Source organism: Streptomyces sp. NPDC005784 (genome assembly GCF_042871525.1).
Lineage (GTDB): Bacteria > Actinomycetota > Actinomycetes > Streptomycetales > Streptomycetaceae > Streptomyces.
The window spans coordinates 1-114,220 of the sequence record NZ_JBIAIQ010000017.1 but is presented as its reverse complement, the minus strand read 5'-3'; the positions used below and the strand labels follow the sequence as shown (position 1 = coordinate 114,220).

At 70.6% G+C, this 114,220-nt stretch carries 96 protein-coding genes, 4 tRNA genes and 4 pseudogenes (1 of these 104 cut by a window edge); 47 read left to right on the top strand and 57 right to left on the bottom strand.

The window, feature by feature from the left end:
- The 4 genes from ACFYR3_RS25510 to ACFYR3_RS25495 all read left to right on the top strand — a co-directional run.
- Positions 1–915, top strand: the 3' portion of a protein-coding gene (locus tag ACFYR3_RS25510) for a DUF445 domain-containing protein (RefSeq protein ID WP_389284799.1). Its footprint begins 459 nt before the window's first position; 915 of the gene's 1,374 nt are visible here — the last part of the coding sequence; the start codon falls outside the window, past its left edge; it ends in the stop codon at positions 913–915.
- 54 nt (positions 916–969) lie between these two features.
- Entirely contained in the window at positions 970–2,493 is a 1,524-nt protein-coding gene (locus ACFYR3_RS25505; RefSeq protein WP_355848923.1) for an MFS transporter, read from the top strand.
- Positions 2,494–2,882: 389 nt separating this feature from the next.
- On the top strand, positions 2,883–3,356 hold the full coding sequence (locus ACFYR3_RS25500) for a hypothetical protein (protein WP_355848926.1): 474 nt from the start codon (positions 2,883–2,885) through the stop codon (positions 3,354–3,356).
- Between the two features lie 116 nt (positions 3,357–3,472).
- Positions 3,473–3,847, top strand: a complete 375-nt coding sequence (locus tag ACFYR3_RS25495) for a VOC family protein (protein WP_389284798.1) — start codon at positions 3,473–3,475, stop codon at positions 3,845–3,847.
- Between the two features lie 69 nt (positions 3,848–3,916).
- On the opposite strand, the gene ACFYR3_RS25490 is transcribed toward ACFYR3_RS25495, so the two are convergent.
- Positions 3,917–4,759, bottom strand: coding sequence for a zinc-binding alcohol dehydrogenase family protein (locus ACFYR3_RS25490; protein WP_389284819.1), 843 nt, complete (start codon positions 4,757–4,759; stop codon positions 3,917–3,919).
- 210 nt (positions 4,760–4,969) lie between these two features.
- On the opposite strand from ACFYR3_RS25490, the gene ACFYR3_RS25485 reads away from it, so the two are divergent.
- Positions 4,970–5,431 (top strand): MarR family transcriptional regulator, encoded by a 462-nt coding sequence (locus ACFYR3_RS25485; protein WP_355848935.1) that lies wholly within the window; start codon positions 4,970–4,972, stop codon positions 5,429–5,431.
- Positions 5,432–5,570: 139 nt separating this feature from the next.
- On the opposite strand, the gene ACFYR3_RS25480 is transcribed toward ACFYR3_RS25485, so the two are convergent.
- The gene (locus ACFYR3_RS25480; RefSeq protein WP_355848937.1) at positions 5,571–6,116 is read right to left on the bottom strand and encodes a DUF2269 family protein; all 546 of its coding nucleotides are present in this window, start codon (positions 6,114–6,116) and stop codon (positions 5,571–5,573) included.
- 271 nt (positions 6,117–6,387) lie between these two features.
- Between ACFYR3_RS25480 and ACFYR3_RS25475 the strand changes: the two genes are divergently transcribed.
- The gene (locus tag ACFYR3_RS25475; protein ID WP_355848940.1) at positions 6,388–7,365 is read left to right on the top strand and encodes a helix-turn-helix domain-containing protein; all 978 of its coding nucleotides are present in this window, start codon (positions 6,388–6,390) and stop codon (positions 7,363–7,365) included.
- A gap of 29 nt (positions 7,366–7,394) precedes the next feature.
- Here ACFYR3_RS25475 and ACFYR3_RS25470 read toward each other — a convergent pair whose 3' ends face one another.
- From ACFYR3_RS25470 to ACFYR3_RS25445, 6 genes are all read right to left on the bottom strand, one after another.
- Positions 7,395–8,750, bottom strand: a complete 1,356-nt coding sequence (locus ACFYR3_RS25470) for a sensor histidine kinase (RefSeq protein ID WP_389284797.1) — start codon at positions 8,748–8,750, stop codon at positions 7,395–7,397.
- Positions 8,747–9,421 carry a response regulator transcription factor gene (locus ACFYR3_RS25465; RefSeq protein WP_356781010.1) on the bottom strand — a complete coding sequence of 225 codons (675 nt, stop codon included), beginning with the start codon at positions 9,419–9,421 and terminating at the stop codon, positions 8,747–8,749. Before ACFYR3_RS25465 ends, ACFYR3_RS25470 begins: the two co-directional genes overlap by 4 nt.
- Before the next feature lie 207 nt (positions 9,422–9,628).
- Positions 9,629–10,477 (bottom strand): hypothetical protein, encoded by an 849-nt coding sequence (locus ACFYR3_RS25460; protein ID WP_389284796.1) that lies wholly within the window; start codon positions 10,475–10,477, stop codon positions 9,629–9,631.
- Positions 10,478–10,712: 235 nt separating this feature from the next.
- Positions 10,713–11,015 (bottom strand): hypothetical protein, encoded by a 303-nt coding sequence (locus ACFYR3_RS25455; protein ID WP_355848952.1) that lies wholly within the window; start codon positions 11,013–11,015, stop codon positions 10,713–10,715.
- Between the two features lie 113 nt (positions 11,016–11,128).
- Entirely contained in the window at positions 11,129–11,335 is a 207-nt protein-coding gene (locus ACFYR3_RS25450) for a DUF397 domain-containing protein (protein WP_389284795.1), read from the bottom strand.
- The gene (locus ACFYR3_RS25445; RefSeq protein WP_355848958.1) at positions 11,335–12,180 is read right to left on the bottom strand and encodes a helix-turn-helix transcriptional regulator; all 846 of its coding nucleotides are present in this window, start codon (positions 12,178–12,180) and stop codon (positions 11,335–11,337) included. The genes ACFYR3_RS25450 and ACFYR3_RS25445 overlap by 1 nt, the downstream gene beginning before the upstream one ends.
- 258 nt (positions 12,181–12,438) lie before the next feature.
- On the opposite strand from ACFYR3_RS25445, the gene ACFYR3_RS25440 reads away from it, so the two are divergent.
- Positions 12,439–12,873, top strand: a complete 435-nt coding sequence (locus ACFYR3_RS25440) for an ATP-binding protein (RefSeq protein ID WP_389284794.1) — start codon at positions 12,439–12,441, stop codon at positions 12,871–12,873.
- A gap of 168 nt (positions 12,874–13,041) precedes the next feature.
- Here ACFYR3_RS25440 and ACFYR3_RS25435 read toward each other — a convergent pair whose 3' ends face one another.
- Positions 13,042–16,128 (bottom strand): DUF3427 domain-containing protein, encoded by a 3,087-nt coding sequence (locus ACFYR3_RS25435; RefSeq protein ID WP_389284793.1) that lies wholly within the window; start codon positions 16,126–16,128, stop codon positions 13,042–13,044.
- 201 nt (positions 16,129–16,329) lie between these two features.
- Here ACFYR3_RS25435 and ACFYR3_RS25430 point away from each other — a divergent pair, with 201 nt between their 5' ends.
- A complete protein-coding gene (locus tag ACFYR3_RS25430) occupies positions 16,330–17,442 on the top strand; it encodes a YDG/SRA domain-containing protein (RefSeq protein ID WP_355848963.1) in 1,113 nt (370 codons plus the stop codon).
- 39 nt (positions 17,443–17,481) lie between these two features.
- Here ACFYR3_RS25430 and ACFYR3_RS25425 read toward each other — a convergent pair whose 3' ends face one another.
- Positions 17,482–18,495, bottom strand: coding sequence for an SEC-C domain-containing protein (locus ACFYR3_RS25425; RefSeq protein WP_389284792.1), 1,014 nt, complete (start codon positions 18,493–18,495; stop codon positions 17,482–17,484).
- Between the two features lie 162 nt (positions 18,496–18,657).
- Complete coding sequence (locus ACFYR3_RS25420) at positions 18,658–20,133, bottom strand: beta-1,6-galactanase (RefSeq protein ID WP_389284791.1); 1,476 nt, start codon at positions 20,131–20,133, stop codon at positions 18,658–18,660.
- A gap of 341 nt (positions 20,134–20,474) precedes the next feature.
- Between ACFYR3_RS25420 and ACFYR3_RS25415 the strand changes: the two genes are divergently transcribed.
- A complete protein-coding gene (locus ACFYR3_RS25415; protein ID WP_389284790.1) occupies positions 20,475–21,293 on the top strand; it encodes a class E sortase in 819 nt (272 codons plus the stop codon).
- Between the two features lie 133 nt (positions 21,294–21,426).
- On the opposite strand, the gene ACFYR3_RS25410 is transcribed toward ACFYR3_RS25415, so the two are convergent.
- A complete protein-coding gene (locus ACFYR3_RS25410; protein ID WP_389284789.1) occupies positions 21,427–22,953 on the bottom strand; it encodes an MFS transporter in 1,527 nt (508 codons plus the stop codon).
- 119 nt (positions 22,954–23,072) lie between these two features.
- Here ACFYR3_RS25410 and ACFYR3_RS25405 point away from each other — a divergent pair.
- The 4 genes and pseudogenes from ACFYR3_RS25405 to ACFYR3_RS25390 all read left to right on the top strand — a co-directional run.
- Positions 23,073–23,591: pseudogene (locus tag ACFYR3_RS25405) on the top strand (winged helix-turn-helix transcriptional regulator); the annotation flags it as partial.
- 240 nt (positions 23,592–23,831) lie between these two features.
- Positions 23,832–24,140, top strand: a complete 309-nt coding sequence (locus ACFYR3_RS25400; RefSeq protein ID WP_355851021.1) for a DUF6412 domain-containing protein — start codon at positions 23,832–23,834, stop codon at positions 24,138–24,140.
- A 140-nt stretch (positions 24,141–24,280) separates the two neighbouring features.
- The gene (locus ACFYR3_RS25395; protein ID WP_355851048.1) at positions 24,281–25,027 is read left to right on the top strand and encodes a YidC/Oxa1 family membrane protein insertase; all 747 of its coding nucleotides are present in this window, start codon (positions 24,281–24,283) and stop codon (positions 25,025–25,027) included.
- A 140-nt stretch (positions 25,028–25,167) separates the two neighbouring features.
- Positions 25,168–26,025 (top strand): fumarylacetoacetate hydrolase family protein, encoded by an 858-nt coding sequence (locus ACFYR3_RS25390; RefSeq protein ID WP_389284788.1) that lies wholly within the window; start codon positions 25,168–25,170, stop codon positions 26,023–26,025.
- Positions 26,026–26,416: 391 nt separating this feature from the next.
- On the opposite strand, the gene ACFYR3_RS25385 is transcribed toward ACFYR3_RS25390, so the two are convergent.
- Both ACFYR3_RS25385 and ACFYR3_RS25380 read right to left on the bottom strand, forming a co-directional pair.
- On the bottom strand, positions 26,417–26,902 hold the full coding sequence (locus tag ACFYR3_RS25385) for a heme-degrading domain-containing protein (protein WP_355851015.1): 486 nt from the start codon (positions 26,900–26,902) through the stop codon (positions 26,417–26,419).
- The gene (locus ACFYR3_RS25380) at positions 26,899–27,990 is read right to left on the bottom strand and encodes a Gfo/Idh/MocA family oxidoreductase (protein WP_355851012.1); all 1,092 of its coding nucleotides are present in this window, start codon (positions 27,988–27,990) and stop codon (positions 26,899–26,901) included. Before ACFYR3_RS25380 ends, ACFYR3_RS25385 begins: the two co-directional genes overlap by 4 nt.
- A gap of 186 nt (positions 27,991–28,176) precedes the next feature.
- Between ACFYR3_RS25380 and ACFYR3_RS25375 the strand changes: the two genes are divergently transcribed.
- From ACFYR3_RS25375 to ACFYR3_RS25340, 8 genes and pseudogenes are all read left to right on the top strand, one after another.
- Positions 28,177–29,400: an ROK family protein gene (locus ACFYR3_RS25375; RefSeq protein WP_389284787.1), complete on the top strand. Its 1,224-nt coding sequence runs from the start codon at positions 28,177–28,179 to the stop codon at positions 29,398–29,400.
- 331 nt (positions 29,401–29,731) lie between these two features.
- Complete coding sequence (locus ACFYR3_RS25370) at positions 29,732–30,652, top strand: hypothetical protein (RefSeq protein WP_355851009.1); 921 nt, start codon at positions 29,732–29,734, stop codon at positions 30,650–30,652.
- Between the two features lie 45 nt (positions 30,653–30,697).
- Positions 30,698–31,168, top strand: a pseudogene (locus ACFYR3_RS25365) (GntR family transcriptional regulator); the annotation flags it as partial.
- Positions 31,111–31,302 (top strand): annotated as a pseudogene (locus tag ACFYR3_RS25360) (ATP-binding cassette domain-containing protein); the annotation flags it as partial. The pseudogenes ACFYR3_RS25365 and ACFYR3_RS25360, both read left to right, overlap by 58 nt.
- Before the next feature lie 158 nt (positions 31,303–31,460).
- The gene (locus tag ACFYR3_RS25355) at positions 31,461–32,240 is read left to right on the top strand and encodes an HAD-IIA family hydrolase (protein WP_355850998.1); all 780 of its coding nucleotides are present in this window, start codon (positions 31,461–31,463) and stop codon (positions 32,238–32,240) included.
- Between the two features lie 169 nt (positions 32,241–32,409).
- Positions 32,410–32,961 carry a hypothetical protein gene (locus ACFYR3_RS25350; protein WP_355850995.1) on the top strand — a complete coding sequence of 184 codons (552 nt, stop codon included), beginning with the start codon at positions 32,410–32,412 and terminating at the stop codon, positions 32,959–32,961.
- Position 32,962: 1 nt separating this feature from the next.
- On the top strand, positions 32,963–33,628 hold the full coding sequence (locus ACFYR3_RS25345) for a class F sortase (RefSeq protein ID WP_355850992.1): 666 nt from the start codon (positions 32,963–32,965) through the stop codon (positions 33,626–33,628).
- A gap of 433 nt (positions 33,629–34,061) precedes the next feature.
- Entirely contained in the window at positions 34,062–35,078 is a 1,017-nt protein-coding gene (locus ACFYR3_RS25340) for a glycoside hydrolase family 6 protein (RefSeq protein WP_389284786.1), read from the top strand.
- Between the two features lie 144 nt (positions 35,079–35,222).
- On the opposite strand, the gene ACFYR3_RS25335 is transcribed toward ACFYR3_RS25340, so the two are convergent.
- The 3 genes from ACFYR3_RS25335 to ACFYR3_RS25325 all read right to left on the bottom strand — a co-directional run bounded on the left by ACFYR3_RS25335 (position 35,223) and on the right by ACFYR3_RS25325 (position 39,651).
- On the bottom strand, positions 35,223–37,163 hold the full coding sequence (locus ACFYR3_RS25335) for a galactose oxidase-like domain-containing protein (protein WP_389284785.1): 1,941 nt from the start codon (positions 37,161–37,163) through the stop codon (positions 35,223–35,225).
- Positions 37,160–39,109, bottom strand: coding sequence for a glycosyltransferase family 2 protein (locus ACFYR3_RS25330; RefSeq protein WP_355850984.1), 1,950 nt, complete (start codon positions 39,107–39,109; stop codon positions 37,160–37,162). Before ACFYR3_RS25330 ends, ACFYR3_RS25335 begins: the two co-directional genes overlap by 4 nt.
- Before the next feature lie 468 nt (positions 39,110–39,577).
- A tRNA-Lys gene (locus tag ACFYR3_RS25325) sits at positions 39,578–39,651 on the bottom strand.
- A gap of 204 nt (positions 39,652–39,855) precedes the next feature.
- Here ACFYR3_RS25325 and ACFYR3_RS25320 point away from each other — a divergent pair.
- The 6 genes from ACFYR3_RS25320 (at position 39,856) to ACFYR3_RS25295 (ending at position 48,491) form a co-directional block, all read left to right on the top strand.
- The gene (locus ACFYR3_RS25320) at positions 39,856–41,196 is read left to right on the top strand and encodes a peptidoglycan-binding protein (protein WP_355850981.1); all 1,341 of its coding nucleotides are present in this window, start codon (positions 39,856–39,858) and stop codon (positions 41,194–41,196) included.
- Between the two features lie 61 nt (positions 41,197–41,257).
- Positions 41,258–42,445, top strand: coding sequence for an SPFH domain-containing protein (locus ACFYR3_RS25315; protein ID WP_355850978.1), 1,188 nt, complete (start codon positions 41,258–41,260; stop codon positions 42,443–42,445).
- A gap of 253 nt (positions 42,446–42,698) precedes the next feature.
- Positions 42,699–43,337: a lytic polysaccharide monooxygenase gene (locus ACFYR3_RS25310; RefSeq protein ID WP_355850975.1), complete on the top strand. Its 639-nt coding sequence runs from the start codon at positions 42,699–42,701 to the stop codon at positions 43,335–43,337.
- 134 nt (positions 43,338–43,471) lie between these two features.
- Complete coding sequence (locus tag ACFYR3_RS25305) at positions 43,472–43,942, top strand: DUF3592 domain-containing protein (protein ID WP_355850972.1); 471 nt, start codon at positions 43,472–43,474, stop codon at positions 43,940–43,942.
- Between the two features lie 72 nt (positions 43,943–44,014).
- Complete coding sequence (locus tag ACFYR3_RS25300) at positions 44,015–45,874, top strand: AMP-binding protein (RefSeq protein WP_389284784.1); 1,860 nt, start codon at positions 44,015–44,017, stop codon at positions 45,872–45,874.
- 1,315 nt (positions 45,875–47,189) lie between these two features.
- Positions 47,190–48,491, top strand: a complete 1,302-nt coding sequence (locus ACFYR3_RS25295; protein WP_389284783.1) for a M18 family aminopeptidase — start codon at positions 47,190–47,192, stop codon at positions 48,489–48,491.
- 173 nt (positions 48,492–48,664) lie between these two features.
- Here the strand turns inward: ACFYR3_RS25295 and ACFYR3_RS25290 are convergent.
- The 7 genes from ACFYR3_RS25290 to ACFYR3_RS25260 all read right to left on the bottom strand — a co-directional run bounded on the left by ACFYR3_RS25290 (position 48,665) and on the right by ACFYR3_RS25260 (position 54,318).
- Positions 48,665–48,738, bottom strand: a tRNA-Lys gene (locus tag ACFYR3_RS25290).
- A gap of 204 nt (positions 48,739–48,942) precedes the next feature.
- Positions 48,943–49,701 (bottom strand): IclR family transcriptional regulator, encoded by a 759-nt coding sequence (locus tag ACFYR3_RS25285; protein WP_389284782.1) that lies wholly within the window; start codon positions 49,699–49,701, stop codon positions 48,943–48,945.
- 253 nt (positions 49,702–49,954) lie between these two features.
- Positions 49,955–50,722: an ectoine/hydroxyectoine ABC transporter ATP-binding protein EhuA gene (gene ehuA, locus ACFYR3_RS25280; RefSeq protein WP_355851042.1), complete on the bottom strand. Its 768-nt coding sequence runs from the start codon at positions 50,720–50,722 to the stop codon at positions 49,955–49,957.
- A 70-nt stretch (positions 50,723–50,792) separates the two neighbouring features.
- On the bottom strand, positions 50,793–51,443 hold the full coding sequence (gene ehuD / locus ACFYR3_RS25275; protein ID WP_355850960.1) for an ectoine/hydroxyectoine ABC transporter permease subunit EhuD: 651 nt from the start codon (positions 51,441–51,443) through the stop codon (positions 50,793–50,795).
- Positions 51,440–52,183 (bottom strand): ectoine/hydroxyectoine ABC transporter permease subunit EhuC, encoded by a 744-nt coding sequence (gene ehuC / locus ACFYR3_RS25270; RefSeq protein WP_355850957.1) that lies wholly within the window; start codon positions 52,181–52,183, stop codon positions 51,440–51,442. Before ehuC ends, ehuD begins: the two co-directional genes overlap by 4 nt.
- Complete coding sequence (gene ehuB, locus ACFYR3_RS25265) at positions 52,180–53,109, bottom strand: ectoine/hydroxyectoine ABC transporter substrate-binding protein EhuB (RefSeq protein WP_355850954.1); 930 nt, start codon at positions 53,107–53,109, stop codon at positions 52,180–52,182. The genes ehuC and ehuB overlap by 4 nt, the downstream gene beginning before the upstream one ends.
- A 237-nt stretch (positions 53,110–53,346) precedes the next feature.
- Complete coding sequence (locus ACFYR3_RS25260; protein ID WP_355850951.1) at positions 53,347–54,318, bottom strand: D-2-hydroxyacid dehydrogenase; 972 nt, start codon at positions 54,316–54,318, stop codon at positions 53,347–53,349.
- 290 nt (positions 54,319–54,608) lie between these two features.
- Between ACFYR3_RS25260 and ACFYR3_RS25255 the strand changes: the two are divergent.
- The 3 genes and pseudogenes from ACFYR3_RS25255 to ACFYR3_RS25245 form a co-directional block, all read left to right on the top strand.
- A pseudogene (locus ACFYR3_RS25255) lies at positions 54,609–54,779 on the top strand (decarboxylase); the annotation flags it as partial.
- Positions 54,776–55,507 carry a decarboxylase gene (locus tag ACFYR3_RS25250; RefSeq protein ID WP_355850948.1) on the top strand — a complete coding sequence of 244 codons (732 nt, stop codon included), beginning with the start codon at positions 54,776–54,778 and terminating at the stop codon, positions 55,505–55,507. The pseudogene ACFYR3_RS25255 and the gene ACFYR3_RS25250, both read left to right, overlap by 4 nt.
- A 267-nt stretch (positions 55,508–55,774) precedes the next feature.
- On the top strand, positions 55,775–56,899 hold the full coding sequence (locus ACFYR3_RS25245) for an LLM class flavin-dependent oxidoreductase (protein WP_355851039.1): 1,125 nt from the start codon (positions 55,775–55,777) through the stop codon (positions 56,897–56,899).
- Positions 56,900–57,162: 263 nt separating this feature from the next.
- On the opposite strand, the gene ACFYR3_RS25240 is transcribed toward ACFYR3_RS25245, so the two are convergent.
- Complete coding sequence (locus ACFYR3_RS25240; protein ID WP_355850945.1) at positions 57,163–59,091, bottom strand: EAL domain-containing protein; 1,929 nt, start codon at positions 59,089–59,091, stop codon at positions 57,163–57,165.
- 354 nt (positions 59,092–59,445) lie between these two features.
- Here ACFYR3_RS25240 and ACFYR3_RS25235 point away from each other — a divergent pair, with 354 nt between their 5' ends.
- Positions 59,446–61,038 carry a M6 family metalloprotease domain-containing protein gene (locus ACFYR3_RS25235; RefSeq protein ID WP_355851036.1) on the top strand — a complete coding sequence of 531 codons (1,593 nt, stop codon included), beginning with the start codon at positions 59,446–59,448 and terminating at the stop codon, positions 61,036–61,038.
- 218 nt (positions 61,039–61,256) lie between these two features.
- Here ACFYR3_RS25235 and ACFYR3_RS25230 read toward each other — a convergent pair.
- The 7 genes from ACFYR3_RS25230 to ACFYR3_RS25200 form a co-directional block, all read right to left on the bottom strand.
- Positions 61,257–61,330: transfer RNA gene (locus tag ACFYR3_RS25230), tRNA-Lys, on the bottom strand.
- A complete protein-coding gene (locus tag ACFYR3_RS25225) occupies positions 61,321–62,052 on the bottom strand; it encodes a bifunctional DNA primase/polymerase (protein ID WP_389284781.1) in 732 nt (243 codons plus the stop codon). The genes ACFYR3_RS25230 and ACFYR3_RS25225 overlap by 10 nt, the downstream gene beginning before the upstream one ends.
- A gap of 561 nt (positions 62,053–62,613) precedes the next feature.
- Entirely contained in the window at positions 62,614–62,991 is a 378-nt protein-coding gene (locus ACFYR3_RS25220) for a hypothetical protein (protein ID WP_355850939.1), read from the bottom strand.
- 145 nt (positions 62,992–63,136) lie between these two features.
- The gene (locus ACFYR3_RS25215) at positions 63,137–64,471 is read right to left on the bottom strand and encodes an AAA family ATPase (RefSeq protein ID WP_355850937.1); all 1,335 of its coding nucleotides are present in this window, start codon (positions 64,469–64,471) and stop codon (positions 63,137–63,139) included.
- On the bottom strand, positions 64,468–66,063 hold the full coding sequence (locus ACFYR3_RS25210) for a hypothetical protein (protein ID WP_355850934.1): 1,596 nt from the start codon (positions 66,061–66,063) through the stop codon (positions 64,468–64,470). The genes ACFYR3_RS25215 and ACFYR3_RS25210 overlap by 4 nt, the downstream gene beginning before the upstream one ends.
- Positions 66,054–67,385 (bottom strand): hypothetical protein, encoded by a 1,332-nt coding sequence (locus ACFYR3_RS25205; protein WP_389284780.1) that lies wholly within the window; start codon positions 67,383–67,385, stop codon positions 66,054–66,056. The genes ACFYR3_RS25210 and ACFYR3_RS25205 overlap by 10 nt, the downstream gene beginning before the upstream one ends.
- Complete coding sequence (locus tag ACFYR3_RS25200; protein WP_355850929.1) at positions 67,336–68,337, bottom strand: phosphatase PAP2 family protein; 1,002 nt, start codon at positions 68,335–68,337, stop codon at positions 67,336–67,338. The genes ACFYR3_RS25205 and ACFYR3_RS25200 overlap by 50 nt, the downstream gene beginning before the upstream one ends.
- 266 nt (positions 68,338–68,603) lie before the next feature.
- On the opposite strand from ACFYR3_RS25200, the gene ACFYR3_RS25195 reads away from it, so the two are divergent.
- Positions 68,604–69,200: a histidine phosphatase family protein gene (locus ACFYR3_RS25195; RefSeq protein WP_355850926.1), complete on the top strand. Its 597-nt coding sequence runs from the start codon at positions 68,604–68,606 to the stop codon at positions 69,198–69,200.
- Between the two features lie 19 nt (positions 69,201–69,219).
- Here ACFYR3_RS25195 and ACFYR3_RS25190 read toward each other — a convergent pair whose 3' ends face one another.
- Positions 69,220–70,779: a hypothetical protein gene (locus ACFYR3_RS25190; protein WP_389284779.1), complete on the bottom strand. Its 1,560-nt coding sequence runs from the start codon at positions 70,777–70,779 to the stop codon at positions 69,220–69,222.
- Between the two features lie 299 nt (positions 70,780–71,078).
- Between ACFYR3_RS25190 and ACFYR3_RS25185 the strand changes: the two genes are divergently transcribed.
- Both ACFYR3_RS25185 and ACFYR3_RS25180 read left to right on the top strand, forming a co-directional pair.
- Positions 71,079–71,516, top strand: a complete 438-nt coding sequence (locus ACFYR3_RS25185; RefSeq protein WP_355850920.1) for a hypothetical protein — start codon at positions 71,079–71,081, stop codon at positions 71,514–71,516.
- A 249-nt stretch (positions 71,517–71,765) separates the two neighbouring features.
- Positions 71,766–72,671 (top strand): fused MFS/spermidine synthase, encoded by a 906-nt coding sequence (locus ACFYR3_RS25180; RefSeq protein ID WP_356780963.1) that lies wholly within the window; start codon positions 71,766–71,768, stop codon positions 72,669–72,671.
- 154 nt (positions 72,672–72,825) lie between these two features.
- On the opposite strand, the gene ACFYR3_RS25175 is transcribed toward ACFYR3_RS25180, so the two are convergent.
- Positions 72,826–73,368, bottom strand: coding sequence for a hypothetical protein (locus tag ACFYR3_RS25175; protein ID WP_389284778.1), 543 nt, complete (start codon positions 73,366–73,368; stop codon positions 72,826–72,828).
- Positions 73,369–73,524: 156 nt separating this feature from the next.
- Here ACFYR3_RS25175 and ACFYR3_RS25170 point away from each other — a divergent pair, with 156 nt between their 5' ends.
- From ACFYR3_RS25170 to ACFYR3_RS25160, 3 genes are all read left to right on the top strand, one after another.
- Positions 73,525–74,229, top strand: coding sequence for a response regulator transcription factor (locus ACFYR3_RS25170; RefSeq protein ID WP_261703598.1), 705 nt, complete (start codon positions 73,525–73,527; stop codon positions 74,227–74,229).
- The gene (locus tag ACFYR3_RS25165; RefSeq protein ID WP_355850911.1) at positions 74,226–75,602 is read left to right on the top strand and encodes a HAMP domain-containing sensor histidine kinase; all 1,377 of its coding nucleotides are present in this window, start codon (positions 74,226–74,228) and stop codon (positions 75,600–75,602) included. The genes ACFYR3_RS25170 and ACFYR3_RS25165 overlap by 4 nt, the downstream gene beginning before the upstream one ends.
- A 502-nt stretch (positions 75,603–76,104) precedes the next feature.
- Complete coding sequence (locus tag ACFYR3_RS25160; RefSeq protein WP_356780961.1) at positions 76,105–77,595, top strand: cellulose binding domain-containing protein; 1,491 nt, start codon at positions 76,105–76,107, stop codon at positions 77,593–77,595.
- Between the two features lie 138 nt (positions 77,596–77,733).
- Here ACFYR3_RS25160 and ACFYR3_RS25155 read toward each other — a convergent pair whose 3' ends face one another.
- Both ACFYR3_RS25155 and ACFYR3_RS25150 read right to left on the bottom strand, forming a co-directional pair.
- Entirely contained in the window at positions 77,734–77,937 is a 204-nt protein-coding gene (locus ACFYR3_RS25155; protein ID WP_389284777.1) for a DUF397 domain-containing protein, read from the bottom strand.
- Positions 77,938–77,948: 11 nt separating this feature from the next.
- On the bottom strand, positions 77,949–78,830 hold the full coding sequence (locus ACFYR3_RS25150) for a helix-turn-helix transcriptional regulator (RefSeq protein WP_355850903.1): 882 nt from the start codon (positions 78,828–78,830) through the stop codon (positions 77,949–77,951).
- Positions 78,831–79,070: 240 nt separating this feature from the next.
- On the opposite strand from ACFYR3_RS25150, the gene ACFYR3_RS25145 reads away from it, so the two are divergent.
- Positions 79,071–79,496 carry an ATP-binding protein gene (locus ACFYR3_RS25145; RefSeq protein ID WP_355850900.1) on the top strand — a complete coding sequence of 142 codons (426 nt, stop codon included), beginning with the start codon at positions 79,071–79,073 and terminating at the stop codon, positions 79,494–79,496.
- On the opposite strand, the gene ACFYR3_RS25140 is transcribed toward ACFYR3_RS25145, so the two are convergent.
- Positions 79,479–81,698 (bottom strand): MMPL family transporter, encoded by a 2,220-nt coding sequence (locus ACFYR3_RS25140; protein WP_389284776.1) that lies wholly within the window; start codon positions 81,696–81,698, stop codon positions 79,479–79,481. The two genes, ACFYR3_RS25145 and ACFYR3_RS25140, sit on opposite strands and share 18 nt — an antisense overlap.
- Positions 81,699–81,827: 129 nt before the next feature.
- Between ACFYR3_RS25140 and ACFYR3_RS25135 the strand changes: the two genes are divergently transcribed.
- The 3 genes from ACFYR3_RS25135 (at position 81,828) to ACFYR3_RS25125 (ending at position 84,779) form a co-directional block, all read left to right on the top strand.
- Positions 81,828–82,721 (top strand): TetR/AcrR family transcriptional regulator, encoded by an 894-nt coding sequence (locus ACFYR3_RS25135; RefSeq protein WP_389284775.1) that lies wholly within the window; start codon positions 81,828–81,830, stop codon positions 82,719–82,721.
- A gap of 365 nt (positions 82,722–83,086) precedes the next feature.
- A complete protein-coding gene (locus ACFYR3_RS25130; RefSeq protein WP_355850891.1) occupies positions 83,087–84,025 on the top strand; it encodes an alpha/beta hydrolase in 939 nt (312 codons plus the stop codon).
- A 10-nt stretch (positions 84,026–84,035) separates the two neighbouring features.
- Positions 84,036–84,779 carry a WYL domain-containing protein gene (locus tag ACFYR3_RS25125; protein ID WP_355850888.1) on the top strand — a complete coding sequence of 248 codons (744 nt, stop codon included), beginning with the start codon at positions 84,036–84,038 and terminating at the stop codon, positions 84,777–84,779.
- Between the two features lie 166 nt (positions 84,780–84,945).
- Here the strand turns inward: ACFYR3_RS25125 and ACFYR3_RS25120 are convergent, their stop codons facing one another.
- The 4 genes from ACFYR3_RS25120 to ACFYR3_RS25105 form a co-directional block, all read right to left on the bottom strand.
- Positions 84,946–86,376 (bottom strand): GH1 family beta-glucosidase, encoded by a 1,431-nt coding sequence (locus ACFYR3_RS25120; RefSeq protein WP_389284774.1) that lies wholly within the window; start codon positions 86,374–86,376, stop codon positions 84,946–84,948.
- 97 nt (positions 86,377–86,473) lie between these two features.
- Entirely contained in the window at positions 86,474–87,385 is a 912-nt protein-coding gene (locus ACFYR3_RS25115; RefSeq protein WP_355850882.1) for a carbohydrate ABC transporter permease, read from the bottom strand.
- Positions 87,382–88,410, bottom strand: coding sequence for a sugar ABC transporter permease (locus ACFYR3_RS25110; protein WP_355850879.1), 1,029 nt, complete (start codon positions 88,408–88,410; stop codon positions 87,382–87,384). Before ACFYR3_RS25110 ends, ACFYR3_RS25115 begins: the two co-directional genes overlap by 4 nt.
- Positions 88,407–89,723: an ABC transporter substrate-binding protein gene (locus tag ACFYR3_RS25105; RefSeq protein ID WP_355850876.1), complete on the bottom strand. Its 1,317-nt coding sequence runs from the start codon at positions 89,721–89,723 to the stop codon at positions 88,407–88,409. The genes ACFYR3_RS25110 and ACFYR3_RS25105 overlap by 4 nt, the downstream gene beginning before the upstream one ends.
- Before the next feature lie 389 nt (positions 89,724–90,112).
- Here ACFYR3_RS25105 and ACFYR3_RS25100 point away from each other — a divergent pair, with 389 nt between their 5' ends.
- Together ACFYR3_RS25100 and ACFYR3_RS25095 are read left to right on the top strand one after the other, a co-directional pair.
- Positions 90,113–91,168 (top strand): LacI family DNA-binding transcriptional regulator, encoded by a 1,056-nt coding sequence (locus ACFYR3_RS25100; protein WP_389284773.1) that lies wholly within the window; start codon positions 90,113–90,115, stop codon positions 91,166–91,168.
- Between the two features lie 78 nt (positions 91,169–91,246).
- A complete protein-coding gene (locus tag ACFYR3_RS25095; RefSeq protein WP_355850870.1) occupies positions 91,247–92,074 on the top strand; it encodes a serine/threonine protein kinase in 828 nt (275 codons plus the stop codon).
- A gap of 2 nt (positions 92,075–92,076) precedes the next feature.
- Here the strand turns inward: ACFYR3_RS25095 and ACFYR3_RS25090 are convergent, their stop codons facing one another.
- The 5 genes from ACFYR3_RS25090 to ACFYR3_RS25070 form a co-directional block, all read right to left on the bottom strand.
- Positions 92,077–92,652: a GNAT family N-acetyltransferase gene (locus ACFYR3_RS25090; RefSeq protein WP_355850867.1), complete on the bottom strand. Its 576-nt coding sequence runs from the start codon at positions 92,650–92,652 to the stop codon at positions 92,077–92,079.
- 143 nt (positions 92,653–92,795) lie between these two features.
- Positions 92,796–92,868, bottom strand: a tRNA-His gene (locus ACFYR3_RS25085).
- 108 nt (positions 92,869–92,976) lie between these two features.
- Positions 92,977–93,579, bottom strand: coding sequence for an oligoribonuclease (gene orn, locus ACFYR3_RS25080; RefSeq protein ID WP_355850864.1), 603 nt, complete (start codon positions 93,577–93,579; stop codon positions 92,977–92,979).
- Between the two features lie 143 nt (positions 93,580–93,722).
- Entirely contained in the window at positions 93,723–94,964 is a 1,242-nt protein-coding gene (locus ACFYR3_RS25075) for a helix-turn-helix domain-containing protein (protein ID WP_355850861.1), read from the bottom strand.
- A 374-nt stretch (positions 94,965–95,338) separates the two neighbouring features.
- Positions 95,339–95,746, bottom strand: a complete 408-nt coding sequence (locus tag ACFYR3_RS25070) for a hypothetical protein (RefSeq protein WP_355850858.1) — start codon at positions 95,744–95,746, stop codon at positions 95,339–95,341.
- A 556-nt stretch (positions 95,747–96,302) separates the two neighbouring features.
- Here ACFYR3_RS25070 and ACFYR3_RS25065 point away from each other — a divergent pair.
- Positions 96,303–96,830, top strand: a complete 528-nt coding sequence (locus tag ACFYR3_RS25065; RefSeq protein ID WP_037619095.1) for a universal stress protein — start codon at positions 96,303–96,305, stop codon at positions 96,828–96,830.
- A gap of 179 nt (positions 96,831–97,009) precedes the next feature.
- Positions 97,010–97,573 carry a GPR1/FUN34/YaaH family transporter gene (locus ACFYR3_RS25060; RefSeq protein ID WP_389284772.1) on the top strand — a complete coding sequence of 188 codons (564 nt, stop codon included), beginning with the start codon at positions 97,010–97,012 and terminating at the stop codon, positions 97,571–97,573.
- Between the two features lie 166 nt (positions 97,574–97,739).
- Here the strand turns inward: ACFYR3_RS25060 and glmS are convergent, their stop codons facing one another.
- Together glmS and ACFYR3_RS25050 are read right to left on the bottom strand one after the other, a co-directional pair.
- Complete coding sequence (gene glmS / locus ACFYR3_RS25055) at positions 97,740–99,557, bottom strand: glutamine--fructose-6-phosphate transaminase (isomerizing) (RefSeq protein WP_355850852.1); 1,818 nt, start codon at positions 99,555–99,557, stop codon at positions 97,740–97,742.
- Positions 99,558–99,571: 14 nt separating this feature from the next.
- Complete coding sequence (locus tag ACFYR3_RS25050; RefSeq protein ID WP_355850850.1) at positions 99,572–99,829, bottom strand: hypothetical protein; 258 nt, start codon at positions 99,827–99,829, stop codon at positions 99,572–99,574.
- Positions 99,830–99,978: 149 nt separating this feature from the next.
- On the opposite strand from ACFYR3_RS25050, the gene ACFYR3_RS25045 reads away from it, so the two are divergent.
- Positions 99,979–101,562 carry a metallophosphoesterase family protein gene (locus tag ACFYR3_RS25045; protein ID WP_355850847.1) on the top strand — a complete coding sequence of 528 codons (1,584 nt, stop codon included), beginning with the start codon at positions 99,979–99,981 and terminating at the stop codon, positions 101,560–101,562.
- A 131-nt stretch (positions 101,563–101,693) separates the two neighbouring features.
- Here ACFYR3_RS25045 and ACFYR3_RS25040 read toward each other — a convergent pair whose 3' ends face one another.
- The gene (locus tag ACFYR3_RS25040; protein WP_355850844.1) at positions 101,694–102,575 is read right to left on the bottom strand and encodes a DUF4429 domain-containing protein; all 882 of its coding nucleotides are present in this window, start codon (positions 102,573–102,575) and stop codon (positions 101,694–101,696) included.
- A gap of 118 nt (positions 102,576–102,693) precedes the next feature.
- Here ACFYR3_RS25040 and ACFYR3_RS25035 point away from each other — a divergent pair, with 118 nt between their 5' ends.
- Complete coding sequence (locus tag ACFYR3_RS25035) at positions 102,694–104,277, top strand: beta-N-acetylhexosaminidase (RefSeq protein WP_389284771.1); 1,584 nt, start codon at positions 102,694–102,696, stop codon at positions 104,275–104,277.
- 78 nt (positions 104,278–104,355) lie between these two features.
- On the opposite strand, the gene ACFYR3_RS25030 is transcribed toward ACFYR3_RS25035, so the two are convergent.
- From ACFYR3_RS25030 to ACFYR3_RS24995, 8 genes are all read right to left on the bottom strand, one after another.
- Positions 104,356–106,128: an IucA/IucC family protein gene (locus tag ACFYR3_RS25030; protein ID WP_389284770.1), complete on the bottom strand. Its 1,773-nt coding sequence runs from the start codon at positions 106,126–106,128 to the stop codon at positions 104,356–104,358.
- Entirely contained in the window at positions 106,125–106,670 is a 546-nt protein-coding gene (locus ACFYR3_RS25025) for a GNAT family N-acetyltransferase (RefSeq protein ID WP_389284769.1), read from the bottom strand. Before ACFYR3_RS25025 ends, ACFYR3_RS25030 begins: the two co-directional genes overlap by 4 nt.
- The gene (locus ACFYR3_RS25020; RefSeq protein WP_389284768.1) at positions 106,667–107,947 is read right to left on the bottom strand and encodes a lysine N(6)-hydroxylase/L-ornithine N(5)-oxygenase family protein; all 1,281 of its coding nucleotides are present in this window, start codon (positions 107,945–107,947) and stop codon (positions 106,667–106,669) included. The genes ACFYR3_RS25025 and ACFYR3_RS25020 overlap by 4 nt, the downstream gene beginning before the upstream one ends.
- A complete protein-coding gene (gene desA / locus ACFYR3_RS25015; RefSeq protein ID WP_389284767.1) occupies positions 107,931–109,406 on the bottom strand; it encodes a lysine decarboxylase DesA in 1,476 nt (491 codons plus the stop codon). The genes ACFYR3_RS25020 and desA overlap by 17 nt, the downstream gene beginning before the upstream one ends.
- Positions 109,407–109,596: 190 nt before the next feature.
- Positions 109,597–110,472 carry a siderophore-interacting protein gene (locus tag ACFYR3_RS25010; protein ID WP_355850826.1) on the bottom strand — a complete coding sequence of 292 codons (876 nt, stop codon included), beginning with the start codon at positions 110,470–110,472 and terminating at the stop codon, positions 109,597–109,599.
- Positions 110,473–110,525: 53 nt separating this feature from the next.
- Entirely contained in the window at positions 110,526–111,575 is a 1,050-nt protein-coding gene (locus ACFYR3_RS25005) for an ABC transporter substrate-binding protein (RefSeq protein ID WP_389284766.1), read from the bottom strand.
- A gap of 411 nt (positions 111,576–111,986) precedes the next feature.
- Positions 111,987–113,147 (bottom strand): acyl-CoA dehydrogenase family protein, encoded by a 1,161-nt coding sequence (locus ACFYR3_RS25000; RefSeq protein ID WP_355851033.1) that lies wholly within the window; start codon positions 113,145–113,147, stop codon positions 111,987–111,989.
- Between the two features lie 11 nt (positions 113,148–113,158).
- Positions 113,159–114,133 carry a hydroxymethylglutaryl-CoA lyase gene (locus ACFYR3_RS24995; protein ID WP_355850821.1) on the bottom strand — a complete coding sequence of 325 codons (975 nt, stop codon included), beginning with the start codon at positions 114,131–114,133 and terminating at the stop codon, positions 113,159–113,161.
- Positions 114,134–114,220: the final 87 nt, after the last annotated feature.

Sequence of the window (114,220 nt, the reverse complement as noted above, 5' to 3'; positions counted from 1 at the left end):
CGCGCGGTGGGCATCGGCAGCAGGCTGGGCGCCTGGCTCGCCGATCCGGACCACGCCGACCGGGTCACGGCCGAACTGGCCGCGGCGCTCAGAGGCGCGCTGACGGTCCTCAGGGACTCCGACGTCCAGGCCGTGGTCGGGGAGGCGATCACCCGTCGCGCCGACGCCCAGGAGATCGCCCCCGGCATAGGGAAGATGCTGGAGAGGATCGTCGCGGACGGCGGGCACAGACGGTTCGTCGACCTGGTGGTCACCCGCGCCCACGACTGGCTGGTGTTCCACGACGAGCAGGTGATGGACGCCGTTCAGGGCGGCGCGCCCGGCTGGACGCCCCGTTTCGTCGACAAGAAGGTCGGCGAGCGCGTCTACAAGGAACTGCTCCGCTTCGTCACCGAGATGCGCGACTCCCCGTCCCACCCGGCCCGCGGCGCCCTCGACCGGTTCCTCACCGACTTCGCCTCCGATCTCCAGTCCGACACCGACACCCGCGCGCGCGTGGAGCGCCTCAAGGGCGACGTGCTGGGCCGCGGCGAGGTCCAGGACCTGATCGCCTCCGCGTGGACGGCCGTACGGTCGATGATCGTGTCCGCGGCCGAGGACGAGCGCAGTGAGCTGCGGCTGCGCGTGCGGGCCTCGCTGCTGTCCCTCGGCGCCCGGATGGCCACCGAACCCAAGCTCCAGGCCAAGGTCGACAGCTGGTTGGAGGGCGCGGCGGTGTACGTCGTGACGACGTACCGCAAGGAGATCACCTCGCTCATCACGGACACGGTCGCGGGCTGGGACGCCGAGCACACGACCAAGAAGATCGAGGCGAACATCGGCCGTGACCTGCAGTTCATCCGGATCAACGGCACGGTGGTCGGCTCGCTGGCCGGACTGCTGATCTACGTGGTGTCGCGGGCGTTGGGGGCGTAACCGGGCGGAGACCGGGAACCCGGGCGGCCTTCACTCGAAGGAGAGGGAGCCCAAATGACCGCCCCAGCCTCGCCGGACTCGCCGGCCTCGACCCCCGCCGCCACCGGCACGGTCACCACGAACGTTCCGGCCCGTCTGGACCGGCTGCCGTGGTCCCGCTGGCACTGGATGATCGTGATCGGTCTCGGAACCGTCTGGATCCTGGACGGTCTGGAGGTCACCACCGTCGGCAACATCGCGGGCCGGCTCTCCGAGGAGGGCAGCGGTCTCACGATCTCCGCGGCGCAGGTCACCGGTATCGCGGCGGCGCTCTATGTGGCGGGCGCCTGCGCGGGCGCCCTGTTCTTCGGCTGGCTGACGGACCGGTACGGCCGCAAGAAGCTCTTCATGGTTACCCTCGTCGTCTACCTCTCGGCGACGGCGCTGACCGGGCTGTCCTTCGACGCCTGGTGGTTCTTCACCTTCCGCTTCCTCACCGGCTTCGGCATCGGCGGTGAGTACGCGGCCATCAACTCGGCGATCGACGAACTCATCCCCGCCAGGTTCCGCGGCCGTGTCGACCTGATCATCAACGGCAGTTACTGGCTCGGCGCGATCGGCGGCGCGCTGCTGTCGATCGTCATGCTGAACACGGACATCTTCCCCAAGGACCTCGGCTGGCGGCTCACGTTCGGCCTCGGTGTGGTCCTCGGCCTGGTGGTCCTGCTGGTCAGGCGGCATGTGCCGGAGAGCCCGCGGTGGCAGTTCATCCACGGCCGCGGTGAGGCCGCGGAGGGACTGGTCACCTCCGTCGAAAGGGAGATCGAAGAGGAGAAGGGTGAGCCGCTGACGCCGCCCGAGGGCGAGATCACCATCAAGCAGCGCAGGAGCATCGGCTTCGGCGTGATCGCCAGGACCGTCTTCGGGCACTACCCGAAACGGGCCGTGCTCGGCCTCGCCCTCTTCATCGGCCAGGCCTTCCTCTACAACGCGATCACGTTCGGCTTCGGCTCCATCCTCACCACGTTCTTCGACGTGCCCACGGGCGGCACGGGCTACTACTTCGCCGTCATCGCGGCCGGCAACTTCCTCGGCCCGCTGCTGCTCGGCAAGCTCTTCGACACCGTCGGCCGCCGGGTGATGATCTCCTCGACCTATCTGATCTCGGGCCTGCTGCTCTTCGTCACGGCGTGGCTCTTCGACCAGGGCTCACTGAACGCGGTGACGATGACGGCCTGTTGGTGCGTGGTCCTCTTCTTCGCGTCGGCGGGCGCCTCCAGCGCCTACCTGACCGTCTCCGAGATCTTCCCGATGGAGACGCGCGCGATGGCCATCGCCTTCTTCTACGCCATCGGCACCGCCGCCGGCGGTATCAGCGGGCCGCTGGTCTTCGCCGACCTCACCAAGTCCGGCGTCGTCGGCGACACGGTGCTCGCGTTCCAGATCGGCGCCGGCCTGATGTGCGCCGCGGGCCTGGTCGCCGTGTTCCTCGCGGTCAACGCCGAGCGCCGCTCCCTGGAGGACATCGCCGCGCCGCTGTCGACGGCACCCGCCGAAACCGACGCGTCGGCATCGGCACCGCCCGCACGAGCGACGTGAGTTGCGACGCCGGGCTCCTCCGTCCGGCGCCGGGCTCCTTCTCTCCCGCGCCGCGCCCCTTCCGTCGGGCGCCGGGCCCTTCCGTCCGGCGCCGCGCGCTTTCCGTCCGGTGCTGGACGTGTTCCGTCGGGCGCCGGGCACTCTCCGTCCGGCGCCAGGCTTTCCGTCGGGCGCCGGGCTCTTTCCGTCGGGTGCTGGACGTGTTCCGTCGGGTGCCGGGCACTTTCCGTCCGGCGCCGGGCTCTTTCCGTCCGGCGCCAGGCGGGTTCCGTCGGGTGCCGAGCGCTTTCCTTCGCGGGCCCTCGGGGTTCCAAGTGGCCCTTCAGAGTGGGTCGTTCTGAGTACGCGTACTCTGTCGCGCCCCCGCCGGGCGCGGAATTCTCCTACGCATGACCGAGAAGCTGCTCCGCCCTCTGCGAACGCGCCCCTGGCCGGAACGCTGGCTGACGCGCGTGCTCGGCGCCGCCCTGTCCTGCGCGGCGTACCTCCTCTGCCTCCCCTGGGATCTGCGCAACCGCCCCGAGACGCCCGGCTCGACCGTGGAGACCACCCCGGTGACCGGAACGGGCGTCCTCGCCCTCGCCGCGGTCCTGGTGCTCCTGGCCGTCCACTTCGGCCTCCGGGACGCGCTGGCCTGGCCGTTGCTCCTGGTCGCGGCGCCTCCGGCGACCCTGCTCTATGTGTCGCTGCGGACCCATCCCGCCGCTCCGGACGGCTTCGCCGACGTGTGGCCGCTGACGTGGGCGGCCGTCACCCTGCTCGGAGCCGCCGTCGTGCTCGTCGTGGCCGCGGTGACACGGCAGTTCAGGGCAGACTTGGCGGACGCCATGGAAGAGGAGTGGGCCCTGGCCGGCCGAGGCTGAACCGCCGCCGGTTCACCGTTCCCGACAGAGGTGGGTCCCACGGTCCGTGACGAGAACAGCCCCGGTCCACGACGAGACACCGGCTCACCCTCCGTGGGCCGTGAGGAGGCAGGCCCATGACCGTCCGCAGGATCGTCCCCGACATCCGGATCGGCTCCGAGAAGGACATGGCGACGAACCGGGACTTCTACGGCCTGCTCGGCTTCGAGGAGGTCATGAACCAGGGCTGGGTCATGACCCTCGCGTCCCCGTCCAACCCCACCGCGCAGATCAGCTTCCTCACCGAGGAACACACCGCCCCCGTCGTCCCCGACCTGAGCGTGGAGGTCGAGGACGTCGACGCCGTGTACGCGCGGGTGATCACGTCGGGTGCCGAGATCCTGCGGGAGTTGCGTGACGAGGAGTGGGGTGTACGACGGTTCTTCGTACGGGATCCGAACGGGCGGGTGGTGAATGTGCTGGGACATCGGTGTGAGGGCGTACTGGGGTGAGGTGCGCCGGAACGTCCTGGCGGCGTTCGTCGTGCGAGCCGCCTCCTGGTCGGCGCCTTCTGCGTGTGGTCAGGCGATGCGGAGGATGCTCTTGCCATGGGTTGTGCCCTCGGCGAGGTGCTGCACGGCCATGGCCAGGTCCCCGAGGGCGTACTCGGCAGTGATGTCCATGCGGACCTTGCCGTCGGCGACGAGGCCGAGTGCGCGGCGGGCACTGTCGGCGAGCCGCTCGGGGTGGGTCCGGCTGAGCAGGTTGCTGTTGTAGGTCAGCAGTGACTTGCCGTGCATGAGGAGGTCGTTGGTGTCGGCGCGGACGGGTTCGTACGTGGCGAGGTTGCCGTACGCCACCAGCCGGCCGTGTGGTGCGAGCTGTTCGAGGCCGGTGGTGCGCGTCGAGCCGCCGACCGGGTCGAGGACGACGTCGGGCTTCTCGTCGCCGAGGTTGGCCGGGAACTCCTTGCGAAGCAGAAGCCGGTCGTACCCGAACCGCGCGGCGTAGTCGGCCCTGTCGGCAGTGCCGACCACACCGACGATCCGGCCTGCTCCGGCCAGTCGGGCGAACTGGGCCGCGAGCGTGCCCACCGAGCCGGCGGCGGCGTGGATCAGCACGTGCTCGCCGGGCCGCACGCGTGGGGCGGTGTTGATCAGGTCGTAGGCGGTCGGTGCGCCCCATCCGAGACCCGCGGCTGTCCTCAGCGGCATACCGCCGATGTCGAACGTGAGCGGGTCGGGTGCCAGGACCACCTCGGCGTAGGCGCCCGAGGCGGTCAGCGCGGTGACGGGCGTACCGACACGGCGTGCGTCGACACCCGCGCCGACCGCGACGACGTGCCCGGCCGCCTCGAACCCGGGGACGAAGGGACGAGGTACCGCGAAGTGGCCGTCCCTGACCATCGTGTCGCCCCACTGGATCCCGGCCTAGGCCACACGGATCGCCACTTGCCCGGGGCCGGGGGTGGGCTCATCGAGTTCGGCGACCCGGTAGCGGTCATCGGTGTCGAGAACGACAGCCTTCACGGTTACAGCCTCCTGCGTTGACTCAGTATCCTTACAGTCGAGAACGCTATGTATATAAGGTTCCTGAGTCAACCCATGAACCTGTCAATGGAGTGAGGGTGTGCGGTGGAAATCCCGATCGAGAACGACCTCTGCACCCGGATCAGGCGGTCGGAGCAGGCGTTGATGGCGCACCACGAGGCGGTACTGCGCGCCTACGGGCTGACCATGACGCAGTACACCGTGCTGTTGGTCATCTCGCGCGAAGGTGGCATGTCCGGCGCCCAACTGGCCCGCTCCTGCGGGGTGACGCAGCAGAGCATGAGCAGCGTGCTGACCAATATGGAGAACAAGGAACTCATCCGTCGCGAGACGTCCCCCGTGCACGCCAAGGTGCAGATCGCCACCCTCACGGCTGAGGGCCAGGCGCTGCTGGACCGCGCCTACCAGGAGGTGATCATCCTTGAGCGCGCGCTCACTGACGCATTCACGCCCTCCGAACACACCGCACTCTGCGAACTCCTGGAACGCGCCACCACCGTCCTGATCCAGCAGACGCGCCACGCGGCAGCCCCGCCCACCGCCTGAGCCCGCTGCCACGGTGCGTCGCCGGCTCAAGGTTGACGTGATCAGGCCCTGGCGGAGCCGACCACCGGGCCCGGGTGGTCCCGGCGGGCGAGCGAAGGCCTCGGGGCGGTCGCGTCCCCAACCTCACAGGGCAATACAGCTAGGCCCCCGTGGTGGAGCCCGGCCGGATGATCATCAGGACGGTGACGGTGGCCCACAACAAGTTGAAGATCCCGGTGAACATCGCGAGCCGTACGGTCGCAGTACGGTCCACCGCTCCCACCGGGACAACTTCCTCTTCCTCCTGGACCGCGCCTTCCCGGACCGCTCCCGCATGGAGGGTGCTTTCCCGCGCCGCCCCGGCCTGGACGGCGCCCTCCAGGATCGCGCTCTGCCGGGGCAGCACCAGTGCGGCGAGGACCACGGCCGCGAGCGCGGTCAGCGCGATCGAGACGATCAGCCACGTGTCGCCGAGCACGCCCATGTCGCTCGCCGTGGCGAACCCGAAGACGGGGACGACGACGCCCGCCACGGCGTACACCTGGCAGATGCGGTGCAGCAGCCGCGTGGTGGCGAGCGCGCCCGCGTCGTCCGGCGCTTCGAGCATCTTGCGCGCGGCCGGCGGGAACATGCTCGCGGCGACCGTGACGGGCCCGATGGCGACGATCGCGGCGATGACATGGACGGCGAGGAGGAACTTGGTCACGGGGTGACGGTAGAGGCCGGGGCGGATCTTGGAGAAGTGGCACTTCTGCCAGGGGCCAACGGATTCCGGCCAGCACCTCACTGCTGGTCCCGCCCGGGGTCAGGATCCCGCCGACCGCTGTCGACCGCTGTCGACCGCTGTCGACCGCTGTCGACCGCTGTCGACCGCTGTCGACCGCTGTCGACCGCTGTCGACCGCTGCCGGCCACTTGCGGCCGCAAGGCCGCCTCCGGCCACATGACGGGAATCCGGCGTATGCCTACGCTCTGGCCATGCACACCGTGGCCGTACTGGCACTCGACCAGGTCATCCCGTTCGATCTCTCCGCCCCGATCGACACCTTCGGCTGGGCCCGGCTGCCCGACGGCCGACCGGCGTACCGGACCCGGGTGTGCTCGCTCACGGCGGACACGGAGGTGAGCGCGGGCGCCTTCACACTGCGCGCCCCGTACGGTCTGGAGGCGCTGGCAGAGGCGGACACGATCGTCCTGCCCGGCGTCGCCGACCCGTCCGCCCCCCTCCCGCCGGGCGTCGTGGAGGCGCTGCGCGCGGCGGCCGCGAACGGCACCCGGATCGCCTCGGTCTGCGTCGGCGCCTTCGTCCTAGCCGCCACCGGCCTCCTGGACGGACTGCGCGCGACCACGCACTGGGTCGCTGCCCGGGAACTGGCGGCCAGGTACCCGGCGGTGACCGTCGACCCGAACGTGCTCTACGTCGACAACGGCCAGTTCCTCACCTCGGCGGGCGCGGCGGCGGCCCTCGACATGTGCCTGCACATGATCCGCAAGGACCACGGCTCGGCGGTCGCCGCGGACGCCGCCCGGCTGTCCGTCATGCCCCTCGAACGGGAGGGCGGCCAGGCCCAGTTCATCGTCCACACCCAGCCACCCGTACCGGCGGGCGCGACCATGGAGCCGCTCCTCGACTGGCTGGAGGAGAACGCGGACCGGGAGCTGACCCTGGAGGACATCGCCGGCCACGCCGGTATGAGCACCCGCACCCTCAACCGCCGCTTCCGCGAACAGACCGGCACGTCACCGCTCCAGTGGCTGCACCGCGCCCGGGTGCGACGCGCCCAGTACCTCCTGGAGACGACCACGTACCCGGTCGAACGCATCGCCACCCAGGCGGGGTTCGGCTCGCCGACGGCATTCCGGGAGCGCTTCAAGCGGGTGGTGGGGACGAGCCCGTACGCGTACCGGCGGGCGTTTCGGGGGGTCGGGGAGCGGGCGGGGGAGGGCGTTCTCTGAGGGCCGCCGAGGCCTTGCCGGTCGCGGGGTCAGGGCGCGGCCGGGAGGGAGAGTCTCATGCGCAGACCCCGGTCCAGCGGTTCGGTGGCCACGGTGCCGCCGTGGGTCTCCGCGACCTGCTTGACGATCGCGAGCCCGAGGCCGGACCCGGGAAGGGATCGGGCGGTCGGCGAACGGTAGAAGCGGTCGAAGACGAAGGGCAGGTCGGCCGAGGGGATGCCTGGGCCCTCGTCGGTGACCGTGACCGTACCGTCGGGAAACACCGCGACCAGGACCTGACCTCCCGCCGGGCTCCACTTGACGGCGTTGTCGACGAGGTTGCCCACGGCGCGCTCCAGTGCGTCGGGGTCGGCGTGCACCATGCACGCGGAGAGATCGGTGCGCAGCGCCACCTGCGGGCTGCGCCGGGCGGTCCGGGCCACCACCCGCTCGGTGAGCAGGTCGAGGCGGGTGTCCTCGGTGTGGGCGTCCTGCTGCCCGAACCGGGCCAGTTCCACCAGGTTGTTGACCAGGGACCTGAGCTCCTCGGCCTGGGTGCGGGCCTGTTCGACCAGCGCGGGGGCCTGCGGATCGGCCACGCCGGGGCCTTCGCTGAGCAGCTCCAGATTTGTGGTGATGCTGGTCAGCGGGGTGCGCAGCTCGTGCGAGGCGTCGGCGACCAGCTGCCGCTGCGCTCGTACCGACTCCTCCACGGCCGTCATCATCGCGGCGAAGGAGCCTGCCAGCCGGGCGATCTCGTCGCGTCCCCGTACGTCGATCCGGGCGGTGAGGTCCTGGGTGGCCGTGATGTGCTCGACCGTCTCGGTGAGCCGCCGTACGGGGCGGAGCACCCGGCCGGCCACGAGCCGCGCGCCGAGGACGGCCAGCAGGGTGCCGCAGGCCGTGATCACGATCAGCATGACGGCGAGCGGGCCGAGGGTGGAGTCGACCACGGACTGCGGTATCAACGCGCGGACGAGCGCGCCGTTCCAGCCGGCCAACGGCGCTGTGTAGACCCGGTAGTTCACCCCCTTGAACGTGGCGTCCTGGAAGTAGGCCGGCGCCGCGCCCCGGGCGACCTGGACATCCTTCGCGGTGACGGGGATGAAGTCGCCTTCGGTACCGGAGGCGACCGGCGGGACGATGAACTGAAGCTGTGTGGAGCCGACGGTGACCGGCGAGGTCGGCGCCGTCAGAGGCGTGCCTTCCCGCTCCAACGCCTGCATCTTGGTCTTGAACCCCGCCAGCAGCTTGGAGGCGTCCTTGTCCGCGGCGGTGATCAGTACGGAATCGTGCTGGTGGTGCAGGCCGGCGCTGAGCGACGGATAGATGATCAGTGACGCCAGCAGGAGTGCCGCGAAGACCACGGCGCCGCCGGCCAGTGCCACCCGGTTGCCCAGGGTCACGGCTCCTCCCGCAGTACGTAGCCGAGTCCGCGCACGGTCTGGAGCAGCCGGGGTTCGCCGCCCGCCTCCAGTTTCGCGCGCAGATAACTGACGTAGACCCAGAGCGCGTTGGAGGAGGGCCCGAAGTCGTAGCCCCAGACCGCTTCGAAGATGAGTGAACGGCTGAGCACGCGCTGCGGGTTGCGCAGGAACAGCTCCAGGAGCGCGTACTCGGTGCGGGTGAGTTCCAGCGTCCGCCCGCCGCGCCGGGCCCGGCAGGCCGCCACGTCCAGTTCCAGGTCGGCGAAGCGGACGACTTCCTCCTGGGACGCGCCGCTGCGCCGCAGCAGGGCACGGATCCGTGCCCGCAACTCGTCCAGGGCGAACGGCTTGACCAGGTAGTCGTCGGCGCCCGCGTCCAGCCCGGCGACCCGGTCCTCGACCAGGTCCCGGGCGGTCAGCATGAGGATCGGCACGCGGTCGCCCCGGGCCCGGATGCGGCGGCACACCTCCAGGCCATTGGGCTCCGGCATGAGCACGTCGAGGATGACGGCGTCGGGCCGACTGCCGCCGAGCGCCGCCAGAGCCGCTGTTCCGTCGCTCGCCTCCGCCACCTCGTGGCCGTCCCGGACCAGAGCCCGGGAGAGCGCGAGGCGCACCGCGTCGTCGTCGTCCACCACCAGCACACGCATGGGGGTCATCGTCCTGTTCGGGGGTCGGGGGTGGATAGGGGGGTGACGGCTGTCCGGAGGCGGGGACGGACAGGGCAAGCAAAAGGGTGGGTAACAGGGACAAGGGTGGTCGGCCCGGGGTCGCCGGACCGACCGTCACGCCGCTGGATCAGCCGGACCGACCGTCACCGCTGCCGGATCAGCCGGACCGATGGTCACGCTGCCGGATCAGCCCTTCAGGGACTGTTCCTTGGCGATCGCGGCCTGCTTGGTTGCCGACAGTGCCTTCTCGAACTGTCCCGGAGTGACGCCGAGCCGCTTGGCGATGGCCGCGAACTCCGCGCTTCCCGCGTCGACACCACCCGGCCGGTCGGAGAGCGCGAACAGATCCTTGACCGCTCGCTCCGCGGAGGCGGTGCTCACTCCCAGCCGATGGGCGACACCCAGGGCAACGCTCCGTACATCGCCGGGGCGGTCCGGCCCTTGGTGCTTGATGACAGGCTTGTCGCGCCCGGGCTTGCCCTTGTCCTTGCCGCTGTCCTTGCCGCTGCCCTTGCCGTTGTCGTTGCCCGTGTCCTTGCCGTTCCCCTTCCCCTTCCCCTTCCCCTCGCCGGGCTTTCCGGGGGCCTGCTTCCCGATGGCCTGCTTGGTCGCGGACAGTGCCTTCTCGAACTGTCCGGGGGTGACGCCGAGCCGCTTCGCGATGGCCGCGAACTCCGGGCTCCGCGGGTCGACACCGCCGTGCCGGTCCGCCAGCGCGAACAGCTCCTTGACCGCCTGCCGCGCAGACGCCGGGCTCACCCCGAGCCGAGCGGCGATCCCCTTCGCGAAGGCCTCCACGAGCCACGCCTGATCCTCCACAGGCTGGCCCTTGCCGTGGTCCTTGCCGTGGTCCTTGCCGTTCGCCTTGGCGGCCGCGACCGCCTTGGCTTTGGCGGACTTCGCCCCGTCGACCGACGTGGACGTGGTCGGCTTTCCACCTGGCGACGGGTTCGAGGACGCGGCTGCCGACCCGGTCAGACAGATCGCCACGGTGGCCGCGGCGATCACGGCCGTCCACCGTGCCTTGCTCTTCATACGTGGAATACCTGGCGTACCTGGCATACGTCTCTCCTTCGCGCTCGCGGGCGGTCCGGCGGCTGCCGTCACCCACGACCGAGAAGACCAGGCGGAACTCAAGGGAACTCTCACGAAACCTTAGGCCGGCCTTAGAGACCGTCCGCTGGGGCCGAGGAGGTTCGGCCGCGAGGTGCTCCTCGACTCCGGTACTGCGGTTGCCGCCCTGGTGCTCTCGGGGCCGGCCGCTCGCCGTTCAGGCGTGCCGGTCGGCGACGGCCCAGGAGGCGAGGGCCACGGCACCAGCGACGCCGAGGACGGCGGGCCAGGCGCCCACCTTCTTGGCCAGCGGATGCGACCCGGCGAAGGCGGCGACGTAGGCGGCGGTCAGCGCCCCGGCGGCCTTTCCGCCGGCCTGCTGCTTCCACTGCCGCGCGGCGACGGCCCCGGCACCGGCGAGCACGACCCCGCCCAGCTGCCGCTTCTTGCTCCAACGGGCAACGCCGTACCCACCGACGAGCCCTCCGGCGGCCACCACCGCGGCCGGTACCTTCGCCATCACTGCCTCCTGCTCACAGGGTCGTTCCGAACGGATCGAGGCTAACGCGGGCACAGGGTTGAGTGGACCACTGTCAACTTTGCCGGCCTCTGAGTGACATCCGCTCGAGCGGTTCACTGCCTCTGTTGCCCTGCTCCTTCGGGGAGGCGGCGTATGAAGGCCTGCCAAGTCAGGGGGTGGACTGTGATGATCGGGCCCGCGGATCTCTTGGAATCGCGAATCAGCGTGCCCTTGTCCGTGTGGGCGCACTCGACGCATTCGGTGCCGCTACCGCCGCTGTAGGAGGACTTGAACCAGAGGGGCGCCAGCGGTGCACGCATTACGACTCCTTGCTTATGCGGCCGATGAGCGCTGCCGAGGACTCCAGATCGAGTGCCTGCGCGCATAGGTACTGGAACGCCAACCTATAGCGCTCCAGTTCTTGCGGCTTCTCCATGAACAGGCCACCGCCCAGGACGTCTACGTACACCACGTCTAGCTCAGGGGTCGGGCCACGTAGGACCGCGAAGCTACCAACTGCTGCTGCATGAGCCCCTGTTGAGAACGGCAACGCCTGGATGGTGATGTGGGGTTGCTCCGAGATGGTCAGAAGATGCTGAAGCTGCTCGTGCATGACCTCGCGTCCGCCGACGCTGCGACGGATCGCCGCTTCGTCGATTACGCACCAGATGTGCGGGGGTTCATCTCGGTGCAGAAGTTCCTGTCGCTTCATGCGGATGTCGACCATGTGCTGCACCTCCCTCTCTGGACACTGCATCTCCGAAGCGCGGTGGACCGCCTCGGCGTAGCTCCGCGTTTGAAGCAAACCGGGGATGTACATACAGGCGTAGTGATCCTCGCGCACCACCTCGTCCTCAAGTGTGAGCATCAGGTTCATGGACTCGGGAATGGGATCGGCGAGGGATCGCCACCAGCCTTGAATCTTGGCGCCCTTGGCGAGCTCGACGAGGGCGAGACGCTCGTCGTCAGTAGTGCCGTACTCCCGGCAAAGAGCATCTACGGCCGGCCACTTGACCGACCCCTCTTTGGTCTCGTAGCGGCTGAGCGTCGCCTTGGAGATCCCGACGCGTGCGCCCGCCTCTTCTAGGGTCAGCCCGTTATGTTCTCGCAGACGTCGCAGGTCGGCGCCGAGCTGACGTCTGCGCGTGGTGGGTCCAACTGCCATGTGTACGGCCCTCCGTATGGATCCCTCAGATCGTGATGGCTGCTTCATGGCGGCGGCAAGGTCGCGTACGCCGGGGCGCGCGAGCACGACCGCGCTCCCAGCCGCCACCTGAATCCAGAAATGAGAGTTCCATTTTGAGAGTTCCAATGCAACTCTCGGTGATGAGTCAATCGCAGAGGGCGAGCTGGCCGGTGATGGCAGGAGTGGGGTATGGAGTGCACGGGCTGTGTGCCAAGGAAGCCTTGGGACATTCCCTTCGTGGCGGAACCCAGAGAGGTGCCGGCCCTGCGTCGGATCGTGCGGCTTCACCTGGGGCTGTGGGGCCTGTACGAGGTCAGCGAAGCGGCTCAGCTGTGTGTCACCGAGCTCGTCTCCAACGTCATCACTCATGTCGGCTCGGGCACCCCGGCCACGCTCGCGGTCTCGATGAACGGCACGCGTCTGCGTATCGAGGTTCATGACCCAGACGCTCGCGCCTTGCCAACTCTTGTCGAGGCGGGAGCCGATTCCGAAAGCGGGCGGGGTATGGCGCTCGTCGACGCCGTCGCGGACCGCTGGGGTGTGCTGCTCTACCCGGACCGAAAAACCACGTGGTGCGAGCTGTCCACCCAGCTGAGCTCATCCGACGGCCATAGTCGGGGCGCCCGTGTCGCAAGAGCCGGAGCGATGCTCGGTGTCTACGGTGCGACGTAGCCGTCCTGGGTTACGGCCCCGAGCACGTTAGGCGCGGAAGTAGCGGCCATCGACGTCATCGCCGACCTCCTCCACTGGCTCCAAGCGCACGGCTGTGACGTTGACGAGGCGCTGGATCGTGCACAGTTGCACTTCGAAGCCGAGTTGGCCAGGGGCGAGGAATGAATCTCACCCCGAAGCAATGGCCGAGTACGTCCACACATCGGCGGGGAGCTCATGTTGGAGACGCCAAGTGATGGCCATCGGCTTGCTGCCGGTGTGCTTCTCGTATGTTGCTGGTCCCAGCAACATCCAGGGCTGAGACTTCCCGATGTCGGTGTTCTTGTAGCGGCGCATGAACAAAAGGACATGGCTGCCTTCCTGCACGTGATGCTGATACCGCAGGCCCGTGCGCGACGTTGCAGCCGTCGTGCTCTGTGACTCCCAGTGGAAGAGCGTCGGGCTCAGTGCGTAGTCCTTGTATCGAACGGTGGGAGAGAAGTCCTTCTCGTTCTTCTCCAAGGTGATCAACAAAGCGTCCGTTTTGGCGTCCTCCACCCATTGGACGCCCTGCGCGAAGGTCCGGGGCATCTGGCCACCGAGGCGCGCAACACCTAGAGCAGCAAGGATCTCTGATCGGTTATACGAGCTGTGAACCTTAAGCGGGATGCCGCTGTGCGGGTCCGACAGTGTGATGGGAAAGTGGTCGCACTGGTCCATGGCGTACGACAGCACCTGCCGGAGCTCGTCGCGGAACGCTCGCTGATCCCGCAGGGATTCGAGCCCCTCTCGGATGCTGGTGAAGCCGCCGGCGTTGTCCCAGACGTTGAAGAAGAGCATGTGGGCATACGCTTGCTCGGTCTGGGTGAGTGATGCGTAGGACGGAGCATCGTCCGCGAGGAGACGAAGGTATGCGCGGGCGCGGTCGGGGTCATCGACATGCAGGAATGCGTGGACGCGCTTGAGAAGCTCTGCTTCTCCTGACGGAACTGCTTCGTTCAGCAAGCCTGACCTGCGGAGAATCGTCGTCCACGAGTTGTCGTTCTTGTAGAGTTCCTTGATCTCGCGTCGGCTCTCACGAAGGTAGTCAGCGAGGCGAGGCGTGCCGTAGTCCTTCGCTTCCTTCATCAGCGTCTTGACGGTGGCGCCCAGCTGAGTGCGGATGTTGTCAAGGACGAGATCCTTGGACTTGCCCTCCAAGATGATCTGGCAACCGGAGGGAAGCTGCGGAAAGTCGTGCTCGATGTGTTCGACGAGTCGGTTGCGCGAGAGGTTCGTCATGGCCCGGAACTGTTCCTCGAAGCGGAACTCCGCGCGGTGCTGGCCGATGAAGTCCAAGACGGTGAGGACGGGCTTCGCCTCAGTGCGACGGAGGCCTCGGCCTAGCTGCTGGAGGAAGATCGTGGCGCTATTCGTGGGGCGCAGGAGCAGCAGCGTATCGACGTCTGGGATGTCCAGACCTTCGTTGAAGAGATCGACGGAGAAGATCACTTGGAGCTTGCCGCTCCGCAAGTCGGAGAGAGTCTGTGCACGCACGCTGGCCGGCGAATCACTGTCGAGTGCTGAGGCCTGGAAGCCAGCCTTCTGGAAGAAGTCGGCCATGAAGTGTGCGTGAGCCTTGCTTACACAGAAGCCAAGCGCGCGCATCGCCCCGGGCTGGGAGACCTTGTCCTGAATCTGTTTGACCACGATGCGTGCGCGGGCGTGGTTGCCGGTGTACAAGTTTCCAAGGTCTCGATCCGCGTACGCGCCTTGCTTCCATCCGATGGTCGTGAGGTCCGTACCATCCGGAATGCCGAAGTAGTGGAAGGGGCAGAGCAGATCGTTCTCTAGGGCTTCCCACAGCCGCATCTCGGCTGCGATGCGTCCCTCGAAGAACTCGTCCTGCACATTGAGCCCGTCCATCCGCTCTGGCGTAGCGGTGAGACCCAGTAGTTGCTTCGGCTTGAAGTGGTCAATGACTCGCCGGTAGGTGTTCGCCGTGGCGTGGTGGAACTCGTCGATGACGATGATGTCGAAGTGATCGGGTGCAAGCTGCTCCAGCCGCTTGACGTTCAACGACTGGACACTGGCAAACACGTGCTGCCAGTGCTGAGGATCCTGACCGCTGTGAAGCAGCTCGCCAAACGATGCGTCATCGAGGACTTCTTGGTACGTGCGAAGGGACTGTTTGAGGATTTCCTTGCGGTGCGCCACGAACAACAGCCTGGGAACGCCGCCATCGTGCTCCTTGCCTAGCGCTCGATAGTCCAGTGCTGCCATGACTGTCTTGCCCGTTCCAGTGGCAGCGACCAGCAGATTGTGGTTGCAGTCATGGATTTCGCGCTCCACACGGAGACGTTCGAGCATGTCTCGCTGGTGCGGGAAGGGGCGCACCTCAAGTCCCGACAGGTTGATCTTCAGATCACCTTGACTGCTTGTGCCGCTCGCCTGTGACAGGGCGCGATCGAGCCGCTCCCCGTCGGCGTCTGGGTCGTACGACTCGAAGGCGATGTCATTCCAGTACGCATCGAAGGTCGCCTGAAACTTGTTGAGTACGGCGGGAGTTGCAACCGATGACAGTCGTACGTTCCACTCCAAGCCATCGAGCAATGCGGCCTTGGACAGGTTCGAGCTACCGACGTACGCCGTATCGAAGCCGCTCTTACGTCGGAAGAGCCATGCCTTCGCATGCAATCGGGTCGAGCGAATCTCGTAGTTGACCTTCACCTCGGCACCGAAGTCGCGCACTAGGCGGTCAAGGGCATGTCGATCGGTTGCTCCGATGTACGTGGTTGTGATGACCCGGATACGAACGTTTCGCGCTCTTGCGGCGCGGAGCGAGTCTTCCAGCACGCGCAGGCCGTACCACTTCACGAAGGCGCAGAGCAGGTCGATGCTGTCTGCCGTGGCTAGTTCAGCGCGCAGCTCGGTTCCGAGACTGGGGTCCTCTGGTGAGTTAGTGATCAGTGCAGTCTCGGAGAGCGGCGTCAGAGGTCGCACGGCGTAAACGCCAGGAGCCTCCTGCTCGGCCAGAGCCAAGAGTTGACGAGGGCCGTCCGCGATGAGCTCAACGCTGTCGCCGTCGCTGACCCCCGCGGAAGTGGTGTCGGAAGCGAGCGATTTGATGATCTGGTTCGCGACAGCCACGCGTTGGTCGTGGGGCACTTGGGCGAGCCGACGCCCTATGGCCTGACTGAGGTGCCGAGCGATCACATGGGGGGAGGACTCCTCGCTGACATCGGCACCGATGGCCCTCCAGCCAGCCGCATCCAACTCGTCCATCTGCGCTTGCATGCGCCGAGTGATGAGCTCTTCGTACACACCCGCGACAGGCTGCGACAGATCCCCTGGCTGAGTCACGCTAGTCCCCCTGATCGCTGATGCGGCTGTGACTAGTTGTAACAGGGGCCACTGACAGGTGGACGCCGATCCGGCCGTCCACAGGGGTAAGGCGATCGTCGGATGGTCGCGAATCGGTCAACTCGCGTTATCTAAGTGACGGAAGTGATCGATCCGATCCAGGCTGTCCGGGTGAGAGTGCGAAGAATCGGCCACATAGAAGGCATCGCCCCCGGCGCGGAGTTTCATCGGCGGAAGGAGGTGAAGCGGAACAACCTTCACCGCGACACGATGAGGGGGATCTCATGGCTTCCTGATGAGGACGGCAGTGATGTTGCCGACGCCATCGTCCTGCAGGGGGGCTACGACGATGATCGGGACGATTGGGGCTGGGTTCGGTACACGGGTGCCTCGCCCGATAGCGAGAAGTACAAGGATGGCGGCATACCGAAGCTCTTACATAGCCAATCGTGGGCATATCAAGACAATGCTGCTTTGAAGCGTAGTTACGAGCGAAAGCATCCAATTCGTGTCATTCGCGGCTGGAAGGGGGACCCTCGATACTCCCCGATTGATTGCTATAGGTATGACGGTCTATATCAGATCGTCGAAATTCGCACGGCCTTGTCGAAGTGGCCGGCACCGGATGGCGCGCCCATCGACATCTGCCAGTTTGGCCTGAAACGTCTCCCTGATGGACTCCAGGACCCGACCTCGGTTGAGCAACACATCGCAGAGCTGCTGGACCAGCACGAAGAGCTGGAGGTGCTGCCGCAAGACGAACTGGATCCGGCTGACGGTTACGTTGAGGAGGACAACGCTGACGGAGATGTGGAGCATGGGGCGCCGCAGGGAGAGAAGTTTCCGACGAGCCGTACTGCGCGAATCCAGCGCCTAGTGCGTGATGCTGCCGTGTCCAGAAACGTCAAAGATCTCCACGACGGCGAGTGCCAGATGTGTGGCCTGCGGTTGATTGGCCCCGATGGCCGGCCGTACAGCGAGGGTGCCCATCTTCGACCACTTGGCACACCTCACTGCGGCCCCGATGTGGAACCCAACGTTCTGTGCCTCTGCCCCAACTGCCATGTGCGACTTGATATCGGGGCCATCGTGATCGAAGACGACTGGTCGATCATTGTGCGGGCTGGGGCCCTCGGCGGGAACGTTCTGCCGAAGCTCAGGATGAGGAAGCAGCACAAGGTGCACCTGGACTACATCCGTTATCACCGCAAGCACTGGCTAGGGATGTTTGGCCCCAGCCAGGAGTAGGGCTGGGGCCTGCCATCAGGAACGTTCGGGCTTGATTGGTTACTCCGCCCCGTGGCACTCCCCATAAGCCGCCCCCGACCCACACCAGCACGCGCTCCCCCTCTGCGGCGGCCAAGCCACAGCCAGCCCCCTGGCCGCCAGGGTCGTCGCGTACTGGGGGAGCAGGATCGTGTCCGACGGGGATGCGGCCTCCGAGGCGGCGAAGGCCTCGTAGGACGGGACTGTGGCGGTGACGATGCCGAGGTTCGGGGTGCCGGAGGTGGCCAGTTCGCGCAGGGATGCCTCTATCGTCGCGAGGTGCTCCTCGTGGGAGGGGTACTCGGTGGTGAGGTCCGGGTACGAGGCGGTCAGTTCCGCGAGTTCGGGGGCCGACCAGTGCAGGACCGCCACCGGGAACGGGCGGGAGAGCGCCTCGCGGTAGGCGCTCAGTTCGGCCTGGAGGCGGCTGATCTCGGCCTGGAGTTCCGCCGGGTTGTCCGAGCCCAGGGACCAGACCCGCTTCGGGTCGTGGAGTTCGTCCAGGGAGATCGGGGACGAGTGCAGGGTGTCGGCCAGGGCGTCCCACTCGTCGTGGGCCGCGCCCAGCATGCGGCGCACGCGGTGGCGGCCGACGAGGAGCGGGAGCGTGGAGTACGGGGGCTCCGGTACGTCCGTCAGGAGCAGGACCGTTCCCTGCGTGAACGTGTCCTGCGCCGCTTCCAGTTCGTCGTGCGACTCCAGGGCCTCCGCCACGATCACCCAGGGGGCCGGGTCGCGGGGGGCCGCGGCCCTGACCCCGTCGATGATCGCGCGGGCCTCGGCCTCGTGGTCGTACTCCCACAGGTTCGACGCCTTGAGGGCGCGTACCAGATACGGCTTCTCCAGGGGAGTGCCCGAGGCGAGCAGTCGGTCGTAGAGAGTGGTGGCGCCGGGGCGGTCGCCGGACAGTTCGAGGTGGGCCGCGGCCTGCAGGAGCAGGTGCTCGGCGTCCTCCGGATACAGGCCGGCGGTCCGCTCCAGGCGAGCCGCTTCGGCGGTGTGGTCGACGTTCTCGGCAGGCGTGTCGGGGCGCATGGGGGACACCGTACTGCCGTCGGGCCGCCAAGGAGAGAGACCTGCAGGCCAGAGACGCGGGAGTCCCCGACGGCATATTCCGGGACGCGCGGTCGCGTCCGCCGAGCGCCCGGTCGGCCGACGGGCGCGGCGGCACGAGCCGCCGCGCCCCTCAGGGCCGTCTCACGCCACCACTCCATCCACCTGCAGCGTCTGTACCGCCCCGGCCGCGAACGGCACCGCGAGGGACTTGCCGCTGAGGTAGGTGTCCGAGTGGGACGTGTAGAGGTCGCCGCCGCCGGATGTCAGGGTGTTCCAGCGGGGGACCAGGCCGCCCGTGCCGCCGGAGACCGTGCTGAAGCGGGAGAGGTCGAAGGTCAGGGTCTGGGCGGACGTCGCCTTGTTCGCCGCGACGATCACCAGACGCTTGGCCGTCGCGTCGTACGCCGCCGCCGCGTAGTCGACGCCCGTGTCCACGATCGTCATTCCCGGGCGGATGTGGCGGCTGAACTGGGCCATCACATAGAGCTTCGTCTCGACCGCGCCGGCCGTCAGGGTGCTCGCGTCGTACTTGACCATGCCCCAGCCCGCCGTCGGGTCCATCACCTGCCAGTAGACCCAGGCGGTCGGGTGCAGCCAGCGGAAGTCGAGGAGGAGGTTGCTCGCCAGGGTGAGGCCGGTGCCGTCCCCGTCGCCGTACTCGGAGTTCCAGAGCGCCTTGCCGGAGGACGTCACGGCATCCGTGTAGAGAAGGTCCCGGCGGCCGCCCGAACCCTGGTAGCCGTGCACGTTGACCCGGTTGACCAGGCCCTTGGTCGTCGAGCTGAAGGAGCCCCACGTCGTACGGGCCAGGTCGTAGCTCGTCTCGTCCGACGCGGAGATCTTGGTGGACGTCAGGCCCCGGGCGTTCAACTCGCTGCGCAGATAGGGAAGTACGGCCGACTGGACGGACGCGTCCATGTGGCAGCCCTCCTGGGAGCCGGTGGACGTCCACCAACTGGAGGAGGGCTCGTTGAACGCCTCCACGGTGGCGAAGTTCACGCCCCAGTTCGTCTTCGCGTAGAAGGCGACCGCCGCGAGGTGGGAGGCGTGCTGGCGGTAGTTCCAGGACTGGAGGTTGTTGCCGCCGCCGGACGCGCCCGACGGGTTGTGGTTCGAGCACATCCACCACATCGGGGAGTTGGCGAACAGCTCGCTCGTCGCGCCGCGCGCCGTCGCCTTGGTGAGGGCCGCACGCTGGGTGGCGTCCGCCGTCCACTTCCAGGCCGACGACGTCGGGTCCTCGTTGTTCCAGTCCTGCCAGTAGCCCTCGATCTGCTTGAAGGAGGGGATGTTGGCGGAGGCGGTCATGGTCTCGCCGCCCACGGAGTTCCAGCTGCACGCGCCGAGGTTGTAGCGGGCGATGGTCAGTCCCAGGCCTGGGCGCGAAGCGCCGTTGTACGTCGTCGACTTGGTGGTGAAGAAGAGGTCGGCGAAGTCGTCGCGGGCGCCGAAGACATTGGCCCACCACGCCAGTGAGGTGCCCCACCCCTCCCATTTCCCGTACGTCGTGGCGGGGTTGACGGCGATCGTCGCGTCCGCGCGGGCGGTGCCCGTCGCCAGGGCGCCGCCGAGGACCGTACCGCCCGCGGCGGCCAGAAGTGTTCTGCGTCGGATCATGGCTGGCTTCTCCGTCCGTCTCAGCACAACTCCCGGTCGTCCCACCGGAGTCGGCCGTCGATTTCGACTCGACTTCGAACTCGGCCGCCGGCTCGTCCCCACCGGCGCTTGCCCGTCCCACTGATGCCATCAGGAAGCATCGGGTGTGGCGTGTGGGGTTGTCGAGAGTTGTGACAGCCCTTTCTAAAACCAGTGGAGGAAGCCCGGTCGGCGCGAGCGGCGGTAGACCTGGTGGGTGCGCTGTCGGTGTGCTGAGAGGCCTCGGTGCGTACGGGAGCCGTGCGGGGCTGGCGAGTTGGCGGGGCGACGCTTATCGTGCGCCCGGCGAAGGGGGCGTACGGATGCGGGCTCCGGGGATCGTGCACCACGGCACGCGGCGACGGAGGGCCGCGTACCGGCGCGCGGTCTGGGGCGGCGCCGAGGTGCTCGTCACCGTCGGAGTGGTGCTGCTCCTCCTGGTCGTGCACCAGCTCTGGTGGACCAACCGCCAGGCGCAGCACGGCGCGGAGCGCAAGGTGCAGGCGTTGGAACGGGAGTGGGGGACCCCGGCCCCGGGTGCCGATCCCGACGCGAGCACCGCCGACGGCGCGGGCGCGGGTCCCGGCACCGGGAAGACCGGCGACGGCGAGACCGATGCCGGGGGCGCCGGACGGTCCGCCGGACAGTCCTCCTCGTCCGGTGGCAACAGCGGTCAGGTGCGGCCCCGTTGGTCCCAGGCCTACGCGGTCCTCAGCATTCCCCGGCTCTCCCTCCGGGTGCCCGTCGCCGAGGGCGTCAGCAAGGCGGACGTCCTCAACAAGGGGTACGTCGGCCACTACAAGGGCACCCAGCAGCCGGGCCAGGCAGGCAACTTCGCGCTCGCCGGGCACCGGAACACGCACGGCGAGCCCTTCCGGTACCTCCCGAGGCTCCGGCGCGGCGACACGATCACCGTCGAGACGAGGACCGCCGTCTACACGTACACCGTCGACCGGACCCTTCCGCAGACCTCCCCGCGGGACGGCGGGGTGATCCGGCCGGTGCCGCACAGCACCGTCCGGCCGTCGTACGGGTACAGCGAACCCGGGTACTACATCACGCTCACCACGTGCACCCCCGAGTACACCTCCCGGTACCGCATGGCGGTGTGGGGGAAGCTCACCGCCATGCGGCCCCGCTGACTCGCGCCCTGCTCACGCCGCGCCCCCTTGCCGCGCCGCTGGCCCGGCGGCTCACACCGACCCGGCGGGCTCCCGCCCGATCCGCCAGGCTCACGCCCGGTCCCACAGGCTCACCTGTGGCGGTCTCGCAGGCTCACGCCCGGTCCCGGAGCACCAGGACGCTCGCGGCGGCCAGTGCGGCGAGCACCGCCGAGACGATGATCGCGATGTCCGAGCCGCGCGCCGGACCGCCGGTGGAGGTGACCAGGGCGATCGTGAGGGCGACCCCGGCGCACGAACCGATGTAGCGGAAGGTCTGCTGGGCGCCGGAGCCCATCGCGGCGCGGGTCGCGGGCACGGACTCGACGGCGAGCAGCGGCAGCGCCGCGTTGAGCAGGCCGCTGCCCACTCCGGAGATCACGAAGCCCGGGAGCAGGCGGGGCCAGGAGCCGGCGTCGATCGCGCCGAGCATCGTCAGGACGCCGGCCGCGTGCAGCGCGAAACCGAGGGCGAGCTGGTGGCGGTGGGAGACCCGGCCGGCGAGACGGCGGGCCTGGAGGGCGACCGTGAAGGAGAGGCCGGACCACAGCAGGAACAGCCACGCGGTGTCCATGGCGGACAGCCCGAGCGTCCGCTGGAGCAGCGCAGGAAGGAAGCTGAACAGGCCGATCACCGCGAGGCCCATGAAGAGCCCGCCCGCCGAAGAGGCGAGGAAACGGCGGTGCCGGAGCAGTCCGAGGTCGATCATCGGCGTCCCGGTACGGCGTTCGACGGCGACGAACACGGCCATCAGGACGAGGAACGCCGCGAGCAGCAGCCCCACCGGAGCGCGCAGCCAGCCGTCTCGGCCGAGCGTCAGCGCGGCCACCAGAGACACCAGCGCGAGGCCGAAGGTCAGCGCTCCCGCGAGGTCGGGCCGGCCGCCGCGGGGTGCGCGGGACTCGGTCAGGGCGCGGGTTCCCAGGAGGGCCACGACCAGCGCGGCGGCGCCCAGGACGGCGTACGCCATCCGCCAGTTCCAGCCCGCTATGGCCCCGGCGAGGAGCGGGCCCGCCGCGATGCCGCCGCTGACGAACGCGCCCCACACCCCCGTCGCGTGCAGTCGTCCGCGCGGGGTGGGGAAGGCGTGCACGATCAGCCCCAGGCTGCTCGCGAGGATCGCCGCGCTCGCCGCGCCCTGCGCGATACGGGTCAGGGTGAACAGCCAGGTCGAGCCCGCGAGCGCGCCCAGGGCGGTGGTGATGCCGAGGGCGACGGTGCCGGCAAGGAAGATCCGGCGGCGGCCGTAGTCGTCCGCGAGACTGCCCGCGACCAGGAGCAGCGCGGCCAGGCCCAGCGGGGTGCCGTTGAGCAGCCAGGCCTGGGCGGAGACCGAGGTGTGCAGGGCGGCCGCGGTGTCGGGGAGCGTGACCATCGGCGCGGTGTACGTCATCAGGGCCACGGCGGTGGCGGCACTGGTCAGGGCGAGGGTCGGGGTGGCCCGCGGGGCGCTCTCCGGCGGGGAAGCCGGGGAAGCCGAGGAGGCCGGAGAGGTCCTGGCGGCCGTCGAGACCCCGGAGACCGGTGGGGTGGAGGAAGACGCGCGGGGCGGGGTCGGTGAGGCCGAGGTCACAGCGCCCCCGGAGGGTGCGGTGGCGTTCGCGGGCTGCGTGCTGGTGTCGGTCCGGTCGAGCCGGGTCATGGCCTGCCCCTTCAGTTTCCCTGAGTCGGTTCGGTCATTGAACCTTGCGGTCGAGTAGACCGTAACACCATAGGTTCGTTCACTGAACCAACTTGTCGGAAAGTGGCTACAGTAGAGGCATGGCTCTGGGCAAGGACTACGCGACGCAGGAGTGCTCGATCGCCCGCGCGCTGGAGGTCGTCGGCGAACGCTGGACGCTCCTCGTCGTTCGCGACGCGCTCTACGGCGTACGGCGGTACAACGACTTCCTCGTGCACCTCGGCATCCCGCGCGCCGTGCTCGCGGCCCGCCTCCAGGCGCTCACGGCCGAGGGCATCCTCGAAAAGCGCCGCTACCAGGTGTCGCCGCCGCGTAACGAGTACGTCCTGACCGACCGCGGTATCGCCCTGTGGCCCACCCTGCGCTCGCTCGGCCTGTGGGGCCGCGAGCACTTCTCCGAGAGTCGCCTGCGTTACTTCCGTCACGCCGCCTGCGGCACGGAACTCGGCCCGTACGGCGAATGCCCCGCCTGCGCGATGGTCGTGCCCGTCCCGGACGTCGAGATGACACCGGGCCCCGGACTCGACCGGGACCCGGCGGACCCGGTCAGCCGCGCCCTGCTCGGGCCGCGGCGGCTGCTGGAGCCGGTCGACATGGACGGCCAGAAACCGACGGGGGCCGGGTCCCGCGAGCCGACCGGGGCGGACTCCCGAAAGACCGCCGGGGCGGATGCCGAGGTGGACGCCGGGACGGATACCGGCGGGGACGACGGGACGGATGCCGGGGCTGCTTCAGAGGTGGATACCGGGCGGTCGGTCGAGAAGCATCCTGTATAACGAACGGAAGGACACGCGCACCACGTACGAGGGGCGCACTGCGTACGAGAGGAGGGGCAGTCGATGATCCGGACCTGGGCCAACGCCCGCCCCGCCGCCGTACTGCTGCTCCTGCTCCTGGAGATCGCGCTGCTCGACACCGGCAGCCTCACCGCCACCGTCGCGTTCGCCGCGACCGCCGCGGCCGGGTCCGCCTTCGCCGCCTGCTCCCTCATCGTGGCTCGCTGCGCGCCCGTCGTGCCGCCCACCCGGGTGCGTACGGCCATCCGCGACCGCGCCCGCCGCACGGCCTTCCTGCCGCAACGCGATCCGGACGCCAGTGGACGGCCGCGGCCCAGGGCACCCGGACACGCCCTCCCGGCGACCGCGTAGGGCACCCCTCGCTCCTCCACCCCCGGTGACTGTTCACCCCGGGCGGCTCTTTCTCCCCGGTGACCTGCGCGGGTCGTCATGCCGCATTCCGTACTCCCGGCACGACGAGACCCCCGGAGGGCTCACCCATGTCCACGTTCATGTCCGCGTTCGCACACCTGGTCGAGCAGATCGCCGACCTGCTCCAGCCCCTGTTCCACGACTCGGCGGCCGCTGCCGCGATCGTCCTGTTCACCGCGCTGGTACGACTGCTCGTGCATCCCCTGTCGCGGGCGGCGGCACGCGGGCAGCGGGCCCGCGCGGCCCTTCAGCCGCAGATCACCGAGCTGAAGAAGAAGCACGGGAAGGACCGCGAGAAGTTCCAGAAGGCACTGATGGAACTGCACGCCGAGGAGAAGGTGTCGCCGCTCTCCGGATGCCTGCCCAGCCTGTTCCAGATGCCGGCCTTCTTCCTGCTCTACCACCTGTTCTCCAGCTCGACGATCGGCGGCGGGGCCAACACCCTGCTCGGGCACAAGCTGTTCGCCGCGCCGCTCGGGGGCCGGTGGGCGGACGCGCTCGGCGACGGCGGGCTCTTCGGGCCGGCCGGTCTCGTCTACCTGGTCCTCTTCGCCGTCGTCGCGGCCGTGGCCAGCTTCAATTACGTGCGCACGAAGCGGATGACCGCCGCAGCGCCTCCGGTGGGCGAAGGCGAGCAGGCGGCCGCGCTCGCCTCGGTCGCCAAGCTCATGCCGTTCATGTCGTTCTTCACGCTGTTCACCGTGGCCGTGGTGCCGCTGGCGGCCGCGCTGTACGTGGTGACCAGTACGACCTGGAGCGCGGTGGAGCGAGCGGTGCTGTACCGGGACATGCCTGGGGCGGCGCCCGCGGCCATGGCTCTGGCCTGACAGGCTTACGGCCACGGCTTGCGGTCGGTCCAGTCCGTGAACGGGGTCTTGCGGACTGGACGGCGAGCTTGGAGGATCGGCCGGTCCTCCGATGGCCGCACCCGTCGGTCGACGGCCCGCGTTCGAGGGAGATGGTGACCATGAAGCTGCTGCGAGTCGGTACGGCGGGGTCGGAGCGGCCCGCGCTGCTCGACGCCGAGGGGACCCTGCGGGATCTGTCGGGCGTCGTCACGGACATCGACGGGGCGCTGCTCGCCGACGACGCGGCGCTCGGCCGGATCCGGTCCGCCGCGGCGGCCGGTGAGCTGCCCGCGCTGGACGCGGCCGGACTGCGCGTCGGACCGCCGCTGGCCCGGATCGGCAAGGTCGTGTGCATCGGGCTGAACTACCACGACCACGCCCGGGAGACCGGGGCCGAGCCGCCCGCCGAGCCGGTGATCTTCTTCAAGGCGGCGGACACCGTGGTCGGGCCGAACGACACGGTGCTCGTGCCGCGCGGGTCGGAGAAGACCGACTGGGAGGTCGAGCTGGCGGTCGTCATCGGCCGCACCGCCCGCTACCTGGAGTCCGACGCGGAGGCGCTCGGGCATGTCGCCGGGTACGCGGTGGCGCACGACGTCTCCGAGCGCGAGTTCCAGATCGAGCGCGGCGGCACCTGGGACAAGGGCAAGAACTGCGAGACGTTCAACCCGCTGGGTCCGTGGCTGGTGACCGCGGACGAGGTCCCGGACCCGCAGGCGCTGTCGCTGAAGCTCTGGGTGAACGGTGAGCTCAAGCAGGACGGTACGACGGCCGAGCAGATCTTCCCGGTCGCCGAGGTCGTCCGGTACGTCAGCCAGTTCATGACGCTCTACCCAGGCGATGTCATCAACACCGGGACACCGGCCGGGGTGGCCCTCGGCCGGCCCGAGCCGAAGCCGTATCTGCGGGCGGGGGATGTCGTGGAGCTGGAGATCGCGGGGCTGGGGCGGCAGCGGCAGGACCTCAAGAACGCGTAGGCGCTCCGCTTGGTTCGCGGTTGGGGTCCGCCTGGGCTGGGGTGGGTCTTTTGCCGCGGGTGCGTTGTGGCTGGGCGCGGTTCCTCACGCCTCCTGCGAGGCCGGTGTCCGTTGCCGGCTGCGGGCCCGCTGTGGCTGGTCGCGCAGGACCCCGCGCCCCTGACGGGGCTCTGGTGTCCGTTGTTTGCTGCGGGTGCGTTGTGGCTGGGCGCGCGGTTCCTCGTGCCCCTGACGGGGCTCCGGTGTCCGTGGTTCGCCGCGGGTTTGTTGTGGTTGGGCGCGCGGTTCAGGCGGCCCTGACGGGGCTCTGGTGTCCGTTGTTTGCTGCGGGTGCGTCGTAGTTGCTCGCGCGGTTCCCCGCGCCCCTTTCAGGACGCGGGGAACCGGCTTGCTAGGCGGAGAGGAACTTCTCCAGGGCCTCGATCACCATCTTGTGGTCCTCGACCTGGGGCAGGCCCGACACCACTACCGTGCCGATGACGCCCGCGCCCGTCACGGCGATCGGGAACGCGCCCCCGTGGGCCGCGTACGCGTCGGGGTCCAGGCGCGAGGACTCCTCGAAGGTCGTGCCCTTGGCGCGGAAGCGCGAGCCGACCAGCAGCGAGGAGCAGCCGTACCGCTCGACGACGCGGCGCTTGCGGTCTATCCAGGCGTCGTTGTCCGGGGTGGAACCCGGCAGCGCCGCGTGGAAGAGCTGCTGGCCACCGCGGCGGATGTCGACGGCGACCGGCGCGCCCCGCTCGCGGGCGAGCTCGACGAGGAGTGTCCCGAGGGCCCAGGCGTCGTCGTGGGTGAAGCGGGGGAGCGTCAGACGGCGCTCCTGCTCCTCCAGCTCGGTGATCAGCTCGGCGATCTCCGGTGCGACGGGCGTGTTCACAGCGACACCACGATTCCCTCGTGGGCGGAGCGGCGGGCCGCCTCCAGGACGTCGAGGGCGGCGGCGGCCTCGTGGGCGCTGACCGGGTTGGGGCCGCCGTCACGGATGGCTGCGGCGACGGCCGCGTAGTACGCGGGGTACGCGCCCGGGACCGTCGGCTCGGGGCGGCCGCCGCCGGTCAGCGGGGACTCGCCGGAGCCGACGCGGCCCCACAGGGCCTCCGGCTCGATGCCCCACTCGGCGGTGACGCCGGGCCGCTTGCCGTCGCGCAGGTCGGCCTCCTGCGGGTCGAGGCCGTACTTGACGTAACCCGCCTGCGAGCCGAGGACGCGGAAGCGCGGGCCGAGCTGGGCGGTCGTCGCGGAGGCGAAGAGGTGGGAGCGGACCCCGCTCTCGTGCGTGATAGCGATGAACGTGTCGTCGTCCGTCAGCGCGCCCGGACGACGGATGTCCGACTCGGCGTACACCGAGGCCGCGGGGCCGAAGAGGACGAGCGCCTGGTCGACGAGGTGGCTGCCGAGGTCGTAGAGGAGACCCCCGATCTCCGCCGGGTCGCCGGACTCGCGCCAGCCGCCCTTCGGCTGCGGGCGCCAGCGCTCGAAACGGGACTCGAAGCGCCAGACGTCACCCAGCTCGCCCTCGGCGAACAGCTTGCGCAGGGTCAGGAAGTCGTTGTCCCAGCGGCGGTTCTGGAAGACGGAGAGCAGCAGGCCGCGCTCGTCGGCCAGGGCGGCCAGCTCGCGGGCGTCCGCCGCCGTACCGGCGAGGGGCTTGTCCACGACCACGGGGAGGCCCGCCTTCAGGGCGGCCGTCGCGATCGGGACGTGGGTCTTGTTCGGGGACGCGATGACGATCAGGTCGAGCTCGTCGGCGCGTGCCAGCAGTTCGTCGGGCGTGGCGGCGAACCGGAGTCCGTCGCCGAACTCGGCGCGGGCCTGCGCCTGACGCTCCGGATGGGTGGTGACGACCGTGTCGAGGGCGAGCCCCTCGGTCGTGGCGATCAGCGGGGCGTGGAAAACGGAACCCGCGAGGCCGTAGCCGACGAGACCCACGCGAAGGGGCGTACCAGTACCAGTCATGCCTGTCATGGGTCCTACTTTCGCAACGCTGTTGCCAAAGTGCAAGCGCGGGGGACAATGGGTGATGTGAACAGGACCAATGTGGGTGGGGGCGGGGTGCCGGGGATGCCTGGGAATCCAGGTGTACCCGGGACCTCCGGTGTTTTCGCGGATCAGGGTGGACCCGGGTCTTCCGGCGTTTTCACGAACCAGGGTGTGGCCGGGAACTATGGCGCCTTCGGGATTCAGGGTGTGTCCGGGAGCCCCGGAACCGGCGCGGGTGCCGGGGTGTCCGGGGTGAACCTGCCGGCCCTGCGCAGTCACAACGCCGCTCTGGTGCTCGATCTGCTGCGCACGGCGGGGGCCGCCGGCATCAGCCGCCTGGAACTCGCCGAGCGGACCGGGCTGACCCCGCAGGCCGTCAGCAAGATCACCGCGCGGCTGCGGGCGGACGGTCTCGCGACGGAGGCGGGGCGCCGCGCGTCCACGGGCGGCAAACCCCGTACGGTCCTGCGGCTCGTGCCCGAGGCGGGGCACGCGGTCGGGCTGCACCTCGACCGGGACGAGCTGACCGCGGTGCTCTGCGATCTCACCGGGGCCGTGGTGGCCGAGCGACGCGCGCCGCTGGACCTGGGGGCCGGGGCCGAAGCGGTGGTCGAGGGGGCGGCCGGTGAGGTGTCGGCCCTGCTCGCCGGGGTGTCACCGCTCGGCGTGGGGGTCGCACTGCCGGGGCCCCTCGATCACACCCTGGGGGTACTGCACCGGGTCACGGGTTTCCCCGAGTGGGACGGGTTCGCGCTGCGGGACGCGCTGGCCGGGCGGCTCGGGCTGCCGGTGGTCGTGGACAAGGACACCAACGCGGCGGCGCTCGGGGTCGCGGTGGGGACCGGCGCCCCGTCCGGCTCGGACTCCGGCTCGGGCTTCGGCTCGGGCTTCGGCTTGGACTCCGGCTCCGGCTTCGGCTTCGCGGGCGGCGGATCCTTCGCGTATCTGCATCTCGGTACGGGACTGGGAGCCGGGCTCGTGATCGGCGGGGTCGTGCACCGCGGGGCCCGCACCGGGGCCGGGGAGTTCGGGCACCAGGTCATCCAGCTGGACGGGCCGCTGTGCGAGTGCGGGAACCGGGGGTGCATCGAGGTGCTCTGCCTGGACGCGGTGGGCCGGGGGACCCTGGCCGAGGCGGCCCGGGTGCTCGGGGCCGGGGCGGCGAATCTGGTGGGGCTGCTCGACATCGACCTCGTGCTGCTGGGCGGACGTACGGTCGCCGCTCACGAGGAGGAGTTTGTACGCGGTGTCGGGGCCGTCCTGGAGGAACGGGCCCGGCGCGAAGGGGGCGGCGCTCCGGTGCCGGTCCGGGTGGCCCCCGGCGGAGCGCGAGGGGTGGCCGAGGGCGCGGCCCAACTGCTCCTGGCCCCGCTGTTCGGGCGGGGGGAGGGCTGAACGAAGGGAACGCCCGCCGGGCGAGGGAACGCCCGCCGGGCGAGGGAACGCCCGCCGGGTGAGGGGCGCGCCCGCGGGGTGGGAGGCGCGCCCGCTGGCCTATGGCGTACCGGCCGGAGTGCGGCGTGCGGGCCGGACCATGGCGTACGGGTCGGACTGTGGTGTGCGGGCCAGGTGAGGGGATTTGGGGGGCCGAACGGGGGTGACTGCACGGGTGGCGGTCCGTCGGTGGGGGTGACGCGTGGCAGGGTCGCGAGGCCATTGCCCGGCACCGACTGACGCTTTCGATCCTCCCGATCCCCGCCCCCTCCCGATCGGCCAAAGGTTCCTCATGCGACTGCGTACGTCCCATCCGCTCGCCCCGACCGCCCTCGCCCCGACCGCTCTCGCCCTGTGCGTGACGCTCACGCCGACCCCGGCGCACGCGCTGGCCCCCCGCCCCGCCTGTGTCTCGTCCGACACCCATGACTTCCCGATCAAGACCCGCATCCACGGTGGCCCCGACGCCTACCAGGCCGGCGGTGACTCCGGGACCTGGTACATCGACCTCACCAACACCACGACGCACCCCTGCGGGGCGATCCACCCGGTCGTCGTCCTCGTGGACGAGAAGCGGACGCTGCGGCCGGGGCAGGCGCGGCTGGAGTTCTACGAGGGAAAGCGGGCCCACGCGGTGAAGTTCGAGCGGAGCGACGAGGCCGAGAACGTGGGGCCGTTCGACGACGGCTTCCCCGGCTTCACCGTGGCCCCCGGCCGCACCCTCACCGTGAAGGTGCGGCTGTCCCTGACCTCCGGCGTGACCGCCCCGAACGCCGTCGTCGCGAACGCGGCCGTCGTGCAGAAGCACGGAGACGACGGCGACTGGGTGGGGGAGTCGAACGCCTACCGGTTCCGCGTCGAGGGCGACGCCAAGGGCAAGTCCGCGGACACGGGCAAGGAGGCGGGCCGGGGCGAGGACCAGGGCGGCACCGTGGACACCGGTACCGACGCCAGTCCCGGTGCCAGTGCCGACCCGGGTGTCAGTGCTCGTGCCAGCGCCGGTACGGGCACGGCGAGCGGGACGACCAGTGGCGGGACGACGGTCGGCGGCACCGCCGGGACCGGTATGACGGCGCCGTCCGCGGACCAGCTGGCCAGCACCGGATCCGGCAGGCCGAACCGGGTGGGGCTGGCCGCGCTCGCCCTCGCGCTGGTCGCCGCCGGAGCCGGACTGCTCGCCCTGTCGCGGCGGGTGCGCCCGCGCCGGCGCTGACACCTGGAAGCCGGGGCGGGAACGCCGTCTGCGACGATCGATTCCGTGGACTATCCGAACGACCAGGCCCCCGGCGCCCCTGTCCGCTCCGGTATTCCGGAGCACGGCCGCATCCCGAAGTACTACGCGGTCAAGGCGCACATCGCCCGGCTCGTCGAGGAGCTGGGCGAAGGAGGGCTCCTGCCCACCGAGCGCGATCTGTCCGAGAAGTACGAGGTCGCCCGCGAGACGGTGCGCCAGGCGCTCCGTGAGCTGCTGCTCGAAGGGAAGCTGCGGCGGCAGGGGCGCGGCACGGTGGTCGCCGGTCCCAAGCTGGAGCAGCCGCTCTCGCTGGCGAGCTACACCGAGGGCGTACGGCGGCAGGGGCGCACGCCCGGTCGTACGCTCATCTCCCTCGACCGGTTCCCCTGTCCTCAGTCGCTCGCCACCGAGGCGGGGCTCCAACGCGGTGAGCCCGTCTGGCACATGGAGCGGGTGCTGCGCGCGGACGACGAACGGGTCGGCCTGGAGAGCACCTGACCGTCGAACCCGGCGAGGTGATGGCCCTGCTCGGGCCGTCCGGGTCGGGGAAGACCACCGCGCTGCGGGCCGTCGCCGGATTCGTGCGGCCCGCCGCCGGACGGGTGTTCATCGGCGACCGCGACGTTACGGAGTATCGGTCAAGCCGGTCTGACCGGACCGGGACCGCATGATCCCGGCCAGGCCGGTATCGCGCCGTCCTGACTAGGCTGGGGGCGTCGGCACAGCGTCGTTCCGGCGCCCCCGGATCGAGTGCGTACGTACGCCAGGACGGCAGGAGACCCAGCACATGTCAGAGCGCAAGCCGATCGAGTCGTGGCTCACCGACATGGACGGTGTCCTCATCCACGAGGGTGTGCCGATCCCCGGCGCCGACGCCTTCATCAAGAAGCTGCGGGAGTCCGGCAAGCCGTTCCTGGTCCTGACGAACAACTCCATCTACACGGCGCGCGACCTGCACGCCCGGCTCAAGCGCATGGGCCTGGACGTGCCGGTCGAGAACATCTGGACCTCCGCCCTCGCCACCGCCAAGTTCCTGGACGACCAGCGGCCCGGCGGCACGGCGTACGTCATCGGCGAGGCGGGTCTGACCACCGCGCTGCACGACATCGGCTACGTCCTGACCGACCATGAACCGGACTACGTGGTCCTCGGGGAGACCCGTACCTATTCCTTCGAGGCCATGACCAAGGCGGTCCGGCTGATCAAGGGCGGCGCCCGGTTCATCGCCACCAACCCGGACGAGACCGGTCCCTCCACCGAGGGCCCGCTGCCGGCCACCGGCGCGGTCGCCGCGCTGATCACCAAGGCCACCGGCAAGCAGCCGTACTTCGCGGGCAAGCCGAACCCGCTGATGATGCGGACCGGCCTGAACGCCATCGGCGCGCACTCCGAGACCAGCGCGATGATCGGCGACCGCATGGACACCGACGTCCTGGCCGGTCTGGAGGCGGGGATGCAGACCTTCCTCGTCCTGACCGGCCTGACCACGCCGGAGGAGATCCAGCAGTACCCGTACCGCCCGTCGAAGATCGTCGACTCGATCGCGGATCTCGTCGACCGCGTCTGAATCCCCGGGGCGCGTCGACCGCGTCCGCCCCCCCCGGGCATCCCGGACAGCTCCCGGCGGATCCGAAACCCTCGGTGGCGTGGACAGACCCGTACGGAGCAGCGGCGGCCCCCTGGAGATGCGGGCCGTCGCCCCGAGGGGGAGCCTCCAGGTATCTGGAGGTTTCACGATGCGCTCAATGCGACTCACTCTCTGCGCCGGGGCGGTGGTTGCTGCCGCGTTCACGCCCGCCGCGTACGCGGCCGACGCGGCACCGGCCGGTGTCTCCGTCACCCCCGCGTCCCCCGCCCCCGGCAGCGACATCCAGTTGCGGGCCATGGGCTGCGCGGGCCGGACGGGCACCGCGGCCTCGGACGCGTTCGTCTCGGACGCGCGGCTGACCGGCGGGGGCGGCGGCGGACTGGTCGGCGAGACCCGCGTCCGTACGTCACTCCGACCGGGCAGCTACGACATCCGGGTCGACTGCGACGGCCACCGCGACCGGGTCAGCGGCACGGTCACCGTGCCGGCACCGGACTCCTCACCGAGCGCCTCCGCGCCCGCCTCGCCGATCGCGCCCGTGCACGCGGGCGGCGGCGGAACCGCCCGCCTCGCCTCGGTGGACGCCCACGCGGCCGGCCCCGGCACCAGGCAGGCCGTGGTCGGCCTGGTCCTCGCGAGCGTCGCCGCGGTCGTCGTGGCGATCCGCAGCGCGCGCCGGGGCCACGACGGCCGCGACTGACATGGCCGAACGGGAGCGTTCCCCGGGCGCCGGCCGTCTGCTGACCGGCGTGGCCTGGCTGGTGCTGCTGCTCGGGCTGTGGCTGTGGGGCCGCGAGGTGACGGATCTGCGGCTGGGGACATCGGCGCCGACCACGGGGGACATCGCGGCCGTCGGACGGCCGCCGGAGGTACGGCTGCCACCCGCGCTCAAGCCTCTCGGGAGCGCCCGGCCGCAGCGCGTCGACATCCCCTCGATGGGCGTGCAGGCCCCTGTCGTGGCCCGCGGGCTCGACGGTCGGGGCGCGATCGATCCGCCGCCGTTCGACCAGTCGGGTGTCGTCGCCTGGTACGCGGCCGGGGTACGGCCGGGGGCCGCCGGGACCGCGCTGATGGTCGGCCACGTCGACACCCGGACCCGCCCCGCCGTCTTCTACAAACTCAGCTCCGTCAAGCCCGGCGACACCGTCCGGGTCATGCGCGACGACGGGACGGTCGCCGAGTTCACCGTGGACGACGTCCAGGTGCTGCCGCGCGACCATTTCGATGCCCAACAGGCTTACGGCGTAAGGAAGTCGGGGCGGGCCGAGCTGCGACTGATCACCTGCGGCGGAACCTTCGACCGGACGAGCGACAGCTACACGGCGAACGTGGTCGTCTCGGCGTATCTCACGGGGACCGGGCTCTGAGACAGGGCGCGGGTGCCGGTGCTCCGCCGCGGTGACGGTGTGTGGGTGCCGGTACCGGGTACCGGGCCCGGTCGACGACCCGCTCCCCCGGAGCCGCCGACCGGGCTGGTCCTCGACCGCGCGCGCACGGGTTGCGGGAGTAACCCGGCGCCGGCGCGGGAGGCTTGGGGCCCGCTCGCCGGGGTGAGCCGGTCGGGCCGGGCAACTGGCCTGGTAACGGGGCCACTTGAGGCCACCTTAGAACAGGTGAGCGGCGCGGCTCATAGACCCTTTGACGCCAACTCCACGACGGACACCGCAGACCCGTCCCGGCGTGTGTATGCGCGATGCCGGGGCTGTAACAGCTCTTCGACAGGGTTCGCGCGGTCTCGTGGGCGGTGCGGTGGGTATGTCACGATTGAGACTTGGGACGGTGCACCCGAGGGGGAGTCGGATGGACGGCAACAAGGGTGCCGGGGCACGGGCGTCCATGGCGGTGCTGGGGGCGGCACTGCTGCTCGCGGGGTGTTCCTCCGGGGGCGACGGCGGCAAGGACGAGGGTTCCGGAGCCAAGGTCGCACAACAGCCGAAGAACGCGGACCCGTTCTGGGTGAATCCGCACGGCAACGCGGCCGAGCAGGTCGCCGCCTACGTCAAGGCGGGCAAGGGCCCGGAAGCCGAGCAGATCCGCAAGATAGCCGAGCGGCCCACCGGTGAGTGGATCGGCCCGGAGAACCCGGAACAGGAGGCGCGCGGCTTCACCGAGGCCGCCGAGAAGTCCGACAGGGCCGCGATCCTGGTCCTCTACAACATCCCGCACCGCGACTGCGGACAGTTCTCGCAGGGCGGCGCCGCCGACGGCAACGCCTACCGGACCTGGATCGACGGGGTGGCGAGGGGCATCGAGGACCGCCCCGCCACGGTGATCCTGGAGCCGGACGCCATCCTGCACCTGGTCAACCAGTGCACACCCCAGCAGTACCAGGAGGAGCGCTACGACCTCCTCAAGGGCGCCATCGGCAGGCTCAAGTCCCTGAAGAACACCAAGGTGTACCTGGACGCGGGCAACGCCGGCTGGGGTCACCCCGACCAGATCTTCCAGCCGTTGCAGTCGGCGGGCGTCGGCCAGGCCGACGGTTTCTCCGTCAACGTCTCCAATTTCTACTCGACCGAGGACTCGATCGCCTACGGCAAGCGGCTGGCCGCGAAAGTCGGCGGCAAGCACTTCGTCATCGACACCAGCCGCAACGGCAACGGCCCGTACACGGGCGGAAAGGCCGAAGAGAACTGGTGCAACCCGCCGGGCCGCGCGCTCGGCGAGAGCCCGACGACCAGGACCGCCGACCCGCTCGTCGACGCGTATCTGTGGGTCAAGCGGCCGGGCGAGTCGGACGGCACGTGCAAGGGCGGCCCGAAGGCGGGCGATTGGTGGGCGGACTACGCCCTGAAGCTCGCGAAGGCCTCCAAGTAGCGGAAGCCCGTACGCGACCCGAACAGCGGCAGCCGGATGCGGCCCGAGCGGCGGCAGCCGGTACGCGGCTGGGGGCGCCCTCCGCTTCTCGCGGAGGGCGCCCCCAGCCCCGTACAGACGTTTTCGCCTACAACTTCCCCGAAATCAGGGCACCTTGACCCACTGGGCCTTGCTCGGGGTGCCCTGGTCGTCCGTCACGAACAGCATGTACCAGCCGGACTCGACGAGATTCCGGTTCTTCGGCACCGTCACCGAGATCCCGGTCTTCGTCTTCGTGAAGTCCAGGGCGATGGACCGCTGGTCGACATCGGTGACATGGGTGGACGCGCTCGGCCGGATCAACCGGGCCGTCCTGATGGACGAGGCGTGCGCCGAGGTGAAGGACGCCGAGGCGCCGCGGGCGATCGTCCTCGGTCCGCCGGACAGTGACGGCCGCGCGTCCCGGAACAGGTACGGCGGTGTGTAGATCTCGATGCGCTGCTCGAACGTGGCCGGCTTGGTGTCGGCCTTGTCCGCGTAGAGCGAGTTGGAGCCGAAGAACATCACGCGCCCGTCGGGCAGCAGGATCGAGCCCGAGTGGTAGTTGCGGCCCACCAGCGGGTCGGCCACCCGGTCGAAGGTGTTCGCCTTCGGGTCGTAGATCCGCGCCTGGAGAATGTTCGAGTCGCCGCGCCCGCGGTAGTCCTCGGAGCCGCCCGAGACCAGGACGGTGTCGTCGGGCAGGATCGAGGACTGCGGATAGCGGGTGCCCTTCTCCAGCTCGGGCCCGTCCACGAACCTCGGCTTCCTGTCCAAGAAGTCGATGAGCCGGGTCCTCCTGCTCGACAGCTTGGACTCCCCGACCCCGCCACCGCCGATCACCAGGTACTTCTCGTTCTGCGCCGGCGGCAGCAGCACGGTGCCGGACGTCTCCATCATGTTCGGGTCGCTCAGGCCGTCGAGCTTGGTGAACCTGTTGCTCGCCAGGTCCCAGACACCGGGGTCGCGGCCCACGTCGTCGGGGCCGTAGCCGGCGTTCGAGCCCGAGTAGAAGAGCTTGCCGTTCTGCATCAGCGAGATCGCCGGGTAGGTCGGGAACTGCCGGATGCCCTTCGTGTACGTCCACTTCCTGGTCTTCGGGTCGAAGACCTCGTTCTTGCCCGGGACGAGCTGGCCGATCTCGTCCAGGCCGGAGACGCTGAGCACCTTGCCGTCGCTGAGGGTGGTCAGCGTCGGGTACCAGCGGGCCTCGTTCATCGGGTCGACCTTGATGTACTTCTCGGCGACCGGATCGAACTCGTAGGCGTCCCGGATGCCCTGGAAGTCCTTCTTGTCCAGGGCGAGCTTCTGGGCGATCCCGTAGGTGTTGCGGGCGTCGGCGCCGGTCAGTCCCTGTATCCGGTAGTTGTCCTGGGTGCCCGTCTCGTACTTCTGGCCGCTTCGGTGCGCCTCGACATAGATGCGGCCGAGGCCCGGATCGTTGCGCAGGAACGCGCCGGTCGACTTGTCGAAGACCTTCTTGGCACGCGGGACGAGCACCGGGTCCTTCGACACGAACGTCTTGCCGTTCCCCTTGCCGGTGAACCGGGTGCCCGCGGGCAGCGTGATGGGCTGGTCCGGGTTCTCGTTGTGGACGACCATCAGCCCGCCGGCCTTGGTGACATCGCCCTTCAGCGTCTCGTACCGCTTGGTGCCGCCCGCGATCAGCAGGTTGCCGTTGGCGAGCTGGGTGTGTCCCGTGCAGAACAGGTCCGCGGGCGTCGGGATCTTCTTGATCGTGCCCTTGACCGGGTCCCAGATCCGGGTGTCGAACTTCTTCGCGTCGAAGTTGTCCTGGTTGTTGCCCGAGCCCGCGATCAGCAGGATCTTGCCGGTGTGCAGCAGCGCCGCGTGGATCGTGTTGAGCCGGTACTCCGCCGGGAAATCGATGATGTCCCAGTGGCCGTTGTCGGCTTTGTACTCCGGCTTGTTGATCGTGTACTGGTGGTACTTGTCCGTTCCGAAGCGGTACAGCCACGGCCCGTTCATCCCGGCCAGCACGAGCACCACCGCCCCGGTTATGCCGAGGCGGCGGACCCGGCGGCGACGGCCACCGTCCTCCTTCATTTGTTGTGTCCCCCAAGGGCGATCCGCGCGGTCTGGTCGCTCTCGCCGTTCGCGGCGGCCCAGCTGGGCCTGTGCTGCGGCGCGTGCGGGGCGTGCTGCTCCTGCCGCGGCGCCACGGCCTGCTGCGGAACGCGGACGTCCTCGGGCGCCCGGGGCGGCCGCTTCCGCTCCTGGCGCAGGGTCCAGCGCCAGGCGAGGATCGGCGAGGCGGTGATCAGCAGGGCGAAGGCCCCCCAGGTGATCATCGCGGGGTGGGAGTGCCCGAGAACGAAGCCGGCGATGATCGAGCCCGCGAAGACCAGGATGAAGAACAGATGGATCCGGAAGGTCCCGAAGAGCGTGTCGGGGCTGGCCGAATCGCCCTTGGGCGTGACCACGAACGTGCTCTTGCGGCGCAGCACGGTGTCCAACAGCGACCGTGCGTAGATCGGGGCGGACAGCGCCGACATCACCATGCCGGCGACACCGCCGGAGCCCTCCGGCTCGTGCGGCGAGACGTTGTGGCGGCGGTTCCAGATGTACAGGCCGATCTGGAGCGCCGAGGCGTTGCCGTACAGCATCAGCCAGACCGTCGGGTCGATGTTCACGCCGGATGCCCCGAGCCCGAGGAAGAGGGCGCAACTCAGGGCCGCCAGGATCCAGTTGAGCGCCGACATCGGGTAGAAGACGATCATCATCGTGTAGTTGAAGAGCCTGCCCGGAGGCATCGTGAAGAAGCCCTTCCAGTACTGCTTGAGGATCGTCTCGTAGGTGCCCCGTGACCAGCGCAGCTGCTGGGTGAAGAAGTCCGTCCAGGCGCCCGGTCCCTCACCGACGGCCAGGACGTCCGGGGTGTACACGGACTTCCACTTCCTGCCGGTCTCCGGGTTCCTGGCGCGGTGCATCTCGAAGCCGGTCGCCATGTCCTCGGTGATCGAGTCGTACAGGCCGCCGATCTGCTTCAGCGCCTTGATGCGTACGGCGTTGGAGGTGCCCACGAACATCGGCGAGCCGTAGAAGTTGCCGGCCCGCTGGATGAGGGCGTGGAACAGGAACTGCTGCGACTCGGCGGCCTTGGTGATGGGGTTGTCGTAATTGCCGTACACCTGCGGGCCGATGACGAAACCGACATCCGGGTCGCGGAAGAAGCCGAGCATCCGCTCCAGGTAGTTGGGCAGCGGTACGTGGTCGGTGTCGACCGAGGCGAAGTAGTCGTAGTCGTCGCCGTGGGCCTGCAGCCAGGCGTTGTAGTTGCCGTGCTTGGTCCTGGCGCGGTGCGGGCCCTTGGCCCGGTTCCACTCGGCGACGCCCTTGCGGGTGAAGTGGTGCACGCCCAGGCGCGCGCAGACCTCCTTCACCTCCGGGTCGTCGCCCTCGTCGAGGAGCCAGATGTGCAGCAGTCCCCGGTGGCGCAGTTCGACGGCGGCCTCCAGGGTCTTCGTCACCATGGCGAGGGGTTCCTTGCCGGGTACGAAGGAGGTCAGGAAGGCGACTCTCGTGCCGGATTCGGGCACCACCGGGACCGGGTCGCGGGCGACCAGGGTGGCGTGCGCGTTGGACAGCACGTTCATGCACCGGAAGAACTCGATCAGACCGATCGACACCAGCATCACGGTGTCCAGTACCGGCAGGAAGTCGTGGGTGGGATAGTCGCGTTCGGTCCAGTGCACGGGCTGGAGCAGCCAGCCGAGCAGGATCAGTGAGAGAAGCGGAGCCGCACCCAGCATGAGGGCGGCCCGTACGCGGTGCGGCTCCTGCGACAGCAGGGAGCGGTACCGCACCTTGTACGGCTTGCCGGGATCGGGCTGGGTGAGCGGACCGGCGAGCCGGCTGTAGTGCTCGTAGTCGTACCTCGGCAGCGTCTTCCTGATCTTGCGGAGGCTGTTGGCCCGGTGGTTCGGTATCCGGAGCTGGGCCGTCTCCGTACTGTCGAATTCCTTCCGGGCGCCCGTAGGCGTCGACGTCATGAGTCATCCCCCCGCACGCACGCTCGGGTGCGTGTTCGTCGGTTCTCGTCCGCCCGCTCGGGTCCCCCTGGGCCGTCACGGACGCGTTCGCTGGCCGGCCGGCGTCACATCGCCTCATTCACACCATACGGACATGAATCGACGGCCCTCCGGTTGCACGACGCCCCCCTCGGCATCGTTCATGGGCGGGCCCCCAGCCCCCCACGGTCGCAACCGGCCCTACCCCCAACTGTCTCAACTGCCCTAAATCGACAGTCCTTTGCAGCACAGGGTTCTATGCCGTCCGTCATGATCGCAAGATGCGAAACGCGGTGTTAACCGGTCATACGCGTTTATTGGGACGCGAGTACGAAAAGGGGACCCGATGCCGGCTCCGGTCCGGGCTTCGGTCCCGGCTCCGGGTCGGCGGGCCGCCTCGCGGGCATGACGAAGGGCCCCCTCGTTCTCGCGAGGGGGCCCTTCGGTCGGTGCGCCGCCAGGGACTCGAACCCCGGACCCGCTGATTAAGAGTCAGCTGCTCTAACCAACTGAGCTAGCGGCGCCTGCTGACGCGAAAACTCTACCCGACCCGCGGGGGTGCTTCTGACCGGGCCGGAGGCTCCACGGCGGGCGGGAGGCTGTGGGGCGGGCAGGGGGTGGTCCCGTACATCATTCGGACCGTCAACGTGCGACAGCGGATGACAGTTGAGAAACTGACGAACGTGCAGAATTGCGGACATTTCCATCTTGAGTACGAGGGGAATCGCATGAAGACTCCGGTATTCGAGGAACTCGATCCCGCGAGTGACTGTGATTGCCCCGGATGCGTTCACCGGCGGCGCGACCTGCCCTTTTCGTCGCGGCTCGGGGGGTCCGGCCCCCTGGGCCGTCCGGCGTCTCTCGCTCACGTCCTCGGCCTCGCGGGGATGGCGCGAACCCCCGTGGCCCTCGCGCTGGCCGCCACGGCGGGCACCGTCCTCGGCGCGGTGCCGGCGGTCGCCGCCGTGCACGGACCCGCCCGGCCCGGCGTTCCCCCGGTCGACGGGTACGACACCACCCCCCAGGGCCACCGGGCACCGTTGCACGGTCCGGCGGGGAAACCGGCGCTGCCGGTCAGGCCGGGGAAGGCGGTCAGGGCACCCGCCACCACCCGGGCCGAGATCTACAAGCGGGTCATGACATGGATCAATGCGCAGGTGCCGTACAGCATGGACGACTACTGGCGGGACGGGTACCGGCAGGACTGCTCCGGCTTCGTCTCGATGGCCTGGAACCTGCCGGGCAACGAATGGACGGGCAGCCTCGACAGCTTCGGCGTGCGGATCACCCGGGACCGGCTCCAGCCGGGCGACATCCTGCTCTTCCACAACCCCGACAACCCCGAGAAGGGCTCGCACGTCGTCATCTTCGGAGGCTGGACGGACTACACGCACACGCAGTACGTCGCCTACGAGCAGACCCCGCCGCACACCAGGAAGCGGTCCACCCCGTACGCGTACTGGACGAACTCGGGCCACTACGTGCCCTATCGCTACAAGGGGATCACGGAGGGCGCGGGCGGTCCGCTGCCGTCCACGTCGACCCGCTATCCGGGGGCCGCGTACTTCGGGACCGGCGCGAACAACGCGTACGTCACCCAGCTCGGCCGGCTCCTGGCGGACCGGGGCGGGCGCCGCTTCTACACCAAGGGACCGGGGCCGCGCTGGTCTGCCGCGGACCGGCGGGCCACCCAGGCGTTCCAGCGGGCGCAGGGCTGGACGGGGGCGGACGCGAACGGGCTGCCGGGGCCGAAGACCTGGTCGTACCTGGTCGGGAAGAAGGGCAGGAACATCCCCGCCGTGACGGCGGGCCCGGGCTCCTCGCACACCGTGCCCGGCTATCCGGGGCGCGCGGTGTTCCGGCCCGGGGCGAACGACGCTCATGTCACCCAGCTCGGAAAGCAGCTGGTCAAGAAGGGGTTCGGCACCTACTACAAGACCGCCCCGGGGCCGCGCTGGGGCGAGGCGGACCGGCGCAACGTCGAGGCGTTCCAGCGGGCCCAGGGCTGGCGCGGCGGGGCGGCTGACGGGTATCCGGGACCGGAGACCTGGCGGCGGCTCTTCTCCTGAGCAGGCCGGGTCCACCACGGCTCGGGAACACACTTCCAGGCGCGGAGGCATGGAGGCAGCTATGAGTACGACGACGTCCGACATCCCGGAGCCCGAGGGAGCGCCCTCGGTGGAACCCCGGTCCGACACGGCGGCCGAGTGCGGCGGCGGCCACCGGTCCGGCCGGCTCATCCAGAACGAGGCGACCACCGAGATCCCCGTCCATCTGCTCTTCCGTGACGACCCCGACCCGGTGTCCGTGCCGCTCGCACCCGCCGTCGTGGGCCGCCGGCGCGGCACCGGCGAGCAGCCGAGGATCCGGCGGCCGGCGCCCGGCAGACCTCCGCGCCCGGTGCCGGAGGTAGACCCCGAGCTGGTGGAACGGCCCGCAAGGGTGCTGCCCGGAGCGGCGGGAGTGCTGGCCGGGGCCTGTGGTGTGGCCGGATGTGCCCTCACCACCTGGTGGGCGGGTGTGCTGCCGCCCGCCGTGGCGGCGGCGCTGGAGCTGCACGCGCGCATGGGCGCCGGGCTCGGACCCGCGCAATGGGCTGCGTACGCCGGGGCGGGCGCCCTCGGTCTGTTCGGCTTCGGCGGTCTCGCTCGCGGCCGGACCGGGCGGGCCTGGGTGCTCGGTCTGTTCGGGCGCTATCGCGGCACGGTCCGGCGCACCGGTCTGATGTGGATCAACCCGCTCGTGCTGCGCCGCCGGGTCGACGTGCGGCTGCGGCACTGGCGCAGCGAGCCGATGTCCGTGGTCGACGCGAACGGGGTCGAACTGCGGGTGGTCGTGCTCGTCGTGTGGCGCGTCAAGGACACCGCACGGGCGACGCTCGCGGTCGACGACCACAGGACGTATCTGCGCGAGTGCGTGGAGGCGGCGCTCTCGCGTGTGCTCTCCCAGTTGCCGGCCGAACTGCCGCCCGCCGTGATCAGGGACCTGACGCTGCGCAACACGGACGCGGTCGGCGAGGCGCTCACCCGGATGGTGGCCGCGGACACGGCCCCGGTCGGCCTGGAGGTGTTCTCCGCGCAGCCGACCCGGATCGAGTACGCGCCGGAGATCGCCGCCGTGATGCAGCGCCGCCGGATCGCGGCCCTGGACGCCCAGCACCGCGACAGCGTGCTCGGCTCGGTCGTCGACTCGGTGGAGGACACGGTGACCCGGCTGACCCTGCGGGGGCTGGTCGAACTGGACGACTACGAGCGAAAGGCGTTGGTGAAGGACCTGACGGTGGCGTTCTGCACAGGGCGCGGGGAGGTGTCCTCGTAGACCGCCGGGAGGTGTCCGCCCGGACGACCGGGAGGTGTCCGCGTGGATCGCCAGGAGGTGTCCGCCCGGATGACCGGGAGGTGTCCGCGTGGATCGCCAGGAGGTGCCCTCGTGGATCACCGGGCGGGGCGGACAGGTCCGCTATTGGTATGGACATGTTCAACTACCCGCAATAATCTGGTACTTGGTCTAGACCTGAACATCGCGCGCACAGCTCACGGGAACATCCCCCACGTCCTCCAGGAGCGGCAGCATGCGCACACGGACGAACCAGTCCCGCACCAGCAGAAAAGCAAAGTTGTACGCGGCGGCGCTCGGCCTCGCCACGGCGGGCACCTTCGTGCTCTCCACCGGCGGAGCCAGCGCCCATGGCTACACCGACCAGCCCCTCAGCCGACAGAAGATGTGTGCCGCGAACGGCGGCATCGTCGCCAACTGCGGTGACATCCAATGGGAGCCGCAGAGCGTCGAGGGCCTCAAGGGCTTCCCGGCGGCGGGCCCGGCCGATGGCCAGATCTGCTCCGCGAGTCACACGAACTTCAGCCAGCTCGACCAGCCCAGGACCCCGGCGGGTACGGCCTGGCCGACGACCAAGGTGACCGCGGGACAGACCTACACCTTCCGCTGGCAGTTCACCGCGATGCACGCGACGACCGACTTCAAGTACTTCATCACCAAGACCGGCTGGAACCAGAACCACGCGCTGACCCGCGCGGACCTGGAGACCACCCCGTTCCTGACGGTCCCCTACAACGGACAGCGCCCCCCGTCCACGCTCTCGCACACCGGCACCCTGCCGAGCGGCAGGAGCGGACACCACATCATCCTCGGGGTGTGGACGGTCGCGGACACGACGAACGCGTTCTACTCCTGCGCGGACGTCACGTTCTGAGGCCCCGCACGTCCAAGGCGGGTGTTCTGAGCCTTCCTTGAGGCGAAGACGCCTTCGGCGCGGGTATGTTCCCCGCACGTCGACTCGACCAGGTCGGCGTGCGGGGAGCTGTTTCCGACCGACGGGGGATCGTCATGAGTGTGTTCTTCTATGCCCTGCCCAGCCTGATCATCACCTTGATGCTGTTCGTGGCGGCCAAGGCTGTCCGCCGCTCGCTGGAGTTGCGCAGCGCCTGGAACAGCGGACTGACCGCGGAGGCGCGCTGTCTGCGCTCGTACACGACGGTCAGCGGGGGCGGCAACGACACCTCCGTCACCACGACGCTGCACCACGTCTACGAGTTCACCACGCGCGACGGCCGTGCGATCCGCTTCGAAGAGGCGAACGGCCGCCCGACGACCGTCGAGGGCGACATCGTCACCGTGCACTACACCGCCCAGCACCCCGACAAGGCGACGGCCCATGCGCCGAACCCGGTCAGGGTGGCCGTGGGCACCTTCGGCATGCTGGCGTTCTGCGGCGTGATCGTCGCGTTCTGTGTCGGCTTCATGGTCACGTACCACGAGATGTCCGCGGGCAGCGACGCGCTCTTCGGCGGAATCTGAGGCGCCGCCCGCCCGGGCTCGGATGCGTGCACCTCTCTACATCTGACGACACGTCAATTATCGTGCACTGCCATGGATTCCAGCAGGCGCACCGTCGGGGAGCTCGTGCGGGAGCGGTGGGGTGACCACCGGCCGGGGCTGTGGTTCGAGGGCGAGGTCATCAGCCATCACCAGGTGGCGGTGGGCGCGGCGGCGCGGGCGGCACTGCTCGCCGACCTGCTGCCACCCGGCGCCGAGCCGCATGTGGGGGTGCTGCTCGACAACACCCCCGAATATCCCCTGTGGTTGAGTGCCGCTGCCCTCGCCGGTGCCGCCGTCGCCGGGATCAACCCGACCCGGCGCGGCCCCGAACTGGCCCGCGACATCCTGCACACCGAGTGCCGGGTCCTGATCACCGAGCGGGCCCACCTGCCCCTCCTCGACGGACTCGAACTCCCGGGCGTACGTGTACTGGTGACCGACACGGACGCCTATGCCGGGCTCCTCAAGGCCTACGAGGGCGCGAAGCCGGACGCAGGCGGGGCGGGCCCGGACAGCCGCTTCCTGCTCCTCTTCACGTCCGGTTCGACCGGCGCGCCCAAGGCCGCGATCTGCACCCAGGGCAGGATCGCCGCAGCCGGACGCTCGCTCGTCGATCACTTCGGCGTGCGCGCGGACGACACCCACTACATCTGCATGCCGATGTTCCACGGCAACGCGGTGATCGCCGACTGGGCCCCCGCGCTGGCGGCCGGCGCGGGGATCGCGCTTCGGCGCCGCTTCTCGGCGTCCGGGTTCCTCCCCGACGTACGGTCCTGCGGGGCCACGTACTTCACCTACGTCGGCCGGGCCGTGCAGTATCTGCTGGCCACGCCCGCCCGTCCCGACGACCGTGACAACCCGCTGCGCAGGGGATTCGGCACGGAGGCCGGCGCGGTGGACGCGGCCGCCTTCGAGAAGCGCTTCGGGGCGCGGCTCATCGAGGGGTACGGCTCCTCGGAGGGCGGCGCCGCCATTCAGCGCACGCCCGGCACCCCGGCCGGGGCGATCGGACGGGCGGCGCCCGCCGACGACCTCGCGGTGATCGACCCGAGGACCCGGCTCGAGTGCCCGCCCGCCGTCTTCGCCGAGGACGGGCGCCTGCTCAACGGCGCGGACGCGATAGGGGAGTTGGTGAACCGCGGCGCCAGTCCCTTCGAGGGGTACTGGCGCAATCCCGACGCCGAGGCCGCCCGGCGCCGGGGCGCGTCACCCCGGCGGGGGGAGGGCGAGGCGGGCGTAGGTGAGGCAGGGGATGGTGAGTCGGGGGAGGTCGAGGCGGGGGAGGGTCGGGCGGGAAGGGGTGAGGTGGGGGAGGCCGGGGCGGGGAGGACTGAGGCAGGGAAGCGTGACGCGGTGGAGGCCGGGGCGGGGAAGGCTGAGGCCGGGAGACGTGAGGTGGGGGAGGGCTGGTACTGGACCGGGGATCTCTTCTACCGTGACGCCGACGGCTTCCTCTACTTCGCCGGACGCACCGACGACCGGCTCCGCGTCGACAGCGAGAACCTCGCCGCCGCGATGATCGAGAACATCCTCGCCCGGTACGCGGACGCCGCCGCCGTCGCGGTGTACGCCGTGCCGGATCCGGTGGCGGGCGACCAGGTGATGGCGACGCTGGCCCTGAAGGAGGGGGCCCGCTTCGACCCGCTGTCCTTCGCGGAGTTCCTGCTCGCCCAGCCGGACCTGGGCACGAAGATGGCACCCCGGTTCCTGCGGATCGTGGAGCGGATGCCGGTCACCGCCACCAACAAGATCCATCGGGTGGGCCTGAGGCGCGAGGGCTTCCGCTCCCCGGACCCGGTGTGGTGGCGGCCCCCGGGGGAGCCGGCGTACCGGCCCCTGACGCCGGCGGACCTGGACGGGCTGGTGACCCAGTACCGGGCGCGCGGCCGGGAGGAGTTGCTGACGCGGTAACTGCCCGGACGGTGCCCCGGAAGCACTCCCGCGCCCACCCGACGGCGCCCTCCCGCCCAGCGCCCCTGCCCGCTCCTCGTCCCCGGTGACCGCTCGCCCTCCGCCACCACTCGTCCCCCCGGTGACCGCTCGCCCTCCGCCACCACTCGTCCCCCCGGTGACCGCTCGCCCCCCGCCGCCACTCGTCGCCGCGGCGGCCGCTCGTTCCCCTGCGACCGTTCGCGCTCCGCGCCTGGGTCGCCGCGGTGTGCGGCTTCTCGGCGGGGGTTGCCGTGCTGCTCGTGCTCCGTGCCCGGGTGCTGCGGTCTGCGGCTTCTCGCCGGGGGTTGCCGCGCCGCTTGTGTTCCGTGCCCGGGCGCCGTGTTGCTCGTGCTCTGCGCCTGGGTCGCCGCGGTGTGCGGCTTCTCGGCGGGGGTTGCCGTGCTGCTCGTGCTCCGTCCCGGGTGCTGCGCCGCTTGTGTTCCGTGCCCGGGCGCCGTGTTGGTCGTGCTCCGCGCCTGGGTCGCCGCGGTGTGCGGCTCCGCGTCGGGGGTTGCCGTGCTGCTCGTGCTCCGCGCCTGGGTGCTGCGCTGTGCGGCTTCTCGGCGGGGGTTGCGGCGCTGCTCGTGCTACGCGCCCGGGTGCTGCGCTGTTCGGCTCCGCGCCGGGGGGCGCCGCGCCTGTCGTGGCCCGTGCCCGGGTGCAGGGCTGTTCGGCTTCGTGCCCGGGGCGCTGCGCTGCTCCTGCCCGGCTGCCGACCGGAGTTGTCTCCGTCGGGCGCCCACCGCAGGAGAGGGGGCGACCGGGGTGCGCCTGGCGCAGGACCCGCACCAGCGACTGTCGGCCGGAGTTGCCTCCGTGCACGACCCGCACCGCCGGGTCGCGACCGGAGGTGCCTCCGCGCAGTACACGGCCCGCCCGGTGTCGGTCGTACCGGACTGTCCGCGGAGGTGGGTGACGCGCGGCGGGCGTCTTTCGAACGACGGCCGAGTGAGGCATCCCTGCCGCTTTCCGCGGGGAGGATATCCGGGCACATGTGCCGAGAGGCCTGCGCGCCAGGGGCCCGAGCCGAGGGAAGAAGGGCGTTGCGTTGCCTGATCCGGATCGCGGACACGGAAGCCGCGGGGCGGTGTCGCCCCGGCTCACGTCCGTGCCGGTGACGTCGGCGACGACAGTGACGTCGGTGAAGCCAGGGTCCGGGCCCAGGCTGGGACTTGTCATGCCCCTGCGGTCCAGGCCGCCTCCTGGTCGGACCGTCGACCCGGCCGAACCGTGCGCCCGGCCGGACGGTCCGACGCCCCCCACCCCAACCCTCGACAACACCCGAAAGGCACTCATGTCCCCCACGCATGACACGCTCGACCGCGGACACAACGACGACCTGTTCAGCTTCGTCAGAGCCAGCCCCTCGCCGTACCACGTGGTGGCGAGCGCGGCGCAGCGCCTGGAGAAGGCGGGTTTCGCGGAGTTGCGGGAGCGGGACGACTGGACGGCCGGAGCCGAGGGGGGCCGCTACGTCGTCCGCGGAGGAGCGCTGCTCGCCTGGTACGTCCCGCCGGGCGCCCCCACCCACACCCCGTTCCGGATCGTCGGCGCCCACACCGACTCACCGAACCTGCGGGTCAAGCCCACGCCGGACACCGGCTCGGCGGGGTGGCGGCAGATCGCCGTGGAGGTCTACGGCGGTGTGCCGCTCAACACGTGGCTCGACCGCGATCTCGGCGTCTCGGGACGACTGGCCCTGCGCGACGGTTCGACCCGGCTGGTCTGCGTCGACAAGCCGCTGCTGCGGGTGCCGCAGCTCGCCATTCACCTCGACCGCTCCGTCAACGAGGGGCTCGCCCTGGACCGGCAGCGGCACATGGCCCCACTGTGGGGGCTGGGCGGCCCCCGGCCCGGGGCCCTGCTCGGCCGGATCGCGGACGAGGCGGGCGCCGACGCCGCCGAGATCCTCGGCTGGGACCTGATGCTGCACGACATCCAGCCGCCCGGATACCTGGGCGCGGACGAGGAGTTCATCGTCGCGTCGCGCCTCGACAACCAGATCTCGGTGCACGCGGGCGTGACCGCCCTGGTCGCCGCGTCCGGCGCCGCCCGGCCGCCCGCGTACATACCCGTGCTCGCCGCCTTCGACCACGAGGAGGTCGGCAGCGGATCGGAGTCCGGCGCCCAGGGGCCCTTCCTGGAACGGGTGCTGGGCCGGGCCGTGACGGCCCGGGGCGGCGGGGCCGAGGACTTCAACCGCGCCCTCGCCGGCGCCCTGTGCGTCTCCTCCGACATGTCCCACGCCGTCCACCCCAACTACGCCGAACGCCACGACCCGGACCACCGTCCGCTGCCCAACGGCGGCCCCGTGATCAAGGTCAACGTCAATCAGCGGTACGCCACCGACGGCACCGGTGTCGCGGCCTTCGCCGCCGCGTGCGAACGGGCCGAGGTGCCGTGGCAGCCGTTCGTCTCCCACAACGCGATGCCGTGCGGGACGTCGATCGGCCCGATCACCGCGGCCCGCCTCGGCGTGGCGACGGTCGATGTGGGCGTGGCCGGGCTGTCGATGCACTCGGCGCGCGAGCTGTGCGGGGCACGGGATCCGGGTCTGCTGGCGCGGGTGCTGACGGAGTTCGTCACGTCGGAGTAGGCCGGGCTCCCGGCGTCCAGGGGTCGTGCGAGGTTCCTTCCGGCGTCCAGCGGTCGCGCGCGAGTCCCGGAGTCCAGGGATCGCGCGAGGCTCCTCCCGGTATTCAGGGAATCGCGCGAGAGTCCCGGGACATGCGTGAAGGCCCCCCACGGAGTGGAGGGCCTTCACCAAGGTGCGCCGCCAGGGACTCGAACCCCGGACCCGCTGATTAAGAGTCAGCTGCTCTAACCAACTGAGCTAGCGGCGCATGACTCTCGCCTCCCGCTTCCGCGGGCGGCGACAAAAGAAATACTACCTGGTCCGCCGGGGTGCTTCCGACCACCCGCTCGACCGTGTGACCGGCCACCCGTCCGACCGCGCGACCGGCCCCGCCCCGGGCCGGCGGGTGAATCGGGCGGCCGGCCCTGTGTGGGCCCGGTATGCGCCCTGTGCGGGTCCGGTGCGGTGGCTGTCAGATCGCGAGGGAGAGCAGCACCGGGGTCGCTCCGCGGTTCAGCGTGTCCGCGGCGCGGCGGAGCCGGTGGGCGTGCTCGACGGGGAGGGAGAGGGCGAGACAGCCGACGGAGGAGCCGGCGGTGATCGGTACGGCCGCGCAGACCGTGCCGATCGCGTACTCCTGGAGGTCGAGCACGGGCACGGTGGCCGGCTGGGAGTCGAGGCGGGACAGCAGAAGCCGCTCGCTGGTGATGGTCCGCGAGGTGAGGCGGGCCATCTTGTGGCGGGCGAGGTGGTCGCGGCGGCCGTTGTGGTCGAGCTGGCCGAGCAGGCTCTTGCCGACCGCGCTGGCGTGCGCCGAGGAGCGGAAGTCGACCCATTCGTTGACCGCCGGGCTCGACGGGCTCTCCGCGTACTGGGTGACGTGCACCTCTCCGTCGATGTAGCGGCTGATGTAGATCGCGGCGCCGACCGAGTCGCGGAGCCGGTCGATCGTCTGCTGGAGTTTGTCGCGCAGGGCCTGGTCGCGGCCCTGCGTGGAACCGAGACGGCTCAGGGCGGCGCCGGTGACGTACGCGCCGTCCGTGACCTGCTCGACGTAACCCTCCCGGCGGAGCATGCGCAGCAGTGCGGTCAGCCGGTCGGCGCCGAGGCCGGCCTGGCGGGCGAGTTCGGCCTCGGTGACGCCGGTGGTGTGTTGCGACACCGTCTCCAGGACGTGCAGCGCGTCCTGGGCCGAGTGGTACGGCGCGGTCGGCTCGTTCATCAGCGCCACGGTTTCCCCCTGCGCTTCATGGCCCGGCTCAAAAATGACGTCGGTCCGGACAGCTGGGCTCACTCCACGATAACCGTCAAGCAGCCATCTGTGGGCGCCTGTTGACGAGATTGGTGGCGCGCTCCATGCCTCTCAGCAGGAACGCACCACCCTGGCATATGCCAAAGGCATCGCACCTCAGGCATGCCCCAATGGCCGGACCTCGCGCCTTCCGGTAAGTGCTCCCCCTCCGCCCCTCGTTCACTCCCGGACTTCACAGGACCGCGCCGAGGAATTCCCTGGTCCGCTCGTGCTCCGGATCGCTGAAGATCCTCTCCGGGGGGCCGGATTCGATGACATGGCCGGAATCGAACATCAGGACCTGGTCCGAGATGTCCCGGGCGAAATTCATCTCGTGGGTCACGCAGAGCATCGTGATGTCCGTGGTGCGAGCGATGTCACGCAGGACATCGAGGACCCCCGCGACCAGTTCGGGGTCGAGCGCGGACGTCACCTCGTCCAGCAGCAGTATCTGCGGCCGCATCGCCAGCGCGCGGGCGATGGCCACGCGCTGCTGCTGGCCGCCGGACAGCCGGCCCGGTCGCTGGTCGCACTTGTCCGCGAGGCCGACCAGGTCGAGCAGTTCCCGGGCCCGCTCCTCGGCCTCGTCCCGGGACAGGCCGAGGACGGTGACGGGCGCCTCGGTGACGTTTCTCAGCACGCTCATGTTCGGGAACAGGTTGAACTGCTGGAAGACCATCCCGATCTTCTTGCGGACCTCGCGGACCCGCTTCTCGTCGGCGGGGAAGAGCCGGTCCCCGGCGACCGTGATCGTGCCCTCGTCCGGCCGGGTCAGCGTCATCAGCAGCCGCAGGATCGTCGTCTTGCCGGAACCGGACGGGCCGATCAGTGTGACGTGCTTGCCGGAGTCGACGCGGAAGTCGAGCCCGTCGAGGACGGTGTTGTCCCCGAAGCGCTTGGTGACCTTGTCGAAGCGGATCAGCTCGCTGCCGTCCACCGGGGGATTGGCAAGGTCCTTCAGGGGGTCGGTCCCGGTGCTCGGGTCGGAGTTCTGGTCAGTGTTCGTGCCGGCGTTCGGGCCGGTGGTCGTGTCAGCGGACAAGGCGTCGCTCCAGGGCTCGCAGCAGCAGGGAAGCCGGATAGGAAATGAGGATGAAGGCCACACCGATGACCGTGAGCGGCTCCGTGAACTGGAAGTGCTGCTGCGAATACAGCCGCGCCTCGCCGAGCATCTCCAGCACGGTGATCGTCATCAGCATCGGCGTGTCCTTGAGCATCGCGATGACGTAGTTGCCGAGCGCCGGCACCACGCGGCGGACCGCCTGAGGCAGGATCACCGCCGTCCAGGTGCGCCGCACGGGCAGGCCGAGCGCCGTGGCCGCCTCCCACTGGCCGGCGGGCACGCCCTCGATACCGGCCCGGTAGACCTGCATCGTGTACGTCGAGTAGTGCAGCCCGATCGCGATCACACCGGTGGTCAGCGCGGAGAACGTGATGTTCCACTCGGGCAGCACGTAGAAGAGGAAGAACAGCTGCACCAGCAGCGGGGTGTCGCGCACGAACTCGGTGGCCACCCCCACCGGCCAGCGCACCCAGCGGGTCGGGGCCCGCATCAGCAGCGCCCACACCAGACCGAGGGTGAACGAGATCACCGAACCGAGGGCCAGCGCCTGCAGGGTGACCAGCAGGCCGTCCCGGAAGTGCGGCATGAAGTCGCCGACAGCGTTCCAGTCCCAGGTCATGAGGCACCTCCGCCCACGGTGGCACCGGCACCGGCGCCCACGGCCGCCGTCCCGGGCCGCTTCGGCTCGCGCGCGGCCGTGCCGCGCTCCGGCTCCTTGCCGATCCCGGCCCTGAGCCGCTTCTCCAGCCCGCGCATCAGCCGGGTGAGCAGGAAGGCGATGACGAAGTAGATGAGCAGGACGTACGTGTAGACCTCCGCGCTCTGCTGGAGCGCGAGCCGCACCAGGTTGGCGCTGAACGTCAGATCGCCCATGCCCATCACGGAGACCAGCGCCGTGCCCTTGAGGAGCTCGACCAGAAGGTTGGAGAAGGGCGGGATCATCTCCGGCACCGCCTGCGGCAGCAGGATCAGCCGCATCCGCTGCCAGGGCGTGAAGCTGAGCGCGATCCCGCCCTCACGCTGCGCCGGGTCGACCGCGTTCAGCGCTCCGCGCACGATCTCGGAGCCGTACGCCCCGTACGTCAGCCCCAGTGCCAGCGTGCCCGCCCACAGCGGGACGAGCTGCCAGCCGAAGGCGAGCGGCAGCACGAAGTACACCCAGAAGATCATGATGAGCGCGGAGGTGCCGCGGAACACCTCGGTGTAGAAGCCCGCGAGGAAGCGGACGATCCACCGCCGCGAAGTGCGCGCGATTCCTGCCAGGAAGGACATGGCGCCGGCCAACAGTGCGCTGAGGAACAGCAGTTGGACGGTGACCCAGATCCCTTCGAGTACGAGTTTCCAGAGTCCCGATGTCATCCGCGGCACAGCTCCTTCGCGGTCATGTCGGTCATCTCGGCCCTGGTGAAGCCGAACGGCCGCAGGATGCGGAAGAGTTCACCGCTCTCCTTCATCTTCCGCAGCTCGACGTTGAAGGCGTCCCGCAGCCTCGTCTCCGGCGAACGGAACGCGAAGCCGCCGCCGTCGATGTGCGGGTTGCCCTTGACCAGGGGCGTGAAGGGCTTCGTGCTCTCCGCCCTGCTGGACTTCCGCACCACCTCGCGGATGGTCAGCGCGGTCCCCGCGAAGACGTCGGCGCGCCCCGCCTCGACCGCGTTCAGCCCGGCCACCTGGTCGGGCACGATCAGGATGTCGCTCTCCCTGTACCCGGCCTCGACCGCGTACTGGATCTCCGCGTAGCCGGTCCCCGTCGCGAATCTGGCCTGCTTCGCCACGACGTCCTTGTAGTCGTGCAGCCCCTTCGGATTGCCCTTGCGCACGATGAACGCGTCGAGCATCTGATAGTCGGGGTCGGCGAATATGACCTGCCGGCAGCGCTCCGCGTTGATGTACATCCCGGCGGACACGACATCGAACTGCTGGGAGTTGAGCCCGGGTATGAGCGAGCCGAACTCGGTCGGCACCGGCTGGACACGCCCGACGCCGAGCCGCTTGAAGACGGCTTTCGCCAGTTCCGGTGCCTCGCCGGTGAGGTGGCCGTCCCGGTCGATGTAACCGAAGGGGATCTCGCCCGCGATGCCGAGGCGTACGACGCCCTGCGCCTTCAGCCGGCCGAGGAGATCACCGCCGTCCGTCCCGGACGCCGTGGCGACGCGACTGCAGCCGGCGGCGCCGAGCGCACCGAGCGCCGCGACCCCCGCGAGCAGCGACCGGCGGGTCGTCCCGGACGGGTGTCTGTCATTTCCACGTGCGTTCCCACGTGCTGTTCCAAGTGGTGGAGCCATGGCCGCGCGGCTACCCGGGACCATGCGATGTATTCGGACCGGTTTCCGGCCCCGTACGTGTCCGGTGCGCCATTGACCGCCGGGCGTGACGACCGTCGTTGAACTGCTCCGCCTGCTCCCGCTCCGGCTGCTCAGCGGCTACGTGGGCCGGGTCACGGGCATCGTCCGGGGCCGGCCGGTCGACGGCCTCGACGCGATGGCCGAGGTCCGCAACGACCGGTCCCTCCCAAGGCGGGTTCAGTGTCCGGGCACGTACCCGCGCTTCTTGTCGACCACGTTCGACAACGGCTTGCCCGCGGCCCAGCGCTCGTACAACTCAACGAACTGCTCGCCCAGTTCGTCCCGCCAGCCGACCGTGTCCCCGCTCATGTGCGGCGACACGATCAGCCCCGGGACCTCCCACAACGGGCTGTCACGGCCCAGCGGTTCATGCTGGAAGACATCGAGGGCCGCACCCGCGATCCACCGCTTCGACAGCGCCTCGGCGAGCGCCTCCTCGACGACGAGCTGCCCGCGTCCGACGTTGATGAAGCGGGCCGAGGGCTGCATCATCCCGAAGCGCCGTGCGTCGAACATGCCGTGCGTCTCCGCGGTGAGCGGCGGCGCGGACACCACCCAGTCGGCGCGCGCCATCAGCCGGTCCAGCTCGTTCGGGCCGTGGATCCCGGTGCGCGGGATGCGCCCCACCAGCGCCGTGGTGACGTCGAGCGCCTTGAGGGTGCGGACGATCGCCCGCCCGATCGGCCCGGACCCCACCACACAGGCGCGGGTCCCGGCCACCCGCTGCGACTCGCGGTGCCGCCATTCGTGGCGCCGCTGAAGGTCCCAGGTCCGCGGGAGGTCCTTCGCCATGGCGAGGACCAGGGCGGCGACGTACTCGGCGATCGGCCGGTCGAAGATGCCGCGCGCGTTGGTCACCACCGTGTCGGAGGCGGCGAGCTCGGGACACATCAGATGGTCCACGCCCGCGCTGGCGGTGTGCACCCAGCGCGGTCGCGGCCCCTCGCCCGGCCAGGCACGACGCACGGCGTCCGAGGTGAAGTCCCACACGAGCAGCGCGTCCGCATGCGGCAGCCGCTCCGCGAGCGTGGACTCGTCGGCGTGCTCGATCCGTACGCGACCGGTGAGCCGGCCGAGCCGGGGGAGCGGGTCGGCGTCCAGGACGAGCAGGGTGGCCGGGGCCGACGGGCGGGGCGTGCCGGGGGTCATACCGGCGTTCACCTGGGGAAACCGTTTCGCAATGCGAGTCCGCTTCTCTGGGGAGATCCTGGGGCGAAATGACCGGGGAGACGTGCGGGCGAACGGGTGCCGAGCCGTCTGAGATGCGCGGATCGACCACGCTCGCACCCGAACCTACCTTCGTCAACACGGGCTCGCATACGGTCCGTTGCCCGCCTGTTTCCCTTCCCTTCCCTCCCCTTCCTTCCCCGAGGCCGGTGCCTGCCAGCCCTTGGTCTCCGCAGGCAATCCCGGCCTTCGGGTCCGGCGGGAGGGCGTTCCCTGTCCCGGAGGCGGACCCGCGGATCCCGGTGATCTCGGCCAACCAGGTGACGATGTGGGCGGCGCTGCGCCAACTGGGTACCCGGGCGGTAGGTCCCAGTCGGCGGCTGATTGACAGAGCCGTCCGCCGGGGACCCGTACTGCCCGAAGAACAGGAAGGTTGGGCATGACCGCACTCGGATTCCTCTACCCGGGCCACTCGGCCGAGGACGACTACCCGCGCATGGAGCAGCTGCTCGGCAGCGACATCCGTCTGACCGTCGTCCACACGGACATCGGGGAGGACGCCCGCAGCGTGGACGCGCTCCTCGAAATGGGCTCGGCGCACCGCCTCGCGGCGGGCGTCGAGGAGCTGCGCCTGTCCGGCGCGGAGGCCGTGGTCTGGGCGTGCGCCGGCGGCAGCTTCGTGTACGGACCGCAGGGCGCCCATGAGCAGGTCCGCGGCCTCGCCAGGGCGGCCGGCCTGCCCGCGTCGTCGACGTCCTTCGCCTTCGCGCACGCGGCGCGGGAGATCGCGGCCCAGCGGGTCGCGATCGGGGCGACCTACCCCGATGACGTGGCCGCGCTCTTCGCCGCGTTCCTGAAGGAGGCAGGCACGGAGGTGGTGGCGGTCCGCGGCTCCGGTGTCGTCACCGCTGCCGAGGTCGCCGGCTGGGACTACGACCACGTTCTCGCGCTCGCCCGCGAGGCGGACCACCCGGACGCCGACGCGATCCTCCTCCCCGACACGGCCCTGCACACCGCCTCCCACCTCCCGGCCCTGGAGAAGGCCCTGGCCAAACCGGTCCTCACCGCGAGCCAGGTCACGGTCTGGGAAGCCCTACGCCTGGCCGGCCGCCGGGTGAACGCCCCCGAACTAGGCACCCTGTTCACCAGGGAGCCGATCGTCCAGGCGTAGATCCAGAGTCTTTCAACCCCTCCGGCGGGAAATTCCAGCCCCTCCGGCGTTTGAGGAGCGGGGTCTGGGGCGGAGCCCCAGGGACGGGACGGGACGGGACGGGACGGGACGGGGCGGAGGGCGCGAAACACCCGTCCCCAGCCCCGCCGGGGGGAGTCATCTCGCCCGGGGGAAGCCGCCCGCCCCGGGAAGCACGCGGAATAACCGGAGCCACCCTCCTGTTCGTACGTGGAGGAGACCAGCACGTACGCAACAGGAGGCACCCCGGTGGACGAGACGGCGGAGACGGGCGAGACGGGCGAGATCCGAGGCACGGCACAGGGCACCGCCCCCGTACCCCTGTCCGTACTGGACCTGGTCACCGTGGGCGCGGGCCGCACCGCGACCGACGCCCTCCGCACCAGCGTCAAGATCGCCCGCCTGGCGGAATCCCGCGGCTTCCACCGCTACTGGGTGGCCGAACACCACTCGATGCCCGGCGTGGCCAGCTCCTCGCCCGCGGTGATCCTGGCCCACCTGGCCGCCCACACGGACCGCGTCCGGCTGGGCTCCGGCGGAGTGATGCTCCCCAACCACGCCCCCCTGGTGATCGCGGAGCAGTTCGGCACCCTTGAGGCGATGGCCCCGGGCCGCGTCGACCTGGGCCTCGGCCGGGCCCCGGGAACGGACGGCGCGACGGCCGCCGCGCTGCGCCGCACCCAGCGCCTCAACGAGGGCGCCGACGACTTCCCCGAGCAGCTCGCGGAACTCACCCGCTTCCTGGACGACGACTTCCCCGACGGTCACCCCTACGCCCGGATCCACGCCGTTCCCGGGCCCGTGCAGGCGACCTCGCCGGGCGGTGTCCAGTCCCCGCACCGGCCCCCGATCTGGCTGCTGGGTTCCTCCGGCTTCAGCGCCCGCCTCGCCGGAGCCCTCGGTCTCCCGTTCGCCTTCGCGCATCACTTCTCGGCGCAGAACACGATCCCGGCGCTCGACCTGTACCGCGAGTCCTTCCGGCCGAGCGCGGTCCTCGACGCCCCGTACGCCCTCATCGGCGTCTCCGCCCTCGCCGCGGACGAGGAGAAGGAGGCGCGCCGCCAGGTGCTGGCGGCGGCCCTGAGCATGGTCCGCCTGCGCACCGGGCGCCCCGGTCTGGTGCCGACCCCGGAGGAGGCGGAGGCCTACGAATTCAGCGCCATGGAGCGGGAGTTCGTCGGTTCCTGGAACGCCAACGTCATCCACGGCACCGCCGACGAGGTCCGAGCCGGCCTCGACGACCTCCAGAAGCGCACCGGCGCCGACGAGTTGATGATCACGGGCAACGCGCACAGCGGCGACGTACGGCTGCGCTCGTACGAACTGATCGCGGACGCCTACGGGTTGCCGAAGGAGCAGAACCATCCTGCCTGAGGCCCGGGACGCGCAGGTCTGCGGAACCCCCCGTGCCTGAGGCCTGGGACGCGCAGGTCTGCGGAACCCCCCGTGCCCGGGCCCGGGACGCGCAGCTCTGTGGAACCCCCCCCCGTGCCCGAGGCCCGGGACGCGCAACTCTGCGGCCCCCCCCGTGCCCGAGGCCCGGGACGCGCAGCTCTGACGAACAGGACGCGCACGTCCGAGGAACAGGACGCGCCGGTCCGGAGGACCGGGATCCTCAGGTCCGCGAACCGGGGCGCTCAGGCCTGAGGGCAGGCCGCCGACATCAGCAGCGCGGAGATGCGCTCCGGCGCCACCGGCCGGGAGTACAGCCAGCCCTGGCCGGTGTCGCAGCCGATCCCGCGCAGCCGGGACGCCTGTGAGGCGGTCTCCACGCACTCGGCGGTGACGGTCAGGCCCAGCCGGTGGGCGAGTTGGATGAGCGCCTCGACGATGACCTCGTCGGCGGGGTTGGGGTGGGCGGACGAGCCGTCGGCGTTCTCGTACTGGAAGCCGCGGACGAAGGAGCCGTCGAGCTTCAGCACGGACACCGGGAGCCTGCTCAGGTAGGCGAGGTTCGAGTAGCCGGTGCCGAAGTCGTCGATGGCGATGCGGACCCCCATGTCACTGAGAGCCTGCAGTGCCTGGAGCGGCCGGCCCGCCGAGCCCATCACCGCCGACTCCGTCAGCTCCAACTGGAGGAGCTGCGGGGCCAGTTCGGTCTCCGCCAGGATCTCCGCCACGTCCGCCACCAGGTCCGAGTCCCAGACCTGACGCACGGCGACGTTGACGCTGACGAAGATCGGCGGGGCGTCCGGACGGTCCAACTGCCAACGGCGGGCCTGGCGGCAGGCGGTGGCCAGCACCCAGCGGCCGAGCTGGACGATGGAGCCGTTCTCCTCGGCCAGTCCGATGAACCGGTTCGGCGTGAGCATCCCGAACCGCGGGTGGTTCCAGCGCACGAGCGCCTCGACCCCGTGCACACCGCCGTCCTCCATGCCCACCAACGGCTGGTACTCCAGGGCGAATTCACCCCGCTCGACGGCCGCACGAAGAGTGGACGAGAGGGCCTGGCGCGTCATGCGGTGCGCGTTGCGCTCCGGGTCGAAGAGCGTCCAGCGGCCTTTGCCGTCCGCCTTCGCCCAGTACAGCGTGGTGTCCGCGGCCTGCATCAGACCGGTGGCGGTCGTGCCGGTGGCACGCCGCTCGACGACCCCGATGGACGCCGACAGCGACAGCCGCTGCCCCGACAGGTCGAACGGCGCCTGGAGTGCCTTCAGTACGGACTCGGCGAGGTCCGCCAACTGGTCGGTGCCCGTGGAGTCCTCGACGAGCAGCGCGAACTCGTCCCCTCCCAGCCGCGCCACCAGGGGAGTGGCCGCCCTGGTGAGGCCGGCCTCCTCCGCGCAGCGCGTCAGGCGCTCCGCGACGGCCGCGAGCAGTCGGTCCCCGACCCGGTGGCCGAGAGTGTCGTTGACCGCCTTGAACCCGTCCAGGTCCAGATAGCAGAGCCCGATCCGGCCGGTGCCGCCCTCGTCGTACGCCTCCGCCTCCAGAGCCGCCGTCAGGCGCTCGAAGAACAACGTGCGGTTGGGCAGCCGGGTCACCGGGTCGTGCATCTGCAAGTGGCGCAGCCGCGCCTGGAGTTCACGCCTCGCGCCGATGTCGGTGACCGAGATCAGGACCGCCCGCTCCTGCGGGGGCAGCGGCGCGACCGTGACCTGCGCCCAGATCGCATGGCCGTCGGGGTGCTTGAGCCGGCGGGTGCAGCGCAGCCGGGCCCGGCTGCCGCTCACCACCTCGCGGTACGCCTGCCAGGTGCGGGCGTCGGAAGCCAGGTCCACCAGGTCGGCGGCGACCCGCCCGACGAACGTCCCCGCCCCGGCGCCGAGCAGCGTGCCCAGCGACTCGTTGGCGGTGACGACGAGACCCTCGCGGTCGACGACGGCCATCGCGAGGGGAGCGGTGGCGAAGGCCGCCCGGAAGGTACGGGGTGACGTTCCGTCGGGAACCGCCATGGGCGCGGGCGCCCCGGAGGGCGACCCCGGCGGTACGGGAGACGCGGAGGGGACGGGTGGGCCGGGAGAGGTCCCGGCGGACGTACGAGAAGACGTGTCGACGTGACGTTCTGTGACGGTCGGCCGGACGAGGTCTCCCGCGGGCGCCGGCCCTTCGGACGTTCCGCTCACCGCTCGCTCCCGCAGTGCACTCGTTCTTCGTATAGGTCTCTCGGGGCGGTCGGCCGGTGATGGACCGCCGCACAAGCCGTGTCCGTGCAGGAAAGTGTGCCGATCATAGAGGCTGCCCTCGAAAAGGTGCAGCCACTGTCCAGTGTCCAGGAACAACCACCTGTTCTGACAGATCGTTTCTGCCTGTATCTGGATGGGTTCTCTCCCCCGTCGACCGCATGTGACGTTCCGTGAAGGTCCGGGGGTGTCGGCCCGTATGCCCTCTCACTCTTCCGGTGCAGACAAACAGGGCGAAGTATTACAAATTGAATCAGGCTGGGTGCGGTGTCCCGAAATCCGCATCCGGAGGTCGACGTGCCGCGTCCGCTCCCCCTGAGGGTTCTCACCCGCGAGGCTCCGCGCGGCCTCGCCCGTGACGGGGCACCGCGCTGGCGCGGTACCGCGGCCGTGTTCACCTCGATGACCGCGCTCGCCGCGACCTCCCTGGTACCGGGGCATGCGCTCGCCGGACCCCTCGCGTCCCCCTGCGCCCTGACGCGGACCGCGGCGCACCACTCGGAGGGTGTCGACACCTGGAACTCCTCCTATGCGCGCCCCACCCGTCCCCTCAACGCCGTGATGGTCTTCTTGTCCTTCCCGGACTCCACCCCGCGCACCACGCCCGCCGAACTGACGGGCGACTACTTCCCCGCCACCAGCCGTTTCTTCGAGCATGCCTCGTACGGCAAGTTCACGATTCGTCCGCATCCGCAGCGCGCCTGGATCCAGATGCCGCACTCCTCCACGTCGTACGCCATACAGCGCGACTGGAACGCCACCGACCGCGCCGCCTATCTGCGCGACGCCCTCTCCGCGGCCGACCCGCAGGTCGACTTCTCGCGCTACGACGTCGTCTACTTCATCGCGGATCCGGACGCGCCCGGCGTCGACTCGGACGCCACGAAGGTCGTCAACCTGGACACACCCCTGCACGCGGACGGCAAGGACATCAAACGCGTCGTCACGGTCTTCGAGAAGCATCCGCCGGACCGCCTCGTCCTCGCGCACGAGACCGGCCATGTCTTCGACCTGCCCGACCTCTACCACCGCCCCTCCGACGGCAAGGGCGACTGGGACACCTATGTGGGTGACTGGGACCTCATGGGCAGCCAATTCGGTCTCGCCCCGGACCTCTTCGGCTGGCACAAATGGCGGCTGGGGTGGCTGGAACCGCACCAGGTGGCGTGCGTACTGGGCTCCGGCATCACCCGTCTGACGCTGGAGCCGTTGGAAGCCGGACCCGTCGACTCCGCGGTCGGTTCGGCCGGCGCGAGCGCCGCGGGGGCGGCCGGCTCCGGGGTGCTGGCGACCCGTTCGGCCGCGCCGAGCGGGACGGGGGCGCCCCTGCAGGGGCCGCGGGTGTCCTCGCGCGGGTCGGATGCTTCCGCTTCCGGGCCTCGGGTGTCCTCGCGCGGGTCGGATGCTTCCGCTTCCGGGCCTCGGGAGGCCTCCTTCGGCCCGCGAGTGCCCTCCGGCGGGCCCCGGACGTCCTCGCGCGGTTCGGGCGGGCCGGGCACGACCCCGGACGCGCTGGGCGTGGCGGCTCCCCCCGGCTCGCAGACCTTCGGCGTCGGCCGGGGCACCAAGTTGGCGGTGGTCCCGACGGGTCCGGACAGTGCGGTCGCCTTCGAGGCACGCGGTTCGACGGGCAACGACGGCTCGACATGCGAGCAGGGCGTCCTCGTCTACCGGGTCCGCAGCGAGACCGAGTCGGGCAGCGGACCCATTCAGGTGCTCGACGCCCACCCCCACACCGAGTCCTGCTGGGAGGACTCGGTGTACCCGCCGCTCGCGGACGCGCCGGTGAGCCTCGGCCAGAGCTTCAAGGTGCCGGGCGCGAAGGTCCGGGTCCAGGTGGAGGACCGGACGGTTTCGGGGGCCTGGACAGTGAAGATCACAACTGGCTGAGCCGCCTTCGTGACACCGGCCGCAGCGACACGCGTGAACGGTGCAGGGCGGCAGATCGCAGGCGACAGATGGCAGGCGACAGACGGTATGTGCCGGGTGCTGGGCGGCGGGTGCCGGTGACGGGTGGCCGGGTGACGGGCGGCCGGGGCTCCGTGGTGTCCGGAAACGACGAGAGCGGAATGCTCGCGTTTCCGCGAATCATCCCGCTCTCGTTGGCGTGCGCCGCCAGGGACTCGAACCCCGGACCCGCTGATTAAGAGTCAGCTGCTCTAACCAACTGAGCTAGCGGCGCCTGCTGACGTCGTAGACCTTAGCATCCTGATCGGCGCGAGGAAAAATCGATATCCGTACCGCCGCGGACGCCGCCGCCCGGGCCGCCCGTACGGCCGCCCAGAGCAGGATTTCGGGGCCGGGAAGCCAGGGCTGCCGAGTGTCGGGGGCGACCAGCCAGCGGGAATCGGGCCGGACGGCCTCCGGTCCGCCATCGCCGGTGCTCAGCGCGGGCACGGTGACCGCGTCCCCCGTACCGTGGCAGAGGAGCGGCGGCACCTCCCGGCACCGCCCCACGTGCCCGCCGTGCCCCACGGCCTCACGCCCCGCGTGTCCACCGTGCTCCGCGACGGCCTCACGCCCCGCGGCGGCGCCCGAGCCCCACTCCTCCCACTCCATCAGTGAGGGGAGCCGCTGGGCGGTGCCGGGCGCGGCGAACAGCAGCATTCGCCCGCGGTGCGCCGCCACCGGGCCCGAGCCCGGTCCGTCGTCCCAGAGTCGGTCGAGCATCCGCCGCCCGAACAGCGCCGGCGCGCTGACGACGTCGAAGGTGCTGCCGCAGGGCAGGACGACCGGAGCGTTCGGCCGTTCGTGCCAGAGGGCGAGCATGCTTCGTGGATACGTTCCCGCCGAGGCGAGCCAGGCGGCTCCCTCGGACGTGACACCCGAGACGTCCAGCCGCTCGGGCGACTGCGCTCCGGGGCTGCGAGGGGTGCTGCTCGGCGGGTTCCGTGTGCTGCTCATGCCGGATACATCTACCGCTGGTGAGCGCTCGGTCCCGGAGGGTTGCCGGAAATCGGGACAGGAGCGGGTGAGGTGGAGTATCTTGCCCGGCTGGCATATGCCAAGGGGGCCTGGATCTGTGGCGGAGCTCTCCCTCTGCCAGGTTCTCCACCGGTCCCTCTACTGGCTCGTTCGCCGGTCCGTCTGCCGGTCGCAGAACCGGCCTCCGGCCCCGGTCCGGCCCCCGATCCGGCCCCCGGTCCCTGCCCCGGGTCCGCCCCCGGCCCCCGGTCCCGATCCGGCCCGGGTCCCTGTCCCGGTCCGGCCCCGGCCTCCGCTCCCGGTCTGGCCCCCGGCCTCCGGTCCCGGTCCGGTCCCAGGCCCCCGGTCCCGGTCCGGCCCCGGCCTCCGGTCCCGGGCCGGCCCCGGCCTCCGGTCCCGGTCCGGCCCCGGTCCCTGTCCCGGGCGTGTGGGTCCGAGTGGGCCGGAGTGGGTCCGGGCGGGTCCGAGTGGGCCGGAGTGGGTCCGGGCGGGTCCGAGCGGGCCGGAGTGGGTCCGGGCGGGTCCGAGCGGGCCGGGCGGTCAGAGTGGGTCGGTCACCCCGTGACCGTGTCCGTTGCCCTCCGTGCCCCGCAGCAGGTCCTGGCCGAACTCGACCATCTTCTTCGCGTAGTCCTCGGTCCACTCGGCCCGCTCGGCGATCGAGGCGGCGGTCAGCCGGTCGAAGCGGCGCGGATCGGCGAGCTGCGCGGCGGCGATGGCCTGGAACTCGACGGCCCGGTCGGCGGCGGCGCGGAACGCGTGCGCCAGCTCCGTGGACCGGTCCAGCAGTGCGCGCGGATCGTCGATCGACTCCAGGTCGAAAAAGTGCTCCGGATCCCCGGCGGCTTCCGCGGGCTCGAAGAGCAGGGGCGCGGGGCGTAGCCGCGGTTCGTTCCGACGCGGCGTGGGCTCCGCCATGTCTTCTCCTCCTCGTACGGTTCAGGGGCCCCTCTCCGTAAAGGGCCACCGTCCATTGTCTCGCGCCCGCGCAAGTGGGCCCGAAGGGGCGAGCGCGCCCCGCCGGGCCGGGACATTGCCGGGCCGGGTGAGCCCGGAACGGCGCTCAGGGCCGCCACGCCACCCGATGCTCCGCCAGATGGGACAACACCGAATGATTGGCCTCCCAACCATCCGGAAACTTCACGGTCACTCCCAGCTGTACGGGCTCGGTCGACGGGTGGTCGTCCAGCAGTTCCGTGATTCCTTCCCGGCAGATCACGATGCACGCGTGCCGGTGCCGCGAGGCGAGCACGCACAACCGTCCGGTCTCCAGGTGGAACGCCGTGGCGTCGGGCCGCCCCGACAGCGGATGCAGGACGACCGTGACGTCGAACTCCCGTCCCTGGAGCCGGTTCGCCGTGTCGACGGTGACGTCCGTGACACCGAGGCCGGCCAGCGCCGCCCGCACGGCCGCGGCCTGGTCCCGGTGCGCCGTGCCGACGGCGATCCGGTCGGCCGTCAGAGGCACCGGATCCTCCGCCCGCTCCGACGTGGCCGCGCCACCCCGGTCGAGCAGCCGCCGTACGACCCCGGCCACCGCGCGCACCGCCTCCGGGTCAGTACGCGGTGTGTGCCGGGCGGGCAGCTCCAGCAGACCCCAACCGGACTCCGCCGCCTCGTCGATGACCCGGTCGGTTCCCGAACCGTCCGACGGGACACCGAAGTTCAGCAGCCGGTCGCCGTGACCGGTGCCGCTGCGGAACGGCGTGTACGGATAGAAGGCGTGCGAGACCAGTGGCGCGGCCGACGCGGGCAGCCGCCAGGACACCGGCAGCCGGTGCTGCGGCAGCTGCGGATTGTGCGCGAGCAGCGTGGTCACCGCGGACGCCGACGGGTCGTAGGACAGTCCGGCCCACTGCTCCGAACCGACGATCGCGAACGGGTCCAACTGCCCGGGGTCGCCCACGAACAGCGCCCGCTCGAACAGCCCGGCCACGGCGAGCAGCGCGTCCGAGCGCATCTGGTACGCCTCGTCGACGATCGCGTGCCGCCAGGGCTCGACGCCCTTGACGTGGGCCCACTTCGCGGCGGTGGAGATGACGATGTCCAGGCCCGCGAGGTCGGCCGCCTTCGTCGACTTGCGCACGTGATCGAGACCGTCGAGCGCCTTGTCGTACGGGTCGGAGTCGCTGCTGTGCAGCCGCCCCACGGGCAGTTCCGGGGCCTTCTCGGCGAGCCGCAGCACCAGGTCGTCGACCTGGGCGTTGGTCTGCGCGATGACCATCAACGGGCGTCCCGCGGCGGCCAGTTCGAGCGCGGCCCGGACGACGAGGGTCGACTTGCCGGCGCCCGGCGGGGAGTCCACCACGACACCGCGGTCGGTGCCGTGCAGGGTGTCGCGCAGGATCGCATCGGTGGCGCGGGCGGCCTCGGCGCCCGGGTCGAACACGGCGGTCAAAGGACGTCCTCCTCGGTCACCGGGTCCGGCAGGGGTACGGCGTCGGGCTCACCCGGCGGCCCTCCGTGCGTCCACGGTGTCTCCTCCGGGTCGGGCAGCTTGGCGCCGCCGCGCTGCTCGTGCTCGAAGAGCGTGAAGCAGACGAGGTCGCCCTTCTCCGGCAGGGACCCGGCCTCGGGTTCCTTGCCGCGCCCCATCTTGTCGACGATCCGCAACACCACGGCGCCGCCCTCGTCGTCGAGCTCCACGAACTCCGCGGCCTGCGGCTTCCCGCCGAGCGAGCGGTACACCTTGGCCCGTTCCCCCAGGTGCGGGCGGTCGTCCGTGCGGATGGTCACCAGGGGGCGGGGGCTCGGCCGCTTGCCCTCGCTGTACGCCATCACGACATCGGTGACCTCGCCGGCGAACGCCTCTCCGGCGAGCCGCCGGCCGGCCATGACCAGCGGGTCGTCGAGGGCCTCCTGTGCTTCCAGGCGGGCCTGTTCACGCTCGCGGGTGGCCAGCTTGTTCGCGGCGGTGACCGCGTCGTCGCGGCGCGGCTGCGGTGGCTCGCCCGCCACGACCCGGTCGCGGTGTCCGGTGAACGACCAGCGGTCGCGGGTCCACCGGTCGGCGGCGTGCGCCCCCTCCGGCAGCGTGCGCAGCAGGTCGAGTCCCTGCCAGACCGTGTCCCAGGTGGGCCGGGTGACGCGCTCGACGAGTTCGCGGATCTCCCGCTCGGCGGCGGTGAGTTCGCCGAGCCGGTCGTCGGCCTCGATGCCGTCCTCGGCGGCGGCCAGCGCCGTGCGCGCGCGGTCGTAGCGCTCGATGGCGGGGGCCAGCAGCTGGTTGTCGAAGGCGGGGTCGGTGGCGGGTCCGGCGGGCGGGCAGACGAGCTGGCCGCGTGCGTCCCGCTGGAGCTCGGCCCGCACCGCGGCCTCGGCGCCCGGCTCGCCGTCCGGCGGATCGATCCACGCGAGCAGCGCGCCGAGGTGCTGGTCCTCGAGGCTGCTCTGTCCGGTGGCCCAGTGCCGGGACAGGACATCGGTGAGGGCGAGGAGCAGGGCGGAGCCGGGCACCCGGGCACGCTCCCCGAAGTGGGTCAGCCAGCGCCCGAACAACGGCACCCGGGGCGGCGCCGGATGCGGTGCCTCGGGATCCTGCTCGGCGGTCCGGCGAAAACGCGTGGAGCGCCCGAGAAGGCGGATGAGATCGATGCCCGCGCGGCCCGGCACGATCAGCTGTGGTGCGTCCGCGCACAGCTCCACTTCGACCTTGACGCGCTTGCCGGTCTCCGGATCGGTCTCGCTGCGCTCGGCCGCCTCGACCACGTCCGCGTACGAGTCGATGTAGGGCAGGACGACGTCCGCCAGCTCGGCGAGGAAGGCGAAGCGCAGGTCGCGGTCGCGGGGCTGCGGCACGACCAGCAGCCGGGGCGCGTCCCGGTCCGTGCCGACGAGCGCGCCGAGCGGTGCTCCCGCCTCGCCCGCGGTGGTGAGCGGCACGAACACCAGCGGCCGTTCGACGAGATGGCGGTGGAGCACGGTGGCGGCGGGCTGCGCCCGCCCGCTCTCCACGGCCTCCAGCCGCGCGAGGGCGGCGATCAGCGACATGAGCCCGCCCTCCGACCGTCCGAGGCACCGGCCACCGGCACCGGGGCTGTCGGCGCGGAGGCTCCGGGCACCGGGGTTCCGGGTGCGGGAACTGCGGGCGCGGAGGCTCCTGGTTCGGGAACCCGTGGCGCGAGGTCTTCCGGTACGCGGGCTCGCGACGTCGGCGCGACCGGCACCCGGGCCTCCCCGGCTCGGGCGTGGGTCTCCGACGCCGTGCCGCGCAGGGCCTCCGCTCGGAGCAGTGCCGCTCTCCTGAGGGCCGCGACGGCGGGGTCGTCGGGGTCGCCCGCCCTCCCGTGCGCCGCCGCCAGTACGTCCGGGACGGTCGTCAGACCGCCCAGCTCCGCGCGCAGCGAGCGGCCGAGCGACGTCACCGCGCCCTCGGCGCGTGCGCGGGCCCGGCAGTGGAAGGCCAGTTCGCAGGCGGACAGGCACTCGGGGGCGTAGGTCGCGGGGACCGCCTCGACGGCGGTGATCAGCGCCTCCGCCGGAAGGGCGGGGGAGAAGCAGCTGCCCTCGGGGAGGGCGGCCGCGATGTCCTCGACGCGGGTGAGCCGGGCGAGCTGTCGGCGGGTGACCGCGCGCTGCTTGCGGACGTCGACGGCCGAGGCGGCCGGGAGGTTGGAGAAGTCCTTCGGGCAGACCAACAGGACGCGGTGGCGGACCTCGGGGGCGGGATCGAGGCGGGCGGCGACCTCTTCCAGGGCCAGCACGTACACCGCGGACTGCCGGGCGGCGGCGCCCACCTTGGCCGGGTCGGCCGAACCGTCCAGCATCGGGAACGACTTGATCTCGACGACCGTCCAGCCGCCGTCGGGGTGCACGACCACCGCGTCCGGCTCCAGGAAGGCGGCGGAGCCCGCCACGTCGAGGGCGAGCATGGGGTGGTCGAGCAGGGTCCAGCCGCCGGCCTCGGTGGCCTCGCGCAGCGCCAGTGCCGTACGCGCGGCGCGCCCCTCGGGGCCGATCGCGCTCAGGTCGGGCACGGCACCGGCGCCGGGCGGCTCGGCGCCGGGGTCCAGCTTCTCGTGCACCAGCCGCAGCAGCTCGGCGCCGCCGTCGGCCTTGACCCGCGCCTCGAACGCGTTGCCCCGCATGAAGGCGAACTGCGACATTCCGAACGCGGACAGCGCGCCGAGCGCACTCGCCAGCTTCGCCTTGTCCACGCCCGCCCCGTCCAGCAGGGCGCGGCGGTCGCACCCGGGGTTGGCCGCGAGCGCCGCGAGGGCGCGCGCGTCGAGCGCCTTCGGTGCGACGTCCGGACCGCGCAGCTCAGCGAGCTGCTGTCGCAGCGCTTTCCCCCGCGTCCGTGGGAGAGGCACCCGGCTCGGCTCCCGGCCCGGTTCGGGACTCGCGCTGTCGGGGAATTCGTTCACCCGGGGAAGTCTGGCACCCCGCACTGACAATCGTGGAACCCTCGCCCCGCGAGGCACCCGAGACCCACGGGACGCGGCCCTCGACGAGGGTCCGCAGACGGTTCGCCGCCCGCATCACGAACGGGGTCAGCAGCAGGCCGGCCCCCATCACCGCGGCGCCCGCGACGGCGTCCAGGAAGTAGTGGTTGGCCGTGCCCATCACGACGATCGTGGTGAACAGCGGATAGACGACGGCGGCGACCTTGGCCGCGGGCGTGCGGCCGTGACGCCACAGCATCACTCCGCACCACAGCGCCCAGCCCACGTGCAGGCTCGGCATCGCCGCGTACTGGTTCGTCATCCCGCCCATACCGCGCGGCGCACTCGCCTCGCCGCCCCACCAGCCGTAGGAGCTGTACTGGGCCATCGTGTCGACGAAGCCGTGACCGGGCGACAGCAGCCGGGGCGGACAGGTCGGCAGCAGGGTGAAGCCGATCAGGCCTATGAACGTGGAGGTCATCAGCCAGGTGCGGGCCGCGCGGTAGCGCACGGTCCGGGAGCGGAAGAGCCAGATCAGGATCGCGGGCGTCACCAGGTAGTGCAGCGACCCGTACCAGAAGTCGGCGGGCACGCCCAGCCAGGCCTCACGCGTGAACAGCCGGTTCAGCGGATGTTCGGCGTTGAGGTGGAGGAGCTTCTCGATCCGCAGGATCGACAGGCCGTGGCCCACGGCGCCGTCGGTGTCGCCCCGGGCGAGCAGCCGGCCCGCCGTGTACGACGCGTACACGAGCAGGATCAGCGGGACCTCGGTCCACCAGCGGAGCCGTGCCCGCTCCGCCGCGGACGTGCGCGGCTCGGTCCACCGGCGCGACCGGGTGCGCGGTGCCGCTTCGGTACGCGGTGCATCGGTCTGCGGCATCCGATCGCCCTCCCCCATCTGCTCGTGCCCATCTGCTTGTGGTGACCCGACAGTCCGCTGTCCGCTGACGACGGTCCGTGGCCACCCCGGGATTTTACGGTGTACGCGAATGCCCCGGAGGGGCGCCCCGGATCTCAAAGACGCGGGGATCGCCCCCCGGGTTGCCCGCAGCAGTGGTGAGCGATGATGGAATCACCCACTCCTCAAGCCGTCGTCGAGTGAGCCATCTCTCACTCGTGCCGCCCGTTCCGGAAAGGCTCTTCTCCATGGCACCGCGCATCCTGCTGGCCCGGCACGGACAGACCGAATGGTCGTTGTCCGGAAAGCACACCGGCAGGACCGACATCCCGCTCCTGGAAGAAGGGCGGCGCGGTGCCAAGCTGCTGGGCGAGCGGCTCCACCGGGCGCCCTTCGACGGACTCCCCGGTGTCGAGGTGCGCACCAGCCCGCTCGCGCGCGCGCACGAGACGTGCGAACTGGCCGGTTTCGGGGAGCGCGCGAGTACCTGGGACGTGCTCATGGAGTGGGACTACGGCGCCTACGAGGGCATGACCCCGGCGGAGATCCAGGGCATCCGGCCCGGCTGGTTCATCTGGCGCGACGGCGTCCCCGAGGGGGAGACCCTGGAGCAGGTCACCGCGCGCGCGGACGAGGTCGTCTCATGGGCCCGCTCCGAGGACCGTGATCTGCTGATCTTCGCCCACGGCCACATCCTGCGTTCCATAGGCGCCCGCTGGCTTGGTCTTCCGCTGGACTTCGCGGCCCGCATCCGCCTCAATCCCACCTCTCTGTCGGTGCTCGGCTGGGCCTACGGGGAGCCGGCCGTCGAGGTGTGGAACGACTGCGGACACCTGAGCGCCTGACCGGCGCCCGGGGCGGCCCTCAGGCCGTGCGCGGCAGGTTCGCGTGGCGGTCGAGGAACGCGGAGACGCCCGAGGCCCTGCGGTGCGGGAGCAGTACGCGGGCCGTTCCCGCCAGCATGGTCTGGATGCGGGAGGACTGGACCTCGTTCAGCAGGTCCAGGACTCGCAGACCGGCGAGGGCGGCCTCGTCGGGGCGACCGCCGCGGGCCAGGTCGTCGGCGAGTTCGGCGGTGTAGAGGGCGATGTTGCGGGTGAAGTGCGGGTCCTGGAGGTGGGCGGCGCGGCGCGCGTGGCGGGCCGCCCGGGGCCAGTCGCCCAGCGTCGACCAGCACTGCGCTTCGAGACCCTCCAGTTCGGCCTCTCCGTAGAAGGTCATCCACTCCGGGTCGGTCTCCGAGGGGCCCCGCTTGTAGAGGGCCTGGGCGCGCGCCATCGCCTGTTCGCATCCCTTGCGGTCGGCAAGCCCGGCCCAGCCACCCGCCTCGCGCAGCGCGAGCAGGGAGAGCAGGCGGGGGGAGCCCAGAGGGCGTGCGGCGCGCTGGGCCGCCTGGGCCGCGCGCACGGCCTCGCGAGGGCGCCCCGCGTCGCGGGCGAGGAACGCCGTGTTGCAGAAGGCGTGCGCCTCGAGGCCCGGGTCGCCCGCCATCCGGGCGGTCGCGAGGGCCTCCGCGTAGTGCGAGCGCGCGTCGTCGAAGCGCCCCGAGTCGTGTGCCAACCAGCCCACCGAGATGGCCAGTTCGCCCGCACCGGAGTACAACCGGTCGGCGGTGGTCTGCCGGGTGGTGCCCGCATCGAGCAGCGCGTACGCCGTACGCAGGGGAGTCGCGGCGCGTCGGTAGAGGCCGTCGGCCCCGTGCCGGTCGTCGAGCAGTCGGATCTTGCGGACGGCTTCTTCGAGGGCGTCCGCCTCGGACGTACCCGCCCGGTGGACGCGCCGTTCGGCCGCCGCGGCGCTGCCGCCGAAGGCGCCCGCGAAGGGTCCCAGTGAGGCCGCCGCCACGGTGGCGGTGCCTCCGGTCATGAATGCGCGACGCTGCACGTCGCTCTCCTCGTGGTTCTGATCGCGTTTCTCGTACGGGTCGTACGGGTCGTACGGGTCGTACGAGTGGCGCGGGTCGTACGGGTCATGGGTGTCGTACGGATCGTGCGGGTGGTACGCGGTGCGCGGGGTCCCGGGGTGGTGCGGACCCGGCGTCTCATACGTCTCGTGCGCCCCGTCCGTCTCATATGGGGCGTGCGAACGGTTCGTGGAGTGTGTGGGGGGTGCCTCGTCGATGTCTCGCGCCCCGCGTCCGCGTACCCATGAGCGGGGAGTGAAACCGAGGTCGGTCAGCGTGCGGCCGGGGAACATGTGCAGGAACACCCGCTCGTACGCGTAGTTGGGACAGCGGATCTCGCCCGCCTCGACGCGCCCGATGTAGCGCGCGTCGCAGCTGACCCGCTCGCCGATCTCGCGCGCGGCCCTCCGCACCGCCGCGGCGAACTCGCCCGGGGAGCGCTGGCCGCGCAACCGCCGGAAGGCGAGATTCGGCCGTGGTGGCCGGGGGGACGGGGACGAGGTCACCGTTGACGACGCCATGGCCGGGCCCTCTCTTGCGAACCGTCGAACCATGCCGGAATCCGGGCCGAGTTGACCGGGTTGTGCCCAGTAGGTGCCCTGCTTCCGGCGGGGCAAGAACGTACCTGTTGTGACGGCGCCGCCACGCTGGGTTTGGCTACAAAACGGATATCTCATCCACGATCTGCCATGAACTGCCATCCTTTGTGGCGGAGTTTCGCCGTAGCCGTTGACGTCCTGGCGCGTTGAACCGTGTGGACCGGGAGCCGCCCGAACTCCCGACCCACTCGTCATGAGGAGGGGTTCCGTTGGAGGCCGGGATGCAGATCACGCAGAGCGCCGAGTTCCGTACACCGCCGTCGACCGCGCAGCACAGGCCGTCCCCGGAGTGCGGTGTTCCGCTGCGGCCGGCCGCCGAGTGCGACCTGGTGACCGTGCCGGCCCGCCAGGGGCTGGAGGCGGTCGACATCCTGCGCCGGGTCGCGGCCGACTTCGTAGGGCCCGTCCTGCACGACGGCGGCTGCGACACCCTCGGCTTCCTGGTGCCGCTCGGCACCGCTGAGGCCTGGGACGTACCCGGCAGCACCTGTACGCAGACCGACGGCCGCGGCCTGCGGCCGGCCCCCGAGCCCCCGGTCGAGGGCTCGGACTGGCTCCTCCCGCCCGGCGAGGCGGATCTCGCGACCGACCCGGCGGTGCTGCGAGCCGCGCTGGGCGAGGCCGCGCGACTGATCGAGGCGGCGGACGGCTGCCGGTGAGCTCGCCGGGCCGTGACCGATGACCGCCGCTTCCCGCGGCCCGTGCGCGGCCGGTCCGGGCGCCTCGGAGACGGCTCCCGCGAGCCCTGCCGGCGCCGGTCGGGGTACCTCGCGGACCGCGTTCGTGAGCCGTGCCGACGCCCGTCGGGGCACCTCGGAGACGGTGCCCCGAGTTCTGCCGACGCCGGTCCGGGCACCCCGGTGAACGGTCGCTGGGCCGAGGCGTCGTCGCGCACCGATAATGGCGGGATGGCAAGGGCGAGGAATCAGCGGGCGGACGAGGGCCGCGACGCCGGGCGGGGCGGGCGGCGCGGGCAGGGGGCGGCCGAGGCGGTCGTGGAGGCCGTGGACGGCGGGCTCGCCGAGCTGCTGCCCGACCGTGACCGGGCGCGCGCCTGGACCCTGCTCATCGACGGCGCCCCGCAGTCCCACGTCGATCTCGACGACCCCGCCTACCTGAGCTTCGAGTACCAGCGCCGCCTCGGCCATGTCATCGACCTCGTCGCCCCGTCCGGCAAGCCCGTTCAGGTCGTGCACCTCGGCGGCGGCGCCCTCAGCCTGGCCCGCTACACGGCCGCGACCCGCCCCCGGTCCACCCAGCAGGTCGTCGAACGCGACGCGGCCCTCGTCCAACTGGTGCGCCGCGAGCTGCCGTTGGATCCGAACGCCCGGATCAGGGTGCGTTCCACGGACGCCCGGGAAGGTCTCGCCAAGGTGCCCGACGGATGGGCGGACCTGGTCATCGCGGACGTGTTCAGCGGCGCCCGCACCCCGGCACACCTGACGTCCGTCGAGTTCGTCATGGACGTCCGCCGGACCGTGAAGGACTCCGGCGTCTACGCCGCGAACCTCGCCGACGGCCCCCCGCTCGCCCACCTCCGCGGCCAGATCGCGACCGTGGCCTCCGTCTTCCCCGAACTAGCCCTTGTCGCCGACCCGACGGTGCTGCGCGGCAAACGCTTCGGGAACGCCGTCCTCGTGGCCTCGGGACGGCCGCTGCCGATCGCCGAACTGACCCGCCGCGCGGCTTCCGACCCGCATCCCGCCCGGGTCGAACACGGCAAGGAGCTCATGGACTTCACGGGCGGCGCGTCACCGGTCACGGACGCGGTGGCGGTCGCGTCACCGGCCCCGCCGCCGTCCGTGTTCCGCTGACCCGGCGTCAAACGCCCTGGACGGCGGCTCCGACACGTGCCCCGGCTCGTCAGGGGCCCCGTACTTCCGCTCCCCGGTTCGCCGGCCGGTCGCTGCTCCCGCGTGGCGGCTCCGGCCGCCCGCGTACGTGCGCCCGCCCGCCACATCCGTCGGGTCAGTACGTCCCGATGTCCACGTGCGGCGGCCCGTCGTGCCAGTCGCAGAACACCGACACCCGGTCGGCGCCGGAGGTGAACTCCACGCGGATATACGTGTCCACCTTCCACACCTGCATCGACCAGCCGGTGTTCGGCGTCGCGGACACCAGCGTCCCGTACGTGGCGGCGATGTCGAAGACCACCCGGCCGCCGTCGGAGTCGTAGCCCTTGATCTGTCCGGAGGAGGTCGGGGAGGCCGTCGAAGTGGGGGAGGCGGGTGACGGACCGCCGCTCGCCGGCGCGGACTTCGAGGGTGCCGTGCTCGGCTTCGGGCTCGTGGACGGCAGGTTCGTCGCGTCCCTGGACGGCTCGGCCCGCTGGGTCGAGGACCCCAGCGGTCTCGTCTCCCGCGTCGTCGCGCCGGCCGCCGTGATGGGCAGGGCCCGCGGCGGGTCGTACGCCGTCCCCGTCATGACGGTGTGGACACCCCACCACGACAGCGTGACCGCCGCGCCCGTGGCGAGCGACCACGCGAGTACGTGTACGAGTCCTCTGCGCATCGCGGCCATACTGCACCACGAGCACCACGGGTGTCTCACGGCCCTGCCAAGATCCGGAATGTCCCCGGAGGGCGGGCCGGGATTGTCCACAGGTGCCCAACCAGGGTTGTCCACAGGCGCCGTACGGCCGCGCCCGGATGGCGTACGGTGCCGCCCATGGCAAGTGTGCTCGTTGTCGAGGACGACCAGTTCGTACGCTCGGCCCTCATCCGGCATCTGACCGAGGCCGCGCACATCGTGCGCAGCGTCGGCACCGCCCTGGAGGCGCTGCGCGAGGTCGCCCATTTCTCCTTCGACGTCGTGATTCTCGACCTCGGACTGCCCGATCTGGACGGGTCCGAGGCGCTGAAGATGCTGCGCGGAATCACCGACGTCCCGGTGATCATCGCCACCGCGCGGGACGACGAGACGGAGATCGTCCGACTGCTGAACGCCGGCGCGGACGACTATCTGACCAAGCCGTTCTCGGTCGAGCACCTGTCGGCGCGGATGGCGGCGGTGCTGCGCCGTTCGCGCACCACCGTGGGCGACGCGCCCGTGTCGACGGTCATCCGCGTCGGCGGGCTCGCCATCGACCCGCTGCGCCGCCAGGCGGAACTGGACGGCGTACGACTCGACCTCACCCGGCGCGAGTTCGACCTGCTCGCCTTCCTGGCCGGGCGCCCCGGCGTCGTCGTGCCGCGCAAGGAACTGCTTGCCGAGGTGTGGCAGCAGGCCTATGGCGACGACCAGACCATCGACGTCCATCTGTCGTGGCTGCGACGGAAGTTGGGGGAGACGGCGGCGCGTCCGCGTTATCTGCACACCCTGCGGGGCGTCGGCGTGAAGCTGGAGCCGCCGAGAGTGGAGCGGCCGCTATGAGGTGGGCACTGGTCAAGGTGTGCGTGGCGGTGACGACGATGGTCGTGATCGCCTTCGCGGTCCCGCTCGGCCTGGTGATCAAGGAGATGGCGCGGGACCGGGCGTTCTCGAACGCCGAGCGGCAGGCCGCCGCCATCGCGCCCGCGCTCTCCATCACCACCGAGCGGGACGAGCTGGAGCGGGTCGTCGCCTCGGCCGGCTCGGACGCCGGGATAGGCGTGCACATCCCCGCCGCCGACGGCAAGCCGGCGGTCGAGATCGGCAAGCAGCGCGCGGTCGGCAAGGACATCGCCATGACCCGGCGGCTGGGCCGGGCCTCCACCACGGAGGTGCCCGGCGGCTCCGCGCTGCTCCAGCCCATCGCGCTCAGCTCCGGCGAGATCGCGGTCATCGAGGTGTACGTCCCCGAGGCCGAGGTCAGCAACGGCGTGGGTACGGCCTGGGCGGTCCTCGCCGCGGTCGGCGTCGCCCTCGTCATCGGCTCCGTCGCGGTCGCCGACCGGCTGGGCGTGCGGATGGTGCAGCCCGCGCAGCGACTCGCCGAGAGCGCGCACGAGCTGGGCGAGGGGAAGCTGGGCTCCCGCGTGCCCGAGGAAGGACCGACCGAACTGCGGCTGGCCGCCGTGGCCTTCAACTCCATGGCCGACCAGGTCGTCCAACTGCTCGCCAACGAAAGGGAGCTCGCCGCGGACCTCTCGCACCGGCTGCGTACACCGCTGACCGTGCTCCGCCTCAACACCGCCTCGCTCGGCGACGGACCGGCCGCCGAGCAGACCCGGGCCGCCGTCGCGCAGCTGGAGCGCGAGGTCGACACGATCATCCGGACGGCCCGGGAGGCCAAGCCGCAGACCGCGGCGATCGGCGTCGGCGCCGGGTGCGACGCGTCCGAAGTCGTCCGGGAGCGCATGGACTTCTGGTCGGCGCTCGCCGAGGACGAGGGCCGCAAGGTGCGGGTGGCCGGAGTGGACCGGCCGGTCCGCATACCCGTGGCCCGCGCCGACCTCGCCGCCGCGCTCGACGCCCTCCTCGGCAATGTCTTCCGCCACACCCCCGAGGGAACGGCCTTCGCGGTCGACGTGCACAACGCCGAGGACGCCGTGATCATGCTGGTGTCGGACGCGGGCGCGGGAATAGTGGATCCGGTGGCGGCGATGGCGCGCGGACGGGGCTCGGGCAACGACGGGTCGACCGGTCTCGGCCTCGACATCGTGCGTCGGCTCGCGGAGTCGACGGGCGGGGACGTGCGGATCGGTTCCTCCGTGCTGGGCGGAACCGAGGTGCGTATCTGGATCCAGCTGGACGGAAGAGCGCCGGTCCGGAGCGGGCACCGGGGCAGGGTACGGCGCCGCAGGCGCGGCGCGGGTGTGCGCTGAGCCACGCCGCGGGACGCGCCGGACCGCTCCGAGCTTCTGGCCGCAGGACGCCACGGACCGCCCTGAGCTTCTGGCCGCGGGGCGTGCCCGGCCGCTCCGGGCTCGTGGTCGCGGGACGCCCCGGACCGCCCTGAGCTTCTGGCCGCGGGACGCGCCGGACCGCTCCGAGCTTCTGGTCGCGGGCCGCGCCGGACTGCCCTGAGCTTCTGGCCGCGGGGCGTGCCCGGCCGCTCCGGGCTCGTGGTCGCGGGATGTGCCCGCCGCTCCGGGCCCATGGCCGCGGGTGTGCCCGACCGCTTCGGGCCCGTGGCCCTGGGTCGCGCCAAACCGCCCACATTGGTCTCGACCTTTAACGGCTCCCGATGCCTTCCTTAAGCGCGCCCTAAGATCCTCAACCTGCGTCCGGATCAAGCGGTTTGACCGATTCCGGATCGCTAGCGTGATGCCCGCACCCCCTGGGACGTCCCCAGCCCCCGTGAATCCGCGAAGGCAGGCACACGCGATGAGCAGTACGCACCGGCGCAAGGTCAGTGGCAGGAACAAGGCGATAGGCGGCATCGTCGCGGCGGCCGTGGCCGGCGGTGGCGCATTCCTGTTCACCGGTATCGCGAACGCGTCGAGCGTCGGCGCCGCGTACACCAGGACCAGCGAGTGGTCCACGGGGTACACCGCCCAGTACGTCGTCTCCAACGACACGAACCAGGCGAAGCCGGACTGGACGCTGGAGTTCGACCTGCCCTCGGGCTCCAAGCTCAGCTCGCTGTGGGACGCGACGTCGACGGTGAGCGGGCAGCACGTCACCGTGAAGCCGCCGTCCTGGGACAAGGACGGCCTGGCGGCCGGCGAGTCCGTCACCGTCGGCTTCGTCGTGAACGGCACCGCGAACCCGACCGGCTGTGTCATCGACGGCACCAAGTGCTCGGTGGACGGCGCGACGCCCGAGCCGAGCGGCCGCCCGACGCAGACCGCGACCCCGACGGCCACCCCCACCCCGACCGCGAGCGCGACGCAGAGCGCGACCCCGAAGCCCACGGCGACCGCCACCGCGACCGCCACGGCGACCCCGTCCCCCACGCAGACCTCGGGCGGCGGCACCACGACGTCCGCGGGCTTCGCGCCCTACGTCGACACCTCCCTCTTCCCCGCCTTCGACCTGCTCAAGGCGGCCGACGCCACCGGCGTGAAGAACTACAACCTCGCCTTCATCACCGACGGCGGCGGCTGCACGCCGAAGTGGGGCGGCGTGAGCGACCTCGCCAGTGACGCGGTCGCGGCGCAGATCGGCGCGCTGCGCGCCAAGGGCGGCGACGTCCGGGTCTCCTTCGGCGGAGCCTCCGGCTCCGAGCTGGCCACGGCCTGCTCCTCGGCGGACACGCTGGCGGCGGCGTACGGCAAGGCCGTGGACGCCTACAAGCTCACCAAGGTCGACTTCGACGTCGAGGGCGGCGCGCTGCCCAACGCGACCGCGAACACGAACCGCGCGAAGGCCATCGCCAAGCTCCAGCAGCAGCACCCGGGCCTGGACGTCTCCTTCACCCTGCCGGTCCTGCCCCAGGGCCTCACCCAGGACGGCGTGAACCTGCTCTCCGACGCCAAGTCCAACGGCGTGAAGATCAACACCGTGAACATCATGGCGATGGACTACGGCCCGGCGTTCAGCGGTGACATGGGCGACCTCGCCCAGCAGGCCGCGACGGCCACCCAGGCGCAGATCAAGAGCGTCCTCGGCCTCTCCGACAGCGCCGCGTGGAAGACCGTCGCCATCACCCCGATGATCGGCGTCAACGACGTCGCCTCGGAGATCTTCAAGGTCGACGACGCCTCGCAGCTGGTGACCTTCGCGCAGTCCAAGGGCATCGGCTGGCTCTCCATGTGGTCCGCCGCCCGTGACAAGCAGTGCGCCGGCGGTGCCAAGAACTCCGCCGACGCGGTCTGCAGCTCCATCGTCCAGAGCGACGGCGCCTTCTCGAAGGCGTTCGCGGCTCTCAAGTAGCCACTGCGAAACGGGGGTTGCGCGCCCCGGCCGGACTTCTCCACCCCCCACCCGGCCGGGGCGTCGTAGCCGGTTCGCGAAAAGGGCCTGGGCCGTGTCCGGTGATCTTCCGGACGCGGCCCAGGCCCTTTCTCTTCCTCACTGTCTCCGAGGCGGCTCCCAGGAGTCGTCCTTGAGCGCGCGGAGCAGACCGGCCAGCGCGTGGGGCGCGGCCGTGGCGACGTCGTGCGGCTGGTCGCTCTCGCGGAGGTGGATGTGACCGGACACCGCCGCCGCCAGTTCCACACAGTTGCCTTCGCCGCCCGTGCTGAACGAGGACTTCTGCCAGGCGAATCGGGGCATGGGGGTTCCTTTCACAGGGCGTACATGACGTGCTGGATCAGGCTCAGGGAGTCACGTGACGCGTGCGACTCCGGTGCCGACTCGGGGTCGACCGGCGCCAGCGCCAGCTCCGACAGCCGCTCGAACATTTTTGTGTACTCGTCGAGATGGTTCGCATCCCGGAGAAAGAGGGAATTCGTCGGGTGCTCCAGGTAGACCGTGTCCAGTTCGGGCGCGGAGCTCCCGTAGAGGACGAACGACTGGGTGTGGGCCGCGTAGATCCCCGCCTCGAACGGGTACACCTGTACGGCCACGTTGGGCAGCCGCGATATCTCCATGAGCCGCAGCAGTTGCCGCCGCATGACCGCCGCGCCCCCCACTTGGGCGTGCAGCGCGGCTTCGTGGACCACGGCCCGGTACGTCACCGGTGACCCGCCGGTGAGCACGCGCTGCCGGGCCAGGCGGAACTCCGCGTAGCGATGGGCGCGTCGGCGGTCTCTCTCGGTGGCTTCCAGCACCGCGCGGGCGTATTCCTCGGTCTGGAGCATTCCGGGGATCACGAGCGGCTCGTGCGTCCGCAGCACCGTCGACAGGGATTCCAGTTCCGCGAGGTCACGGGCCGCCGGTCCGATGATGTCGTTGAACTCGTCCCACCACCCCTTGCCGTTCTCCTGGGCCATCGCCATCAGCGCGTCGAAGTAGGGTCCGGCCGGGCAGCCGTACTCCTGGAGAACCTTGTGCAGGCGGTTGCGCGAGACATCGATGCGTCCGGTCTCGATGTTGCTGATGCGGGCACGGTCGGCGTCGAGGATGGCCGCCGCGCGCTCGCCGGAGAGCCCGGCGTGGACGCGCAGTTTGCGCAGCTCCGCACCGAGCCTGCGCTGACGCTCGCTCGGGTTGCTCCTTGGTGCCATGGCAGACCTCCTCGCGGAGCAGTCTGCCGATCTCTACGCCCGCGAGTCGCCGACCCGTCGGCACGTCACCCGCGTGGGTGACATACGGGGGAGACGCTTGCGTCGGAGGAAAACATTTCCCTACCTTCGAGGCGATCCACCTCGCCCCCGCGCCCCGAGGAAGTACCCCCGATCTCAACGGAGTTGAGGACCCGGGACCTGGTCACCGCGGCCGCGCGCAACCCGAAGGAGCCCCCTCCGATGGAGGATCACCGACGCCCCACCGACGTCTCCCTCGTCTTCCCGCCCCACCCCGTCTGGGTGCGCACCGCCCGGGAGACCGTCCGCACCCTCCTCGCCGCGTCCCACCGGCCCGAACTCACCGACATCGCGGTGCTCCTGACCTCCGAGGCGGTCACCAACGCCGTCAACGCGTGTACCGGCCGGGGCTGTTCGGCGCCGGTGACGCTGTGCGCCGGCTGGGCCGGCCCCCGTCGGCTCCGTGTCCTCGTCCACGACGAGGCTCCGGGTCTTCCCGACTGCCGTGCCCCCGGCCCCGAAGAAGAGGGAGGCCGGGGGATGCAGCTCATCTCGAACGGTGCCGACGCCTGGGGTGTGTGCGGGCACGGGCCGGGGCGGGGCAAGGCGACCTGGTTCGAGCTGGGCCGGTCAGACCTCTGCGGGTGACCGGCCGGGGGCGGTGGTGGTCGCGTCCTCGGGAGACGGGCCCTCGCTGAGGCCGAGCCGTCCGTGCACCGCGCGCAGCGGCTTCGGCGCCCACCAGGCGACGCGGCCCAGCAGCCGCATGGCGGCCGGGACGAGCACTCCCCGAACGGCCACCGCGTCGATCAGGATCGCCAGACCGCTGCCGAGGCCGAACATCTGGATGAAGCTGACGTGCGCCGTGCCGAAGGCGAAGAAACTCACCGCGAGCAGCCCGGCGGCCATGGTCACGATCCGGCCGGTGTGCGAGAGCCCGCTGGTGACCGCGGTCTCGGTGTCGGCCCCCGCGTCGTGGAGCTCCTTGATACGGCTGGTCACGAACACCTCGTAGTCCATGGACAGACCGAAGGCGATGCAGAACATCAGCACGGTCATCGAGGTGTCCATCGGCTGTGGCGTGAAGCCGAGCAGCGAGGACAGATGGCCGTCCTGGAAGATCCACACCATGACGCCGATGGCCGCGGTGAGACTGACGGCGTTCAGGACCAGGGCCCGCAGGGGCTGGACCACACTGCCGGTGAAGAGGAACAGGATCACGAAGGTGCTGCCGGCGACCAGGCCGATGGCGGCCGGGAGCCGGTCCGCGATCGAGGACTTGGAGTCGACGAGCCGGGCGTCCGTGCCGCCGACCAGCGCCTCGGTCCCGCCGGGCGCGTCGACGGCCCGTACGGCCTTGACCAGGTCCTGGGCCTCGTCCGATTTGGGGGTGAGGCCCGTGACGACGCTGATCCGCTGGGCGTCGGCGCGGCCGAGCGAGGCGGCGGCCGGTCCTGGCGGACCGGAACGGCCGTCGGTGTAGGTGCCGGCCGAGGTCTCGACGCGGGCCGCGCCGTCGAGCCGCGACAACGTGGTCGCGTACGTGCCGAGTTCGCCGCGTGACACCGGACCAGTCGTCACGATCTGCACCGCCGACTCGTCGCTGCCGGTGAAGTCGTGCTGGACGGCGGTGGCGACCTGCCGGCTCTGCGCGCTCTCGGGCAGGACCCGTTCGTCGGGTGTGCCGAAGACGACGCCGAGCAGTGGGGAGGCCGCGAGCAGCAGAACGGCCAGGACCGGGAGTGCGGTCAGGGCGGGCCTGCGCATCACCGTGCGGGACAGCCTGGCCCAGAGCGGGGCCTCGGCGCTGCGCACGGTCTTCGCCCAGGGCAGTCGGCCCTTGTTGACGCGGTGGCCCAGCAGGGCGAGCAGGGCCGGCATGACCAGCAGCGCGCTCAGGGCGGCGATGGCCACCACGCCGATGCCCGCGTAGGCGAAGGAGCGCAGGAAGAACTGCGGGAAGACCAGCAGCGCGGCGAGCGCGGCGGCGACGGTCGCGGCGGAGAAGGCGATGGTGCGTCCGGCGGTGCGGACCGTGTGCCGCAGGGCGTCCGGGACCTCGGCGCCCTCCGCGAGGTGTTCGCGGAACCGGCTGATCATGAGGAGCGCGTAGTCGATGCCGAGGCCCAGGCCCAGTGCGGTGGTGAGGTTGATCGAGAACACCGAGACGCTGGTGAGGCTGCCCAGCACGTAGAGCTCGGCGAACGTGCCGACGATCGCGATCAGCCCGATGATCAGCGGCAGCATGGCCGCCACGACACTGCCGAAGGCGATCACCAGCAGGACGAGGATCAGCGGTACGGCGATGGCCTCGGCGACCGCGAGGTCCTTGGCGACCTGGGTGGGCACCTCGTCGCCGACCGCGGCCTCGCCGCCGGCCCGCACGGTCAGCCCGTTCCGGTCGCCGGTGTACCGGCTGATGACCGTCGAGGCGTTGTCGCCCCGCTGGGTGTCGTCGCCCTTGACGTGGGCCAGTACGAGGGCCTGTTTGCCGTCCCGGGAGGCCAGCGCGGAGGCGCCGGTGTCCCAGTACGAGATCACGTTCGACAGGGCGGGCTCGTCCTTGAGCCGGGAGGTCAGGTCGCGCCCGGCGCGGTCGGCGGCCGGGGAGCCGATGGCCCCGCCGTCGTGGGACCGGGCGAGCAGGACGAGGTTGCTCTCGCCGCCGAACTTCTGGTCGATGAGGGCCTGCGCGCGGGCCGAGGGTGCGCTCGGATCCTCGAAGCCGCCGCTCTGGAGCTTGCCGAACGCCCCGAGTCCGACGACGGCCATGGCGACCACGGCGACCGCGGCGAGGGCGAGCAGAAGTCGGCTCCGATGGAGGGCCAGCTGTGCGATGCGGTCGAACACGGTGATCGCCTCCGAATGTTTACGCTGTTAACATCGACGATGGCATAGGATGTTAACGGCGTCAACTTCAAGGGGGGAGGGCCGGAACGGGGGTGCGGGCGGAACCACCGATTCGGGCAGGATGGAGTCATGGAATCGATCACGGGCGGCAGAGCGGACACCGGCGGTGACGCGAGGGCCGAGGGTGACACCGGCTTCGGCGTGGGAGCCGAGGGTGACACCGGCTTCGGCGTGGGAGCCGAGGGTGACACCCGCTCCGGCGCGGGAGTCGACGGCGGCTCCCGTACGGGTGGGAAGGGCACCCCGGATACGGATGCCGGCTCGGGTGCCGACGACGGCTCCGGTGCGGACGGCCGGGGGAAGGCGGCTGCCCGTACGCGGGCCGGTGCCGGCAAGTCGCGGTACCACCACGGTGATCTCCGCAACGCCCTGATCGAGGCCGCGGTCGAACTCGCGAAGGAGGGCGGCCCCGAGCGGGTCGTGCTGCGGGAGGCCGCCCGCAGTGTCGGCGTGTCGCCCACCGCCGCCTACCGCCACTTCGACGGCCAGGGGGAACTGCTGGAGGAGGTGAAGACCCACGGCCAGCAGGCGCTCGCCGCCTCGATGAAAGCGGCCGTACGTGCCCTGCCCGCATCCGACGACCCGGGCGAGGCGGCGGTGCGCAGGACCGAGGCCGTCGGGCGCGGCTACGTCCGCTTCGCGATCGAGCACCCCGGCCTCTACCGCACCGCCTTCTGCCGCACCGCGGCGGCGGCGGAGCACGACTTCACCGGCCTCGAAGTGCCCGACACGGGTGCCGAGTTCGCCGCGTTCAGGGAACTCTCCGACACCCTCGACGCGCTGGTAGCGACGGGCCGGATGCGGCCGGAGAACCGTCCCGCCGCCGAGGCGGCCGCCTGGGCGACCGTGCACGGCCTGTCCCTGCTCATCCTCGACGGCCCACTGGCCCTCCTGCCCCCGGACCAGCGCGACGCGGTGGTGGAACGGACCCTGACCACGATCGTCGCGGGGCTTGTCCGCTAGGGCCTGGCTGACAATGTGCGTCGGATCGGGCCGCGGCGTCCGGTGCCGTGCATCGCAAGGCGGAGGGTCGCCCTCGTACTGGGCGTACTCGGGCGTGCCCGACAACGCGGCGTGGGGGTCCCCCCTGCTCGAAGAGCCTGGGGGGCGGTGCCGGGCGCCGCGGGCCCGGCGGGAATTGTCGGCCACACCCCTGGGACCTGGCAGGGGTGTGGCCGACGGCCGAGCGCCGTCACCGGCCGGGTGCCATGTGCGCTCGTATGGACAGCGGGGCCGGCTGGTACGCAGGCGATGCGGCAGAGCTGTGACGCGGCTCACCAGGAAAAGGTGACAGGACGTTGTCGCGGACGGCTGCGACTGTCGACAGCATGACGATCACAGACGAGGACTGCCTCGCCGAGACCCTGAAGTTCAACGAGTGCTTCGCCGCCGCCGCGGCGAGCCGCCCGGCGCGCGAAGGAGTGCCGGACGCAACCCTGCTGGCCGCCCTGCGGCGCAACCGGCTCGCCGGCGACACGCCACCGGTGAGACTGCCGCAGGGCCAGGACCGCGTCATCGCGGGTGGAGTGAAAGCCCGCGTGTTCGTACCCGACCACGTCGACGGCGTGTACCTGCACATACACGGCGGCGGCTGGGCGTTCGGCTCCGCCGACGGGCAGGACGAGAGGCTGTGGCGGCTCGCCGAGCAGGCACGGCTGGCCGTGGTGAGCGTGGAGTACCGCCTCGCGCCGGAACACCCGTTCCCGGCCGGGCCCGACGACTGTGAAGCGGCCGCCCGATGGCTGGTGGACCACGCCGCGGCCGAGTTCGGCACTCGACGGCTCCTGATCGGCGGTGAGTCGGCCGGTGCCCACCTGAGTGTCGTGACACTGCTGCGCCTTCGCGACCGGCACGGCATCACCGCCGAGTTCCGGGCCGCCCACCTGCTTTTCGGCCCCTACGACCTGTCGATGACACCGAGCCAGCGACTGTTCGGATCAAAGCGGCTGCTGAGCAACACCGAAACGCTGAGGGGCAGTTATGAGCTGTTCACACCGGAAATGGGGACGGAACAGCGCCGCGGTCCCGAAGTCTCACCGCTGTTCGCCGACCTGACGGGCTTGCCGCCCGCCCGAATCGTCGTCGGCACCGAGGATCCACTCCTGGACGACTCGCTGTTCCTGGCCCAACGCTGGCAGGCGGCAGGGGCGCCGGTGCAACTCGGTGTCGTCGCCGGCGCGATGCACGGCTTCACCCTGTTCCCCCTGACCGTCACCGAGCGGGAACTGCGGCGCGAGCGGGACTTCCTGTCCACCGCGGGAAGGTAGCGTCGGCCGCGTGAACCGCACTACTCGGCTCTACGCGCTGGTGGAAGAGTTGCGCGCGGCGGCGCCGCGGCCGCTGACGGTCGCCGCGCTCGCCGCGCGATTCGAGGTGAACACCCGCACGGTGCAGCGTGACCTCCAGGCGCTGATGGAGGCCGGTGTCCCGGTGCGCGCCACACCAGGGCGAGGCGGTGGCTGGTCGATCGACCCGGAGATGACCCTGCCCCCGATCCGTTTCACCGCCGCCGAAGCCTCGGCACTGGCCGTCGCGCTCGCCGCGGCGGACGCCTCCGCCCCGTACGCCGGTGCGGCCCGCGCGGCGGCCCAGAAGATCGCGGCTTCGATGACCGGTCCCGCCTCGGTGGCGGCACAGGAACTCGCCGCACGGATCGTCACGCTGCCCTCCCCGACCGACTCCACGGTCCGCGCCGCGGTGGAGCAGGCTCTCACCACGAACTCGGTCCTGCGGCTGTCCTACATCGACGCGGCGGGACGCGAGAGCGACCGCGTGGTGGAACCGGCCGGACTGCTGACCGCCGACGGCCGCTGGTACCTCATCGCCTGGTGTCGCACACGGCAGGCCGGCCGGGGCTTCCGGCTCGACCGCATCACAGCGGCGGCTCCGGCCGATGAGCGGGCGCGGCCCCATGATCTGACCCGGCTGCTGCTCGGCTCGGCCGCAGCCGGAGCGGTGCGGCCCACCGCGCTGGCCTCACTCACGCAGCCGCCCGGGAAACGGAAGGCACCGCCTCGGTGAATCTTCCCGTCACCGCCCCAGGGATGAGGTTCGGATCGCCCCGGGGCCGTGGGAGGGACGGCGCGTGGGCGAGGTCCGTGCGGTGGGGGAACGCGGTCGAACGCGGCGGGGCGCGGCACCCCCCTCGGGTGTCGCGCCCCGTCCCCCGTGTCCCCCGGGCGATGGCCTACTCGGCGGGCGTCACCGGCGCCAGCGTTCCCGTGCGGGCCGCCCGGCTGTACCAGTGGGCGCTCGACTTCGGGGTGCGGATCTGGGTCGCGTAGTCGACGTAGACCGCGCCGAAGCGCTTGCCGTAGCCGTAGGACCACTCGAAGTTGTCCATCAGGGACCAGAGGTAGTAGCCGCGGACGTCCGCGCCGTCGGCGATCGCGCGGTGCACGGCGGTCAGGTGGCCGTTGAGGTAGGAGATGCGCTCGGGGTCGTGGACGCGGCCGTCCGGGTCCGGCTTGTCGTCGTAGGCCGCGCCGTTCTCCGTGATGTACAGGGGCAGGCCCGGCGCCTCACGGGTGTACCGCATGATCAGGTCGTGCAGGCCCGACGGGTCGATCGTCCAGCCCATCTCCGTGCGCTCGCCCGGGGTCTGGTGGAACGCGACGTCGTCCGCGCCCGGCCAGGGGGAGTGCGAGCTGGCGCCGTGGCCGTCCGCGCGCGGACCGTCGGCGGGAGCGGCGGCGCCCGAAATCAGCGTGGGCGTGTAGTAGTTGAGGCCGAGCGCGTCCAACGGCTGGTGGGTCGCCGCGAGATCGCCGTCCTGGACGAACGACCAGTCGGTGATCGACCGCGTCGCCGCGAGCAAGGTCTGAGGGTAGGCGCCGTGCAGCATCGGGCCGTGGAAGACGCCGTTGGCCAGGTCGTCGATGCGCTGGACCGCGTTCAAGTCCGCCGGGTCCTGTGAAACCGGCCTGACCACGGAGGAGTTGAGGCTCACCGCGACCGAGTTGCGGGCCGGCATCACGGAACGGAGCGCCGAAGTCCCGAGCCCGTGCGCAAGGTTCAGGTGATGGGCCGCGCGCAGCGCCGCGGCCGGGTCTGTCCGGCCGGGGGCGTGCACCCCGGAGCCGTACCCCAAAAAGGCGCTGCACCAGGGCTCGTTCAGCGTGATCCACTGCTCCACGCGGTCACCCAGCGCCTCGCCCACGATCTGCGCGTACTCGGCGAATCGCAGCGCCGTCTCCCGCTCGGGCCAGCCGCCCGCGTCCTCCAGGTCCTGCGGCAGGTCCCAGTGGTAGAGGGTGATGGCCGGTTTGATGCCGTGCGCCAGCAGTTCGTCGACCAGACGCCGGTAGAAGTCGAGGCCGCGCTGGACCGCGGGACCCCGGCCGGTCGGCTGCACGCGCGACCAGGAGACCGAGAAGCGGTACGCGCCCAGTCCGAGGTCCGCCATCAGGGCCACGTCGTCGCGGTAGCGGTGGTAGTGGTCGACAGCGATGTCACCGTGTTCGCCGCCGGCCGTTTTGCCGGGTGTATGGCTGAAGGTGTCCCAGATCGAGGGCGTACGGCCGTCCTCCCGTACCGCTCCCTCGATCTGGTACGCGGAGGTCGCCGCGCCCCAGAGGAAGGCCGGAGGAAAGGTCACGGACGTAATGGGCTCAGGCATGGAAGCGCTCCCAAGGGGGGTCGTGAGACCGACGGGTTGGAGGAGGGGAGGGACAAAGGGGGCCGAGGCGGCGCCGGCCCGGCCCCCTGGAGGGCGGTCAGCCCTTGATCGCGCCCTGCATGATCCCGCCCACGATCTGCTTGCCGAACAGGAGGAAGGCGATGAGCAGCGGCAACGTGCCGAGCAGCGCGCCCGCCATGATCACGGCCTGGTCGGGGATGTAACCGGTTCCCAGCGCCATGAGGGCGACCTGCACCGTCGGCTCCTGCTGGTTCAGGGCGATGATCGGCCACAGGAAGTCGTTCCAGGCCATCACGAACGTCAGCAGGCCGAGCACCGCCATCGCCGGGCGCGCCGCCGGGAAGACGACGTGCCACACCACGCGCAGACTGTTCGCGCCGTCCACCCGCGCCGCCTCGATCAGTTCGGAGGGCAGCGCCTGGATCAGGTACTGCCGCATGAAGAACGTGCCGAAAGCGCTCACCAGGGTGGGCAGGATGACCGTCTGCAGCTGGTTCGACCAGCCCAGGTCGCTCATCCACAGATACAGCGGTACGACGGCGAGCTGCGGCGGGATCATCATCGTGCCGATGGTCAGCAGCAGCAGAAGACCGGAGAACTTGAACCGCAGCTTGGCGAAGGCGAACCCGGCGAGCGTGGAGAACACGACCGTACCGACGGTGATGGTTCCGGCGACGATCGTGGAGTTGACCATCGCGGTGCCGAGCCCGGCCTGTTCCCACGCGGCCTGGAGGTTCTTGAACAGGTTCCCGCCGAACCACAGCGGCGGTGGTGTCTGCGCCAGCCGCTGGTTGTTCCGTGAGGCCGCGATGGCCGTCCAGACCAGCGGAGCGAGCGAGACCAGCGCGAAGACGATCAGGACGACATAGGTGGCCGGGCCCGCGTGCAGTTGCTTGCCCGCGCCGAGCACCCGACGCCGTCCGGGGACCCGGTCGGCCTGGGTTCCCTTCGCCTCCGCCTGGGGGGAAGTCAGTTCAGTGGTGGTCATTGGGATTTCCTCAGCCGTCGGGTGATCAGCAGGTTGAGCGCGGCGATGATCAGCAGGATCAGGAACATCGTCCATGCGATCGCCGACGCCTTGCCGAGGTTGCCGATGCCCCAGCCCTGGTCGTACATGTACAGGCCGAGCGTCTGGTACTGGTGCGCGGAGCCGCCCTTCGAGCCGCTGACACCGCCGAACAGGAGCGGCTCACCGAACAGCTGCGTCGCGCCGATCGTGGACACGACCACGGTGAAGAGGATCGTCGGCCGCAGCATGGGGACCGTCACATGGCGGAACTGCTGCCAGCGGCCCGCGCCGTCGAGAGCCGCCGACTCGTACAGGTCGGCGGGGATCGCCTGCATCGCCGCGAGGTAGATCAGCGCGTTGTAGCCGGTCCACCGCCAGATCACGATCGAGGAGACGGCGAACTGCGAACCCCAGTCCGACTCGCGCCAGTTGATCGCGTGGACCCCGACGAAGTGCAGCAGCCAGTTGACCATGCCGCCGTCCCACGAGTACAGCAGCGTGAAGACGAGCGTCGCCGCCGCCACCGAGGTGGCGTACGGGGTGAGCATCACGACCCGCCACACGGTCGAGCCGCGCAGCCGGTAGTTGAGCAGGTGGGCTATCCCCAGTGCCATGAGCAACTGCGGCACCGTGGAGATCACGCCGATGGTGAAGGTGTTCTCCAGAGCGTTCCAGAAGAACTCCGAGGACAGCAGGTTCTTGTAGTTGTCCAGGCCCGCCCAGGTCTGATGGTCCAGACCGGACAGCTGCACGCTGTGCAGCGAGTACCAGGCCGTGTAGAGCAACGGTACGAGTCCGAAGGCACCGAAGATGATGAAGAAGGGGGCGACGAACGCGTACGGAGACGCCTTCATGTCCCAGCGGTACAGCCGGCTGCGCCAGGAATTCGGGCCGGGCGCCGGCGTACCGCGACCCTGAGCGCCCCGGGCCGCGCCCGGCTGTGAGCCGGGCGCGGCGTCGGCGCTCGTCGCGGTCTGCGCGAGAGCCTGCTTGGAGCTGGTCACTGGCCGAGCACGTCCTTGATCTCCGCCTTTGCCGCGTTCCAGCCCTGGTCGGGCGTCTTGCCCTTCTGCTCGACCTGGAGGATGCCCACGTCGGTGATCGCGGTGCCGATCGGCTGGTCCTTGGTGCCGAAGATCTGGACCGGGATGGTCTTCGCCGAGTCGGCGAAGATCTGCGTGATCGGGGCGTCCGAGAAGTACGCCGTGGTGTCGGCGGCCGGCTTCAGGTTCGCGTACGCCGCCGGGGTCGACGGGAAGCTGGCCTGCTTGGCGAAGACCTTCGCCTGCTGCTCGGGAGCGGTCAGCCACTTGGCCAGCGCGACGGCCTCCTTCTGGTGCTTGCCCGCCACCGGCACGCCGATGAACGAGCCGCCCCAGTTGGCCGCGGTCGGCGCGGCCGCCACGTCCCACTTGCCCTTGCCCGAGTCACCGGACTTCTGCTCGATGTAGCCGATCATCCACGCGGGGCAGGCCACTGTCGCGAACGAGCCCTTGGCGAAGCCCTGGTCCCACGTCGGGTCGAACTGCTTGAGCTTCGCCGACATGTTGCTGGTCGCCACCGCCATCGCGGCGTTCCAGGACTTCTTCACCCCCGAGGACTTGTCCCAGATGACGTTGCCGTCCTTGTCGTAGTACCGCTCGCTCTCGCCACCGAGCGCCGCGTTGTAGACCGAGGAGGCGGAGTCCACGAACTTGGTGCCGCTAGGCGCCTTCTTCATGTAGTCCTTGCCGACGGCGACGTACTTGGACCAGTCGCCCTTCCACTGAGCGGCGAGCTTGGTGCGGTCCGTCTCCAGACCGGCCTTCGCGAACAGGTCCTTGCGGTAGCAGATCGCCATCGGACCGATGTCGGTGCCGAGACCGATCGTCTTGCCGTCCTTGGTGGTGGCCTGGGCGGTCTTCCAGCCCAGCCATTGCGACTTGTCGACCTCCTTGCCGAGGTCGACGAACTTGTCGGCCTGGGTCTGGACGGCCTCGGTGATGTTGCCGATCTCGATCGCCTGGATGTCGTCGGTGCCGGAACCGGCCTGCAGACGGGTGAGCGTCTTGGGCCAGTAGACGTCGGTACGAGTGGTGACGTTCTCCTTGATCGAGATGTTCGGGTGCAGCTTCATGTACTCGTCGTAGAGGCCGGCCTCCTTGTAGCCGAACACCCCGAACGTACCGATGGTCAGCTGGGTCTTGCCCTTGCTTCCCCCGTCCGCGTTCGAACCGCTGTCCGAGTCCTTGGAACAGCCGGCCAGCAGCCCTGCGGTCATCGCTGCGACGGCCGCGATGGCCCCCAGCCTGCGGGACCGGCGGGTACTCGTGCGCATTGCGTCCTCCTGTTGCCTGACGTGCCGACCCCCCGGCCAACTGCATTGGTGGCGCCCGTTGTTACTCGCTGCGGCTCGGGCGGGGAACGTGCGGGTTGTGTATGTGTCAGGTACTGTGGGAGCGCTCCCACCAGTGATGTGTTGAAGAGTCGTCGGTTCGAGCGGGGGTGTCAAGGGTGGGGGAGCGGAGAGATGCGTTCAGTTATCGGCCTGTTAGCTGAAGATGTCATTCCGCCACATGGCCCGAAGAGTCTTATAGCCCGTTCGGCGCTCGAAGACGAGCGCCCGGTGCGACAAGGGCTCCGGGGGTGGCGGCCCAGTGTCGCTCGGTTCCTCGGACGAGGCTGTTAGATTCCAGGCCAACTTGGTATCGACGGGAGGCGGAGCCCATGGCAGTCCACGGAGCGCGGGGCCGCAGCGGTGGGCGGCCGACCCTCGAAGAGGTGGCAGCGCGCGCGGGAGTGGGCCGCGGCACGGTCTCCCGGGTGATCAACGGCTCCCCGCGGGTCAGCGACGCGACCCGCGCCGCGGTCGAGGCGGCGGTCGCGGAGCTCGGGTACGTCCCGAACACGGCGGCCCGCGCCCTCGCGGCCAACCGCACGGACGCGATCGCCCTGGTCGTCCCCGAACCCGAGACCCGGTTCTTCGCGGAGCCGTACTTCTCGGACATGCTGCGCGGTGTCGGTGCCGAACTCTCCGAGACCGAGATGCAGTTGCTGCTGATATTCGCGGGCAGCGACCGGGAGCGGCAGCGCCTCGCCCAGTACCTGGCGGCGCACCGGGTGGACGGTGTCCTGCTCGTCTCGGTGCACGCCGACGACCCGCTCCCCGACCTGCTCTCCCAACTGGAGATCCCGGCGGTGATCAGCGGCCGTCGCTCGGCGGAGGAGACGCTTCCGTCGGTGGACTCCGACAACTTCGGCGGCGGGCGCGCGGCCGTGGAGCACCTGATCGCCCGGGGCCGCCGCAGAGTCGTCCACCTGGCCGGCCGTATGGACGTCTACGGCGCCCAGCGACGCGTCGACGGCTACCGCCAGGGCCTGCTCGACGCGGGCCGCGTGGCGGACGACCGGCTGATCGTCCCCGGCGACTTCACCGAGGAAGGGGGCCGGCGTGCCATGTCCCTGCTGCTGGAGCGCTGCCCCGACCTCGACGCGGTCTTCGCCGGCTCCGACGTCATGGCGGCGGGCGCCCGGCAGGTGCTGCGCGAGAGCGGCCGCCGCATCCCGGACGACGTGGCGCTCATCGGTTACGACGACTCCGCCATCGCCCGCCACATGGACCCGCCCCTCACCAGCGTCCGCCAGCCCATCGAGGAGATGGGCCGCGCCATGATCGACCTCCTCCTCGGCGAGATCGCGGACCGCCGCCCCGCGGTCTCCCGGGGGCTGGAGAAGCGGCAGCTGGTGCTGCCGGCGGAACTGGTGGTGCGGGCGTCGTCGTAGGGCGCCCGGATTCACTCGGGTCGTCCGGCCTGCGGCTTCTGTCCTTCGTGGGCGGCCGGGTAGGGCAGGCTGGCGTTCATGGTCCTCCATCCCTTGCTCGGAGTCGATGAAGTGCCCGCCGTGGAGCCGTATCTGGGCCGGGTGGGCGAGGTGTTCAGGGTGTTCGGGGAGCAGGACTCGGGGTGCGTGTCGTACGGAGTGCGACTGCTCGACGGCGCCCGGTGGTTCGTCAAGGAGGCGGTCAACGAACGCGGTCGCTGTTCACTCGAACGAGGATGGGCATTTCACCGGGCCGTCCGGCACACGGCGATCGTCCCGCAGGTCCACCGGATCGCCGTGCGGGACGGCTGGGCGGTGGTCATGCCGTGGCGCGCGGGCGAGGTGCTGTACCACTCCACCGCGGGCGGGCCCCGTGACCGTACGAGCGCGGGCAGCCCGATGGCCCGCTTCCGCTCCCTTCCCACCGCCGAGGTGCTGCGCGCCTTCGACCGGGTCCTCGACGCCCACCTCACCGTGGAGGCCGCCGGCCATGTCGCCGTCGACTTCTACGACGGCGCCCTGCTCTACGACTTCACCGCCGGCTCCGTCCACCTCATCGACCTCGACGAGTACCGGCCCGGCCCCTTCGTCCTCGACGACGAACGGCTGCCGGGCTCACGACGGTTCATGGCCCCCGAGGAGTTCGAACGCGGCGCCGTCATCGACACCCGTACGACCGTGTTCACCCTCGGTCGCACCGCCCGCATCCTGCTCGCCGCGGGTGACGAGGGACGCGCCTGGCGCGGCACCGCACGGCAGTTGGCGGTCGTCGAACGCGCCACCTTCCCCGCGCCGGACGACCGCTTCGCCGACGTGCACCGCTTCGCGGCCGCTTGGCACGCGGCCGGGGCGTCCCGGGAGCGGTGAGGTCACCGTCGTACCGTCAGCTCCCAGCGGACCTCGCCGTCCTGGAGCGTGCCGGTCGCGGTGAGTCCCGCCGCCGCGGCGACGGCGGCGGACGCGTGGTGAGCGGGGTGCACATGGGCCACGACCGTGCTGACGGGGAACGCCTCGACCACGTGGCGGACCAGCGACCGCGCCGCCTCCACCGCGTATCCCCGTCCCTGCCAGGGCGTGCCCACCACCCAGGCGACCTCGGCGACCTCTCCCGAGACGGTCGCCTGGACCGTCCCCACCAGGCATCCCTCCGTACGCTCCCGCAGCACCCAGTTGCACCAGAGCACGGCGGGATCGCGCGAGCCCGCGACGAGCCGTCCGTACCGTGCCCGCAGCGCCTGCGGAGTGTCCGGTGCCCCGCCGATGAACCCGTGCAGCGCCGGATCCGCCAGCACCTCGGCCATCTCCTCGGCATGCTCGACCCGCAGCGGGAGGAGATCGAGCCGGGCGGTGGCGGCCGTCGGCTCGGCGACCGCGCCGGGGCGGGGCTCGGCGGGTCGGCCCCGGCGGAGGGCTTCGGGGGCGGAGGGTTCTTCGGGAGGACGCACGAGGGGAGCGTACGGGCTGCGGGCTCGCGCCTGCTTCCGTGGAGTCCCGGCGAATCGGCGACCTACGGCGGATCGGCTGTCGGCGTGCCCGGGAACGCAATCAGCCGGTGACCTGTTCAACAGGTCACCGGCTGATTACTCAGGGTGAGTGACGGGACTTGAACCCGCGGCCACCTGGACCACAACCAGGTGCTCTACCAACTGAGCTACACCCACCATGTCCGGTCTTCGTGCTTCTCCGACCGGCCGAGAAAAAGTGTACAGGGTCTGAAGGGGTGCTCGCGCACGGCTTTTTCCGGGGCCCATCAGGGCCCCGTCAAAGGCCTATTCGGCGGGCAGGACGTGCTTGGCCGCGATGGTGCGGGCGGTGTCCGAGTCGGGGCCGGGCTGCGGGACGAAGACCGCCTCGCGGTAGTAGCGGAGCTCGGCGATGGACTCGCGGATGTCGGCCAGGGCGCGGTGATTGCCGTTCTTCTCCGGGCTGTTGAAGTACGCCCGGGGATACCAGCGGCGGGCCAGCTCCTTGACGGAGGAGACGTCCACGATCCGGTAGTGGAGATAGCCCTCCAGTGCCGCCATGTCGCGCAGCAGGAAGCCGCGGTCCGTGCCGACGGAGTTCCCGCAGAGCGGGGCCTTGCCCGGCTCCTTGACGTGCTCACGTACGTACGCGAGGACCTGCGCCTCGGCGTCCGCCAGGGTCGTGCCCCCGGCGAGCTCCTCCAGCAGGCCGGAGGCCGTGTGCATCTGGCGCACCACGTCCGGCATCGTCTCCAGGGCCGCGTCCGGCGGGCGGATCACGATGTCCACACCTTCGCCGAGCACGTTCAGCTCAGAGTCGGTGACCAGCGCGGCCACTTCGATGAGCGCGTCATCCGACAGCGAGAGTCCGGTCATCTCGCAGTCGATCCACACCATGCGATCGTTCATGTGTCTCACCCTACGGCCCGCCTCCCTCCGGTGGACCCGCCCGTGCGTCCCGCCGGGGCGGCGGATCGCGTCGGGGCCCGGCCCACGTGCGAAGAGGCCCGCACCCGAAGGTGCGGGCCCCGCGCGTCTTCCTGCCGCCCGGACTACGGCGCGCTGCGCTGTCCGGGCAGGCTCGGCCTGCTCGCCGCGTACAGCTCCGCCCGCTCCCGCATCGCCTCCGCGGAGAGCGACGCGGCCGCGCCCAGGGAGCCGGCCGCCGCGGTGCGGCGGGTCTGCATCGGGACCGGGCCCGAGTGCTCCGGGTGCAGCGACGGTGGCGGTCCGACCGGACCTGTCGGGCCGTCCGGATCCGTGGACCGCTCGGCCTGCGGCCTGCGAGCGCGGTACGCCGCCCGGTACGCGGCCGGGGACGAACCCAGCTGACGCCGGAAGTGACCCCGCAGCGCGACCGGCGAACGGAAGCCGCAGCGGCCCGCGACCTCGTCGACCGAGTAGTCGGACGTCTCCAGGAGGCGCTGCGCCTGCAGGACGCGCTGAGTGATCAGCCACTGCAGGGGAGCGCTTCCGGTGAGCGAGCGGAACCGGCGGTCGAAGGTGCGGCGGCTCATGTAGGCGCGAGCCGCCAGTGTCTCGACGTCGAACTGCTCATGGAGATGCTCCAGCGCCCAGGCGACGACCTCCGCGAGGGGGTCGGCGCCGATCTCCTCCGGCAGTGACCGGTCGAGGTAGCGCTCCTGGCCGCCGCTCCGCCGTGGTGGGACCACCAGGCGCCGGGCGAGCGCGCCGGCCGCCTCGTTGCCGTGGTCCGTCCGCACGATGTGGAGACAGAGGTCGATTCCGGCCGCCGTACCCGCCGATGTCAGCACGTCGCCGTCGTCCACGAAGAGCTCGCGGGGGTCGACGTGCACCGACGGATAGCGTTTGGCCAGGGTCGGTGCGTACATCCAATGGGTGGTCGCCGGACGGCCGTCCAGTAAGCCGGCCGCCGCGAGCACGAAGGCGCCTGTGCACAGCCCGACTATGCGGGCGCCTTCCTCATGAGCGCGGCGCAGTGCGTCGAGCGCCTCCTCCGGTGGTGGCGAGGTGATCGACCGCCAGGCGGGCACGACCACCGTGCCGGCCCTGGAAATCGCTTCCAGGCCATGTGGTGCGGTGAGTTCCAGGCCCCCTGTGGTCCGCAGCGGGCCTTCCTCGCCGGCACACACCAAAAGGCGGTAGCGCGGCACGCCGGCGTCCTGGCGGTCAATCCCGAACACCGACAACGGTATGGAACTCTCGAAAATGGGGCCGCCGCTGAACAGCAGCACCGCGACGATCTCCTTGCGGCGTCGCCCGGACAGCTTCCGGGCCGCGGCTTCCGGCGCGGCAGTGGAGTCGTGGCTCATCCTGCTAAGCCCCCCTCGGTGGTCGCGGCTCCTCGGTTGTGTCGCTCCTGCACGTTTCCCCTCGGTCCTGCACGAGTCCCCCGCCGTAAGACAAGATCGAATCTACTGTGTCCGCTGGCGCCAAGGTGACCAGATCGGTACTCCGCAGAATGTCGACATGGCAACTTGGCGTGAAGCATTCGATCACGAAGCGTTGCACTCGTGGGCGCCGCAGGGAAGTGCGCCTCGTGGCAGTGGCCAATCCACGTAGGGTGCGCGCGCCCTCCGTACCCCTTTAGGTGCAGGTCGAACGGGGGTTGGGGGGTCGTTCGAGCAAGGGATGGGCCACAGCCAGAAGTTGGCTGAAAAGAAGCGTAGCTGTACGCGCAAACCGGTCAGTCGACCGGCTTGATTCCCCCGCTGTGACGACCGCCTCGGTGAACTCCCGCGCCGCTTCCGCCCCGTGGATCGGCCCCCGGTCCCGCTCCGCTCGCGCGCCCCGCGTACCCCGCGCTCCTCGTGCCGCCCGCACTCCCCGGGCCACTCCTCCCGTGCCGCCCGCGCTGCTGCGGGACGCGCCGACGGGCGCGCGAGCGGGGCGCGCCCCGTCGCTCCTCGGCCAGGATCGCGGCCCCCCGCTCGGACTGGCGCAGCAGGATCAGACAGACCCCGGTCACGGCCGCGAGACCCAGGGCCGTGCCGGCCGCGCCGGCGAGCGAGGTGCCGTACCAGAGGAGAACCACCGGGACCAGGACGCAGCTGAAGGCCGCCCAGCGGACCACATCGCTCACGGAGTCGGTCACGGGCGGAGCCGAGGGGCGCGATCCGGAAGGTGTTCCCGATCGCGATCCGTACGGAGGTGCCGCGTGCGGCGGGGAGGGGCTGGAGGGAACGGACGGGGTGGAGGGGGCGGAGGAATGGGGGGCGGTGTCGGGTCCGGGCACGTGCGCTCCCTAGTACTCCGGTGTTCTCCGTGTTCTCCATGGCGGGTGTTCTCCATGGCGGTGGCTGCGACCGGTTCAACGCGTGTTCGACCGGCCGGTCACTGCCCGGCCGGTGCCGCGTGTGTCCGGAAGGGGCCCGCCCGGCTCCGTACGGCGACGAGAGTTCCCGTTCCCGGGAAGCCTGAGCAAATTCCCGGGGGGCCTTGCGCAAACCGCCTGTACGGGGCAGCAACCATTGCGTTACGGGCGCCCTCTCGTGCATGCTCCCTGGAATGCCGCGTAAGGCGCGCGGGATCTGGGCAGAGGAGGCGTGCCGCCGTACCCTTGGGGGTATGGGGTTGGGAAGATGTTTCCCAGACACAGCTCTGCCGTTCGTTGTCGTCCCCACCACGAGGATCCAAACGCCGAGACACCCATGGCCGGTCACGAATTCTTTGATCCCGCGGACCGCAAGCGCCCGCTCGCCGATCCCACGGCGGCCGAGCCCCTGGCGGCGGAAGAACCCCGCCACTCCTGCGATCCCGCCTTCAAGCACGGCGTCGTCGTCGGTTTCGACGGTTCGACGTCCAGCGAGCGTGCCCTCGCCTACGCGATCGGGATGGCCCACCGCTCGGGCTCGGGCCTGATCATCGTCCATGTGGCCAACCGGCTGCCCACCACGGTGTGGGCGGGCTGTGAGCCACCGGTCTTCGTCGACGTTCCCGACCACCGCACCGAGGTGCTGGGGCTGGAGCTCGCCTGCGCCGAATACCTCTCCGAGGTGCCCTGGATCCTGGTCGAGCGCGGCGGTGACATCTGCCACGAACTCGAAGAGGTGGGCCGGGAGTACGAGGCGGACGCGATAGTCGTCGGCTCCACGCACGGCATCGTCGGGCGCATCTTCGGCTCGGTCGCGGGACGGCTCGCCAAGCGCGCCAAGCGGCCGGTCATCGTCATTCCGTAACGCACCGTCATCCCAGGTCGGACGGCCCCGGGGAAGCGTTCGGCGTTCCGTGTGCGGTGCGTGAACCTACTGGCGCGTAGAGGTGTTTGTGCCTTTGTGAAGGGCATATACGGGACGCCGGTCCTACGCGGCGACCGGTACGGCGCAGCACAACCGCACACGCATGAAGGGAGCCCGCCGTGGACAATGACGTCTCTGCGGGAAGCACCACCACGATCGTAGGAAGACTCGCGCTCGGCGTCACCCTGCTGGCCTTCGGCCTGGGGTACACCGACCTGATCGACGGAGTGACGGCGTCCGACGCCGTGTCACTGGCCCACTACGTAGGCGGCGTTGCGCTCTTCGTCGCCGGCCTGCTCGCCTTCCGCGACCGTGACACGGCCACCGGTACGGCCTTCACGGGACTCGGTGCCCTCTGGTTCACCTGGGCCGTCTCGGCCGGTGGCCAGATCTCCGGCAACGCGGCGGGGCTCTTCCTGCTGCTCTTCGCACTCGTCGTGCTGTCACTCGCCCTCGCGGGCGGCGACGTGCTCGGCCAGGGCACCTACGGACTGTTCTTCGTCTCCCTGCTGCTTCTCGCCATCGGCCGCTTCGCGGACAACGCCGACCTGGCCAAGGCCGGCGGCTGGTTCGCCGTCGCGGCCGGCGCGGTCGCCTGGTACGCGGCGACCGCGGCGCTCGCCCACTGGCCCACGGCACTTCCGCGACGCGCCGCCGGCCGGGGAGTGACGGCCACCGGCTGACCTCGGCGCGGGCCGGGGTATTGGGCGGCCTCGGCCCTTGAAGAACGATCCCCGTGCGCGGGTGGTGCGCACGGGGATCGTTCATGTCCGGCCGCCGGCAGGGGACATGCGCGACGGCGGATCATTCGGTGGTGGATCTCTCGGCGGCGGACCGCCCGGTGGTCGACTACTCGACGGTGACCGACTTGGCCAGGTTGCGCGGCTTGTCGATGTCCCGGCCGAGCGCCAACGCCGTGTGGTAAGCGAGGAGTTGGAGCGGGATGCCCATCAGGATCGGGTCCAGCTCGTCCTCGTTCTTCGGGACGATGATCGTCTGATCGGCCTTCTCCTGGTGGCGGTGCGCGACGGCGAGGATCTGGCCGCTGCGGGCCTTGATCTCCTCCAGCGCGGCGCGGTTCTTCTCCAGCAGGTCGTCGTCGGGGACGATCGCGACGGTCGGCAGTGCCGGCTCGATGAGCGCCAGCGGGCCGTGCTTGAGCTCGGACGCCGGGTACGCCTCGGCGTGGATGTACGAGACCTCCTTGAGCTTCAGCGAGGCCTCACGGGCCACCGGGTAGCCCCGGACGCGGCCGATGAAGAGCATCGAGCGGGCCTCGGCGTACTCCGCGGCCAGCTTCTTGATCTCGTCCTCCTGCTCCAGGATCTCGGCGATCTGCGCGGGCAGCTTGCGCAGGCCCTCGATGATCCGCTTGCCGTCGCGGACCGAGAGGTCACGGGTGCGGCCGAGGTGCAGGGCGAGCAGCGCGAAGGCGACGGTGGTGTTGGTGAAGCACTTCGTCGAGACGACGCAGACCTCGGGGCCCGCGTGGACGTACATGCCGCCGTCCGCCTCGCGGGCGATCGCCGAGCCGACGACGTTGACCACGCCGAGCACCCGCGCGCCCTTGCGCTTCAGCTCCTGGACGGCCGCCAGCACGTCGTAGGTCTCACCGGACTGGGAGACCGCGATGTACAGGGTGTCGGGGTCGACGACCGCGTTGCGGTAGCGGAACTCGGAGGCCGGCTCGGCGTCCGCGGGGATACGGGCCAGCTCCTCGATCATCTGGGCGCCGATCATGCCCGCGTGGTACGAGGTGCCGCAGCCGAGGATCTTCACTCGGCGCACCGCGCGCGCCTCACGGGCGTCCAGGTTCAGGCCGCCGAGGTGGACCGTCGAGAACCGGTCGTCGATACGGCCGCGCAGCACGCGGTCCACGGCCTCGACCTGCTCGTGGATCTCCTTGTGCATGTACGTGTCGTGGCCGCCCATGTCGTACGACGCGGCCTCCCACTCCACGGTGGTGGGCTCGGACGTCGTACGGGTGCCCTCGGTGGTGTACGTCCGGAAGTCGTCGGCCTTGAGCGTGGCCATCTCGCCGTCGTCCAGCGTGACTATCTGGCGGGTGTGGGTGACCAGGGCGGCGATGTCCGAGGCGACGAACATCTCCTTCTCGCCGATGCCGAGAACGACGGGGGAGCCGTTTCGCGCCACCACGATGCGGTCGGGGAAGTCGGCGTGCATCACCGCGATGCCGTAGGTGCCCTCTATGACACGCAGCGCCTCGCGGACCTTGTCCTCCAGCTTCTCCTGCTGGGAGCGGGCGACCAGGTGGGTGAGGACCTCGGTGTCGGTCTCCGAGAGGAACTCGACGCCGTCGGCCTCGAGCTTCTTCCGCAGGTCGGAGGCGTTGTCGATGATGCCGTTGTGGACGACCGCGACCTTGTTGTCGCCGGACATGTGGGGGTGCGCGTTCACGTCGGAGGGGGCGCCGTGCGTGGCCCAGCGGGTGTGGGCGATGCCCGTGGTGCCGGCGAAGCGCTTGGGGACCTTGGCCTCCAGATCGCGGACCCGGCCCTTGGCCTTGACCATCTTCAGGCCGGCCGACTTCGGGGAGGTCACGACTATGCCCGCCGAGTCGTAGCCGCGGTACTCCAGGCGCTGAAGGCCTTCGAGGAGCAGCGGGGTCACATCACGCCTGCCGATGTATCCGACGATTCCGCACATATACGTAGAGTCCCTCAGCCGTAAACGATGCGGCGCAGCTGCCTGAGCGTGAGCTCCGGCGGCGCGACCGCGCGATATTTCAGGTCCGCTTCGATCCGCTCGAAGATCGACGCGTTCACCAGGCCCTGGGCCTGGAGTTCGCGGTGGCGGCGACGGACGAAGTCCTGGGTCGTCTCGTCGAAGTAGGCGAGCACGTCCTGGATCACTCGCAGCGCCTCGCCCCGGTTCAGGGGGGTCGACCGCGTCAAATGATCAACGAGTTCGTCGTGCACCCGATGATCCTGGAGGACGGGAAGACGTTTCGCAAGAATCCTGCCCGATATCGGGCAAGAGGGTGTTGGATCTCTTATGGTGTGCTGTTTACAGGCTGTCCATCCTGCGTCTTGCGCCGTGTCGATTGCCAGGAGCAACTTCTGGTGCCATGGACATTCCACGCATGGGCGTACCCGAGCAGCTCGCCGAGAAGATGACCATGGCCGAGCAGTACGAGTACCTTCGCGCCAAGTTCTCGCGGCGCAACATGATCAGAGGCGGCGCCGTGACCCTCGGTGCCGTCGCCGGCGGTGCCTTCGTACCGGGCGCCGCACAGGCCGCGGTCCCGACGCAGCGGACGGCCGCCCCGACCTCGACGGAGAAGGTGGACGGCGCGCTCGTCGCCCCCTTCGGCCGCCACCTCGCCTTCGGCAACGACCCGCGCACCGAGATGACCGTCTCCTGGCAGGTCCCGGCCGCGGTCAGCAAGCCCTACATCCGTATCGGCGCCCACCCCTGTGACCTCTCGCGCAAGATCGAGGCCGAGGTGCGCACCCTCTACACCCCGGCCGGCGTGGGCGCGAGCGGCGACCACACCCAGTACTACCTGCACGCCAAGCTCACCCACCTGCGCCCCGGCAGGACCTACTACTACGGCGTCGGCCACGCGGGCTTCGACCCGGCCGAGCCCCACCTCCTCGGCACGCTCGGCACCTTCACCACCGCCCCCTCGCACGCCGAGCCGTTCACCTTCACCGCCTTCGGCGACGAGGGCGTCGGCTACCACGGCCTCGCCAACGACGCCCTGCTGCTCGCCCAGAACCCCGCCTTCCACCTGCACGCCGGCGACATCGCGTACGCGGACCCGGCGGGCCAGGGCAAGACCGCCGACACCGGCTTCGACTCGCGCATCTGGGACCAGTTCCTCGCCCAGACCGAGACGGTCGCCAAGCAGGTGCCGTGGATGCCGGCGTACGGCAACCACGACATGGAGGCCTGGTACTCGCCCAACGGGTACGGCGGCGAGGAGGCCCGCTGGACGCTGCCGGACAACGGGCCCGACAAGGCCAACCTGCCCGGCGTCTACTCCTTCGTCCACGGCAACACGGCGATCATCTCGCTCGACGCCAACGACATCTCCTTCGAGATCCCGGCCAACCTCGGCATCTCCGGCGGCACCCAGACCAAGTGGCTGGAGACCCAGCTCAAGACCTACCGCGCCTCGCGGGACATCGACTTCATCGTGATCTTCTTCCACCACTGCGCGTACTGCACCTCCACGGCGCACGCCTCGGAGGGGGGCGTGCGACAGGAGTGGGTGCCGCTGTTCGAGAAGTACACCGTCGACCTGGTGATCAACGGCCACAACCACCAGTACGAGCGCACGGACGTCATCAAGGCGAACGCGGTCACCAAGAAGCTGCCGATCGGCGGCACGGCGTACCCGGAGACCGACGGTGTCGTGTACGTGACGGCGGGCGCGGCCGGCCGCAGCCTGTACGCCTTCACCGCCCCGGAGTCCTACGAGGGCAAGGAGAACGAGGTCGAGTCCGTCGCCTCCTTCATCAACCTCAAGGACGGCAAGCAGGCCGAGACGGTCGCCTGGTCGCGCGTGCGCTACCTCAACTACTCGTTCCTGCGCGTCGACGTCACCCCGGCCCCGAAGGGCCGCCTCGCCACCCTGAAGGTCCGTGGCATCGCCGAGACCGGTGCGGAAGTCGACCACTTCACGGTCGCGCGCCGGGCCAAGTAGCTCCCGGGCACACAGGTACCGGACGCACAGGTGCCAGGCACATAGGTACACAGGTACGCCCAGAAGGCGGGGCGTACCGCCTACCTGGCCGGCGGCCGGCTCCGCGAGCGGTGGTCCTCGAGCGCCCGTTCCTAGAGGCGCTTGAGGACCGCCTGCTTGGCCAGGGTGAACTCCTCGTCCGTCAGGACGCCCTCCCGGTGCAGTTCGCCGAGTTCGCGAAGCCTGCGCAGGAGGGCGTCGTGGTCGGCCTCGGGTCCGGGCTCGGGGGCCGCCTCCCAGGCCGGCTCCTCGACCGTCCGTTCCTGCACCGCCGCAGTGGGATGCGGCAGCCTCGCCTGCACCGCCGCCGCGACCAGCGCCATCAGCGGGTCCCTCTTGAAGCCCCACAGCTCCACGGAGTTGGGGTCGTACTTCGGCGGCGCCAACGCGCCGGCACCGCGCACGGTGAAGCGCAGACAGCCGTTCTCCAGCCCGGCCGCCGGACGCCACTCGACGGCCGCGATGTCGCCGAGGGCGAGGGTCCGGGCCCCCGAAGCGGACTTCGCGTCCTCCGTCTTCCAGTTCCACTCCAGGCGTACGCGTTCGCCGTCGAAGCTCGCCGTGCCGTCACCGGCGGAGGCGGACAGCGGCACCGCCGGGCCGGGCAGCAGATAGCCGTCGACCGGATCGGACGGAACCTGGTCGAGGAGCAGCGCGCCCCGCACCTCGTCCACGAAGTACTCGGCGACGCCGAAACGGTCGGCCTCCACCGTCAGCTGATACGGGTCGTTGGGCTCCGCGAGCTTGCCGCCCGTCGCCTGGAGCAGCGGGTCGGCGCCGTCGCGCAGCCGGAGCCTGAGCCGCCCGGCCTTCCTGCCCTGCTCCAGCGAGACACCCGCCAACGCGCCGAGCGGCACGGTGAGTTCACCCAGCGTCCGGCGCAGCAGGCTGACGTTCTTGTCCCGCCCGGGAGTCAGCCGCAGAGCGTCCCCGTCGAAGATCCACGTGCCGTCCCGCTGGATGATTTCCGCCATGAAGGGGATTGTTCCACCGCGTCTGCGGGAGAGTGGTCTCGACCAATTCGAAGAGCGCGGCGAAGGGCGCGGCCGAGGACGGGCCGAGAGCCTTCGCCGGGCACCGAAGGGAGCGCATGTGAGACAGCACCACAGAACGCCCCGCCTCCTCGGTACGCTGCTGCTCGTGGCGGCGGCCGGTATCTCCCTCGTCGGCGCGGCACCGCACACCGAGGCCGCCGCTCCGCTCGGCCGCGTCGTCCCGGCCCCCGTCTCCGTCCACCCGGGCGGATCCCCGTACCGCGTCACCGGCGGCACCCGCATCCGCGTCGACGACTCGCGCGAGGCCCGCACGGTCGGCGAATACCTCGCGGGCATCCTGCGGCCCTCCACCGGCTACCGGCTGCCGGTCACCTCGCACGGCGCGGGAGCGATCCGGCTCCGGCTCGGCGGCAAGGGACTGGGCGCCGAGGGTTACCGCCTCGACAGCGGCAGTTCGGGCGTCACGATCACGGCCGGACGGCCCGCGGGCCTCTTCCACGGCGTGCAGACCCTGCGTCAACTGCTGCCCGCCACTGTCGAGAAGAACTCCGTCCAGCGCGGACCCTGGCTGATCGCCGGCGGCACCATCGAGGACACCCCGCGCTACGCCTACCGCGGCGCGATGCTCGACGTCTCCCGGCACTTCTTCACCGTCGCCCAGGTCAAGCACTACATCGACGAACTGGCGCTCTACAAGGTCAACAAGCTGCATCTGCACCTGAGCGACGACCAGGGCTGGCGCATCGCCGTCGACTCCTGGCCCCGGCTGGCGGCCCACGGCGGGTCCACCGAGGTCGGCGGCGGACGGGGCGGCTCCTACACCAAGGCCGACTACCGCGAGATCGTCCGGTACGCCTCCTCCCGCTATCTGGAGGTCGTCCCGGAGATCGACATGCCCGGACACACCAACGCGGCCCTCGCCTCGTACGCCGAACTGAACTGCGACGGCGTCGCGCCGCCGCTCTACACCGGCACCGACGTCGGCTTCAGCTCGCTGTGCGTGAACAAGCCGCTGACGTACGACTTCGTGGACGACGTGATCCGCGAGCTGGCCGCGCTCACCCCGGGCAAGTACCTCCACATCGGCGGCGACGAGGCGCACTCCACCAGCCACGCCGACTACGTGACCTTCATGGACAAGGTGCAGCCCCTCGTCGCCAAGTACGGCAAGAAGGTGATCGGTTGGCACCAGCTGACCGGGGCCACCCCGGCGAAGGGCGCCGTCGCGCAGTACTGGGGGCTCGACGACACCAGCGCCGAGGAGAAGGCGCAGGTCGCCCGCGCCGCCCAGAACGGGACCGGGCTCGTGCTGTCGCCCGCCGACCGGCTCTACCTCGACATGAAGTACACCGCCGACACCCCGCTCGGCCAGGACTGGGCCGGTCTGGTGGAGGTGCGGCGGGCCTACGACTGGGACCCGGGCAGCTACCTTCCCGGCGTGCCCGCCTCGGCAGTCAAGGGCGTCGAGGCGCCGCTGTGGACCGAGACGATCGTGACCTCCGCCGACATCGACGTCATGGCCTTCCCGAGGCTGCCCGGGGCCGCCGAACTCGGCTGGTCGCCCGCGTCGACGCACGACTGGGACACCTACAAGGTGCGGCTCGCCGCCCAGGGGCCGCGCTGGGACGCCCTGGGTATCGGCTACTACCGCTCGCCGCAGGTCCCCTGGCCGGCTCGTTAGCGGAAGGCCGACGGGCGCCCCGGAGGACCGTCTCCGGGGCGCCCGCCCGTCCGTGGGGCTCCTCGCGGAGCCCGGTGCTCAGAACCCGGCGATCGGGTTCTTCAGGGTGCCGACCAGCTGCAGCGCGCCCGACGGATCCGACAGGTCGACCATCTGCCGGTTGTCGCGCAGCTGGAGCCGGTTGAGGCAGGACAGCGCGAACTCGGGCGCGAACAGGTCGTACTGCCGGAACTTGTCGTCCAGTTCGGGCGTCGCCTGCTGGTACGCGCGTACCGACTCGGCGACCGTCCGCCAGAAGTCCTCCTCGCCGAGAATGCCCTCGTCCGCCAACTGGGCGGCCAGGAAGCGGAAGAAGCAGTCGAAGACGTCCGTGAAGATCGACAGCAGCTTCGTGTCCTCGGGGACCTCGACCCGGATCCGCTCGACCGCGGGCGGCAGCACCGCCTGCGGGTCCATGACCGCGATCTCCTCGGCGATGTCCTTGTAGACCGCCCGCCGCACGGCCCCGTCCTTCAGGACCAGGATGACGTTCTCACCGTGCGGCATGTAGACCAGGTCGTACGCGTAGAAGCTGTGCAGGAGCGGCGTGAGGTAGGCGCGCAGGTAGCCGCGCAGCCACTCCACCGGCGTCAGGCCCGACCGCTCGATCAGCGCGCCCGCGAACGAGTGGCCCTCGTGGTCGACATGGACGAGGGACGCCATCGTCGCGAGGCTCTCGCCCTCCTGGAGCGAGGGGACCGGACTCTCCCGCCACAGCGCGGCCAGCATCTTGCGGTACGGGGAGTAGCGGTCGGTGGCCGCCTCGTACTCCAGGTGCCGGTAGCCGACGGCCGCCCGCTCACGGATGACGGACAGTCCCGTCGACTTCAGCACCGGGTCGTTCTCGACGAGCTGGGCCAGCCAGTCGTTGATGGCCGGGGTCGCCTCCATGTAGGCGGCGGACAGACCGCGCATGAAGCCCATGTTGAGGACGCTCAGCGCGGTCTTCACATAGTGCTTCTCGGGGCTGCTGGTGTTGAAGAACGTCCGGATGGACTGCTGGGCGAGGTACTCGTCGTCGCCCTCGCCGAGGCAGACCAGGCGCCGCTCGGCGACCTCGGCGGCGAACGTCACGGACAGCTTGTTCCACCACTGCCAGGGGTGCACGGGTATGAGCAGGTAGTCCTCGGGGTCGAGCCCCCGGCCGGTCAGCGTCCGGGCGAACCGCTCGACGGTGTCCGCGCCCAGCTCCTCGCGCACGAAGGACTCGTACTCGATGCCGGCCCCCGCCGTGAACGCGGCCCGTGAGCGGTGCGCGGCCAGCCACACCAGCCGGACCGGGTTCGCGGTCTCGGGCGCGTGGGCGAGGTACTCCCGCACGCCGAAGCCGAGCCGCCCGTTGTTGGCGACGAAGCAGGGGTGCCCCTCGGTCATGCCGGTCTCGATGGCCTGGAAACCGGCGCCGGCCAGTTCACGGACCGGGACCCGCGGCTTGGTGAGCTTGAAGCAGGTGCCCGAGAGGGTGGAGGAGATCTCCTCCAGATAGACCGGCAGGACCTCGTCGCTCAGCCCCAGCGAATCCTTCAGCTCGATGAAGAAGTCCAGGGCGGACAGCGGGAGTTCGCTGCCGTCGTGGTGCCGGGTGATGGACTCGGCGGCCACCTGCCAGTGCTCGAGGGAACGCAGCACGGCGGTGAAGCGGTAACTCGTCAGACCGTCGTCGCCGCGGACCTCGTACCGGCCGTCCGGCAGGCTCCGCGGGGTGATCAGCCGCTCGTGGGCGAACTCGGCGAGCGCCTTGCGGACGAGGAGTCGGTTGGCGAGGGCCCAGCGCTCGGGGGAGAGGTGGGCGACGCTCCCGGCGAGGCTCATGCCGCCACCGCCTTCGCGAACCGCTCCCGGGTGCAGAAGCTCAGCAGCGCCTTCTTCTCCGGCTTCTGGATCTCCCGCTCGGGCACGAAACCGACGGCCTCGTTGAGTGCGTGCACTGCCGTGTTGGCCACGTCGGGCTCGACGACGACCCGGCGGGTCGCCGGGTCGGCGAACAGCTGCTCCATCACCGCGGTGATCACGGCCCGGGTGAAGCCGTGCACGGGCGTGTCGCTCGGCGCGACCAGGAAGTGCATGCCGACATCGCCCGGCTCCGGCTCGTACAGCCCGACGAGTTCGACATACCTGGGGTCGTAGCGCTCCATCAGGAAGACGGGCTCGCCGTCCAGCACTCCGATGAACGCGTCGTGGTGCTCGCTCGCCGCGATGGCCATGTACTCGCGCTCCACGTCGTGCAGTCTCGCCTCCTGCATCATCCAGAAGGCGGCCTTGGGATGCGTCACCCACCCGTGCAGCAGCGGGGCGTCCTCGACGGGGTCGAGGGGGCGGACGGTGAAGGTGCCGATGCCGGTCGCGGTGGTCATACTGCGAACTCCTGGAAGGCGATGGTCTTCTCGACCGGGTAGTACTCGGTTCCGCCGAGCAGCTCACGGATGATGGACGCGTTGCGGTACGGGCCCATGCCGAGGTCCGGTGAGGTGATCGAGTGGGTGTGGACGCCCGCGTTCTGCAGGAAGATCCCGCTTCCCGTGGTGTCGACGGCGTAGTTGCGGGCCACGTCGAAGTTGCCGTGCGTGTCGTAGCGGAGCCGGTCGCGGACCGGTGCGAGGAACGCGGGCTCGGCGTACCGGTAGCCCGTGGCCAGGACCAGGCCGGCCGAGCGCAGCTCGTAGTCCTTGCCCTGTTCCTGCTGGCGGAGGCCGAGGGTGTACGTGCCCTCGTCGTAACGCGCGCTTTCGAGCGAGGAGTTGGTGAGCAGCCGCGCGGGGACCGGGCCGCCGAGGTTCTTCTGGTAGAGCAGGTCGAAGATCTCGTTGATCAGTTCGCCGTCGATGCCCTTGAACAGGCCCTTCTGCTCCGACTGGAGGCGGTAGCGGGTCGCTTCGGGGAGCGCGTGGAAGTAGTCGATGTACTCCGGGGAGGTCATCTCCAGGGTCAGCTTGGTGTATTCGAGGGGGAAGAAGCGCGGCGAGCGGGTCACCCAGTTCAGCCGGTAGCCGTGGACGTCGATCTCGCTCAGCAGGTCGTGGAAGATCTCGGCGGCGGACTGGCCGCTGCCGACCAGGGTGATCGACTCCTTGCCCTGCAGCTCCCGCTTGTGCTGCGTATAGCGGGAGTTGTGGATGAAGTCGCCGCCGAGGTCCGCGCAGGCGTCCGGGACGTGGGGCGAGGTGCCGGTGCCGAGGACCAGGTGCCGGGCCCGCAGCAGCTCACCGGCCTCGGTCCGTACGACGTACACCTCGTCCTCGTACGTCACCTCCGCGACCGTCGTGCCGAAGCGGACGCTGCTCAGCTTCGACGCGGCCCAGCGGCAGTAGTCGTCGTACTCGACCCGTAGTGGATAGAAGTTCTCGCGGATGTAGAACGCGTACAGACGGCCCGATTCCTTCAGGTAGTTGAGGAAGGAGTACGGGGAGGTCGGGTCGGCGAGGGTGACCAGGTCCGACATGAACGGGGTCTGGAGGTGCGCGCCCTCCAGGAACATGCCGGAGTGCCACTCGAAGTGGGGCTTCGACTCCAGGAAGACGCCGCTCAGTTCGGCGATGGGCTCGGTCAGACAGGCGAGGCCGAGATTGAAGGGACCGAGCCCGATGCCCACGAAGTCGTAGGTCGTGTCCGTGGATTCAGCAAGCGCGGTCAAGGGACTCTCCCAGGTACTGCTCGGCGTGGCCGGCGATCAGGTCGAGGACGGCGGCGATGTCGTCCGTCGTGGTCTCGGGGTTGAGCAACGTGAACTTCAGGTAGTGGCGTCCGCCGACCTTGGTGCCCGCGACGACGGCGTCACCGGAGGCGAACAGGGCCTTGCGGGCGTACAGGCTGGCGCGGTCGATCTCGGCCGGGTCGGTGACGGCGGCCGGCATGTACCGGAAGACGAGGGTGGAGAGCGAGGGCCGCACGACGACGTCGAAGCGCGGGTCGGCGGCGAGCAGCTTCCAGCCCTCCGCGGCCAGGTCGCAGACCTCGTCGAAGAGTTCGCCGATGCCGTCGGCGCCCATCACGCGCAGCGTCATCCACAGCTTCAGCGCGTCGAAGCGGCGGGTGGTCTGGAGGGACTTGTCGACCTGGTTGGGGATGCGCTCCTGGACCATGCGGCGCGGGTTGAGGTACTCCGCGTGGTAGGTCGCGTGGCGCAGCGTCGAGGCGTCCCGGACCAGCACGGCCGAGGAACTCACGGGCTGGAAGAAGGACTTGTGGTAGTCGACGGTGACGGAGTCGGCCCGCTCGATGCCGTCGAGGCGGTCCCGGTTCTTCAGCGAGGTGAGCAGTCCGCAGCCGTAGGCGGCGTCCACGTGCATCCAGGCGCCGAACTGGGAGCACAGCTCCGCGATTTCGGGCAGCGGATCGATGGAGCCGAAGTCGGTGGTGCCCGCGGTGGCGACGACGGCCATCGGGACGAGGCCGTCCTGCCTGCAGCGTTCCAGCTCGCGGGCGAGGGCGACGGTCTGCATGCGCTTGTCGTGGTCGACGGGGATCGAGACGACGGCGTCGGCGCCGAGGCCGAGGAGTTTGGCCGACTTCTTGACGCTGAAGTGGCCGGCCTCGGAGGCGAAGACGCGCAGTTTGCCGAGGTCGGCCCCCGCTCCCTCGCCCTCCCATCCTTCCCCGCCGGGCTTGGCCTCCTCGCGGGCCAGCAGCAGGGCCTGGAGGTTGGACTGGCTGCCGCCGCTGGTGAACACACCGTCGGCGGCCGGGCCGAGGCCGATCCGCTCGTTGGTCCAGTCGATGAGCCTGCGCTCGATGAGGGTGCCGCCGGCCGACTGGTCCCAGGTGTCCAGGGAGGAGTTGACGGCGGAGAGGACGGCCTCGCCGAGCACCGCCGGGATGACGACCGGGCAGTTGAGGTGGGCGAGGTAGCGGGGGTGGTGGAAGTAGATCGCGTCCTGGAGGTAGACCTCTTCCAGCTCGTCGAGGACGGCCGTGGTGTCGTGCAGGGGCTTGTCGAGGTCGATCCGCTCGATGCGGGGAGCGAGGTCGTCGACCGTGACACCCGTGAACGGGCGGTCGGTGGTGGCGAGTCTGGCCGCCACCCGCTCGACGCCTTCGGTCACGGAGCGGCGGTACCGGTCCGCGGTGGTGTCATTGAGCAGGTGCGAGCGCATGTGGGGGTCCTCCGTGCGGGGGAGAGTCCGAGCGGGACAGGAGAAGGGGCGGAATCCCGACGTTCAACGTAGGTTAGCCTAACCTAAGTCGATCGTGCGATCCCGCCCCACCTGGGTCTTTCGTTACGCAGGCCCCGGATCGTCGCCGGACCGTTCCGGACTTCCGGAAGGCGCCGCGGGTGCCCGCGAACTACTCGCCCCGCTCCCGGAGTTGCTCCTCGCTCAGCCCCTGCCGCCAGTAGCCCACGAAGGTGACCCGCCCGCGGTCGATGCCGCGCTCGCGCACGAGATGGCGGCGCAGTTCCTTCACCCGGCCGGACTCGCCCGCGATCCAGGCGTACGGAGCCTGGGAGAACGGGAGTTGGGCCGCGCGCAAGGCGTCGAGCGCCATGGAGGAACCCGGGGAGTCCGGGGAGCTCGCGTCGGAGCGTTCGTCCCGGACGAGCCAGGTGATCTCGGCGTCGGCCGAGGTCGTCAGATCCTGGATGTCGGCGGCATGGTGGACCTCCAGCCAGGCGCGGACGCGCAGGCCCGCCGGCAGCGATTCGAGGATGGCGGCGGCTGCGGGGACGGCCGTCTCGTCGCCCCACAGGACGACGAGATCGGTGTCCGCGGGCGGCCGGAACCGGATGGCCCGGTTGTCCTCGACGGCGGGGCCGAGCAGCACGACACGGTCACCGGCCCGCGCGCAGGACGCCCAGCGCGAGGCGGGCCCCGCGGGGGCCGCCGTGCCCGGCTCCAGGCCGTGCAGCGCGAAGTCGATGTCGATCTCGTCGGGGTCGCGGCGCAGCTCGCGCAGGGTGTACGAGCGCATCACCGCCCGTACGCCGTCCGGCAGTTCGCGCCAGCCCTGCCACCAGTTGTCGCCCAGTTCGATCGGCACGGCCGGCTCGCGCTGGCCGGGGTGCGGCAGGAACAGGGACAGGGACTGGTCGCGCCCGTCGGAGTGGAACGCCCGCAGATCGGGCCCGGCGAAGGTCACCCGGAGCAGGGACGGGCCGAGCCGCCTCGTCAGTACGACCTGGAGGGAGAAGAAACGGAACGGGGCGGCTACGGCCGTCGTCATGAGTGCTCCTGAGCCGTCGTCAGGGGGTCGCGGACGGGGTCGCGAAGGGGGTCTCAGGCGACCTTTTTCGCGTTCTCGATGGCCTCGGCGAGCTTGTCGAGGATCGGGGTGCACTTGTCGTACGACAGGATCGGCTCGGGGGTCCGGGCGATGACCTGGCCGGCCTTGACGGCGGGCAGCTTCTTCCAGGTGGCCTCGGTGATGTCGGCCGGCTGGATGGTCGACGTGCGGTCGTCCATGATGATGACGTCGGCCGGGTACTTGTCGACGTTCTCCCAGCTCAGGTTCTCGAACCAGCCGCCGCTGGCCTTCAGGGCCTTGGCGGAGGGCTCGACGATGTTCACGCCGAGCGCCTTGAAGTACTCAAGGTCGATGGAGAGGTTGGAGCCGGAGACGTAGAAGATGTCCTGGCTCGCGCTGCCGGCGAGCACCTTGATCTCGGGGCGGGCCTTGGCGGCCTTGCGCAGCCGTTCGGCGGCCGTCTCGAACTTCTTCTTCGCCTCGACGATCTTCGCGGACCTCACGTCGGCGCCGAGGGACTCGGCCAGCGCGAGCATGTGCTCCAGCGGCTGGGGCATCTGGATGCCGAAGACGGAGATGCCGACGCTCGGGGCCAGTTTGAGGATCTTGTCCTTGGACTCCTCGGGGACGTACCAGAGGGTGCCCGCGGCGTCGAACATCGTCGAGACCAGGACGTCGGGGGCGAGGCCCGCGTACTTCTCGATGTTGAACTGGCCCCACTCGTTGCCGAGGATCGTCAGCTTGCTGATGTCCATGTCGCCGGCCTGGACGTCGGCCTTGCCGTCCTTGGTCTTCGTCGGGCCGAACACGCCCTTGACCTCGATGCCGTAGTCGAACAGGGCGGCGGCGACACCGGTGAAGGCGACGATGTTCGCCGGAACCCTGTCCAGCTTCACGGTCGTGCCGCGGTCGTCCTTGAACGCCCACGGGCCGGACTTCTCGGCGGCCTTCGTCGAGTCCGAGCCACCGTTTTTCGAGGCGTTGTCGTCGCCGCAGGCCGCGAGGATGGCACCGAGGCCGAGGGCGCCGCCCGCGGCGAGGATGCCGCGACGGGTGAGGTGGGTGGCACGGGCGTTGGGCATGAGTGTGGCTGCTTTCGGCACGGGGCGGGAGCGCCCGCCGGACGAGTTCGAAGGTAGGTTAGCCTAACCTCAGTTCTTGTCCAGGGGGCGGGGCGCGCGGAGGCCGAATCGGCGGCCCGCCTGCGCGGTGCGGCCGATGCGACGGCGCCGTGCTTCCCGGGTCCGGGCCCGGAACCGCGACGCCTCAACTCACCCGCCGATCCTGCTCGGTTCGGCGGGGTGACGGATGGTCAGGCCTTGCCCCTGATGACCACCCAGTGTCGCTTCACTTGCAGCTCAGCGGGTCGGCGATGATCCCGTGCGCGGGCGCGCCGCAGCCCTTGCGGCCGTCGGCCGGACGCCGGACGCATCGCGGCCACCGGCGGGCGGGTGCCCGGCGGTGGCCGCGATGCGCTGGTCCTGGGTGAAGGGTCAGCCGGTGAGCCCCAGTTCACGGGCGATCAGCATCCGCTGCACCTCGCTCGTGCCCTCGCCGATCTCCAGGATCTTGGAGTCGCGCCACATCCGGGCGACCGGGTACTCGTTCATGAAGCCGTAGCCGCCGTGGACCTGGGTGGCGTCACGGGCGTTGTCGACGGCGATCGTGGAGGAGTACAGCTTGGCGACCGCCGCCTCCTTCTTGAAGGGCTCGCCCGCGACGAGCCGGGACGCGGCGTCGCGCCAGCCGACGCGGGCCATGTGGGCCTTCATCTCCATGTCGGCGATCTTGAACTGGATCGCCTGGTTGGCGCCGATCGGGCGCCCGAACGCGTGCCGCTCCTTGGCGTACTTGACCGACTCGTCGACACAGCCCTGCGCCAGACCCGTGGCCAGCGCCGCGATGGCGATGCGGCCCTCGTCCAGGATGCGCAGGAACTGCGCGTAGCCGCGCCCCTCCTCGCCAAGCAGGTTGGCCGCCGGGACGCGCACGTCCGCGAAGGACAGTTCACGGGTGTCGGAGGCGTTCCAGCCGACCTTCGAGTACGGGGCCGCGACCGTGAAGCCGGGGGTGCCCGAGGGGACGATGATCGCGGAGATCAGCGGCTTGCCGTCGGGCTTGCGGCCGGTGACCGCGGTGACCGTCACCAGGCCCGTGATGTCCGTGCCGGAGTTGGTGATGAAGCACTTGCTGCCGTTGATGACCCACTCGTTCGTCTCGGGGTCGAGCCGGGCCGTCGTACGGGTCGCGCCCGCGTCCGAGCCGCCGTCCGGCTCGGTCAGGCCGAAGGCACCCAGGATCTCGCCGGAGCAGAGCCGGGGGAGCCACTCCCGCTTCTGCTCCTCCGTACCGAAGAGATGGATCGGCATGGCGCCCAGCGAGACGCCCGCCTCCAGGGTGATGGCCACGGACGAGTCGACCCGGGCCAGCTCCTCCAAGGCGATGCCGAGGGCGAGATAGTCGCCGCCCATGCCGCCGTACTCCTCGGGGAACGGCAGTCCGAACAGGCCCATGCGGCCCATCTCCCGCACGATCTCGTACGGGAATTCGTGCCGCTCGTAGAAGTCGCCGATCTTCGGCGCCACGACGTCGTGGGCGAACGCCTCCACCGTACGGCGGAGTTCTTCGAGTTCGGGTGAGAGGCGGTGGTCCAGGGACATGCGGATCACTCCTGGTGGGACTGAGTCGTTTTACCGAGGGCTTTGACGGTGCGGGACGGGCTGGGTCGGCCCAGTTGTCCGGCCATCCACACGCTGGTGGCGGTGAGGCGGCCGAGGTCGACCCCGGTGTCGATACCGAGGCCCTGGAGCATCCATACGAGGTCTTCTGTCGCGAGGTTGCCCGTCGCGGACTTCGCGTACGGGCAGCCGCCGAGGCCGCCCGCGGAGGCGTCGACGGTGCTGACGCCGTGCTGGAGGGCGGCCAGCGTGTTGGAGAGTGCCTGGCCGTAGGTGTCGTGGAAGTGCACGCCGAGCGCGCTGGTGGGCACGCCCTCCTCGTTCAGCTCGGCGAGCAGGGCCTGCACATGGCCCGGCGTCGCCACGCCGATCGTGTCGCCGAGGCTCAGTTCGTCACAGCCCATGTCCATCAGCGCCCTGCAGACGCGGACGACCTGATGGACCGGGACCGGGCCCTCCCAGGGGTCGCCGAAGCACATCGAGACGTAGCCGCGGACCGTGAGGTCCGCGGCCTTCGCGCGGCTCACCACCGGTTCGAACATGGCGAGCGACTCGTCGACCGTCCGGTTGAGATTGGCCTTCGCGAAGGACTCCGTCGCACTGGCGAAGACGGCCACGTGCCGGGCGCCGAGCGCCAGCGCCCGCTCCAGTCCGCGCTCGTTCGGCACCAGGACCGGAAGAGCCACCGGCAGGTCGGCCACCTGCGGGAACAGCTGTTCCGCGTCGGCCAGTTGGGGAACCCACTTGGGGTGGACGAAGCTGGTCGCCTCGATCGTGGTCAGTCCCGAGTCCGCGAGGCGCCGGATGAACTCCGCCTTGACCTCGGTCGGAACGGTCGTCTTCTCGTTCTGCAGCCCGTCGCGCGCGCCGACCTCGTAGATCCGCACCCGGGCGGGCGGGTTTTGGACGGGTACAGCCTGGGCGGGTACGGCCATCGGCAGGCCCAGTTCGGAAGTGCTCATTAGAGGACCATCCCTTCTGCAGCCCTCACGAGTAGGGTTGTGACCTCTCGGTCCCGGTGGGTGCATGGCCTGTAGTGCGTGCCGTTC

Coding starts and splice junctions, on each gene's coding strand:
- ACFYR3_RS25505 (WP_355848923.1), top strand. CDS start 970: ATGACCGCCCCAGCCTCGCCGGACTCGCCGGCCTCGACCCCCGCCGCC.
- ACFYR3_RS25500 (WP_355848926.1), top strand. CDS start 2,883: ATGACCGAGAAGCTGCTCCGCCCTCTGCGAACGCGCCCCTGGCCGGAA.
- ACFYR3_RS25495 (WP_389284798.1), top strand. CDS start 3,473: ATGACCGTCCGCAGGATCGTCCCCGACATCCGGATCGGCTCCGAGAAG.
- ACFYR3_RS25475 (WP_355848940.1), top strand. CDS start 6,388: ATGCACACCGTGGCCGTACTGGCACTCGACCAGGTCATCCCGTTCGAT.
- ACFYR3_RS25465 (WP_356781010.1), bottom strand. CDS start 9,421: ATGCGTGTGCTGGTGGTGGACGACGACGACGCGGTGCGCCTCGCGCTC.
- ACFYR3_RS25460 (WP_389284796.1), bottom strand. CDS start 10,477: ATGAAGAGCAAGGCACGGTGGACGGCCGTGATCGCCGCGGCCACCGTG.
- ACFYR3_RS25455 (WP_355848952.1), bottom strand. CDS start 11,015: ATGGCGAAGGTACCGGCCGCGGTGGTGGCCGCCGGAGGGCTCGTCGGT.
- ACFYR3_RS25450 (WP_389284795.1), bottom strand. CDS start 11,335: ATGCGTGCACCGCTGGCGCCCCTCTGGTTCAAGTCCTCCTACAGCGGC.
- ACFYR3_RS25445 (WP_355848958.1), bottom strand. CDS start 12,180: ATGGCAGTTGGACCCACCACGCGCAGACGTCAGCTCGGCGCCGACCTG.
- ACFYR3_RS25435 (WP_389284793.1), bottom strand. CDS start 16,128: ATGCAAGCGCAGATGGACGAGTTGGATGCGGCTGGCTGGAGGGCCATC.
- ACFYR3_RS25425 (WP_389284792.1), bottom strand. CDS start 18,495: ATGCGCCCCGACACGCCTGCCGAGAACGTCGACCACACCGCCGAAGCG.
- ACFYR3_RS25420 (WP_389284791.1), bottom strand. CDS start 20,133: ATGATCCGACGCAGAACACTTCTGGCCGCCGCGGGCGGTACGGTCCTC.
- ACFYR3_RS25415 (WP_389284790.1), top strand. CDS start 20,475: ATGCGGGCTCCGGGGATCGTGCACCACGGCACGCGGCGACGGAGGGCC.
- ACFYR3_RS25410 (WP_389284789.1), bottom strand. CDS start 22,953: ATGACCCGGCTCGACCGGACCGACACCAGCACGCAGCCCGCGAACGCC.
- ACFYR3_RS25400 (WP_355851021.1), top strand. CDS start 23,832: ATGATCCGGACCTGGGCCAACGCCCGCCCCGCCGCCGTACTGCTGCTC.
- ACFYR3_RS25395 (WP_355851048.1), top strand. CDS start 24,281: ATGTCCGCGTTCGCACACCTGGTCGAGCAGATCGCCGACCTGCTCCAG.
- ACFYR3_RS25390 (WP_389284788.1), top strand. CDS start 25,168: ATGAAGCTGCTGCGAGTCGGTACGGCGGGGTCGGAGCGGCCCGCGCTG.
- ACFYR3_RS25380 (WP_355851012.1), bottom strand. CDS start 27,990: ATGACAGGCATGACTGGTACTGGTACGCCCCTTCGCGTGGGTCTCGTC.
- ACFYR3_RS25370 (WP_355851009.1), top strand. CDS start 29,732: ATGCGACTGCGTACGTCCCATCCGCTCGCCCCGACCGCCCTCGCCCCG.
- ACFYR3_RS25355 (WP_355850998.1), top strand. CDS start 31,461: ATGTCAGAGCGCAAGCCGATCGAGTCGTGGCTCACCGACATGGACGGT.
- ACFYR3_RS25350 (WP_355850995.1), top strand. CDS start 32,410: ATGCGCTCAATGCGACTCACTCTCTGCGCCGGGGCGGTGGTTGCTGCC.
- ACFYR3_RS25345 (WP_355850992.1), top strand. CDS start 32,963: ATGGCCGAACGGGAGCGTTCCCCGGGCGCCGGCCGTCTGCTGACCGGC.
- ACFYR3_RS25340 (WP_389284786.1), top strand. CDS start 34,062: ATGGACGGCAACAAGGGTGCCGGGGCACGGGCGTCCATGGCGGTGCTG.
- ACFYR3_RS25335 (WP_389284785.1), bottom strand. CDS start 37,163: ATGAAGGAGGACGGTGGCCGTCGCCGCCGGGTCCGCCGCCTCGGCATA.
- ACFYR3_RS25330 (WP_355850984.1), bottom strand. CDS start 39,109: ATGACGTCGACGCCTACGGGCGCCCGGAAGGAATTCGACAGTACGGAG.
- ACFYR3_RS25320 (WP_355850981.1), top strand. CDS start 39,856: ATGAAGACTCCGGTATTCGAGGAACTCGATCCCGCGAGTGACTGTGAT.
- ACFYR3_RS25315 (WP_355850978.1), top strand. CDS start 41,258: ATGAGTACGACGACGTCCGACATCCCGGAGCCCGAGGGAGCGCCCTCG.
- ACFYR3_RS25310 (WP_355850975.1), top strand. CDS start 42,699: ATGCGCACACGGACGAACCAGTCCCGCACCAGCAGAAAAGCAAAGTTG.
- ACFYR3_RS25305 (WP_355850972.1), top strand. CDS start 43,472: ATGAGTGTGTTCTTCTATGCCCTGCCCAGCCTGATCATCACCTTGATG.
- ACFYR3_RS25300 (WP_389284784.1), top strand. CDS start 44,015: ATGGATTCCAGCAGGCGCACCGTCGGGGAGCTCGTGCGGGAGCGGTGG.
- ACFYR3_RS25295 (WP_389284783.1), top strand. CDS start 47,190: ATGTCCCCCACGCATGACACGCTCGACCGCGGACACAACGACGACCTG.
- ehuD (WP_355850960.1), bottom strand. CDS start 51,443: ATGACCTGGGACTGGAACGCTGTCGGCGACTTCATGCCGCACTTCCGG.
- ehuC (WP_355850957.1), bottom strand. CDS start 52,183: ATGACATCGGGACTCTGGAAACTCGTACTCGAAGGGATCTGGGTCACC.
- ehuB (WP_355850954.1), bottom strand. CDS start 53,109: ATGGCTCCACCACTTGGAACAGCACGTGGGAACGCACGTGGAAATGAC.
- ACFYR3_RS25260 (WP_355850951.1), bottom strand. CDS start 54,318: ATGACCCCCGGCACGCCCCGCCCGTCGGCCCCGGCCACCCTGCTCGTC.
- ACFYR3_RS25250 (WP_355850948.1), top strand. CDS start 54,776: ATGACCGCACTCGGATTCCTCTACCCGGGCCACTCGGCCGAGGACGAC.
- ACFYR3_RS25225 (WP_389284781.1), bottom strand. CDS start 62,052: ATGAGCAGCACACGGAACCCGCCGAGCAGCACCCCTCGCAGCCCCGGA.
- ACFYR3_RS25220 (WP_355850939.1), bottom strand. CDS start 62,991: ATGGCGGAGCCCACGCCGCGTCGGAACGAACCGCGGCTACGCCCCGCG.
- ACFYR3_RS25210 (WP_355850934.1), bottom strand. CDS start 66,063: ATGTCGCTGATCGCCGCCCTCGCGCGGCTGGAGGCCGTGGAGAGCGGG.
- ACFYR3_RS25200 (WP_355850929.1), bottom strand. CDS start 68,337: ATGCCGCAGACCGATGCACCGCGTACCGAAGCGGCACCGCGCACCCGG.
- ACFYR3_RS25195 (WP_355850926.1), top strand. CDS start 68,604: ATGGCACCGCGCATCCTGCTGGCCCGGCACGGACAGACCGAATGGTCG.
- ACFYR3_RS25190 (WP_389284779.1), bottom strand. CDS start 70,779: ATGGCGTCGTCAACGGTGACCTCGTCCCCGTCCCCCCGGCCACCACGG.
- ACFYR3_RS25185 (WP_355850920.1), top strand. CDS start 71,079: ATGCAGATCACGCAGAGCGCCGAGTTCCGTACACCGCCGTCGACCGCG.
- ACFYR3_RS25180 (WP_356780963.1), top strand. CDS start 71,766: ATGGCAAGGGCGAGGAATCAGCGGGCGGACGAGGGCCGCGACGCCGGG.
- ACFYR3_RS25175 (WP_389284778.1), bottom strand. CDS start 73,368: ATGCGCAGAGGACTCGTACACGTACTCGCGTGGTCGCTCGCCACGGGC.
- ACFYR3_RS25170 (WP_261703598.1), top strand. CDS start 73,525: ATGGCAAGTGTGCTCGTTGTCGAGGACGACCAGTTCGTACGCTCGGCC.
- ACFYR3_RS25165 (WP_355850911.1), top strand. CDS start 74,226: ATGAGGTGGGCACTGGTCAAGGTGTGCGTGGCGGTGACGACGATGGTC.
- ACFYR3_RS25160 (WP_356780961.1), top strand. CDS start 76,105: ATGAGCAGTACGCACCGGCGCAAGGTCAGTGGCAGGAACAAGGCGATA.
- ACFYR3_RS25155 (WP_389284777.1), bottom strand. CDS start 77,937: ATGCCCCGATTCGCCTGGCAGAAGTCCTCGTTCAGCACGGGCGGCGAA.
- ACFYR3_RS25150 (WP_355850903.1), bottom strand. CDS start 78,830: ATGGCACCAAGGAGCAACCCGAGCGAGCGTCAGCGCAGGCTCGGTGCG.
- ACFYR3_RS25145 (WP_355850900.1), top strand. CDS start 79,071: ATGGAGGATCACCGACGCCCCACCGACGTCTCCCTCGTCTTCCCGCCC.
- ACFYR3_RS25135 (WP_389284775.1), top strand. CDS start 81,828: ATGGAATCGATCACGGGCGGCAGAGCGGACACCGGCGGTGACGCGAGG.
- ACFYR3_RS25130 (WP_355850891.1), top strand. CDS start 83,087: ATGACGATCACAGACGAGGACTGCCTCGCCGAGACCCTGAAGTTCAAC.
- ACFYR3_RS25120 (WP_389284774.1), bottom strand. CDS start 86,376: ATGCCTGAGCCCATTACGTCCGTGACCTTTCCTCCGGCCTTCCTCTGG.
- ACFYR3_RS25115 (WP_355850882.1), bottom strand. CDS start 87,385: ATGACCACCACTGAACTGACTTCCCCCCAGGCGGAGGCGAAGGGAACC.
- ACFYR3_RS25105 (WP_355850876.1), bottom strand. CDS start 89,723: ATGCGCACGAGTACCCGCCGGTCCCGCAGGCTGGGGGCCATCGCGGCC.
- ACFYR3_RS25100 (WP_389284773.1), top strand. CDS start 90,113: ATGGCAGTCCACGGAGCGCGGGGCCGCAGCGGTGGGCGGCCGACCCTC.
- ACFYR3_RS25095 (WP_355850870.1), top strand. CDS start 91,247: ATGGTCCTCCATCCCTTGCTCGGAGTCGATGAAGTGCCCGCCGTGGAG.
- orn (WP_355850864.1), bottom strand. CDS start 93,579: ATGAACGATCGCATGGTGTGGATCGACTGCGAGATGACCGGACTCTCG.
- ACFYR3_RS25075 (WP_355850861.1), bottom strand. CDS start 94,964: ATGAGCCACGACTCCACTGCCGCGCCGGAAGCCGCGGCCCGGAAGCTG.
- ACFYR3_RS25065 (WP_037619095.1), top strand. CDS start 96,303: ATGGCCGGTCACGAATTCTTTGATCCCGCGGACCGCAAGCGCCCGCTC.
- glmS (WP_355850852.1), bottom strand. CDS start 99,557: ATGTGCGGAATCGTCGGATACATCGGCAGGCGTGATGTGACCCCGCTG.
- ACFYR3_RS25045 (WP_355850847.1), top strand. CDS start 99,979: ATGGACATTCCACGCATGGGCGTACCCGAGCAGCTCGCCGAGAAGATG.
- ACFYR3_RS25040 (WP_355850844.1), bottom strand. CDS start 102,575: ATGGCGGAAATCATCCAGCGGGACGGCACGTGGATCTTCGACGGGGAC.
- ACFYR3_RS25030 (WP_389284770.1), bottom strand. CDS start 106,128: ATGAGCCTCGCCGGGAGCGTCGCCCACCTCTCCCCCGAGCGCTGGGCC.
- ACFYR3_RS25025 (WP_389284769.1), bottom strand. CDS start 106,670: ATGACCACCGCGACCGGCATCGGCACCTTCACCGTCCGCCCCCTCGAC.
- desA (WP_389284767.1), bottom strand. CDS start 109,406: ATGCGCTCGCACCTGCTCAATGACACCACCGCGGACCGGTACCGCCGC.
- ACFYR3_RS25010 (WP_355850826.1), bottom strand. CDS start 110,472: ATGACGACGGCCGTAGCCGCCCCGTTCCGTTTCTTCTCCCTCCAGGTC.
- ACFYR3_RS25005 (WP_389284766.1), bottom strand. CDS start 111,575: ATGCCCAACGCCCGTGCCACCCACCTCACCCGTCGCGGCATCCTCGCC.
- ACFYR3_RS24995 (WP_355850821.1), bottom strand. CDS start 114,133: ATGAGCACTTCCGAACTGGGCCTGCCGATGGCCGTACCCGCCCAGGCT.